Source organism: Pedobacter sp. Leaf250 (assembly GCF_920984735.1).
In the GTDB taxonomy this organism is placed as follows: domain Bacteria; phylum Bacteroidota; class Bacteroidia; order Sphingobacteriales; family Sphingobacteriaceae; genus Pedobacter.
Genome location: NZ_CAKLBU010000005.1, coordinates 115,344 through 230,686, shown reverse-complemented (window position 1 = coordinate 230,686; position 115,343 = coordinate 115,344). Strand labels below are relative to the sequence as shown.

Here is a 115,343-nt window from a genome sequence, read left to right as displayed (position 1 = left end):
CCGGTAGCCATCAATGTTTTTAAAACTGACGAGCTTATTATTGATAGTGCCAATAGAAAAATGCTGGAAATTTGGGGTAAAACAGAACCCGTTGATGGTAAAAAATTTATTGAGGTACTTCCGGAATTAGCCAACCAACCCTTTATTGATATTTTAAAGAATGTATTGGCAACAAACCAACCTTATTATGGAATAGAGAACAAAGTATACATTTTAAAAAATGGAATACCCGAAGAACGATATTTTAACTTCATTTATCAACCTGTAAAAGGAAACGCTGAAATCACTGATAGCATTTTACAGGTAGTTACAGAAGTTACAGAACAGGTAAATGCAAAAAAAGAAGTAATTGAAATTAATACCCGTTTAAACATTGCCATTGAGGCCGGTTCATTAGGTTCGACAGAAGTTGATATTTCTACAGGAAGCATGATTTGTAATGACCGTTTTAAAGCTTGTTTTGGATGGCCGCTTGACAAAAAGTTTACTTATAATGACCTTTTTGAAGTCATGCTTCCTCCACATAGGGAAAGTATAAAAACATTAATGGATGAAGCCATTAAAAACAATACGGTTTACCAGGCAGAATATGAAGTAAGCTGGCCAGATGGATCTATCCATTGGGTAAGCGCACACGGAAAAGCCCGATACAATAACGATGGCCAGGCCATTAAAATGGTGAGCATTGTTTCGGATATTACAGAGGTTAAAGCTGATGAGCAGCGTAAAAATGATTTTATTGGCATGGTGAGTCATGAGTTGAAAACACCGCTAACCTCTTTAACTGCATATATTCAACTTTTGCAAAGTAAAGCCAGTAAGAATGATGATGGATTTGCTTTAAGTGTTTTGGAAAAAGCCAATAATCAATCGAAAAAGATGGTTAACATGATCAATAGCTTTTTAAATGTTTCCCGATTAGAATCAGGAAAAATTCATATTGAAGCAGAAAATTTTGACCTATCTCTTTTATTAAATGAGATTGAAGAAGAGTTTAATGTGGTGGTTAACAGCCATCAATTTGTTTTTAAAACAGTACAAATTTATGTAAATGCCGATAGGGAAAAGATTGGACAAGTAATCAATAATTTTATATCCAATGCAGTTAAATATTCTCCAATTGGTAGCACCATAGAAATTTCCTGTCATATTGATAATCAATCGGCCATTGTATTGGTTCGTGATGAAGGCATTGGTATCATGCCTGAAGATCAGCATCAACTATTTGAACGTTATTACCGGGTATTGAACCAACCGCAAACAGTATCAGGTTTTGGAATTGGTTTATACCTTTGTGCTGAAATTATTGAAAGGCATCACGGTAAAATTTGGCTAGAAAGTGAAATTAATCAGGGATCAACTTTTTATTTTAGCTTACCCATTTAACACACCATTAATGATATAGAAGTTATAAGTTTTTTCTTTTCCAAAACATACTTTAACACTTAATAAATTACAATAGTGGATGTATTATGTAAGTTCAAGGTCTGGCAGTTATCAAAAGATTTGCAGATCCCTTAAAATAATTTATTTCCCTCCATAGATGGCGTGAAATCTATTAAAACATCTATCGCATTGATAGCGTTTTACATGAATAAAATTCAAAATATTTCTAAATAAATAAGTTCTCGGGATGCGGTAGGTTTCGTGGTTCCTGCATTTTGGGCATGGTGGGCATGTGCTCACTTTAAGCGCCTGTAATTCTTTAATCATAATAGGGATAGCCTCTCGGGATATAAGAGTACTAACAAATATCTACTATAATTTTGAAGATTTTATGAATTTTATCGACACATAATGACTAATGATCGATTATTTTTATAATTTCAGCTGATTTCGTCAAAAATATAGCATAGGGTTGTGTTGTAAAATCTATGAATACATCATTTTTTCTCAACCTCATTCTCCTATAAAATTTTTAAGTGATAACTCTGCATATTATCTTAATCCGAAGTGATCCTTTTGGAAAAAAAAATTATTGCTACAATGATTACCTAAGCAAATAATAAATACGAAAATCAGCAGAGAATATCTCTAAATAGGTGATTTCAGATAAATTAAGCTGCATAGCAAAATCACTGATGCTCAATAAGATTTTAGAAGATGCGGGAATGATTATTTAGTAAAGAGGGGTTCTTCAACAAAAAAAGTCCCACTTTTTTACAAGTAGGACTTTTAGTTTTTATAGATAGATATTATAGAAGACCGTATAGGCCGTGTGCATAAGATCTTAAAGATGCAGATACGGTGTTCATTTTTTCAGGAGAAGGTCCTTTTACTTTATACGCTTCAGGATGCATTTCTAGTGCCTGATCATTTTCTTGTTCTATTGTGTTTTTGTTGCTTAATGTAGCATTTTGTTCTTCGCTCAATTTTAAAGGTGCCATGTCATATCTTTTTATACTTGAAAAACATGCATTTTATCGTTTTGTTTTCTCAACTAAGCAAAAAATTAAAGTTTTACATTCGTTAATCCATGCAAGATCTATTCAATAGTTGAAATCCAATTTTCTGTAGTCGAAATTTTTACAGGAATTGATGAAGCAACGATTTTGAGGACGCCTCCAGCATTGATATCTTCTTGTGTGATATAATTTTTATTGAGCGATTTTCCGTTCAAGAATACCTGCTTGATATATTTGTTCCTTAAGTCGAAATTTTCTACCTCCACTTTAAAAGTTTTTCCCTTTGATAACTTGTAAGTTATAGATGAAAATAACGGTACATTTAAGAAGTAAACCGGCCAGCCCACGCAAGCAGGAGAAAAACCACTGGCAGTAAAAATGTACCAGGCACTCATGGCACCTGCATCATCATCCATGGTGCGCAAATAAGCATCTGGTTGATTGCGATAAATTTTACCGATGTAACTTCCAATGCCTCTGCTATTATCATTAAAATAATTTTGGATTACGGTATCAGCAGCCAATTGATGCATCCAGTATTGAGATTTATAACCTTGCTTGGTTACATTATACATTAACGGTACTTGTAAATCCGGTTCGTTTGCATGGTTATATAAATCACGGGAAAAAAATTCATCCAGCTTGGCCAGATAAGATTCTTCTCCCCCATCCAATTCCATTAAGCCTTTAAAATCATAAGGAACAAACCAGCGGTATTGCCAAATGGTACCCTGATATAAGCCACGGGCCTGCATTTGATCTACATCACGTTTGCTCAAATCTTTAAAGTCTTTGTTCCAGTATTTTTTGTACTCCAGCGCTTTGGCTTTATAAAACTCGGTTCTCTGTGGATTTTTCAAGATCTTGAAAATCTCGGCCATTGCCCAATTATCATAGCTTGATTCGAGTGCTTTATCTGGCGATTTGTAATCCAAGCCTTTGACTTCCTTTTCTAAAGAATCGGCAATTTTTGCAAAGTCGACAGGATAACCTTTGCGATAGGCATCGAGTAATACCACAATGGCATGCTCTGACCTGACAGTGTTTGAGGGCTCTTTTTGTCCTGCGTAATCTTTTTTACCCGAGTTGTATAAATCAGCAATAGATGTAACCATTCCAGCGTAACGATCAGGCATAATGATTGAAAGTAAAGGCAGTTGTGTGCGGTAATTATCCCAAATGGCCCAGCCGTTATAGCGGATTTGTTTGTCCTTTTGCAGTTCTCCCTTAGTGTTTCGGTATTGCCCATCCTGATCTGAAATGACATAAGGCGACTGCATGGTTCGGTATAGAAGCGAATAAAATAACTTAGCATCTTTCAAATCTCCCTTCAATTCAATTTTGGATAAATTAGCATTCCAATCGGCAATGCTTTGCGATTTTATTTCAGCAAATGTTTTATTATTTATTGCCAACTCAGCTGCTTGCATACTTACAGAAGACAATGCAACATTTATTTCAGCGAAGGTTGATTTCTCATTTAATTTAACAATCAGTTTATGATCTGAAATTTCCGTCCATTTTACATTGCCAGTTACAATCAAATGGTAGTAAATTCTATATTTACCTACGCCGCAAGTGGTTTTGGATTCAATCCATCCAGAAATTGAATTTTGATTGATCACATGCTCCTCTGCAACGAAAGCGCCATTGAAGGCATAACCCAAATCCAAATAAACACCTTTTTTCCCTTTTGGAAATTGATAAACATGTCTTCCGGCATTACCTAAAACCGAAAAGCTCACTTTAATTTTATTTTCAAAACCCACTTCATAATAACCAGGACCTGCCTTTTCAGAAGATTTGATCAATTCGGTTTGTTTAGGATCATCGCCTAAAAAAGGCTTTACAAAGATATTTCCTCCAGAACCCTGACAGCCCACACCTTCAAAACGGTTGTGTGTAAAACCTTCAAACTTCTTTGCTAAGTATTCATAACCAGTGTGTGTTTTTGGGTAAGTTTGCGGACCAATGCTCAACATACTGAAAGGATAAGAAGCAGCAGGCGACATTTGCCCATGATCTCCCGATGAACCTAAAAAAACATTCACTAAATCAACCGGCTTATTATTGCCTATTGTATTTAATCCTATTTTAGATTGTGCTAAAACGTTTAATTTAACAAAAAGTAGTAATGTTATTATTTTGAAACTTATTTTCATGTTGATGATAAAATTAGCCCAAAGTAACATTTTAACATGAAGTGATTGTTATGTTTTAGTTTCTTTACAAAGCAAATTACAAGCAACAAAAAAGCCATTCCGATGATTTCGAAATGGCTCTATTTCTTTTAAGGATCAGCTTATTTAATCATTACCGGAACAGAAACTTTATCCCAATCTAAAGAGAAACCAGTTTTAGTAATTTTGTAAACCAAACGTTCTTGAGTAGCTTTTAAAGCTTTAGTTTTTACATCAACGCGTAAAGCATCTTTAGCCTCTTCATATTTATATGCACCCCACTGTTTTGGCTCTTTGTTGAAAATAGCTGTCCAGGTACCACTTTCTTTAGGAATTAAAAAGAAACTATATTTGCCTGCAGGAAGTGATTTACCTTGTACCATAATATCTTTATCTGTTTCGAAAGTCGTTGCCTCATTTGCACCAGCACGCCATACTTTATCGTAAGCTTCTAAACCACCCCAAATTTTACGTCCTTTAACCGCAGGACTACTGTAATTAATGGTGATGTTTGCATTTTTAACCTTTCCTGTTACCGTAGCGGCAGGACTCGGTTTTGGTTGAGCATCTTGTGCAATTGCACCTGTTGAGATCGTTATTGCGGTAAAAAGCAAAGCGATTGATTTAATCATCGTTTTCATAGTAGTAATATTATTTATCTGTTTTTGTTGTTTTTGATTTTACGAATTTAAAGCTTTGGCACGATAAAATAATAATCCCAAAGTCGAAAAAATAATAACTGCTGCAGCGCCAATTACATTTAACCAAAGGAACGACACCACATCAAATTCATAAACGGCGATAACGGCTATTTCTGATAAAATTGCTGAAATAAAAACGATAGGCCCATTGATTTTTTTAAAGTAGAACGCCACCAGGAAGATCCCCAGAATAGGACCATAAAAAAGCGAGCCTAAAACATTTACAGCTTCAATAAGCGAACCCATTTGCGTGGCAAACATGGCTACAGCAATAGAGAAAATTCCCCAACCCAATGTATGAAGCCTGCTATATTTTAATTCTGTACTATCGTCTAATTCCTTTTTAGTGAAAATCAAATGAACATCCTTTAATGAACATGCAGCCAACGAGTTTAAAGCTGCTGAAATGGAACCCCAACTGGCTAAGAAAATCACAGCGAACAATAACCCGATCATCCCAACAGGCAGCGTATTTTTTACGAAGTACAAAAAAATGTAATTGGTATCAGTTTTTTCTGCATTAAAATTCGATTTATTGATGGCCTCTTCTACCCTTGCATGCAAATTTTTAACGTCTTTTTGAGTTTCTTTAAAATTTGTAATTGAAGTTTCCAAGCTTGCAGAATGACTTTCTTTTTGCTCAAGAATAGCTTTAGATTGAGCATTGAATTTTTCTTCCAAGAGTTTATGTTCTCCTTCAAAAACCGCAGCTTGTTGTGGTTGTGTTTCTTTTAAATATTGATAAGATCGTTCATTAAAATAGATTGGCGCAGGTTTCAACGAAAAAAATGCGAATAGTAATGCTCCGATTAAAAGAATAGCAAATTGCATTGGAATTTTAACCAAACCATTTAATAACAAACCCATTTTTGCGTTTGTATTATCTTTGGCGGTAATGTATCGCCCTACCTGACTTTGATCGGTTCCGAAGTAAGAGAGTGCCAGAAAAAATCCGCCAATTAACCCGCTCCATATATTGTATTTATCTTTCCAATCGAATTCTGTAGTAATTACATTTAATTTGCCTGATTTGCCTGCAAGATACAGTGCGTCGCTAAAGCCTACCCCATTAGGCATGTTTTGAACCAGTAAATATCCTGCAAACGCCATGGTTCCTAAAATGATCAAAAATTGTAATTTTTGCGTATGTGCTATCGCTTTTGCCCCGCCAACATACGTGTAAATCAATAGAATTCCGCCTGTTAAAACGTTGGTTAAATAGATGTTCCAGTTTAAAACACTTGATAGGATGATACTTGGCGCATAAATGCTGATTCCGGTTGATAATCCCCGGGAAAAGAGAAACAAAAGAGAAGTTAACACCCTGGTTTTCTTATCAAATCGCTGCTCTAAGTATTCGTAAGCAGTATAAACATTCAATCGTTGAAAGATAGGAATGAATGTAATGCAGATTACAATCATCGCCAATGGCAAACCAAAATAATATTGAACGAAGCGCATACCATCGGTATAGGCCTGACCAGGAGCTGATAGAAATGTAATTGCACTTGCCTGCGTGGCCATAATGCCTAAAAGCACAATGTACCAAGGCATTTGATTATCGGCCTTGAGGTAAGATTCATTGCTTTTCTGTCCGCGACCAATGAAAACGCCGTAAGCCACAACAGCCAATAAAGTAAAGATGAGTACTAACCAATCGATATTACTCATGCCCAAAATTTAGTAAAAAGGTAATAGAAAACAATTTGAAAAATTAGGGCAAGCGCAAGCAAAATGTACCAGGTATTCCAATTTTTGAGCTGATTTTTCATCTTATTTCCCTGCTGAAATAAAATTAAAAAACAACCTTGCAGCACCTATATTTCCAGCTGGCAATTGCCTGAAAAAAGCTAAAGGTGTATAAATAAAATTTCCCTTTCCGTATTTTGCATATAAGGTCGATCCCTTTAAAGGCTCCTCTCCTGCATCATTCATTTCAAAAAGCGGCTCGTATTTATCATCCCATTTATCTGGAAAATATGCACCACGTTCTTGAATCCATCCATTAAAATCTTCAGCAGTAATTTTATTAGGGTAGTTTAAAAGTTTATGATTTGGATTTAAAAATTTAACCGCGGCGTTTTCTTCAGTAACTCTTTTATTGCTAATATTCAATGGATAAACAGCAAAGTCTTGCAAAGCCATATCTTGAGTAGTATTGTACTGCATTACAATTGTTCCTCCATTTTCAACATATCCTTTTAAAGCATTCTGCCAATTTTTAATTCTCTTTTCTGTATTGATCACCCTTACACCAGTTATAATTGCATCGTAGGTGGCCAATTTAGCGGGGTTCAAAATATCGGCTTTGTTTAAAACATCAACCTGTAATCCGGCCTGGCGCAAAAATTCTGGAATTAAATCGCCAGCACCTTCAATATATCCAACCTTTTTTGCCAAAATTTTAACGTTTCCTTTTAATAGCCAGGTTGAGGCAGGCACAAAATATTGCAGCGATGGTAAATGCGGATATTGAATTAAAACCTGACCTTGAGTGAATTCACTATTTTCTGACGAAAAAACGGCTTCTAACTTATTTTGGTTTGTTTTTATTTTCGCCAACTCACTTGCTGGAATTACAAAATCTTTAATGGTGATGGTATTTTCCTGCAGGTTAATCCCCGTAAAATTTGCTATAACTAAATTACCAATTTTAAAACTGACCTTACCATAATTGATATATTTGTTTGCTTTTAATCGCAATGTGATTTTTAAATCTTCTTTATCTGATGCGAAATATACAGGTTCTACGAAACTTAAATCCATTGCAGGAACGATCCTCAATTGTTCTACCACGTCGCCTTTAACCGGATCTAATTTCTTATATGAAAGTGGTAATTTCACATTGAATTTTTCCGCTCCTATTTTAAGTAAAAGTGATACATTCAAGGCTGATTCAGTCTCTGCCAAACCAATAAGCGTATCATTGTTTACGCTAAAAGTAGCCGCATCTTTTGCGGGTTTCTCCAACCAATACGGCGCTGTTGATACAGTATTTATTGGGATTTGAATTTTGCGCTGTATTGTAATGAGCGAATCACCTGAAATCCTTCTGTTTAAAACATCGGTTTGATTAATCCAGTTGACTTGTTCGAGTATTACCGGAGATGATGACCGAGACACAACATTCAAACTAAAATTATAACTGTTCCCGGCAATGGCTTCAGCCTGATTAGTAACTACTTCGCCCATAAAACCCGAGCAGCTTAAAATAATATGATCAATTGCTGCAAGTTTATCACGTTTTAAATTAACATCCTGAATCTCTGCAATTCTCTTTCGCAACATTAATAAACCATGTAAACTTTTATCAGGATGATTGTAATCAAATGATAGAAGAATGATATCGATCAGTTCATCGATATTATCAATGCCTTTTTCAGACCAATTCAAAGGAACTTTATCGAATAATGATTCCTTTGCTGGAACGCCTAAAACATGACTAAAGTATTCTGTCCGCACACCCGCAACAGATTGAGTTCCCGCTCCTTGACTTTTGTGCAAACTTCTGCTTAAGCCAGCTAATTCTCCATAACCCATGCCCAATTGTGCATCATATTGGCCAACTGTAACTTTCAATTGATTTTCAGAAGTTGTGTTGGTTGAGCCAAAACGGAAAGTATTCCAAAGCAATCTTTTGGGTTGCCAAACATCTACATACTTTAATTGATTTGGGAACATATTTTTATCTGCAGCTGCTTTGAAAGCTTTTTCGGCAACTACCGCAGAAGCTGCATGTTGCCCGTGACCTGCCGCAGCCGTTGGGGGAAAACGACATATAATTACATCTGGGCGGAATTTTCTAATTACCCAAACCACATCGGCAGTAATGCTATCTGCATCCCATTGTTTAAAAGTGTCTTCCGTATTTTTTGAAAATCCGAAATCAATAGCTCTGGTAAAAAACTGCTGTGCTCCATCAAGTTTTCTAGCTTCTAAAAGTTCATGCGTACGAATTAAGCCCAATGCTGCGCCTTGTTCGGTTCCCAATAAATTCTGTCCTCCATCGCCCCTTGTTAATGATAAATAACCTGTTTCTACATTTTGATCATTAATTAACCATGATAACAAACCAGTATTTTCATCATCGGGATGTGCAGCCAAATAAAGTACTTTGGGAATATGTTTTAATGTTTTCAACTCCCTGTAAATTTCTGCTGATTTAGCTGGCCGAATTTGTTGAGCCCAACCAGAATACATGAAAAAAAACAGGATGATGATTAGGATTATTCTTTTAAACATAGATTTTGCTTTGTGCAACAAATATGCTTAAAATGGTTTTATTTAAAGCAGAGGAAATAAAAAAGGTAGAAATTATTATCCGCCCAAATTCCTGTTTTATCTTTAATATTGCATCATAAATTCAACCTATGAATGGCATTGTCCTCATCATTGATGATGAAAAGAAAATCTGCAGTCTGCTTTCCAGAATTATTGAATTGGAGGGATTTAAAACCTTGCAGGCCAATACCGGCAAAGAAGGTTTGAAACTTCTAAAAAACAATGAAGTAAGCATCGTAATTAGTGATGTTAAATTGCCAGATGTGAATGGCGTAGCCATGGTAAAAGATATTAAAGCAATTAAGCCTTATGTTGAAATAATTAATTTAACGGCTTACGGCACCATTGCAGATGGTGTTTTGGCCATAAAAAATGGTGCCTTCGATTATCTGGTTAAGGGTGATGACAATGACAAAATTATTCCCTTGCTATACAAGGCAATGGATAAAGCAAATCTTCAATACAGAATTTTTGAGCATGAAGATAAGGCTAATAAAAAGCATCAATTTTCTACAATTATTGGTCAATCTAAAATTTTAAAAGAAGCAATTGATTTAGCAAAAAGAGTTAGCAAAACTGATACTACTGTTTTACTTTTAGGTGAAACCGGAACAGGTAAAGAGGTTTTTGCTCAATCCATTCATTCAGAAAGCCTTAGATCTGGCAAACCTTTTGTTGCCTTAAATTGCAGTGGTTTTAGTCCAGATTTACTGGAAAGTGAGCTTTTTGGTTATAAAGCAGGAGCCTTTACCGGCGCTAATAAAGATAAGAAAGGTTTGCTTGAGGAAGCAAATGGCGGCACACTTTTTCTTGATGAAATTGGTGAGATGAATCTTGATTTGCAGGCCAAATTATTAAGGGTTTTAGAAAATCAAAGTTTTATAAAAGTTGGCGATACCAATACCCAAAAAGTAAACGTTCGCATTTTGGCGGCAACCAATAAAGATTTAAAAGCAGATGCTGCATCAGGCAAATTTCGATCGGATTTATACTATCGTTTATCTGTGTTTACGATAATTCTTCCTCCACTAAGAGAGAGAAAACAGGATATTCCGGCTTTGGCGGCACATTACCTCAATGAATTTTCAATAAAAATAAATCATCCAGAACTTAAACTAGATGATCAAATTTTGAGTGTTTTTGAAAAATATAACTGGAAAGGAAATGTGAGAGAACTCAAAAATGTGATTGAGCGATTGGTTATTCTATCAGATGGAGATCAATTAAATATATCAGCCTTGCCTATGGAATTTTTCGAATTTGCGCCTATGGAAAACAACTTTAATCTTCAGCAAATAGAGAAACAACACATCCAAAAAGTGTTAATTCATACTAAAGGGAATAAAACTGAAACATCTAGGTTACTCGGCATAGGCTTAACAACGCTTTACCGGAAGATTGACGAATATGGGATTAATGAGGTGTAGAATTCATAGCTCGTTATACTAAAAATACAGTTCATCCTTTGATAATTCAAGTATTATTTTAACCAGGTTGAGCCGAATGGTCTTCATCCAAATTATAAAAAATAACTTTTACTATTTCTTCTTCCTTATCCAAAACGATAAAAACCTTTCCAAAATGGAAAGGTTTTTTTTTGCCTAAAGATATCAGAAAATAAGCAAGCAACTGAAAAACAACAACTTGAATCAATTTTATATTCAACGGCACAAGAGTTGGCAATAGGCATTTCATAAATCAATAAGTTATGACAATTATCCTGTTTCTAATTCTAATCCTGCTCTGTTGGGCAACTTACCTTTCTATCGATTGGTTTGAAAAAATCTAAAGAAAATGTTAGCACTATTTATCATCGCAATCGCCGTATTTATTTATATGATTTACGTGTTGATTAAACCAGAAAAATTTTAAAACAGAAAAAATGGAAAGTAGAAAAATGGGGAATGGAAAATTGAAAATAGGCAATATAGAATAGAACATTAATCTATTTCCGATTACCTATTTTAAAACATTTATTTCAAAATACCTATTTCCAATTCCCTACATCTCCCATTCTCCCAAAACAAAAAAAATGAACACTGAATTAACAGGCATTATTGCCACCTTCTTGCTAACGATAGTCATTGCTATCCCTTTGGGGAAATATTTGGCGAAGGTTTTTGCAGGAGAAAAAGTTTGGACAGACTTTTTAAAACCGCTCGAAAACGGAATTTATAAACTTTCAGGCATCAATATTAAAGAACAGATGAACTGGAAACAACAATTAAAAGCCTTATTAACCATTAATATTTTATGGTTGTTTTATGGTTTTTTTGTATTGATATTTCAAGATAAACTGCCTTTCAATCCTGATGGAAATCCAGGCATGACACCTGATTTAGCTTTCAATACCATCATCAGTTTTGTAGCCAATTGTAACCTGCAACATTATTCGGGCGAAAGCGGCGTAAGTTATTTAACACAGCAATTTGTGCTGATGTTTCTTCAATTTGTAAGTGCAGCCACTGGTATAGCCGCAGCCGTAGTTTTATTCAAAGCTTTTAGAGATAAAACCACCACACAGCTAGGCAACTTCTGGGAGTTTTTTGTGAAATCTATCACTCGTTTGCTATTGCCATTATCAATTTTTGTGGCCTTAGTTTTAACTTTTAACGGTACACCAGCTAGTTACGATGCGAAAGACCAGTTTATTTCTCTTCAAGGCGATACCGTAAATGTTTCTCGCGGTCCTGCAGCGCAGATGATTGCCATAAAACACTTGGGAACGAATGGTGGTGGGTATTTTGGTGCAAATTCTGCCCATCCATTCGAAAACCCGAGTTACTTAACCAATATGGTCGAAATCATTGCGCAAACCATTATTCCAATGGCCATGATTATCGCTTTTGGTTATTTCATCCGCAGGAGAAAGTTAGCATGGACCATTTTCGGCGTAATGACGATTGGTTTATTTATGCTGATGATTCCGACTTTAACTTCAGAGTTAGGCGGAAACCCTGCTTTAGCTAAAATGGGCATATCGCAAACTACTGGCGCAATGGAAGGTAAAGAAGTACGCCTCGGACCAGCTGCCACAGCCTATTGGAGTACGTTAACGACAGTTATTTCTACTGGTTCGGTGAATGGAATGCATGATAGCACGATGCCATTAACAGGCTTATGGCAATTATTAGCCATGATGATTAACGCCATTTATGGTGGTTGTGGCGTGGGTTTATTAAATTATTTCATTTATCTGATTATCGCTGTATTTATTTCGGGATTAATGGTGGGCAGAACGCCTGAGTTTTTAGGTCATAAGGTTGAAGCGAGAGAGATTAAAATCGCCGCCATCATTACGTTGTTAAGTCCGTTTTTAATTTTAGCGGGAACAGCCATTGCAAGTTTTGTATTTACCAATCATGGCGATGCCGCTTGGGCTACCCAACCTAAAAACTGGTTAAATAATCCTGGTTTCCACGGTTTCTCCGAAATGCTTTACGAAGTCACTTCATCAAATGCGAACAATGGTTCTGGCTTTGAAGGTTTAGGCGATAACAATGTATTCTGGAATGTGCTTACAGGCGTGATTATTTTCTTAGGTCGCTTCTTGCCGATTATTGGACCAGTTGCCATTGCAGGTTTATTAGGCGCTAAAAAATTTATACCAGAATCTGCAGGAACTTTAAAAACCGACACCAAAACCTTTGCCCTCATGACTTTCGCTGTGATTTTAGTGCTTAATGCCCTATCGTACTTTCCAGCGTTGGCTTTGGGGCCGTTGGCAGAATATTTTTCTCAATTGAGGTAAAACGTGAGATGGAAGATGGATAAGTGAATAGCTTAAACATCATTCAACTCCAAAGATTTATAAATGATGGAAAATGAATATTGGAACAGTCCAAAACACATCATCCATCTTACATCAAACATCTTACATATTTAAAAATGAAACCCAATAATAAATTATTCGAACCTGCTTTAGTGCAAACTGCATTGAAACAATCTTTCATCAAACTCGACCCACGGGTAATGGTTCGCAATCCGGTAATGTTTACCGTTGAAATTGGCACTTTGGTAATGGCTTACGTTACCGTGTACTCTTTCAGTAACAGCGGACAAGGCTCTCCGCTGTATAATTTCTTTATCTTTTTAGTGCTTTTGTTAACCATTTTGTTTGCCAATTTCGCTGAAGCAATTGCTGAAGCTAGAGGTAAAGCACAAGCAGATAGTTTACGTAAAACCCGTGAAGAAACGCCAGCAAAAGTGCTTTTAGCTAATGGAACAATTGAAATCCGTTCATCAAATCAATTAAAAAAAGGCGATGTTTTTGTTTGCGAAACTGGCGATACCATTCCCACCGATGGGGAAATTATCGAAGGTATCGCAACCATTGATGAATCAGCAATAACAGGCGAATCTGCACCAGTTATTCGTGAATCTGGTGGTGATAAATCGTCGGTAACTGGCGGAACAAAAGTTTTATCAGATGAGATAAAAGTACAAGTGAGTACCGCTCCTGGCGAAAGCTTTTTAGATAAAATGATTGCTTTGGTTGAAGGTGCTTCCCGTCAGAAAACACCGAATGAAATTGCCTTGACAATACTTTTAGCAAGTTTTACTTTGGTTTTCATTATCGTTTGTGTTACGTTGAAACCATTTGCAGACTACGCCAACACGCCGATTACCATTGCGGCATTAATTTCACTGTTCGTTTGTTTAATCCCAACGACTATTGGCGGTTTATTATCGGCCATCGGTATCGCCGGAATGGACCGAGCTTTAAGAGCAAATGTGATTACCAAATCGGGTAAAGCGGTAGAAACTGCGGGCGATATAGATGTTTTGCTTTTGGATAAAACTGGAACGATAACCATCGGTAACCGCAAAGCAACCAACTTCTACCCAACCGCAGGCGTAATTATTAAAGATTTTATCGATGCTTGCGTGTTAAGTTCTTTAGCGGATGAAACTCCTGAAGGAAAATCGATTATTGAATTAGCGGCTGAACAAGGTTTCAATAATTCAGGAACACCACAAGGTTCAACATTTATCAAATTTACAGCCGAAACCCGTTCGAGCGGATTGGATACTGCCGATGGAAGACGCATCAGAAAAGGTGCTTTTGATTCCATCAGGAATATCGTTGAAAAAGCTGGGAATATTTTTCCATCAGATATTGAAGACCATGTAAAATCCATCGCTACAAATGGAGGAACACCTTTAGTGGTTTCAGAAAACGAAAAGGCTTTAGGCGTAATTGAATTACAGGACATTATTAAACCAGGGATTAGCGAACGTTTCGAACGCTTAAGAAAAATGGGGGTAAAAACTGTAATGGTAACGGGCGATAATCCTTTAACGGCCAAATATATTGCCGAAAAAGCTGGTGTAGATGATTTTATCGCGGAAGCAAAACCTGAGGATAAAATGAATTACATTAAAGATGAACAGGCTTTAGGCAAACTGGTTGCCATGATGGGCGATGGTACAAATGATGCACCTGCGCTTGCACAGGCTGATGTTGGCGTGGCGATGAACAGCGGAACGCAAGCTGCAAAAGAAGCTGGAAACATGGTTGATTTGGATAACGACCCAACCAAATTAATCGAAATTGTAGAAATCGGGAAGCAGCTTTTAATTACCCGAGGAACACTGACTACTTTCTCCATCGCGAATGATGTGGCTAAGTATTTCGCAATCGTTCCGGCATTGTTTATTGCTTCCATCCCAGCTTTACAAAGTCTAAATATTATGGGTTTGCATACACCTGAAAGTGCGATTATGTCGGCCGTAATTTTCAACGCGATTATCATTCCGATTTTAATTCCGTTGGCGTTAAAAGGCGTGGCATATAAACCGATTGGCGCTACTGCTTTGCTTCGTAGAAACTTATTTATTTATGGCATCGGAGGTGTTGTTGCTCCGTTTATCGGCATCAAATTAATTGACTTGGTAATTGGGTTGCTTGTTTAAAAGAGAAATGGGGAATAGGGAATAGATAATTGAAATACCACTGGTCGCTAATAACCATTATCTAAAACTATTCCCTAATAGCCATTACCTAAAATTCAAATCTATTTGCCATTCCCTAATAATCATTTACTATATAAAATCACTGAAATGAAAAAATACATCATACAATCGCTACGCTTAACCTTAGTTTTAATCGTATTATTATGCATCATCTACCCAATTAGCATCGCGTTAGCAGGCAAACTTTCTAACGGAAAAGGTGGCGGAGAAAAAATCTCCAAAAATGGAAAAACTGTTGGCTACCAATTATTAGGTCAATCGTTTACCAAACCAGAATATTTCTGGGGTCGTCCATCAGCAGTTGCTTACAATGCAGCAGGCTCTGCAGGCTCGAACAAAGGTCCATCCAATCCAGATTATTTGAAAGAAGTTCAATCAAGAATTGATACACTTTTGAAATACAACCCAGGGTTGAAAAAATCAGAAATTCCTGCCGATATGGTTACTGCTTCAGGAAGTGGGTTAGACCCAAATATTTCTGAGCAAGGTGCAGCCATTCAAATTGCCAGAATTGCAAAAACCAGAAAAATAAGCGAGCAGAAGGTTAAGGATTTAGTGGCGATGAATACCTTAAAACCATTACTAGGCTTATTCGGGCCATCATCAGTAAATGTTTTAAAACTGAATTTGGCACTTGATAATTTGTAATCCGATAAGTCGTCATTGCGAGGCACGAAGCAATGACGACCGCTTTAAAAAATCAGAATCTTAAACGGCGTCCGTCCTTTCGACTGGAGCGCAGCGGAACGGAGAAATCTTTGAGCCTTTCAACACATTATTCAAAGATTTCTCCACTACGGTCGAAATGACGGCCGACTAAAAAAACCTTGAAATCCATACAATAACAATGAAAAAACTAATCACAATTATAACAACATTAACAGCAAGCTTAACAGCATTCGCTCAGGAAGAGCCAAAAGTAAAATTCTCTGGTTATTTAGAAACTTACTACGGCTACGATTTTAACAAACCCGCAGACCATAATCGCCCAGGTTTTATTTATTCTCACAACAGAATCAACGAGGTAAACTTAAATTTAGGTTTTATCAAAGCGGCTTATGATAGTGGTTCAATCCGTGCGAATTTGGCGGTAATGGCAGGAACTTATGCCAACGCTAACTTAGCCGCCGAACCTGGCGTTTTGAAGAATATTTTTGAGGCCAATGCAGGCATTAAATTATCCAAGTCAGAAAACCTTTGGATTGATGCCGGTATTTTTTCTTCGCACATTGGTTTCGAAGGAGCGGTTTCAAAAGATTGTTGGGTGCTAACCAGAAATATTTCTTCAGAAAATACACCATATTACGAATCAGGAGCAAAACTTACTTATGGCACTCAAGATGGAAAATTAACCGCGACCCTACTCTACCTAAATGGATGGCAAAGAATTACCCGTGTTGACGGCAATAATAAACCCGCTGGTGGTTTACAATTAACCTTGAAACCGACCGATAAAATCACGGTTAACTACAGCAATTATTTAGGAACCGAAGGTGCAGATTCTGTTCGCAGTAACCGTTTTTACCATAACATTTATGGAATCTTTCAGGTTACGGATAAATTTGGCTTAACACTTGGTTTAGATTATGGAACGCAGCAAAAAGTTAAAGGGAGCAGCGAGAAAAATGAAATCTTATCGCCTGTGGCAATTGCACAATATAAGTTCGCTCCAAAATGGGCCATTGCTGGTAGATTTGAATATTACGAAGACAAAAACGGTATTTTTATATCAACAGGAACACCTAATGGATTTAAAACCAAAGGCTATTCTTTAAACCTCGATTACTCGCCAATCTCAAACGCGGTGATCCGTTTAGAAGGAAAAACCTATGATAGCAAGGACAAAATTTTTAACAGAGAAAATAATTCTGTGAATGCGAATACAACTTTAACGGCGAGTATTGCAGTAGCATTTTAATTGATGGATAAGGTAAGATGTAAAATGGATGATGTGCAAAGTTCCATCATCAATTTTACATTATTACATTTTACATAGATGACAAAAGACGATTCAGTTAAAAACTTCCTAAATCTCATTAAAAAATCGAGGAGAGGAAAACTTAAAATCTACATTGGGATGAGCGCTGGCGTGGGCAAAACCTACCGAATGCTGCAAGAATCTCATGCGCTTTTGCGTAACGGAATCGATATTTGCATTGGCTATGTAGAAACCCACAAAAGAGCAGAAACAGAAGCTTTGGTTGCTGGTTTACCTTTAATCCCAAGAAAAAATATTTTTTATCGGGGTAAGGAAATTGATGAAATGGATTTGCAAGGAATTTTAAACCGTCACCCTGAAATTGTTGTGGTTGATGAATTGGCGCATACTAACGCAGAGGGCAGTAAAAATGCTAAACGCTGGCAAGATGTTTTCGATTTACTGGAGGCAGGAATTAGTGTAATATCAGCAGTAAATATTCAACATTTAGAAAGTATTAATGAGGAGATTGAACACATTACTGGCATTAATGTTACAGAACGTATTCCCGATAAAATTCTTGAAATTGCAGATGAAATCGTCAATATTGATTTAACGGCTGATGAATTGGTAACCCGATTAAAAGAGGGAAAAATTTACGATAAAAGCAAAATTGAAAGGGCTTTAGAAAACTTTTTCCAATCGGATAAGATTTTACAGCTTAGAGAACTGGCATTAAAAGAAGTGGTTCATCAAGTGGAGCGAAAAATCCAAGCTGAAATCCCTAAATCTATTAAACTTAGGCCTGAAAGATTTTTGGCTTGTATCTCGTCCAATGCCGAAACTGCAGGCGTAGTGATACGTAAAACGGCAAGGCTTGCCTCCTATTACCATTCGCCCTGGGTTGTTCTTTATGTTCAAAGCGATGCAGAAAGTTTAGATAAAATTAAGCTTGATAAACAGCGGCACTTAATTAACCATTTTAAGCTGGCAACAGAACTAGGCGCCGAAGTAATTAAAATTAAAAGTAATCAGGTTACGCAAAGTATTATCAATATGGCAACAGAAAAAGAAATCACCACCATTTGCATTGGCAAACCGCATTTAAATATTTTTCAGGTCATCCTGCGAACAGCAATTTTTAATCAACTGTTGCGTAATTTAGCCGCAAAAGAAATTGATCTGGTAATACTATCATAAATGGATTTAACCACAAAGAACACAAAGAAAAACGCAAAGAACGCAAAGTAAATGGCAACTATCTTGGTATTTCTCTGTGAAGAACTCGGTGCTCTCTGTGGTAAAAACCTTAATTTAATTAACCACAAATTAAACTGAGAAAAACTAAAGAGTACACGGAGTTTGAAGAACTAGCTTTGCGTTTCTTTGCGAAAAAACTCAGCGCTCTTTGCAGTTAACAAAAAAACAATATCAACATGAAAATAAAAACCAAGCTCCGCCTCGGATTCGGGTTTCTCTTTATAATCGTTTTATCCTTTGGCTTGATTGCTTTATTCTTTTTGAATGAGCTTTCTGATAAATCGAAAGTAATCCTGAAAGACAATTACAAATCGTTAAAATATGTTGCCGCAATGAGAAATATTGTCGACAATAATACATTTCCGCTATCAAACGAACTGGCTAAAAAATTCGATGAAAACTTAAAAAATGAAGGGCAGAACATTACTGAAAATGGTGAAAAAATCGCCTATCAAAAGTTAGCAGCAGCCTACGCATTTCTACAGCAGCCAACCGGGATTAAAAATCTAATCGCTCTACGAAATGCACTTCAAAAAATTGAAGAAGTAAATATGAAGGCCATATATGAGAAAAATGAGCAGGCAAATAAAACTTCATCAAATGCTAACCTGTATATTTCCATTGCCGCAATGTTGAGCTTTTTAATCCTCTTTACCTTCATTGTTAATTTTCCGGGTTTTGTAGCTAATCCACTTGCCGAATTTAGCGATGCGATTAAGCAAATTAGTAGAAAAAATTACAAGCAACGCTTACATTTTAACAATCACGACGAATTTACAGAACTGGCTGATGCTTTTAATGGAATGGTGGTAAAACTGAATGAATGGGAGAACAGCAATTTATCTAAAATAAAATCAGAAAAATCGAGAATAGAAGCCATTATTGCACAAATGCAAGATGCCATTATCGGCTTAAATGAAAAAGGAGAAGTGCTCTTTTTAAATCATCTTGCCGCAAAGCTGATGAGTTTGGATGAAGAAAAAATCATTGGTCAGAATGTTGCAGAACTGATTAAAAAAAATGAACTATTAAAGCGAATCATCAAACCTGAAACCGATGATAAAACGCTTAAAATTTATGCTGATGAAAAGGAATCATATTTCCAACTAGAAAACAGGGAAATCATCATTCCCAATTATGAAACACCTGAAGATAAAACCATATTTGAATCTTCAAAATCAGCTGGAAGTGTTTATGTTTTAAAGAACATTACGCAGTTTAAAGAACTAGACGAAGCCAAGACCAATTTCATTGCTACTGTTTCTCACGAACTTAAAACGCCGCTTTCTTCTATAAAAATGAGCTTAAAGCTCTTAAATGATCATCGCGTTGGCGCAATGAATGAAGAACAAAATCAGCTTTTAACCCACATCAAAGAAGATAGCGATAGACTTTTAAAAATCACAAGCGAACTTTTGGATTTATCTCAAGTGGAAACAGGGAATCTTAAACTTACTTTCGCAATCACAAAACCTGAAGATATTGTTCATTACGCCATCGATGCCGTTAAATTCCAGGCAGAACAAAAATCAATAAAACTGGAGTTGAACTGTAACCTGAACTTGCCGAAAGTAAATGCTGATATTCAGAAAACAGCTTGGGTTTTGGTTAATTTTTTATCCAATGCATTGCGTTACAGCGCTGAAAAATCGAAAGTTATTATTGATGTTTTCCAAAAGGATAAATCCATTCAGTTTTCGGTTCAGGATTTCGGCAAAGGCATTGATGAAAAATACCAGAAACGCTTATTCGACCGCTATTTTCAAGTTCCTACTGATGGACAAAACAAATCTGGATCGGGTTTGGGATTAGCAATTTCTAAAGATTTTATCGAAGCTGAGGAAGGTAAAATTTGGGTTGAAAGTGCTATTGGAGAAGGCAGCAGATTTAGTTTTACTTTACCAATCGCTTCAACTTAAACAATGTAAGGTTCCATTTCTTTATCGATGCTTTTCCGCAATTCCATTAACTTAATGGCATAACCATGCATGGCTATTTCTTTCTCCGTTTTAGGTTTAAATGATGGAATCGGTTTTGGTTGCCCATCCTCTCCAACTGCTACAAAAACAATAATACAGTGCGTATTTTTAATAAAATCGGATTTTCCAATGGGTTTGGAATATGCATCAACAGCAATGTGCATGCTTGTTTTTCCTGTGTAAATAATGCGAGCTTCCATTTTTACCAAATGGCCAATGTGTACTGGATGAAAAAATCTTATGCCACCCACATAAACCGTTACACAATAAGAATCGCTCCATTGTAAGGCGCAAGCAAATGCAGCTTGATCAATCCATTTCATCATCATTCCACCATGTACTTTTCCACCATAATTTACATCAGATGGTTCACTTAAAAATTGTAGTTCGATGTGATTATTTGTCCTGGCCATTGAGGTTGAGTTTGTTCTTGGTAACCGCAAAGTACACAAAGTGAAAACGCAAAGAAAGAGAAGTTGGATTTTTATTATAAAAAAAGTCGTTCCAAATGGAACGACTAATTAATGTTTTACCACAGAGAACACCGAGTTTTTCACAGAGAAACGCAGAGCTAATCTGACACAAACTTCGTGTACTCTGTGGCTTTTTCTTAGTGTACTTGTGGTTAAAAAATTTAAAGTTTACCACAAAGCACACAGAGTTTTTCACAGAGAAACGCAGAGCTAATTTTATATATACTTCGTGAACTCGGTGGTTTTTCTTTATGTACTCTGTGGTAAAATAATATACTAAACCATTCACAAGTTAATCTTATTTTGGCATGATGCTAATTGCATAACCGCCACCTGGCGCACAATTTAAAGTCAATTTTGTTTTATTAGTTACTTCCATTTTACGAATGGTATAAGCTTTAGGATTCGTTTCGTAATGCGCATCCTTTGCATCAGCATAAATGGTTGCGGTATATTTTTTTCCCGCATCTAAAAAGCTGAAATCAATTTTCGAAGTACGTGCTATCTCATCATTGGTTCTGCCAACAAACCAGTTGTTTTTTCCTTTTGCTTTTCGGGCAAATGTAATGTAATCTCCAGGTTCCGCCTCTAAGACTTTGGTATCGTCCCAATCAACAGCTACATCTTTAATAAACTGGAAAGCATCTAAGTATTTATTATAAGTTTCTGGTAAATCAGCAGCCATTTGCAAAGGGCTGTACATGGTTACATAAAGTGCCAATTGGCGAGCAAGTGTTGTATGAACAAATGAATTGTTTTCAGGATTATAAGCACTTACCTTAGTTTCGAAGATTCCTGGCGTGTAATCCATCGGACCGCCAATTAACCGTGTAAAAGGTAGAATGGTAGTATGGTCGGCATTATTGCCGCCAAAAGCTTCATATTCAGTTCCACGGGCAGATTCGTTTCCAATTAAATTCGGATAAGTACGAGCTAAACCTGTAGGGCGAACTGCTTCGTGTGCATTAACCATAATTTTATAGTCTGCAGCTTTTTCAATTGCATACAAATAATGGTTATTTAACCACTGTCCGTAGTGGTGTTCTCCACGAGGAATCATATTGCCTACGTAACCACTTTTCACTGCATCGTAACCATTGGCTTTCATAAATTTGTAAGCGGTATCTAAATGTCTTTCATAATTACGAACCGAGGATGAAGTTTCGTGGTGCATAATCATTTTAACATTTTTACTTGCCGCATAGCGATGCAATTCCTGCACGTCAAAATCAGGATAAGGCGTTACGAAATCAAAAACATAATCTTTTGTTTTACCGAACCAATCTTCCCAACCTTCATTCCATCCTTCAACCAAAACACCATCAAAACCATGTTTCGCCGCAAAATCGATGTATTCTTTTACGTGAGCCGTATTCGCCGCATGTTTCCCATTTGGTTTAGTTTTTGAATAATCGGTTACACCCAATTGAACGCTTGTTAAATCATTATAAGCCCAGGTGCTTTTTCCCGTTATCATTTCCCACCAAACACCAACATATTTTGTTGGTTTAATCCACGATACATCTTTGAATTTTGTAGGTTCATTAAGGTTATACGTTAATTTTGAAGTTAGAATGTCAGCAGCTTTGTCGCTCAAAATAATCGTTCTCCAAGGTGTAACGCAAGGTGCTTGCAGATAACCCTTATCTCCTACTGCGTCTGGCGTTAACCACGATTCTAAAACCATGTTTTTATCATCCAGATTTAACGACATTAACGAATAGTTTATTAAAGCCGCCTCGTGAATGTTGATATACAAACCATCCTTACTTTTCATCATTAAAGGAGTTTGTAAACCTGTTGGCGAAAAAGTAGTTTGCGATGCATTTGGTGTAACCGCATCCTTCATTTTACCACGAACTTCTGAAAGGTTTGAAGTAACAATACTGTATTCCTGTGTATCATAATCGCCAGGTAACCAAAAAGCTTTATGGTCGCCTGCTAAAGCAAATTGTGTTTTTTCTTCTTTAATGATGAAATAATCAAGATTTTTTTGTTCAGGAAATTCATATCTGAATCCCAAACCATCATTAAATAAACGCAAACGCACAATAATAAAACGATTGGTTTCCTTTTGCGTTAAGGTAACTGCCAATTCATTATAATGATTCACGATTTCCTTTACCTCGCCCCAAACTGGTTTCCAGGTTTCATTGAAAGTGCTCGTTTTACTATCCGTAATGGTAAATCCGTTCATTAAAGATTTACCATCCTTTAATTCTAAACCGAGTTTACTGGTTTTGATAACCTGCTTGCCTTTATATTTTAAACTATAAGTAGGTACGCCGCCATCAGCCAATGAAAAGCTTGCCACTAAATTAGCATCTGGCGATTTAAGTTCCTGTCCGGAAACGTTCCCGAAGAATAGCAAAAGGCAAATTAATGCCATAAATTTTGAGCAATTAAGGGATTTGTAGTTTAGGTTTTTATTCACTTTATATAATTTATTTTTTAATTCTTTTATACTCCACGTCATTGCGAGGCACGAAGCAATCTCAATTCAATATTTGTTAAAAAGATTGCTTCGCACCACGCAATGACGAGTTCTTTTATCTGTGTCGTTCGTACTTAATCCAACAATAAAGTTTCATCGTCATCATCTGTTAAACTTAACTGAATGCTATCACTGCCTGCAATACCTTCAATTGAGCCACGGATGTGCGTAGCGTTCAACAATACTTTTTCCAATTGTTTTTCACGGGCTTTCCATAAACGTTCCATCGCATCGCGTTCGCGTTGAATGGACAATTTCATGCTCATAAAACCCTCACGAATGGCTTTCCATTGCTCAGAAAATTCAGCTCCGGTCAAATAATCGTAAAGCATGTGCATTTTATCTCCACGATTTTCCTGCGATTTCACTGCGCTTGATAATCGTAAAATCCCATCTCTTAAAACGTAAGCTACTGCATTTACCTCTTCAAAAGAGCAAATCCACACACCATCCTTTTGCCCGAAACAATCCATACCTTTTGGATAACATTGACTAACGATAACCGCAACATCAACGCCCATGCTCCGCATATCTTTTTTTAGCTTTTCAATCCAGTCGCCACCAAAATCTTTGGTGCGTTTACTTTCATAAATAATTTTACCACATTCTTGCCCAAAGTTGTTGCGAACCACTTGAACACAATCTGCCCCACGTACACCTTTACCAACCTCTTCAATTAAATCGAAAGGGAAATTACTTCGCAACAGTTCTTCTAAAATAAGTTCTTGCACCTCACCCTGCAATTGCATACTGCCTTGTTCGGCTTTGCGCTTCATCTCTTCAGCCAGTTTTTTCTGGTCATCGAGTTGCTTTTCCAATTCTTTTAAGCGCAGCTGATGCTCGGTATCTTTAATGCTGTTTTTTTCAGCTTCCTGCTTCCGAATCTGCTCTACCAACTCGTTACGCTGCTCCTGCATTTTACGCTGCATGGAGAGCTCCATTTCCTGCTCCTTTAAAAGCAAACCTTCTTCGCGTTTTAAAAACTGTAATTCTTTTTCGCGGGCCAACCTTAATTTTTCAGCATTGTCTTTAGCAGAACCTTCCAGCATTTGTAGCTTGGTTTCATAATCAGAAGCGATACTTTTACGTAAATTTTCTTCTAAATCGCCCTTCAGCTTATTTTTTTCTTCTATTAATTTAGCCTCAAAAGCTTTCTGTTGTTGCTTTTTATCTGATTCAAAAACCAATACCTTTCGTTGATATTCTTCATCTTTTTGTCTGGCATAAGCGGCCGCCTTCTCACGTAACTCTTTCTTATAATCTTCGGCCATGGCCTCCTCCATCGGAAAAACATGAGCACAGTTTGGGCATTTAATTTCGGTAGCCATAAATAATTTTTAATCCAGAAAAAACTGAAGCAATACAAAGATATTAAAGCTTTGTAGGAATAAGTAAACGAGTTTTGCACCATCTGTGCTATAATACTGTCGATCGGACTTCGTTACCAGCTGTAAGGATTTTACTTACAGGACATTTTGCCGCAATATCTTCAAGCCTTTGTTTCTGTTCATCGGTTAAATTGCCCGTACAAGTGATTTCTTCAAGAAATATATTTTGCGCATTTTCAATACCCATATTCACTACTACTTCAATTTTTTGAACCTCCCAACCTTTTCTGTCTACATACATTCTTAAAGTTATGGCCACGCATGATGCCAAAGATGCCATCAACAAACCTTTTGGTGCAAACCCTTTGTGCGTTCCACCTAATTCTATCGGCTCATCTATCACAATATCGTGTGAGCCATTTGTTACTGAACATGCGTAATGCTCCTTATTTATTGTCGCTTTTACCATAAAAAATTTTGAGGTATAAATATTGGGGTTAATTTACAATATAAAAAATAATTAGAAAATTGAGGGTTCTGTTCACTTGGCGGTTTGCAGCCCTGCCATTTGCTCTAGCCCTCGCAAAAAAACTCGGGGCTGCCGCGTCTGTCAGGTTTAAACACAAAGTTTCTTTGTAAGGCATTAATAAAGGCAAAGAGCGGGAGCGATTTTTATTTCTGAGGAAAGCCAAAGCTTCAAAAAAACACGTTACACTCAAGATTTCAAAATTTTACTGATTTAAAAAATTATGAAACATTATAACTTAGCGTTTGTTGGAATAAAAAATACATCATTATGAACCCCAGATAATTAAAATTAAATTTTTATTATTTAAGGCTACATCTTACAATTAAACAAAATATTAAAAGAGATGAAATACAGAAAGTTAATCGGGAAATATTTTGCCCACAAATCGAACAGCAATGCTCAAATTGCTTTAGCGCTAGTTGCGGGGTTGGCTGCAGGTGCAGTAATAAGTGTTTTATTCGCTCCAGATAGTGGAGAAGGGACGCGTGGAAAAATTGCCAGTGGTGCTAAAAATTTACGCTATGGTTTTCAAGACAAATACAACCTGTTAAAAGAGAAGGTTTTTGGCGTAGAAGCTATTGAAGAAGATATTGTGGAACACGAGGTGCCTCATTTTAAGCACAAAGTAACTAAGAAGGCAAAATCTGACATTAAAGATATTTTAGAGCATGCACATGAAAATGGGCAAGTGCAAGAAGGACAAGGATAATTTGATTGTTGAGAGTCACTCATGGCTCTCAACAATTTCATTTTAATAAGCAGTTCATTTTCTTAGTTTTGCGGTATAAACTGCGAAAATGATATTCATTCTTTCTAAAATTCTTATCTATTTTCTTAAACCGATCACCTGGATTTTTTTAGCATTAGTTATTGCAGTTTTTTTTCCGAAAAAAAGACGCCTGTTTCTAATACTAGCATTTGTCTTTCTTCTCTTTTTTTCCAACGGCTTTATTGTTGGTAAATTTTTCAATTTTTATGAGTCTGGTTATCCAACTAAACAAAAATATGATGTTGGAATAGTATTGGGTGGATATTCTGGCTATAATGAACGAAACCAGAAAATCGAATTTGGATCGGCTTCCGATCGATTATTTCAAGCGATTGATTTATACAAATCGGGCAGAATCAATAAAATTTTAATCAGCAGCGGAAGTGCAAATTTATTTGACACAAGTAAAAAAGAAGCTGATCTAACTATAATCTATTTGCATCAAATAGGAATTCCAGATTCATCGATTGTTGTAGAAAACTTAAGTCGCAACACAATAGAAAATGCTAAAAATAGCTTGGCAATTGTAGAGAAGATTAATCCTAATGCCAAAGTTTTAGTAATTACCAGTGCCTGGCATATCCCGAGATCGAGATTGATTTTTAATCGCTTTGCCAAACATAAAATTGATTACTACCCGACGGATTATTTTGGTAAAACGGAATATGATTTCGCAGATTATTTTATTCCAAGCGCATCAGCATTACAAGCCTGGGAAATGCTTTTGAAAGAATGGGTAGGTTATATAGTGGATGGTTTGAGGTGGTAAATGGTTAATTGTTTGAATTTTCTAAATTGTTTAACTGCTTAAACTGCAGTGAAAATTTAGAAAAAAAATTGTTAACTTGTTTATCCAAATTCCTTCAACCTTCAACCTTCAACCTTCAACCTTCAACCTTCAACCTTCAACCTTCAACCTTCAACCTTCAACCTTCAACCTTAACTCTCAATAGCTTTAAACAGCAAATCCTTAAGTTCTAATAAGTTTTTTTGTGCTACAGATGATATAAAAATAGATGGGATATTTGGCAGGTCCTGCTTCATTTCATCCATTAATTCTTCATCCAACATATCAGACTTGGTAATGGCTAAAACATGGGGTTTTTGCATTAATTCAGGGTTGTAAGATAACAACTCACTCTTTAAAATCTCATATTCTTCTCTGATGGTTCTACTGGTATCGGCAGGAACCATAAATAATAAAACAGAGTTACGTTCGATATGACGCAGGAAGCGGTAACCTAAACCTTTTCCTTTTGATGCACCTTCGATAATACCAGGAATATCGGCCATTACGAAAGACTTTCCTCCTCTGTAACTCACGATTCCTAGATTGGGTACAATGGTTGTGAATGGATAATCTGCAATTTCTGGCTTTGCAGCCGATACAACAGATAGCAAAGTAGATTTACCCGCATTCGGGAAACCAACCAAACCTACATCGGCCAAAACTTTTAATTCGAGAATATTCCAAACTTCCTGCCCTGACTCTCCTGGTTGAGCAAAGCGTGGAGTTTGCTGCACTGAATTTTTAAAGTGAGCATTTCCTAAACCTCCACGACCACCAGCGGTTAGAATTTTGGTTTCGCCATCTTTTGTAATTTCAAAAAGCACCTCCCCTGTCTCCGCATCTTTGGCAATAGTTCCTAGCGGAACTTCCAAAATTTCATCCTGACCTTGTTTACCGAATTTATGAGAGCTTCCGCCGGCACCACCATCTTGAGCAATAATATGCTTGCGGTATTTAAGGTGTAATAATGTCCAAATGTGTATGCTTCCTTTAACGATGATATGACCACCACGGCCGCCATCGCCACCATCAGGACCACCCATTGAGGTTAAAATATCACGATGCAAATGTGCTGAACCTGCTCCGCCTTTACCAGAACGGCAACAAATTTTAACATAATCTACGAAATTAGAACCCTGCGACATAGTATTTACGATTTTAGATTGACGATTTTAGATTAAAAAACCGACAAATGTTTTTTGTATTTTTTTGTTCTCTGATTTTTGATTTGCAAAAATCGCTAAAAAACAAACATCCGCAAAAAACAACTAATGCTATTTTTGCGGATGTTATTATTTTTAAATTATATAATTTAAAACTGATCGATTACAGCGCAAAGATCAGTATAAACATTTTCTATTTCACCTATTCCATTTACCTTTTTCAACTTACCCTGCTCCTCATAATAAGGCAATACATGGATTGTTTTTTCAAAGTATTCTGAAATGCGTTTCTTTAATTTTTCCGCATCATCATCCGGACGGCCACTAACTTTATGACGTTCGGCAATGCGTTTTGTCAATTCTTCCTGATCAACATCTAAAGCAATTACACCAGCAATTTTGCTGCCTTTACGCTCTAAAAACAAATCAAGTTCTATAGCCTGAGGAACCGTACGTGGAAAACCATCAAACACAAAACCTTTTGCATCAGGATTTTTATCCACCTCTTCTTCAAGCATGGCAATTGTAATCGCATCTGGAACCAATTCTCCATCTGCCAATAATTGACTTACTTTTTTTCCTAATTCTGTTTCGCCTTTTACGTGTGCTCTAAAAAGATCGCCTGTTGAAACATGTACCAACTGATATTTTGAAATCAGCTTTTCAGATTGGGTGCCTTTACCCGCCCCTGGAGGGCCAAAGAGAACTAAATTAAGCATTAACGTGGTTTAGGTTGTCTTTAAAATAAAAAAGTCTTGTTATAACGACTTAAACTAATCATGAAAACCACACAAAGTGTTGCCTTTCAAGGCTGCAAATATATAATTATTAATTTAGATGAGTTTTATAATCGGCAATTTATTTGAAAAACCAACCAGTTTAAAAACTATCTAAATTATTTTAAGAAGAATGTTAGGTTTTATTTACTGTTTACCTAATTTTCTAATTAGTCAATACATTTTATCAAAATAAATGATTAAAATTTTCACAATGCCAATGAGATTATTAAACAAAAAGAATACTCTGAAATAAATTACACCTCAATGCATTACATTCAATTGCAACAGATAGACATTAAAATATTATTTAGATCTGATTCTCTTTTTATAATCTCACTATGGTATTAAATTGGCCTTACGGAGGGAATCAAACAAATCATAAAATGCATCCTCGGTATTTTGAAATATTAAAAACCCCATCTTTCTACTTTTCGACATATCAGTCATTACTTCTATTGGTCTGCCAAGATCAAGATCTGTATGCCATGCAGATGCCAAACGACTCAAATCTGTTTCATTCAATTTATATTTTTCAGCAATATTTGCCCAAATCTCTACATCATTAGCCATCTCTTTCTCCAGAGGCTGGATAGTACCTTCAAAACCTACCGATTCGATTTCAAAATAATCAGCCAAACGATTCCATAATCTACTCCAACGAAAAACATCGCCATTTACAACATTAAAAGCTTCATTCTTTGCTTCTTCTGTGGTTGATGCCCAAATTAAATGGGCGGCCAAAACTTTCGCATCAGTTACATCTGATAATCCATTCCACTGTGCTGCCGAACCTGGCCATCTAAACTTACGCCCTGTTTCCTTACAAATGGTGGCATAAACTGCTAATGTTGTGCCTAAATTCATAGCGTTACCCACTGCCTGGCCGATAACGGTGTGCGGTCTGTGGATGCTCCAGGTAAAACCATCACGATGCGCAGCTTCATAAACTTCATCTTCTTGAGCATAATAGAAATTTTCTATATTTAAGCGGGGGTGTTCCTCTCTCAAAGGTGTTTCAGGTAGAAATCCATCTTGAGCATAGGCTTCAAACGGACCTAAATAATGTTTTAAACCTGTAACCAAAGCTACATGTTCAACCGATTTATGTATAGATAAAACATCAAGAAGGTTACGAACCATCAAACTATTAACCCTTATATTTTCTGCCTCGGTATCATTTCTCATCCAGGTTGTAATGTATACATGTGTTGGTTTTATTTCTGCTAAACCCACCTTTAGGCTATCAATATCTAAAAGATCAGCTATCACTGGTTTAAGGCCTTTAATCCCGAGGTTAGGGTTTCGGGCTAAACCATAAGTATTCCATCCCTCATTAATTAGACTTATTGCTAAATTACTTCCGGTGATACCACTTGCTCCTACTACTAATGCAATTTTACTCATCCTTATATTTCCTTATTTGAAATTCAAAATTACCTTGACAGAAATTTACAGCACTTGATATGCATCAAGAAATACGATTGATCTAAATCAATATGCAGTCGGCACAACCAAAATTTTATATTTGTTCTTTAAATAACAATTAAATGATCAATGTTCTTTTCAATCATATAGAAGAAAAAGTTTCACTTAGCAGTGATGATAAGTTATTGATAGAAAAATTCTTTTACCCTAAAAAGTTGAGGAAAAAACAATATTTACTTCAAGAAGGAGATGTTTGCAGGGATATAGTTTTTGTTGCAAAGGGTTTGTTAAGAACTTACAATATTGATGAAAAAGGCAATGAACACATGAGTTTGTTCGGCTGGGAAGGTTGGTGGCTATCAGATTTTAACAGTTTCCTTTCTGGCGAACCTGCGATTTTTAATATAGATGCAATTGAAAATTCGGAATTGCTAACGCTGTCGAGAAACCATTATGAAGAATTAACATTGGCTGTTCCAATTATGGACCGTTATTTTCGGATACTTTATCAAAATAGTTTGGTAACCAAAGAACGGAGACTAATGAGCACGATTACACATAGTGCTGAAGAACGTTACCTTCAATTAACAGCATCAAACCAGCAAATTATTGAGCGGATTCCTCAAAACTTAATTGCTTCTTATTTGGGAATCGCTCCCGAAACATTGAGCAGAATTAAGAAAAACCTGTTATCGAAAAAATAAGCAGGATTGAATTAATCATCCAGCATTTGAAAATTATTAAATAAAAAAAATGGAGTTAAATCAAAATGATTTAACTCCATTTAGTGCACTAGAAGGGACTACAATTGAACAATTAATACCTTTGCTTATGTTGTTTAATTCTGTAGACAAAAAATAAAAAAGCTATTAATGACCCTGTTAAGCACATTTATATAACTTCATAGCTTTTACTGCTGGTTGTAAGCGAATCATTTTTTTTAATTTTAAGACGACTATCAAATCATGGATTTCAGTCGAATATATTTCTGTAGAAGTAAAAGTGAGCTTAATTGAACAATCACTAAAGCCACTATTTCATCTTGTAATATTTAGATTAAGCAAATTAGCTAGAATTAATTTAGTTGCCGCCCTGCCTGGACACACCAAATTATTTGACCCCATCTCACCAATCTTTAATTCTTGTAGACTTATTGATAAACATGTTGTTACCAGAAAAATATTTTTGGTGAGAAGGGGTTATTGGCTTCGGTTTATCCACTCCAGCACCAAAAAACATTTTGTTATCCAACGAGCAAATTGCCCACCATTTTCCAGTTCTGGCCGTCTCAAGATTTTCAAAAAACAGCATTTGTTCCTTAGCTGACTCTAATGTCTGATAGCTTATCCCATAGTATTTTATTAAGTCGGGATCTGAAAGTCCTTTGAAAATATTCTCAAGGTCATTTACATTAAAAGACCGTAACAAAAGTCTTTCGTCTTAACCCCTGAATATTCTGATTTTACCATCTCCATTAACAATGAACCTTAAAGATATTAATTATTACTAATCTGTTGTTGGAACTCCCAAAAGGTCACCCATATCAAGAAAAGGTGGATTTTTGATAGGATTAAATCTAAAATACAAAGTTCTTTTCAAAAAACGAACTTTTAATTTGCCATTTCAGTTTATCATTTACTCATTATCAAAAACTAAAAATTGAATTCGATTAATGAAATGAGTTTATGATGATATTGGGAAAAAGCAGAGTACAGTAGGACAATAGTAGGCGACTCTGCGAACTATAAAATTCTCAAGTCCTACCTCGTGAAACTTATTAAATAATCAGGGAATAATTATAAGCCTGCCAGTTCTATTTATACCGATACTTCGGTAGGTGGATACCCAAAATGCTTTTTAAAAGCGAATGAAAAGTGAGAAAGATTTTCAAACCCTGTTTCCATGTAGATCTCAGCAACTTTTTTATCTTTTTTGGCCAAATGGAAATGGGCTAATTCCAGACGCTTTCTTGTGAGCCAGCGCTGTGGAGTTGTCTTAAAGGCTTTTTTAAAATCTCGGATAAAAGTCGAAAGGCTTCGACCACTCAGATAAGCAAATTTCTCAAGTGGCATATTAAATTTAAAATGTTTTTCCATGAAATCGACCAGGTTAATCTTGCCAGGTTCGGAGAAATCACTTAAAATATTATCTATGTTAGGCTCAATAAATCTTAGGATAGCTATCGCCTCCTCCAGCTTAAGTTTCGCTATATTTTCAGGAAGTTTATTTTTAAGATCAAAGTATGGTCTCACTGACGAAAAGAGACTTTCCAGAAGCGGATGTTTAGCGAGGATTCTCACAGATGTATCAGGATAGGCTAAAAAATTGGGCATTTCATTGGCATAGAATGGTTTTAAATGGGCAACAGTTAAGCGGAAAACTACTGATTCATAGGGTTGGTCGTTTTTCGGATATTTGATAACGGTTGAAATTTGATTTCTTGGGAAAACCAACATGCTTCCTTCCTCAAAGATATAGGTGCGATCCGCCTGTACTACCTTCATTTCACCAGAAACCATGTACACCAAAGAATGAAATTCAAAACTAAGATCGTCTTTAAACATTTCTTCTTCCTTAACCGTCCAAACTAAGTCTGTGAATTTGCTGAAGTTTTGATTTGCCATCTCAATAAATTAAGTAATTGCCTTTTGATCCTGAATTGCTTCAAAGATCAAAAGATTTTTAAGATTTCTAACTTAAGAAAGTACAACAACTACCTTCCCTTTAGTAGCATGGGTTTCTACCTGTAGGTGTGCCGTTATAAGTTTCTTCGAGTGAAAAGGTTTGGGAAATGTGCGATTTGATCGCTCCTGACTCCAATAATGACCTGATCGCTTCTACATCTCCCTGGTGATCGGTAGTATCTGTCACATTCATTCTTCTAACTATGACATTCTTCTTCTTTTTTGCTTGCTCTATAAATTCTTCAGTTGGATGGACCATTAGACTTAAAAGTGTCCCACCAGATTTCAATGCTTGAATGCCACGGCCAATATGTGATTCATCCTGCCTCCAGACTGCATCATGTACTAAATCTGCATCTGTAACCAAATCCTCAAAATTAGTGGTTTTGTAATCAATAAACTCGTCAGCACCTAAACCGAGCACAAATTCTCTGTTTTCTTCAGAAGCTATTCCAATTACATAAGCGCCAAGGTGTTTTGCAATCTGCACTGCATAATGGCCGACACCACCTGATGCACCAGTGATTACTACCTTGTCTCCTTTTTTAATCTCGCCATATCTAACCAGCGAAACATATGCAGTTTGTGCTGCCATAGTTGCTGCAGCAGCTTCCTGGAAACTTATGTTGGAAGGCTTTTTTGCAAGATCAGATTCCGGTGCGCTGACGTACTCGGCATAGCCTGCACCTGCTCCAAGGAACTTAACCATCCCAAATACTTCGTCTCCCTCTTTGAATCTGGTAACATCCTTTCCTGTTTTAATTATTATACCTGCAATATCCCAACCTAATATAACGTAAGGTTCGGTTGGCTCACCAAGACTGATAAATGTCCAAAGTTAATTGCTCTTTTTTTTTGAGCTTACCTATTAAAAATTTTTTCAAACGATTGAAAAAGTATTCAATCTCTCCGATAGCACTATTGATACATAACCAACAGGATAGAACAGGATGGATCAGCAGTTAAAAAAACGTAAAATCGTATAAGCATTTAACCAAATATACTTCAATTTTAAGACCTGTTTTTGTTTCATTCTGAGGGAACAATGCAACTTAATCTTCCAAAAAAAAGCTTTTAATGAAAAGAATTGTTCTAGCATGTTTACTCCTAGCCTCTTTATTTGGTTTTGCCCAACAGAAAAACAAGCAGCTTATCGAAAAACCCTTATATAGAGATCCAATCTACGATGGCGCTGCTGATCCTGTAGTCATTTGGAATAAAAATGAAAAGAAATGGTTTATGTTTTACACGAACAGAAGGGCAAATGAAAAAAATCTGGATGGAATTAGCTGGGTTCATGGAACTAGGATTGGCATTGCCGAATCTAAAGATGGTGTAAAATGGAATTATCGCGACACTTGCGACATTCAGTACCGCCTTACCGATTATACGCATTGGGCACCTGAAGTAATTGAAAATAAAGGAACTTATCACATGTACCTTACCTATGTACCCGGTGTTTTCAAAGATTGGCGTCATCCAAGATACATCGTACACCTAACCAGTAAAAATCTCATCAACTGGAAATTCGAATCTAAATTACCACTTGCTTCTGATCGATGTATTGATGCCTGCGTTTTCAAACTTCCTGGCAACCAAGGCTGGAGAATGTATTACAACAATGAAATGGCTGGAAAATCCATTTTTTATGCTGATAGTAAAGATTTGTATCACTGGGAAGATAGCAGCAAGCGAATTGTTGGTGACAAAGGCTGCGAGGGCCCAAAGGTTTTCTATTGGAAAAACACCTATTGGATGATTGTGGATAACTGGAAGGGGCTTGGCGTTTATTCTTCTACTGATTTATTAAACTGGAAACGTCAGGAGAAAAACATTCTGCAAGAACCTGGAAAAGGTAAAGATGATGGCGTAATGGGCGGACATTGCGATGTGTTGGTAAACAACGGAAGAGCTTACGTTTACTATTTTACCCATCCAGGCAAAACACCCGAAAACAAAGGAATTGATAATTATACCACAAGAAGAAGTTCTATTCAAATGGCTGAACTGAAATATAATAATGGCGAAATTTCTTGCGACAGGGATGAACCACTTAATCTGAAACTCAAACACTAACCAAATATAAATGAAGCACCTATACCTTATTGTTTTTTGTAGCCTGTTAACTCTAAATCTTCATGCTCAAAACGCTCGTAAAACTTACAATTTTAATCCCAGTTGGAAACTTTTTGTTGGGGATAATGATAATGCAGCGGCTATTGATTTCGATGATAAAGAATGGAAATCCATTACCTTACCACATGCATGGAATGAGGATGAGGCATTTAAGAAATCAATTGAACAATTATCTACAGGAATTGCCTGGTATCGCAAGCATTTTAAGGTTGCTAATGCTAAAGATCGAAAGGTATTTCTAGAATTTGAAGGTATCAGACAGGCTGGAGAATTTTATTTAAATGGAAAATTTATTGGTCGCCATGAAAATGGTGTTACTGCTTTTGGTTTCGACATCAGCGACCTAATTGATCCAGAAAAAGACAATGTGCTGGCCGTGAGAATTGATAACGCCTGGAATTATAAAGAAAAAGCCACTAACTCCGGTTACCAATGGAGCGATAAAAATTTCAATGCCAACTATGGTGGCATTTCAAAGAATGTTCGTTTACATGTAACTGGTAAAATTTATCAAACCCTACCCCTTAACGCATTGTTAAAAACAACTGGAAATTACATCTACGCTAAGGATTTTAACATTGCGGGTAAAAGTGCTGTAGTGGTTTCTGAATCAGAAATTAAAAACGAGACGAGTGAAACTAAGAAAGTTCAATATGAAGTAGAGATCATTGATGCTGAAGGCAAAAGCATTAAAACATACAGTTCATCCATTCAGGATATTGCACCGGGTAATACCGCAACCTTAAATGCAGAATCATTGGTGAATGGTCTGAATTTTTGGAGCTGGGGTTATGGTTATCTCTACACCGTGATTTCACGTTTGAAAGTAGATGGCACTACAGTTGACGAGTTAAAAACCAAAACAGGTTTTAGAAAAGGAGAATTTAAAAACGGGATGGTTTATTTGAATGATCGTGTTTTGATGATGAAAGGTTATGCCCAGCGCACCAGCAATGAATGGCCTGCAATTGGCCTATCTGTACCAGCGTGGTTAAGCGATTACAGCAACGGCCTGATGGTGGAAAGCAATGCAAATCTGGTGCGTTGGATGCATATTTCTCCATGGAAACAAGATGTTGAATCATGCGATCGTATGGGTCTAATTCAAGCAATGCCAGCAGGCGACGCGGAGAAAGATGTTACCGGAACCCGATGGGATCAGCGTAAATCTGTAATGACCGATGCCATTATTTATAACAGAAATAATCCAAGTATTTTATTTTATGAATGTGGAAACGAATCCATCAGTGCAGCCCACATGGCTGAAATGAAAGCCATTCGTGATTTGTATGATCCAAACGGAGGAAGAGCAATCGGATCAAGAGAAATGTTGGATATTCCTGCTGCCGAATATGGTGGAGAAATGCTCTACATCAACAAAAGTGCAACAAAACCTTTATGGTCTATGGAATATTCCAGAGATGAAGGGTTGCGTAAATATTGGGATGAATTCTCTCCTCCTTTTCATAAAGACGGTGCCGGACCATTATACAAAGGCGCTGATGCAAGCACTTACAATAGAAACCAAGATACGCATGCGATAGAAAATGTGGTAAGGTGGAATGAATATTACAAAGAACGACCAGGAACGGGTACCAGAGTAAGTTCTGGAGGTGTAAACATCATTTTCTCTGATTCTAATACGCATTACCGTGGCGAAGAAAACTATCGCCGTAGCGGAGAAGTTGATCCAATGAGAATTCCAAAGGATGGATTTTTTGCCCATAAAGTAATGTGGGATGGTTGGGTTGATGCAAAAAAAACAGGCATTCATATTATCGGTCACTGGAATTACAAAGCCGGAACAAAGAAAAATGTTTATGTGATTGCTTCTGGAGAAAAAGTTCAACTTTTTCTTAATGGAAAATCATTGGGTTTTGGAACTAAGCGAGATGGCTTTTTGTTTACCTTCAAAGATGTCGCTTATCAGGCTGGTGTTTTAACGGCAGTTTCTTACGATAACAAAGGTCTTAAATCAGCTGAAAAACAATTAAAAACCGCTGGAGAACCGGCAGCTATAAAATTAACCAAAATGCAACATCCAACAGGATTTAAAGCTGATGGTGCTGATTTGGTTTTGGTGCAGATTGAAGTTGTGGACGCCGCTGGAAATCGTAGTCCTATTGCTTTAAACATGATCAACTTTGAGGTTTCCGGCCCTGCTGAATGGCGTGGTGGTTTGGCGCAAGGTCCTGACAACTATATTTTGTCAAAACAATTACCTGTAGAAGGTGGTGTCAATCGGATATTGATCAGATCAACTACAACGCCGGGTAAAATCAACATTACGGCAAAATCAACTGGTTTAAAATCAGCAACAATTGAATTGACAACACTTCCCGTTAGCATTCAAAACGGCTTATCTTCTCAATTTCCTGCTGATGGTTTAAAACCTAGTTTAAAGCGAGGTGCAACGCCTGCAGCACAGACTTATCAGATCAGCAGAAAAGCAATAAAAATTGTGGCTGCTACAGCTGGTGCCAATTCGGATAAAGCCAGTTTAAGTTTTGATGATAATGAACTAAGCGATTGGGTTAACGATGGAGATTTGAATACTGCATGGATCAAATATAATTTGGAAAAAGAAACCACAGTAACAGAGGTAGAACTCAAAGTAAATGGATTCAGAACAAAGGCTTATCCAATCAGAATTTTGGTTGATGACAAAGAAGTTTTCAAAGGAAATACTATTCCTAGTCTGGGTTATTTCACAGCCATTTGCAAGCCAACTAAAGGTAAAACGGTAACCATCCAATTACTGGGTTCGGGTAAAGAAACCGCCGAAAGTGGTAAAATTGGGGTTGAGGTAAATGGAAAAAAATTAGATGACGGCATTGAAAGAGCAGAAATCAAGTCAAAGGGTGGTTTGAGCATTATCGAAACTGAAATTTACGAGGCTAAATAACAATCACTATAAATTAAAGCTTGCCTACTATGAATGTTAGAATAAAATTAAGTTTCATTTTCATACTTTGTTGCGTTTTCCATTCACTTGGCAAAGCACAAGATAAGGCAGATATTACCGTAAATTTTGATAATAAAGTTTCGGAAATGAAACCTATTTGGGCATGGTTTGGCTACGACGTGCCCAATTATACTTACATGAAAGATGGGCAGAAACTGCTCACAGACATTTCCAAATTAAGTCCTGTTCCTGTTTATGTGAGGGCACACAACCTCCTCACTTCGGGCGATGGAACACCAGCATTGAAATGGGGTTCAACCACTGTTTATACAGAAGACGAACAAGGAAATCCTGTTTACAATTGGACTATTGTTGATCGTATATTCGACACCTACATCAAACGAGGGATGAAACCTTTAGCACAAATTGGTTTTATGCCAGAAGCATTATCTACAAAACCCCAACCCTACCAACACAAATGGAAACCCGGAACCCGATATGAAGAGATTTTAACTGGATGGGCTTATCCACCGAAAGATTATAAAAAATGGGGCAACCTGGCGTATGAGTGGGTAAAACATTGCGTGGAACGATATGGAAAGAAAGAAGTGGAAAGCTGGTATTGGGAGGTTTGGAACGAGGCTGATGGTGCCTATTGGAAAGGTACTCAAGCAGAATTTTTCAAGCTGTATGACTATGCAGCAGATGGCGTGAAACGGGCATTGCCTACGGCCAAAATTGGTGGTGCAAATGTAACCGGTGGTGGAAGCAGATACCTTGATGCTTTTATCAAACACTGTTTAACTGATACAAATTATGTAACAGGCAAAATAGGGTCTCCGCTAGATGCCGTTTTATTTCATGCCAAAGGCTCGCCAAAAGTGGTTAATGGAGCAGTAGTTATGAATTTACGCACCGAGCTACGTAATGTAGAAGCTAACTACAAAGTGATTAATAGGTATCCTCAAATAAAAAACATCCCTGTTATTATTGGAGAGTTCGATCCGGAAGGTTGTGCAGATTGCGGAATGGCAACCAATCCGGAAAATGCTTACCGAAATGGCACCATGTATTCAAGCTACACCGCAGCTTCGTTTGCAAGACTTTATGAATTAACAGATAAATACAATATCAATTTACTTGGAGCAGTGAGCTGGTCGTTTGAGTTTGAAAATCAACCTTGGTTTGCAGGATTTAGAGATTTGGCGACAAATGGAGTGAACAAACCTGTTTTAAACGTATTTAAAATGTTTGGCATGATGATTGGAAATCGCGTTGAGGCGACCAGCAACAAAATGTATCCTTTACAAACGGTATTGGATTCTAGCATTCGAAAACAAACTGCTGACATTGGTGTGTTGGCAGCAAAATCTCAAAACACCTCCACAGTGATGATATGGAATTATCACGATGAAGATAAAAAAGGAAATATCGACACGGTAAGCCTCTCATTAAAAGGTTTAAACAAAAGCTCAGTAACCATCACCCGATATTTAATAGATGATGAAAACAGCAATTCTTATGAAGTCTGGAAAAAAATGGGCTCACCGCAATCGCCATCATCTGCACAAATCCGTGAATTAGAGAAATCCAGCCAGCTAAAATCAATTGGTAAATCCATAAAATTCAATCCAAATCAAGGCTCGTTTCAGTTTGAATTAAGCAGACAAGGCGTAACATTATTGAGCATAAAATGATGAAGAGAAATAAAAAATTTAGTTTGATGATCTTGTTTTTATTAGTTATTGCATTTTGCCAAAACATTAATCAGGCAGAAGCGCAAACCAATAACATCAAAAATGACTCATTTTGGAAAACAAAAGATGGAGCGCCAATTTATAGTCAGGGCGGCGGTATTTTCCAGTTTATCGATTCCCAATCTGGCATAAAGAAATATTTTTGGTACGGCGTAAAATATGCTGAAGCAGAACTTTATCGCAATGATCCTTCTGTCACTTATCCAAATGCGACCTTTGAATCGGTAACGTGCTACAGTTCTACAGACTTAACAAATTGGACCAGCGAAGGTGATGTTTTGACTAAAAGTGAAATTAGCAGAGTACCGAAAACCTGGTTAGGTCGTTTGGGTGTTGCTTATATTAAAGAGCTTAAAAAGTACGCCATGTTTGTTCAGCATGGCAACCAAGTATTAATTACTACTGCCGATACTCCAAATGGACCTTTTACTTGGCACCAAAGAATTGACATGGAACCCATGATTGGAACTCCCAATACAGGCGACCAAACGGTTTTTACGGATGATGATACCGGGAAATCTTATCTGGTTTATTCCTACGGTAGAGGTCGTAATAAAATTTACATATCTGAAATCGGTGTTAAAGATGGAAAAATAAACCTTCTTGATTGTACCGAGATTTTTAAAGGCGAAAGTAGAGAAGGTAATTGCATGTTCAAATACAAAGGCAAATATTACATGTACGCCTCCAATATATATGGCTGGGATGGCTCATTGGCTTATTACCTAGTAGCAGATGATATTAGAGGCCCGTATTTACCCACAAATAAAATGCTTGTAACGGCTGGAAGTGAGGATGATTATGCACATATTTCACAAACAGGTTTCTTTGTAAATGTTAAAGGAACAAAGAGGGAAACTGTTATTTTTTGTGGCGATCGCTGGTCGGACTTTGCCGGAAATGGGTTAGGATACAATCAGTGGTGCCCAATGTCATTTAATGGAAGTACTCCCCATTTCAATTCACTTCATTCGTGGAATTTAGATGCAAAAACGGGTTATTGGACTATCGCTTCAGACAATGATTATGTTAAAAACGGAAGTTTTGAAGCTGATAGAAGACGTATTCCAAGTGAGGTAAAACCACTACAATTGGTACTTACAGGCTGGAATACGCAAATTATAACGGGTAATAAAGTAAGTTTAGACAGTTTAACTTCTCCAAACCTAAATCATTTTAACACAACCGCTGAACGGAAAATCGTGGTCGGCGAAAAGAGTTTAAACATTAGCGATAAAATAAATTTCAAACGAAAAGTTTCACAATTGATTTCTTCATCAAATCAGGTAAAACTAACGGATGGGCTTTACAACTTAACTGCAAAAGTGAAAAACAGTACCGGTTTCAATAACCTGGAGCTTTATGCTTTTAGCAATAATAAAAAATTCAGCATGCATTTTGAAACCGAGAATAAGAATTGGAAAAACATTATGCTAAAGAATATTAAAATATTAAATGGTAAAGTAGAAATTGGATTTAGTGCCGACGGAAAAGCAAATGCATTTTGTTTGGCTGATGATGTTACACTGGTAAAGGTAAAATAATGGCTAACTATAAATTAATCATTTTCATCTCAGCAATCTTAATTGCACAATGGGCAAACATTTTTGCGCAACAAGCTGGAAACACTAATGCGATATATTCCGGACTGGCTTGGTATGACCAGAACGGAAAAGTGGTAAGCGCCCATGGAGCGAATATTGTTATGAAAAATGGTAAATTTTATTTATTTGGAGAGGTACATAGCGATACCAGCAATGCATTTGCGGGCTTCAATTGTTATTCATCGAAAGATCTATACAACTGGAAATTTGAAAGCATGGCGCTTCCTGTTCAAAAGAATGGAAAGCTAGGACCAAATCGTGTTGGGGAAAGGGTAAAAGTAATGAAAAACCCTTCTTCTGGCGATTTTGTGATGTTTATGCATGTAGACACATTGGGTTATAAAGATCAATTTGTGGGTTATGCTACCGCTAAAAAAATTACTGGACCATATCAATTTAAAGGACCGTTACTTTTTAATGGTAAGCCAATAAAAAAATGGGATATGGGTACTTTTCAAGATCATGATGGAACGGGATATTTATTGACTCACGGTGGTATGATTCATCAGTTGAGTACGGATTACAAATCTATTATCGCAGAAACCAATCCAACCATTGCTACAGGCTTTGAATCTCCTACCCTTTTCCGGAAAAATGACACTTATTATTTTATTGGTTCGCATCTTACTTCATGGGAGAAAAATGACAATTATTATTTTACCGCAAAGTCGCTTTCTGGCCCGTGGACTGCCCGTGGATTACTGGCACCTAAAGACAAATTAACCTGGAATTCACAATCCACATTTGTATTAAAAATCGAAGGAACTAAAGACACCACTTTCATGTTTATGGGCGATAGATGGTCTTTTCCGAAGCAACATTCTGCTGCCACTTATGTGTGGCAACCCATCACGTTTACAGGCGATTCCATTTCCATTCCTCAATATTTGAATGCCTGGACTGTAAACTTAAATACAGGCGCAGCCAATACAATACGCTTAAATCACAAAATCTTATTACCAAACAATAAGCAAATCAGTTATTCGGGTAACTGGAAAAGTTCCACAATCGATTCAATTCCAATAATCAGGTCTAATGATCCAAAAGCATTTTTATCATTTAAATTCAATGGAAAACAGATTGGGTTATATGCGTATCTTCTACCAGATAATGGTTACGCTAAAGTTGAAATACTCAATAATAAGGGCGAGGTCGTGGTCAAAAACATTATAGATCTCTATTCAAAATCTCCTATGTCTCAATTGGCTTTCCTGAGTCCAATATTGAATAAATCGGAGTATCAGTTGATCGTAACAGTTACTGGTGAAAGGCCAAATTGGTCTGATAAGCGAAAAACTTTATATGGAAGTACAGGTAATAACATTACAATCGCTAAACTAATTATTCTATAGTAGTCAAATGGATTTAAAGAAAATCATACCCACAATCATTTTTGCTTTCATCATTCATTATCAAGTGTTTGCCGATTTCATTTTTCGCAAAGGAGAAAATATAAGTGTCACAATCTCCAAAAATGAAGCAGAGGTTGTACATACCGCTCTTGATATTTTTGGTCGGGATTACCATACTGTATTCGGTGGCAATTTATCTAAAGGAACTAACTCCAGTATTTTTATAGGAACCCTTGGGAATGGAAATGTTGCAGAAAAAGAGATTGATCAAAAATCCCTTGATGAATTAAAATCACATTCTGAGGGCTACTTATTGTTCGTTAAAAACAATAAGATTTATGTTATTGGTAGCGACAAAAGAGGTACGGCTTATGGCATTCTTGAATTATCACGTCGCATAGGCGTTTCTCCATGGGAATGGTGGGCAGATTCATCAATTGCAAAACAAAATTCAGTATTACTCAAAAACGGTCTTCGATTAATCGAATACCCTTCGGTTGCACATAGAGGAATTTTTATAAATGATGAAGATTGGGGACTTACACCTTGGAGTTATCAAACCCATGAACCTTCAAAAATTAAAGGACAAATCGGCCCAAAAACACATGCCCGTATTTTCGAATTGCTACTACGTTTGAGAGCGAATGCTTTCTGGCCAGCCATGCATGATGTTTCAGTTGCTTTCTTTCAAACCCCAGGAAATAAAGAAATAGCGGATAAATACGGGATTATTGTGGGTGCATCGCATTGCGAACCCATGATGCGTAGTGCCAACACCGAATGGAAAATTGACGGCAAAGGCAACTATGATTATGTTAATAATAAAGAAAATGTATTGAGTTTTTGGGAAAGCCGTGTTAAGGAACTTAAAAATTCGGATAACATTTATACGCTTGGAATTCGTGGTGTGCATGACGGTAAAATGCAAGGTGCAAATACACTTCAGGAACAATTTGATGCCATTACTTCGATTTTTAAAGATCAGCGGGAGTTGATTGGAAAAAACCTAAACGCGGATGTGACTAAAGTTCCACAGGTTTTTATTCCATATAAGGAAGTGCTCGAAGTATATGACATGGGGCTAAAAGTTCCGGAGGACGTGACGTTGATGTGGACTGATGATAACTATGGCTATATCCGCCACTTCCCTACCGAAGCGGAGCGAAATCGCAAAGGGGGAAATGGCGTTTATTATCATATTTCATATTGGGGTCGGCCGCATGACTATCTTTGGCTGGCTACCAATCATCCTGCTCAAATTTACACTCAAATGAAGCTGGCTTACGATAAAGGTGCTAAAGACATGTGGATTTTAAATGTGGGCGATATTAAGCCTGGGGAATATTTAACTGAGCTTTTTTTGGATATGGCCTGGAATATCAACTCCATAGAAGACAATAAGGCAGGTCTGGATCAGCATTTGCAAAAATGGCTGGCCAGGGAATTTGGAAAACAAAATTCAACAGCATTGTTGGCAATAATGAATGAGTATTATCGCCTTGCTTACATTCGCAAACCCGAATTTATGGGTAACAGCCGCACAGAAGAAAAGGATCCAAAGTTCAAAGAAATATCGGACTTGCCGTGGAGTGAACAGGAAATCAGAAACCGCATAGCTGCGTACGGTAAAATTGCAGAAAAAGTTATTCAGTTGTCTAAAGTTATTTCTCCTGCAAAGCAAGATGCATGGTTTGAATTAGTTGAATATCCGATACGTGGTGCCGCAGAAATGAATAAGAAGATTTTGTATGGGCAATTGGCCAGACATGGCTTAGCGAAATGGTCTGACAGCGATGCCGCCTTTGACTCCATTGAAAAACTGACTGCAAAATATAATTCTCTAGCTAACGGAAAATGGAAAAACATGATGAATGCAAAGCCAAGAGATCTTGCCGTTTTTCAGAAATTAACTCAGATAAAATCGTTAGATCCGCTAAAAACATTCAATGTTCCATTTGCAACAATCAATGGAAATCAGTTTACAAAATTTGAGGGCAACAAACCGCTAGCACATGGCTTAGGATATGAAAGTGCAGCTGTAACCATCAAAAAAGGAGATCATGCGGTTTATGAATTTAAGAACCCTCAGGCAGATTCAGTAAGCATTGAAGTTTCGCTTGCGCCCAATCATCCTGTTGAAGGAAAATTGATTCGTTACGAAATTACAGTCGATGGACAAACTCCGCAGCAAGTGGATTATCATACTTATGATCGAAGTGAAGAATGGAAAAATAATGTACTCACTAATCAGGCAAAGCGAACGATCAAGCTGAAATTAGATGTTAACCGCCAATCTCATCTGGTAGCCATAAAAGCTTTAGATGAAGGTGTTATTGTTGATCAGATAAAAGTTTTCAAATAATTGGCCTACTTCTTAGATAAATATTTACTTAAAAAACCAATCATTACACTATCCATCTTGGCTGTTTCCATTTCTCCAAAATTGCCATGCTTTCCTCCTTTCACAATATACAATTGCGTGGGCGAACGCTGGCTTTTCAGCATTTGGTAAAGCGTTTCTGATTGCTGAATCGGTACTGTTTGATCCTGATCGCCGTGGATAAATAATGTCGGGATCTTATTTTTGGCAACATAATTTACTGGCGACAATGATTTGATAAAAGTTGTATCGTTCTTTTTATCAGCTAGCCATGCTGACGATGCACTTCTCGCATCGGTTGCCGGTTTCCAGGTCAACAAATCTGTTGGTCCGTATTTACTGATAATGGCAGCCACTTTAAATTTTCGTTTATTGTAAACTTTGCGCTGAGATTGTAAACCCGCAAGCAAAGCCAAGTGTGCACCAGCAGAGCCACCCATTAGCACCATTTTATTAACATCATAATTTAAAACTGTTGTATTTTTAATGAGATAATTGATGGCTTCATTTACATCTTCAATCGCTGCCGGTGCGGGATCCTGTTTGGCTAACCGATATTCAATATTTGCCACCGAATAGCCATGTTGAATAAAAACTTTAATCTTCTCGTATTCTGCCTCTTTATTCCCATGAACCCAGCCACCACCATGAATGTAAACAACCAGTGCTGCTTTCTTATTGATATTTTGCTGGTAAAAATCGAGTTTTCCCTCCCATCCGTTTTTTATCGTATAAACGATGTTCAGCTTTTGCAAAACATTTGTTGGCACCTGAGCCAAAACAGTATTAATCAATAAAATCAAGGCAACCATCACAACATTTTTTTTCATGGTAAAATTTATTTTTTTACCGCTATCGGTTCTCCATTTACCAAAACATTATCAAATTTCACATCATCATATTTATTTTTTAGCACTGGATTTTTGGTAGTAATATGAAGGTTTTTGAAAGCGAAATCAGAAAGTTTATCCAAAGGATTACCATTCATTTCGCCAAATTTATTGGCCTCAACTTTAATATTAGTCATTTTGATATTCCTGATCGTCCCAAATGGTTTCTCAGTACTTCCTGCTAAATCAAAAAATTGCTTCCAAGGATTTAAACTAATTACCGATCCACATTTACCAGTAATGTTATCAATAGTAATGTTTTCGTAAAGCTGAAAAGTATCTCCTCTCATTTTAAGGTTCAAAATAGGGCAATTGTTATCTACCACACAGTTGCGCAACGTAATATTCTTGGCATGTATGCATTCGCTTCCCAATGTTAAAACCGCATGGGCAATACCGAAAGTACAATTTTCAATTAAAACGTCTTCAACAATGCCGTTTTCAGGTAATTGGTAAGCGGTTGGTCCTTTGCCACCTTTAATGGCAATTGCATCATCGTTTACAGATATATAACAATTCCTGATTACTACATTTTTGCAAACATCCAGGTCGATTCCATCTGTACTTGGTGCAGGAATTGGCAAGTATGGAGAGCGTATGTAGGTGTTCTCCACCAGAATGTTGTTGCACTGGTAAAAATGTGTAGTCCAGAAACCTGCATTGCGCAATTTCACATTTTGAATTTTTACGTTATCGCTGCCCCAGATAAAAATTAATCTTGGTCTGCTCACTTCGAGATTGGTACTTTCTTTCCCAATTTTTCTTAGCGAATCACGATGGGTCCAAAATGTTCTCCAGAATTTTGATCCATTGCCGTTAATGGTGCCAGGTCCGGTTATATTGAAATCGTTTACCTGATAAGCATTAATGAGTGCCGCAAAATATTTCAAACTTCTGCCTTCCATCCTCGATGCAATAAAAGGATAGTTTTTGATGTCATCAGATCCCTTTAACACCGCTCCTTCTTGCAAAACGAGTTTTGTTTTTTTCTTAAAAAATAAAGCGCCGCTTAAAAAAGTACCTTTCGGGATAATAATTTCTCCACCACCTTTGGCAGCCGCACGGTCAATTACTTTTTGAATGACTTTGGTTTGAATGATATTGCTATCCGCTTTTGCACCAAATTTGGTAATGTCGTATTGTTGGGCATTCAGCTTGAAAACGCTGATCAATAATATTAAAACTAAAATATATTTCATACTTGGTTAGGAGCCTAATCATTAAGCCTTTCCCTCAAATATCCTTAAAGCAAGTATGAAATGCGTCCTGTAGTATCCTGCAACGAATAATTGTAAAAACTGACTTTGAGAACGGGCAACTTGCTACAGTACTTTACTGAGATAAATAGTTTTTAAACCTTTCGCTGCCACTTGATTTTGTCCATAGGTCAATTGTGTTTTATCTTTAATGATAGCTGATATAATCATGTAATTACTGGTCTGTTCTGCAATTGTCCAATTTTGAAATGAAGTAATGTCCTTATTCTCGATGAAAAGGGTTTTAGCCCCAAGCATATTCATTACTTTATAATCTGAAGTTTGCACATCTGCGTTAATATCATTGGAGAATTTAATCTGAAGATTATCAAATGCCCAGTAACTTTTAATCGCATCAGCAACAGTGTGACGCACAACAGCGCCAGAAGCATCATATAATATAATATCATAACCTCCTGTAGACCATTTTCCATTAATTATTTCATTGCCCTCGGAATCTTCGCCTTTCCTACAAGCCATTAAAGAGGAGATGAATACTAAAAATAAGATTGTGTATTTCATAATCATTAGTTAGATCATAAAATTAACTAATACGATGTAAATTAGCAAGTTAATAGACATTGTAATTTGAAATTCAGCAATAATTTTGAAACGAATGACGTATAGCTTGTGCTAAAATAAGAAAGGACAACCCATCCGGAATTGTCCTTTTTTCTAACCAAATATATACCTGTTATGAGTCAGATAATTTTTTAATGTTCAGCCTTTGCTGAACTTGAATTCCGTTTTTAAATTTTATAGTCTCTTTAATAATTTAAAGCTTGAAATGTTTTTATCCTTAACCTAATCGATTAATATTATTCACTCCATTTAGAATGTTTGGGTAATAATATACATCGATAACTAAGTAACTCGATATTTGTTATTGTTTCTTGAATATCTGGTTAAAAAGCCTTTGATTAGTGAGGATAACTTTAAATCATCAGCAGTTTTTAATGTTTAGACAAATTTAAATTATAGGCGTTGGTATAGCGTCCTGCACTGTTATTTATTTACTAATAAAAATAACATTTATATAGAAAAAATTTTACTATTTAATGCTCGTGATTTCTGAAAATTAAATAGGCTTTTACCTTTTATTGGTAAAAGCCTATTTAAGTTAATTTTATTTCCATTCAAACGGCAAATACCAATTGGCAGGATTTAAAAGTTTTGCTCTTGCTGCACTTGCAGAGGGGTCGCCATCTTTTAAAAGTTTCTGATAAACCCGGTCAGCTAAGAAGGCAGGGTTGTTTTGTCGGCGGGCAATGCGAACCAAATCCGGCCAACGATTTCCTTCAAACGCCAATTCCAAAGCAGCCTCATCAATTAGTTTACCCTCTAAGCCAATCATATCATTTTGTAGACTAATATCTAATGCTGTCACACCCGCTCGATTTCGAACACCGGTGTTCCGATACCACGGACTTTTATAGTCATTATTGTTTCTTGCGTCCAAATAGTATGGTGCGGGATATGGGGTTTGCATCGTGTTAATTTCTTCAAATGATATTGGAGTTGGTGATCCAGTTGCCGATCGCGTACCAGTATAAAACGTATTGGCAATGCCAATGTTTAGTAAAGCCCAACCCAACTTCGTTTTGCCATCTCGGTTTGCCGCTTCCGAAAAACGCAAGTGCAATAATGCAGCTCTGTAAATGCCCCATTTTCCACCTTTGTTCAGGTTTGTTACCGGAGTAACATTATCTATTAATTTTGTGATTGCCGGGCCGGAGGCTGTTGTTTCATAAGATAATTTTCCTCTGGCGTCATAAGGGATTCCACTATACTGTCTTTGTGCATTCCAATTCTCAATAGCTGCTTGTGATGGCTTGATCAAGTATTTACCGTATAAGGGAGAACAAAATTCAATCATTGGATTACCTGGCTTGAAACTTGAACTATAAGGGATCCCCCAGAAAAATTCAGAATTCCATACGATGTTGGTATTTTGAGCACTGAACATGGTCTTCCAACCTTGGTCATACAACAAAGAACTCTCATCCTGATATCTGGCATAACGTACCGCCTGATCGTTATAAGCTGATCCTCCTGAATATACCACCTTATAAGCATCAAAAGCAATATTGATATTGGTATTATTATTTTCTATGTTTAAGATTTTGCTGTAATTTTCTGCTGCTTTCAGATAATTATTGTTCCATAGATATAAATCGCCCAATACGAATGGTTTACAAATGAATATCTTTTGTGTATTGTTTCCATCAATAGTGATAACCAATGGATTGCCAGTTGGATAAGCGTATACTTCTTTGTAAGGCAATTTTTCCGTAAAATCAATCAGTTTAGTTAAAAGATCTTCAAACGAAATGCGTGGATGAGCCGCTAAATTCTTAATATCTTCCACATTTTCTATCGGATCAGTAATGTAAGGAACGCTGCCATATTGGATACCCAACTGTAAATAAATCCAGCTTCTTAATGCTCCAATATCAGAGAAGTGTTTATTGTATTCATCAACGCTCATCCGAAAATCCTCCCGCATCAACTGGAAGTTTTTCAACGCATCGTTACAATTCAAAATCACTTTGTAATAAGGCCTTGGATCTACATAAGGATTGTCTTTTGTGGCACTATGATTCGACAATTGTTTCAAATCAGGATCGGCATTCGCGGTTACGCTTACTAAATCAGCCCTTAACTCATTTTGGAGAATATATGTTTTTTGCAAACTTAAAAACTGACCATAAATGCCAATTACTGCCGCATCAGCATCTGTTGAGTTGCGATAAGCGTTTGATTTATCAAGTGTAGACTCTGGAGCCTCATCAATTATTTTTTTGCAAGACCATGAACCTGTTGCAAGCAGGGCTACTGCTAAAAGGGCAATAACTTTTTTATTAAAATCCATCTTCATCTTTTTATCAATTATCAATTATAAACCAATTCTAACACCCAACTGAACCGATCTGAATTGCGGTTCCAAAGTAGTATCAACCCCTTGTGTAAAAATACTGCTGGTAGCACTAAACTCAGGGTCGTAACCCAAATATTTGGTTAGTGTAAGTAAGTTATTTCCGGTCGCGTAAATTCTTGCATACTTGATGGCTTTGGTTTTCAAAGGCACATTATAAGTTAAGTTTACAGAACGTAAGCGTAAGTATGACCCATCTTCAATCCAACGATCAGAAAACTGAGCATTGCCCATCGGATCGCCAAAGCTTGCTTTTGGAACATTGGTAACCTGCCCCTCGCCTCTCCAACGGTTCCGCATGATTTCCGATTGATTGTAATATGAATTTCCGGATTCCAATACAGAACGTGTATAGTTATAAACATCGTTTCCTAATACAAAAGAAACCAATAGATCCAGTGTCCAGTTTTTGTAACCAAAAGTATTATTAATACTTCCAAAAAGATCTGGATTTGGGTTACCAATCACCACACGATCTGAAGCATTAATAATCTTATCGCCATTCGTATCAATGAACCTCATATCGCCACCTTTAAATGGTACCGAAACGCCAGCACTATTCACAATGGCTAAACCGGAAGCTGCAGCCTCTGAATCGGTAGCGTAAACGCCATTGGTACGTTGACCATAGAATAAATTGGCCGCCTGACCAACTCTGGTCAAATATGTACCGTTGGCATAGGTGGTTAGGATATCATTTCCACCAGCCAAACTTTGGATTTTATTTCTGTATAAACCGAGATTCACACCTAAATCCCATTTAATTTTTTTGTTGATTACCCGAGCATTTAAACCAAAATCAAAGCCGTTGGTTTGCATACCACCTTGGTTATCGATGTAAGAATCGATACCGCCGATTGAAGTAACCGGCATATAGGCAAGCATTTTAGTTGTGGTGTGTACAAAGTAGTCAAAACTCATGCTCAAACGTTCGTTAAAAAACGAGGCATCTACACCTGCATTAAACTTTGCAACACGTTCCCACTGGATATTTGGATTGGCTATGTTACCACGAACCAAGCCCTGAAGACCTAATAAATTCTGTGAAACGTAATATTGTCTATTATTGTAGTTACCGATATCATCATTGCCAACGATGCCATAACTCATGCGTAATTTTAAAAGATCAACACCTTTGTAAGTTTGCATAAAATCTTCAGAAGAAACAATCCATGCACCACTTAAAGCAGGTAATAGGGCCGTTTTTCCACCGAAAAGATTTAATCCGTATCCTGAAGTACTTGCTGATAGAGTTCCATCGTTTCTACCAAAGCGTGAGGAAGCATCAGCTGCAAGTGCAAGACTTAAAAAATATTTGTCTTTAAAGCTGTAATCGGTAGTAAAATAGGTATTCAATGAACTCCATTTGCCAATATCGCCACCAAAAAATCTTAATGCAGCATTACTATTTCCAATACTGATCAATACATCTGTAGCCGAGTTATAACCAATTGCAAAATCCTGCTCGCTTGAGTTTTGTGAGTAGCGTGTTCCCAAGCTCATATTTAAGCTGTGATCTTTAGCGAATGTTTTATTGAAAGCGAAACGTAAATCGTTAAAAACATTGGAATAACGAATTACCTGAGAACCCAATTTACTATCGCCAATGGTGTTATCCAAAACTTCATCAGTTACACCTTTACGAGGGATAAATAAAGTTTCCTGAGTTTTATCATATGTTAATCCCGTTAGGTTAGAAAGTTTAAAATTTTTATTGAATTCGTAATTAAAAACAATATTTCCGAAGAAACGATAAGCTTTTTTCTGATTTAAACCTTTTTCAATCAATGCTCTTGGGTTACTTACTCCCAAAGTATCAGCATCTGCCAAATTCGGCGATACCGCCCCGCTAGCACTAATTTCATTTTTAGCTAAAAAAGGCGCTTTGACTAACGATAAAAATATAGGATTGGTACGAGGCGCAATTCCCTGATCTTTCAAACTTTGTTCTGTATAGCTGAATGATAAATTCGTATTGGCCTGAAGTTTTTTCGTCAGATTCAAATCACTGTTAAAACGCATGTGATAATTGGTATTGTTGGTTGAATCAATTACACTTTTATTTTTTGAATATCCGGCCGAAAGGGCATACTTCGCTATGTTATCTCCACCACTTACTTTTAAGAAATAGTTTTGATTAAAGCTGCGCTTGAAAACTTCTTTTTGCCAATCAGTATTCTGATGATACATGGCGTAAGTTGGATTCGTCGCTTGATTTTGATCATCATTCATGTAAGGCAATGCAGCGATGGCACTACTAGTCAACCCGCGGCTTTGCAAAACATCAGAAAGGTAAGTTCTAAAGTCGCCAGCATTCATTACCGAAAGTTGACGTGGTACAAGATTCATGCTGCTGTAGGCAGCAAAATCTATTTGAGTGGCTAAGTCCTTCGCGTGATTGGTTGTTATAATCATTACGCCATTGGCTGCCTTGGTTCCGTAAACTGTTGAAGCTGCGGCATCCTTAATTAAACTAACGCTCTCAATATCATGTACATCAATAAATTGTAAAGGGTTATTTCGGTGACCAGCAGTTAAAGACGAACCGTAGGAGTTGGCATCGAAAATCATTCCATCTACAACATAAAGTGGTTGGTTGGTGGCATAAAGTGATGTAAAACCTCTTACAAATAAATCTGCACCAACTCCTGGCGTTCCCGATCTTCTGATCGCATTCAACCCAGCCATTCTACCTTGCAAATAGCTATCGGGCGTTTCTGCACTAGTTGTCCATCCACCTTGTGGATTAGAAAAATTTATGGCTGATGAAGTTCTGGCCAAGTTTTTTGTACCTGATGGCAAAACCACTTCAGTAAACAATGAGGCATAACTGCTTGGATAAATTTTAATGGTTGCTAACTTACCCTTGTGTACAGCTAACAATTTAGTGTGGTAGCCAATATTGCTTATAATAATGGTTGCGTTGAAATCGGGAACAATGATAGAGAAACGGCCTTTATCATCGGTTAGTGCACCAGAAAAATCTGTAACGGTTAATTTAACGCCGATAACAGGTTTGTTGGAAACACCATCTACCACTATTCCAGTTATTTTTTGGCCAACAAGTTTTTTAACTTTTACCTTAACGGTTGTGGTATCTGTACTGTATTTACTGGTATCTGTTGTTGTAGTGTCTGTTTGTTGGGCAAAAGCCGCAGTTGCAAACACCAGTGCAAAAAACACAAGTGAAATTCTTTTTTTTATGATGGTAAAATTATACATAGTCAATTTTTAATTCAGATTATGGAAGAATAGGTTCGAATCTCAAATAATCCAATATGAGCGTGTTAACGTTTACCGCAGCGCTTGCTGCAGCAGTAAGCCTTAAATCTAACAGACCGTATTGTTTGGGGGTATATTCTCCGAGTAGAACTTCATTGTAATTTAACGGTGTTACTGTTTGCGTTGCGAATAAATCGTACACAGGTACAGTTGGCGTTGATGTTAGGGGATTATATATAAAGTAGCGTTGTGTAAAATTTGCTACTTGAGCATCACCAGCTGCTCCAGAAATTGCCCTTGCATAAACTTTATATTTAACTACCGGAATTCCTCCGCGTAAATACCGAATAAAGTATTCGGAAACACCATGGCTGTAAACTTCAATATCTTTATATTGAACACCTAAATTGTCAAGTTTTGTACGGTAATAGGTATTTCCGGTACGATCAGAACGAAAACCTGATGGGTTTTCTCCTTCGATTTTGAAAACAGGGATTTTATCTTTAAGCCTGAAAGGTAGAGCACTCATGACGTGAACAATACCATTGCTTGCCCGGTAAGATTTTACTACTGCGGCCTTACTAACAGGGATTTTAACACCACGGGTTGATGTTAAGGTATCGGGCAACTTATCTGCACTATAGATTCCCTTTACTGTAAAATCAGCAACAAGCCCCAATTTATCGTTAACAGAAAAGTATGGTGTTAGCTTAGCTGTTTCACTGTTAAAAGCTGCGTCCTGCAGCATAAAAAACGTGTACTGCTGGTTTTCTGCTCTAAGATCGGCTACCAATGACCAATAAAGGTTTCTGGAAACCATTGGTGGATTGGGTGCAAAAATCGGCGCACCTAAGCTGGTATATCCTATTATAACTGCATTTGCAGTATCAACAACCATTGTTGTGATATTACTGATATAATTTGTTTGAACAGGCGCATCATTACTCGAAAGCATATATTCCCAAATATTTTGCTTTGTTGGTATTGCTTTGTTAATGGTGTAAACCGCACCATTTTTTACAAATGAACCATTGCCAATCACACCTGCATCTTCAAAGCTACTGCCAATCAGGCTCGCAAATTTCTTATTGATCAGTTGAACCCGTAATGTATCAGAAATGCTTTTTGGTTTAGCAATAGTGGTTAAGGCAATGTGGTTCGCTACAAAATCTTTCAGCTTAGCTGGGTCAGATGAAATGGCTACGTCTAATGTCGCTAAAGCATCATTTGTGGGCGCCCAAACGGTATAGTTTTGTGATGAAGCCAACAATTTATCGTAGCCAGTGCTTCTTAAAAAATCACTGAATTTACTTAAGTTGGGCTCAGCAGCTACCTTTTGAAAAACGTCGATTGTGTTATCAACATTCACAATTTCCGTATGCTCTTCCATTACGTTTTTGCAAGCATTGAGCCAAATTAAAGCACTGAGCAGCAATAGGGTATTGAATATATTTAGTTTCATTGAGAATATTCTTTTGGTTAGAATTTTAATGTGCCGGGGGAAAATTCTCCGGCTATTATTTATGGTCTTTTAAAAAGTGTACCTGATGTAGAAAAACGTGGATAATTCTGATCATCATCAATTGGGATAAAGTGAATCATATCTAAATAAGTATTCCCACTTCCTTCTCTACCACCTGGAAGCATCGTAATTCTTACCCAATGCCTATCGGTTGTTTGAATATCAGCGGTTCCTACTAATCTGCCCGTCATGGTATCCCAACCTGTACCGGTAACGGGTTGCTCTCCCCTAACTGTACCAGCATATTCTGCTGTAGTAGCAATGTATCTTTTAAATCCATTGGTCAGCATCAATGGATCGGCTGAGGCCAGACTTGAGGTAGCCGAAGTAACGCCAGATGTAGAAAGACTCTGTCTGAAATCAAGTAAAGTAGGCATTACCTGTTCGCCAGTTCGGCCAACATCTACGCCAACCTGGCTAAGCACTCCGTTTCCATTCTGACCATAACATATCCATATTTTATATCTGCCTTTCACTAACATTGGTGTTCTAAATTCTACCCATTGTGCTCTGGCGGTGTTTGGACCCATAGATAAGGTTAGTAAATCGCCACCATTGTATCTTCTAGGTGCAGGTGCTATAGCATAATAATCATATTGTGTTGTGGTAGTAAGTTTTGTTGGGTTATTAAAATTAATGCCCGAAGCAATACTGCCACCATTAGCGATCAGAAAAATATTTGCGGAAGCTGCTCCTCTCCATTTCGGATTTGATTTTAGCTCCGCCTGATCTGCCAGATCAAAATAGACTGCTGTTTGAACCCTTACTTTGATGGCAAAAGGTTTCTTCACTTCATGAGATACACCGTTGGAAGCGGTTACATCGCTAAAAGTTCGGTTAATTTCTACACCCGGCTCTACTATACCATTAAATTCATCCTCGTTAAGCAATACTGATTGTCCTGAGAATTTTGTGGTAATGATTTCTTTAGGCGCCAAAGTGTATATAGCTGGAGAAGTAATAATGTCTGGTATGTAAGATGGTCCGGCTGAAATATGATAAGCCATGTACAACCACAAACTATCAGCATGATTTTTTGGATTACCTGTTTTAGAGTAGCGATTTTTGAAACTTGTATAACTTGCGTAACCTGCTGCCCTGAGGGCCGAGTCTGATTCCAATATCAGTGTTTGAAACCTTCGGGTGGTATCTTTTGCCGCAGCACCGTCAATATTTAAGGAATCGTAAAATCCGGTTTCTTTAAGTGCCTGTGTAAAATAAGTATAGCGTGAATTGGCTTCAATGCTTTTTGCCAATGTTAACACAGCTGGGTTAAGTACATGATCCAATACGTGGATAATGCCATTTCCAACCCTGATATTTGATTTTGTAACCTTGGCTAATTTGTTTACCACATAACTGCTTACCCCACCTTGATTTACTGCACCTGTTTGCAGATATTGACCGTACAAAGTTATTTGTGGTAATTTGCCATCAGTAAATTTATTGGTTGCAACTGTGTCAGGAAGCAAATGAAAAGTAACTACTTTTTTCAACTCATCTGGCGAAAGATCGTTTACACTGCCTTTGTTATTTGCTTTTAACCAGGCAGTAACCGCAATGTTATCCGGAGCAAACAAAGTATATTTTCCATATGCACCCAAAAAACCTGTTGTTCCTGATCGATCAATGATTTGCTTGAAGAGTGAAAACTGTTCAGGATAGCGGCTAAGGTAGCCGGTAATATTTACATCATCTGTTGTGGTTAAAGTAAGTGATTCTCTTTTACAAGCATTTATAAAGACTAATGTAAAAGCGAAAGCAACGATCGCTATGAAGGTGTTGCGGACATTTAAATTATTTTTCATCATGCTATTATTTAGTGTAAAATGGATTTTGAACTAATTGAGGATCAGCGAAAATTTCAGCTTCGTGGATCGGAAAATAATGACTGTTTATATCTTTAAATTTCGTAATCGCCGATTGTTGAAGTGCAGGAGAAACAGTTTGAGAAACGATAGTTGTCAGTAAATCAAGTCTTCTGTAGTTGTCTCTCTTGGCTACACGCAATAGGTCAAACCAACGTTTCCCTTCAAAGGCAAACTCTCTTCCACGTTCAGCAAGGATATAATCAACAATTCCATCGGCATCAGCCGGATCCACAGTTTGTTCAGTAGCTGTAATTGCGTTTCTACGTAATCTGATATCTGCTATAGTTTGTAAAGCTTCAGCTCCACCTCCGGTCATTGCAAGTGCTTCAGCTTTAAATAAAAGAACATCAGTGATGCGGTAAACTTGCCAGTTTAAAAAAGATGGATTCTCTGTTCCCCATTTACTGATGGTAAAATCAGAATTCCGATAGAAGTTATCAGCACGAATATCGAAAATTCGATCTGGATCAACGTCATCCGGCGGAAATACATCACTTGCTACATACGCCGAGGCGATAAATCTTTTTCTGGCAGGCAATACCAGTAAATTATAAAATGGGTTATTAACAGTAGCATTATTAAATTCAAAAATGGTCTCAGCCGAGCTTCCTGTAAAAAACACATTAAAATACCAAGCAGAGGTAGCCGATTGCATTGCATACCTTTGAGAACTGATGATTTTATTACATTCTTCAATACAACCCTGGTAATTGTCCATCCATAAATAAACATCGGCTAAGAGTGCATTAACAGTAAATTTGGTTACACGGCCTTTATCTAGTCTATTATTTCCAAAAGTAACCACTGCAGTTGCTTCTGCTCTCTTCAAATCTGCTACAATTTGTGCTAAGATCTGGCTTGCAGGTGTAACCGTTAAATTTTCCAAATCGGTATCTTTCGTTGTTGCCTTTAGTTTTAAGGGCACATCTCTAAAGCTCTTAACCAAATAAAAATACATCATACTACGTAAGGCAAGCACCTCACTTAAATAGGCATTTAATTGTTCATTGGTTAATGTTGGGTCAATATCACGTACGCCTGGCGCATTATCTAAAACCGTATTGCAAAAATTAATAGTACGGTAAAAAGCAGACCATCTTGCCAAAGAATTGCTTTGCGTGATATTGACATCGAAAATATCCTTTTCTTCATTTAACGATCCTGGTCCCGGATCAATCATGTCTGCCCGTATTTCACCAAAAGTGAATAAATTTTCAGTTAACGATCTGTCACCTACTCCAGGAGGAGGCGCCAATAAAGACGCATAACAACCCGAAACTGCAGCTTGAATATCTTCTTTCGTCTTCCAGAAACCCTGTCTTGTGATACCGTCACGAGGCTGTGTATCTAACCATTTTTTACATGAGCTCGACATGATCAGCACCATGACTACAGCTGCACTATATATAATTTTTTTCATATTGTTGCTGATTAAAAGTTTGCTGTTAAACCTAAAGTGATCGTTTTTATAGGAGGTGTTGTTGAGTTATCGACAACAGTTGAAAATGTCGACAATCTTACAGGAACCTCCGGATCCTGTCCGGTATATTTGGTAAAGGTTAAGATGTTTTCCATCATAATGTTTGCACTTAAACCTTTCATACCAATGCGCTTTAACAGGTTTTTATTAAAATCATATTTTAAAGTGATACTTCTTAAACGCAGATACGAACCATCTTCCACATATCGGTCAGACCCTAAAAAGTTATAACCTGTAGCGAAAGCTGCACGCGGCATATCAGTGATATCGCCTTCGGCTCTCCATCTACGCAATACAGCAGTACTCTGATTATTAAAACCATTCATACTGGTGGTGTTTATTTTCGTTCCATTGATGATTTGATATCCAGTTCTATAAGTAAAATTGGCACCAAAACGAAGGTTTCCATTGAAAGTAATTGCTGTTCCAAAACCACCAGTTAGATTCGGATTGCCATTACCTAAGTAAACAATATCCTTATAATCGATATTACCATCATGATTGATATCCTCATATATGGCATCTCCTGGTTGAAAAACATAATCAATAGATGGGTAAGCGAAACGCATGAAGATCTGCTGACCATTTGGACCTATGATCTGGTTACCATTTTCATCCAGCGCAATGGTTGAATTTTTATCGGGATAAACCCCTTTAAATTTAAATCCGTAGAACGATCCAAATGGATTATTCTCTTGCAAATAAACCTTAAAAGTATTATTAGTGGTAATTCTTGCATTATTTTCTCTAGGTACCAAAGGAGATATCTCGCGAATCATATTTACATTGTGTGAAATGTTAAAATTGAAATCAACACGTAATTTTTTCGATTTAACCGGCGTGTAGAACAAACTGAATTCCCAACCCTGGTTATCCATTGTACCTACGTTCATGTCTACTCCAGAATAACCATTGTAAGTTGGTATAGCCAAGCCATTATAGAATAAATCAGTTGTACGTTTGCGGTAAACATCAATATCCATGTTTAGTGAATTTTTCAATAAAACCACTGTTAAGCCTACGTTTGATTGTGTAACCTTCTCCCATCGCAAATCTGAAAGCTCAATATTTGATGGATATACGCCTGATGATCCCAAATAACTGAAACCATAATTTTGGTAAGTATTAAAATACGAATAATCGTTACGAGGTGCATTACCCACCACACCATAACTTGCTCTTAAAGCTAAATTATCGATATATTTTGTGGTGTTTTTCATGAATGGTTCTCCAGAGATCCTCCAAAGAACAGATGCTGATGGAAATAAACCATAACGATTATTTGGTCCGAACTTAGAGTTTCCATCTCCCCTAACGCCACCATTAACAATGTAACGATCCAAGAATTTATATTGAGCACTCATTAATAAACCAACTGAACGGCTTTGCGAAAATGATGAATATGCTGAACCATTTTGATTTGTTCTACCATCAATAGAAGGATCTGCTAAATATGATGAAGCCGTATTGGTGGCAAACATTCCTTGCCCGGTTCGTCTACTGTCATTGCTATCAAACCTAGCAAAAGCAATCAAATCATGGTTTTTACCTAATTCTGGTGTGTATGATAAAGTCATGTTGGTAGCGATGGTAAATGAATCTCCGTCAGAATCACCAGCATAATTTACAACAGGCTCAGAAAACGGGCGACCGGTAGCAACTTGAGGTAAGAAAGTTTTTACCTTCGTATTGTTTATATCTGCTTGAAAATTTGCGTTGAACCTTAAGCGCTCAGGAATAATTTGGTATTGTAAACTAAATTTTGGTATAACCCTTTCGCCCAACTGCCGATTGCTCGCCGCCATCGCCATTGCCAATGGATTGTAAGTTCCAGATATTCTCGCCCTGGTAAAATCATAAAGAAAACTACCTTGAGCTGTATTCGCCGGACTGAAATAGTTTGCCGTTAAATTACCATATTCATCATACTCATAAACCGCTTGATTTGGCATTTTGGTATAAGCCACATCTCTCAAACCGTTTGTATATAAATTTTGATTATCTATGTGGGTATAAGCAATATCCGCACTGAAACGAATTTTTGTCGATACTGTATAATCCAAATTTACCCGGGCACTTAAACGCCCTAAACTGGTTCCAACGGTAGTACCATTTTGGTTGAAATAATTTACAGATGCACGATATTTAGCTTTTTCACCACCACCAGATATTGATAAGTTGTGATCTTGCAAATAACCTATTCTTGTTACGCTTTCTAACCAATTGGTATTGTTGCTGTAATTATAATAGTTATAAGGGTCATTACGGTCATATTGAAATTGCTTGGCAAAATCTGATGTAGAGAATTGTCTGCCAGCATTGTAAAATTCTTCCAAAATCAGTGACGAGTACTGATTACCCGTTAACATTGGAATAGCGCTTGGTTGTTTTGAGTATGATCCTTTAAAATTATAGGAGATGCTTGGTGGACCCATTACCCCTCTTTTTGTATTGATAACCAATACACCATTTGCTGCTCTTGATCCCCAGATCGCCGTTGCTGCAGCATCTTTTAATACGCTAATATCTTTGATATCTGAAGGTGCAATATTTAAAAGCTGGCCATAGTTATTCTCATCAGAGGTTGCAAAGTTAAAATCAGATGGAATAGTAATATCATATGGCATACCGTCTACCACGATTAACGGATCTACAGCACCATTGATGGAAGATGTACCACGAATACGGATTTGCATAGGTGCGCCCGGATCGCCACTGCTTGCGGCAATATCCAAACCCGCCAATCTACCTTGTAAAGCCTGATCGATTGATGCAGCTTGCATGTCTTCTAATTCCTTTGCATTGATGGTACCTACAGCCGAAGTCTGATCGCGTTTATCAATGCTCATTCCACTACCATTGTCAGATTTTGCTTTTGATACAATCTGCACTTCATCCATTTGATTATCTGCAGACTCTATCTGAAAATTGATTACTGCCTTATCTATAGCCAATGGTGCGGTTGATTTATAGCCAATATAAGAGACCATAATACGGTAAGTTTTATCATTAACTGGAAGCGAATAATTTCCATCAATATCGGTAGAAACACCTTTTATTACCCTACGGTCTTTATCAACAATAGTTACAGATGCACCAATAATTGGCTGTCTGTCTTTCTTGTCGATAACCTTACCTTTCACATAATTGATTTGCTGTGCCGATGTTACAGAAGACAATAGCAAACAGCATAATAATATAAAAATACTATATGTATATTTCTTAGTCATGTTGGTTAGAATTGATATTTTAGATAAGAGTTGATCTGATGGATAACTGTTCTGTTTGATAGCACATTGCTTCTATCATTAGCACCCAATAATACATTCACTGTAGCATTTGTTACATCGCGTAGCTGAAGTGTTGTAGTGGTATTCATTACCACATTTATTTTAGCGGCATCACCAGAAGAACCTTTGAGAAGCGTTTCGAATTCACCCATTTTTTGTCCATCGCTTACCACAGTTGTTTTATTTAAAATGTGATATTGTATGAAATTGCTGACTTTACTAACATCCAATCCATCAGTTGGAATAAAATTTGGAACACCAGTAGTTACGTTTCCAGGTAAAAGACCGGCCCTTACTGCACTAACAATTGCGGCATTTGTAGGGATAAAAATGGTATAGTTAATTCCATCTGTTGTTCCGGTAATGGCACCTGTTGTTTTATTATAAAGAACATTGTTGGATAAAAACTGGAAGAAATTGTAGTAAGGATCTGATGCTACTGTTCCATATTTTTCAATATGTTTGCCAATGTTCAGCGCTGTAAAAGTTAATGCCTCTTTGCCATAAACTACAGCACCATTTGTTGGCGTGGTGCTGATTGAATCTACTGGGATTGTTTGTTTCGCTACCAGCGTGCTATCTTGTGTTCCTGCAGAAAGCAATCGCCCTCTATCATATTTGATGTATTCTCCATTGGAAGCTTCTAAAATCCCAGCACCACTGGTAATATTTGGTATTGCTCTATTGCCCAAAGGGATGATATGCGTTTGAAGAATCCGTCTTAAAGTCACTAAATCACCACGAATTGGTTGACTTACGAAAAAAGGCTCGTAAGTGAAACCCATTTTTCTCATCGTTGCATCAGGAATAGGTACAACGAGATAACGAAGCGAAGGCGTTTTTAATTGAATAGTCAGATTAAAATACAGAAGCGCTTGCTTCATGATACTATAATCAGGATCTAAATTTATATTTCCATAAACTGAAGAGAATACACTGGCGTCCTGACTTTTATTAGAGCCATACAGGAAGCCATTACTTAAAATCTGTTTATCTATCAGATCTGCTGTAGTAAGTTTAGTAACATCACCCAAAGCATTCTGTACAGTGGCTAACTTGGTTGGCCAAACGGTAACATTATACATGTGGGCATTTATGTAATCCCTTATAATATCAGGTGCTACCACATAAAGCTCATTTAGGTTTCTTACGCCTCTTTTTCTCCAATATTTTAAAAGAACATCTTTCGCATAAGTATCAATAGCTGAATTTGTTGGTGCAATAATACTATACGATCCAGACTGTGCGTCGTTCGCATCTGCTTTTAAATAATTTTCATTATTCGGAGAGAAACTTAGTAAAGTACTATAACTTTTAACGTAAACGTTGGCAGCCTTCCCTGTTAAAACCTCGTATCTATGAGATATATCAGCATTTAATCCAAAGGTTACAAATTTATCCAACAGCCCTTTGAAGGAACTGTATTCCGCTTTAGTATTAATGTGTTGATCGATGCTTAAAGGTGGAGTTAATACCCTATCGATTACATGAATAATCCCATTCTCAGCTATAATATTTTGCTGATTTGAAACAATATGTGCCGGACCAATATTGGCTCCATTATAAACGATATTTGGATAAAAGAAATTATAATCGGCAGCGGTTAAACCCGAAAAAGCCATAAATGGGGCTAAAAAATAGGTTACACTTTTGTTATTGAAATCTCCGGCAAAGTAAATACCGTTTCGGTTTGTTGCGATAGCTTTAATAGGATTTCCATTGTTATCCTTGTCATCATAAACAAAATCATAATAAACTGATCTTCTTCTAAAAGCTGTGTTTTTGATGAATCCCCTATTCGAGAAAAAATCACTTAATTTTTCTGTTTTCTCCCCGTCGTAAATCATCGAATACCGAACAATTTTTGAAGCCAGATCTGCAGTGATTTCTGTAAGCGAATTCTCTTGTAGGTAAGTTTTAAATGCATCATCAGTTGGCGCAAAAACAGTCCAAGATCCAGCTGTACTTAAGGTTTCCTTGTAACCAGCTTTATCAATACATTCTAAAAACCTGCTAAAGTTACCCTTGGCTTGTAGCTGTTGATAAATCGGATCTCCGAGATTTTCGGGGCGACCATAAAATTCATCAAATTCCTTCTTCCGGCAGCTGCTCAGAAAAACAATAAATGTCAAAGTGACGATTAAAAATTTTGGTAAAATTTTACTCATAATAATTTTATTGGATGCAAACGGCCATAAAACTAAAATGCAAAACGGTACTCTACGAAGGATCGGATAAGGTATTGAAAGCGACGGAAAAAGGCGTGTAGATTTCTATTGCATAGATTCGGTTAACGAACGTTATTTTAAAATATTTGGTTAAAGATTATTTGGTTAGTAAACTTTACTAAAGATATATAGCGTGGTTAATTTTTCCATCCTGTACCATCCTGTCATTATTATAAAATATTATCATAAAAATAAGCAACAGGCTTGGTTATCAAAATAAATCGATTTACCTATTTCCTTTAAATTAAAAACAGGTATAAATTCATTGAATTTTAAAAAAATAAAGTTGAATTCATTAAAAATAAGGAGTGATGGTAACGGGACCAATTAATCCAGAAGGCATAACTGACCACTTAGCGGCATCAAAATCTTTGTAATTTATGTTTACAAAATTTATTTCATGGTATTTCCTCCACTCAATTTTTTTAATATCCATATCACGAATGCGGTTGGCCATCAAATTAACTACTTCAATTTTGATTGTATTATTGCCTTGCTTTAAGTATTTCCCGATTCGGGCTTCAAAAGGAATGCTCCATAAAATACCTACTTCCTGACCATTGATCCAAACCCGGGCGCTTTCATCAACCTGATGAAGATTTAAAACATATTCTTTAGCCGTTTTTGCCTTTAAATTGAATTGAGTAGTATAAACTCCGGTTCCTGAAAAAGCCGTCAGTTTTGGGTCTTTTAATTCCGTCCATGAAACCAATTGATTGATTTTTTGATCGGCAGGAAGCTCCGGTCCACCATCTGTAAAATGTAACAACCAGGGATTATTCAGAACGAAAGGCTGATCGGATTTGTTCAGATACTGCCAGGCAATATTCTGCGGCTTATCTATAGAAACATTTATAAATAGCGCTTCTCCCGATTTAATCTGAACACGAACGTTTTTCCCCTGCATTGCAGCTGAACCTATAATTCCACTCTGAGGATCAAGAATTGTGGCATTTCCCACTACACTTAAAGGAACTTGTGTATCAATATCTTTTGAGCTATGATTAACCAGGTAGTAAAAAGTATTATTATTCACTTTTCTTCTAATAAACTGTAAACCCGAATCGGTTAAGGTCTCTCTATTTATTGAATTTTTAACCAGTGCCTTTTGAATATCAACAGCTGTCACAATCTTTCCCTTACCGATTTTGTAAGTTATAAGTTCATCATCTTTTTGAGCTGAAGTAATTTTATTTAAGGTGTTTTTCAGCTTTGTCCTTCTGTTTTCAAGATCATTTAAACCGGGAACATCTTGAGGTAATTCTTGAAAAATAACCGTTGCACCATTGTTCGCCAATTGTACGATATTATCCAAAGTTTCTGGACTCATTAATTTACAGGATGGAACGACCAATATTTTGTAAGAACTGGCGTCTTTATTGGTACGAAGCAATCCATTTTCTGTCGTTGTTTTGGCTAATAACCTATCTGAGGCGAAGTCAAATGAATAACCAACTTTAGTTAAATCTTTAGCTAATTTATAAAAAGCGGAGGGATGCAACCATTCGTCAACATCATGAACCTTTAATGCCATATCCAATCCTTTTGCTTTGTTCCAAACATCATAAATTGGCCAATAAATTAGCAGTTCATTATCAGATTTACCCGATTGTAAAATGGATTGACAACGGGTAATGTAATTATTCAGTCCTTGCGCATGTGGCCATAAACTATTATTTGGATTCATTTCTACCGAAGCGTAAAATAACCAACCCGGCCAAGGCACATTTTCAGGAGAATTTGTTGTACCGTGATAAAAAATGTGGTTCACACCCGATAGAAACAATTGTTCTGCCTCAGGTTTGCACTGTGAATAGGAGGTTTTAAAATGTTCGGTAAGCCATGTAAAAGTTTCAGAAGAAACAAGTTTTTTTCCACCAGTATGCGCCGCTGAAGAAGCGAATTTGCTCATCATTGGATCTGGATCCACATTTCTGACATCTGCAGGATCTCTCCTGATACCCGGTATATCGAACGAACTCGAACCGAAGGTTTCAGTTTCCGGAATATCAACTGCGCCGTAAAGATCTAGCAAATTTCCTGGCGAACCATGTGATTGATTTTTGGTTAATGATTTCAATCCGTGTGCCCAGTTCGTCCAGTTTTTTGTAAAATTATCCAACAACAATTCATCCATGGTTTCACGATAATCAGATTTTAAGCGGGCAATATCCTCATTTGTTGAATCCTTGCTAACCAAATCTTTTAGATGTTTGGATAGATCATATCCCCTATTTTTTTTGAATTCAGCAAAAAAAGTTGGGGTCCAAGTTGCGCCATAAACTTCATAGCTATCATTGAAAAATGATCGAACGCCTTGTGGCTTATTTTTAAATGAATCTGTAAATCGTTTAAGGTAAATATCAACTGAAGGCTTATCCAGATGATCAAGCGTAAAGCCTTCTCCACCTGGAGCGGCACGTTTTACCATTTGACGGGTTTTACCAGCAAAAGCAGCATAAATATTCCAAATACCTGATTTTGGCGACCAGCTTAAAGTTCCATCCTGTTGAACTGAGGCAAATAAATCTTCCGTTTCGCCATTTGGACCATAAGCTGTAACTGCCTGTAATTTGGCAAAATCCTGCTTGGCTTCTTTAACTTTTAAAACTTCATTCAGGCTATCTCCACCATTTAATTTATAATCTTGGATAATTAACTTGGTTGCCGCATTTTCTGGTTTAACCTGTGGACCACCAAATGGCCAGCCCGTTCCGGTATTCATATCAACGCCCATGCCCAACGAATTCGCTTGTTTAACCGTAAAGTGTAATGCTTTAATCCACTGAGGCGAAAGAAATGAAAGGTATTGTTTTTCATAACCAACAGCACCATAAATAGGTGTAATCTCCACTCCGCCTAACCCCGACGAGGCATATTTTTGTAAAACGATATTCAGGTTTTTTTCATCAACCGCATTTCCCATCCACCACCATCTTGTCCAGGGCTTCATTTGGCTTTCCACTTTTGGCCATGTTACGGTCTCTGTAGCTTTCAGCTGAGCATTGGAAATGTTATAAAATGAAATACAAATAAAAAGCAGCGAGAAAAATCGTTTTGTTTGCATGTTTTTTAATCTAAATGAAATACCTGTTCTAAGGGAATTGAAATGGGAGATTGGTTGGGATTCGTTTCCATGATATCGGCCATATAAGCCCACCATTTCTGAACGATTTCTACACTGCCTAGATCTTGAGAAGAATTGCCATTTTGCTGTTGAACTGCAAATAAGGTATCGGTTTCTTCATCCAAAAAAATGGAATAATCACTAATGCCATTTTCCTTTAATAATGCTGCCAATTCTGGCCAAATTGCATCGTGACGAGCTTTATATTCGGCCTTAAATCCTGGCTTAAGTTTCATTTTAAATGCAATTTTCATTTTTTTATTTTTAGTTAGCTGACGTAAAATATTTCAATCTTTCAAAAAAGCATCCAGCCTTTCCTAATTTACACTCAAACTAATTTCACTAACATTATTACCAGCCGATTTTATCCAGATGACATTATTTTTCCCATCGTAGAACCAACCTGGTTTTTGATTTAACTGATTTTCATCATTCACTAAATCCATTTTTTTACCATTCTCAGAAACTGACTTTGGTGCAGTTTTACCATTCCAGTGAATCTTCGCTAAATAGCGATGATTGCTTGGCTTAAATGGCCCCACAGGCTTTGCAATGTTTAAAATCATATGATCATCCTTTAAGGAAGATGTAATTTTGGTAATCGAGAAATTTCCGGTTTTGTAATTTGAACTGAGGTTATCATCTTCGTAAAGATCATACTTGGAATCACCAAATGGGAATACATCTAAAGTAACTACATCAACAGGTTTTTCGCCAGCGTAAATCATCTCTGTTTGCATCGGGATAATACTTCCAGCTTTAACAAAAAGCGGAATGGTATCTAACGGAGCTACTACATGATGATAACTTTTTCCAGCAAGTTTTTCTCCGGTGTAATAGTTAAACCAACTTCCTTCAGGCAGATAAATGGAACGTGTAATTGCACCTTTTGTGGTTACCGGGGCAACCATAAAGTTGTCGCCAAACATGTATTGGTCTCCAATTTCATAAACATTTTCATCATCCTGATAATTTAAAACTAAAGCCCTCATCATTGGCACACCGGTTTCATGTTGCTGATGCATACTGCTATAGAGATAAGGAAATAAACGGTAACGAAGCAGGTCATATTTCTTGAAGTTTTGCAATGCTTGGTCGCCATAATTCCAGGGTTCTTTATAGCCTGGATGATCCATACCAAAAACAAGCGCAATCGGACTGAACATACCAAACTGCACCCAACGGATGTACAATTCCGGATCGGCCTGATGTTCAAAACCACCCATACAATGTGCCCATGAGCCCACACCTGATAGCCCAACATTTAAACCTGCTTTAATTACTGGCGCAAAATACTGCCATTCACTAGGCCAATCGCCAGCAAAAATATAGGGGTAACGTTGGATACCTGAATAACCTTCTCTGGTTTGGTTCAACCCACGAAAACCATTGAATTTTTCAAATTCTAAGAAAGGTGCTTTTGCATAAGCAATGGGAAACAAATTATGCAGTCGTTCTGCATCTTTTCCTGTCGGGCCAACCTTTTCACTTTCATTGGCTAAAGCACCAAAAGCGCTTCCTTCATCTGTTTTAAGAAATTTTGCGCCTAATTTAGCCACCCTCATCACACCATTATCCCACCACCACTGTGTTGCCTTTTCATCAAAAAAGTTAACAAATTCTCCGGGTTTACCGTTTTCAGGATAAGTGTAGCCTTTCTCCTGCGCCTGATCTAACAAATTTAATTTCTTTGCGTTATCAAACCTCGGACGAAGGTGCAAACCAACCATTTTATAATTCATGGCGTAAATGCTATCGAACATGCCTTTTGGATTTTTAAAGGTTTCCCGCCATTCGAAAGAAGTGGCACCCTTTCCTCCTTTTTCGCCGAACAATCTCCAGGTAGAATCGAGCCATAGTAAATCCACAGGAATACCAAGTGTTCTATATTTTCTGGCCAATTCAACCACATATTGATCTGAGGTTTTCTCTTCATGTCCCCAGGTTCCGCCGCTATAGGTACCTGCATGTAAACCTAGCGCAAACTGAGGCAACATAGGCGATTTGCCCGTAATTGAAGTGTATGAATTTAGGATTTCGGGGAATGTTGGACCGTAAATGAAATAGTAATCCAATTCGCCATCAGCCGCTTTAAAACTGTATTGTTCTTTGTTTGTTGAACCCATATCCCACTCCGTGGCAAAAGAATTATGTAAGAAAATGCCATAACCTTTTGTGCTCATAAAAAATGGAACTGGGCAGTAATTGGCTTCTAAAATATTGTAGGCGCCAATAGCATGTGGCAAGCCTTTTCCACGACCAACATTTAATGTCACTTTTTTAAACCGGCGATCCACAAAATCCATCCGCTCACCAAAACCGAAAAAATGTTCATCAGCCTGAAGCTTTTTAGTTACACCAACTTTGGCTTCCGACTTATTGATTGCACCATTATTTTCAGCACTTAAAAGTTTCCCTTTTAGATCATAAACATCAATTTTGAATGGTGTTTTAGTAATTCTGATCAAAATTTTTGCTGTGGTAATAATAAATTGATCTTTCTTCTCTTCAACCTTTGCGTTTACATTTGGCCAATTATAGCTGATTACCATCAGATTTTCGTTTGCTTCAAACTTACCATTCCAACTCGCTCTAATGCGAAACATTTCTGGCGTACAAAAATCGAGTTTTACTTGGCCTTTGGTTGTTGAAAATGACACTGCATTTCCATCCTGTTTGAAACCAGTTTTATAATCTCCAATGGTTTGTGAGGAAGCGGTAAACGATACCAGGAAAAAGGCCAAAGCCAGATAGTTTTTTAACATATTCTTTATGGTAAAATGCCGCTATTTCTTCAGTTTGTATACTTCAGCTCCGGCTAATAAAAAGCAACCCAAGCCATAATCTTCAAAATCTGGCTTACTGGTGTAAGTAACAGGCTGACCATCTTTTGGCTCTTTACCCGTTCCTTGTGTAAAACCTAAAAATCCATTTTTTTGTACTGCCTCTTTAGCCATTCCGTTCCATGCTTTAGTAATGATTGGCAAATAGGTTTTTTTATCTAAAATACCTTGATTTACGCCCCATGCCATTCCATAAACAAACAATGCAGTTCCCGATGTTTCTTTTCCACCAAAATGATTGGGATCATGTAAACTCACATTCCAAAAACCATCAGCACGTTGCAAAGGAACCAAAGCCTTAATCATTTCATGATAGGTTTTCATGTAGTCATCATAACCGGCAGCATCTTTTGGCATTGTTTCCAATACACGTACAAAAGCCGCTACTACCCATCCATTTCCTCTCGACCAATAACAATCTTCGCCATTTGGCTCTTTGTATGGCGGAACGAAATCCTTATCTCTCCACCAAAGTCCATCTTTTGCGTTGTACAAACCGCCACCTTGAACATTTTTGCTATGCAAATACATTTTGTACATGTAATCGTAGTAGCTATTATCGTTATAGAGTTTCCCTAATTTGGCGAAAACTGGCATAGCCATTTGCAAAGCATCAATCCATGTCCAATCATCTACCTTGCCTGATTTTATCATCAAATCCATCGAAGCCTTAATGTCTTTAATACGCTCCGGTTTTTTATCAATATTGTATAAATCAATATAGGTTTGTCCACATGCCTGATTATCCGCATCACGGGTTTTCACACCATCTCTTAAGCCCCATTTGTGCTTCTCTCCCCATTGAACGGCGTAATAGTAATATTCCTTTTTAGGATTAATTTGATGTAAAGCCATTAATCCTTCATAATATACTGCTCTTGTCCAAAGGTTACTCGGCCTTTCTTTATTGGTAATGATTGATTTTCCGGCATCAGGCCACTTATTCATAAAATAAGTATTGGTCAGCCTCATGGCTTTTAAAACATCTTTTTTGTTTGGAAATTTTTGAGCAAAAAGCAATTGGGCGGATAGCCCAATTAATAAGGCCGAACTGTATATAAATTTCTTCATTATAATCTTGTATTTGGTTATTTAATGACGCGTTCCTGATGATTAATTTGATTTCGGTTTAGGTTTTAATTCATCCGGACTGTCTTTTGTAAAGGTATCAAACTGAATTTTGGATGGACTTTCAAAAATATCTTTTACCGTATTAAATGTCACTTCGTATTTGGGATTGAATTGATCAGACATCATATAATTTTGCAAACTAAAGTAAAGTTGTTGCGCTGATGGTGTATCTTTCAAATCAGGACTTAAGTTAGCACTCGATACAATTAGTTTTCCTCTGCCCACTTTTGCCTCTAAAACCAAAGCCAGTTTACGATTCAAAAACCAGGTATCAATAGGCTGAATAATAGGTTTAAACCCTTTTGGAAAATCCTCGAGATTCATTACCTGAGCTTTATTTACAATTTCCCACCATTGCATATCGCTGTGATTTTCAGTTGGAAAATGAGCAAAAGCAGGATTTTTTGAATCGCAAAGAATACCCAAGGTATGTGGCGGACGCATTTTGAACCATGAGGTATTCCAAAAAACTGGCAGAAACGTTTGTACCACTTCTTTTCCCTTGATCACTTTTCCTGCTGCGTTTAAAAATACATTTCCGCCTTCATCCAATACTTTTTTAGCTTGATCATCCAGTTTATCTGTATAATAGAAACTGCTTTTAACTTTCGGAAGTTCGGCAGGAAAAACCCAGAAATTCCAGTCGTTAGCAAAATCAGTACCCTCGATTGTTACTTCTATATTTAATTTGGTTGCTTTTTGAATGGTATTAAGATTGAAACTAATGTCGCCAACGTTAATACCATTTGCAACAGGTATATTTTTTTGAACAAAATTTCCATTTGTTAAAATCGCTCCGGATTCATCTGTTATTGTCCAGAGAAACTTAGCATTGGTTAAAGGCGCTTTACCAAAGTGAGCAACTTCGATATTCGCCGCTAGTATTTCATTATTGGTATAAACGAATTTTGGAACCTTCAGCAAAGGAACAGTACTGTTAGAAAATCGTCTGAATTCTTTTGCCGTGACATACCCTTTTTCATCCCAAAAAGCATCTAAAACACCAACAAGAGCGGTTCCTTGCCCTGGGTAATCATTTAAAGAAAGTAACTGATAGCCGTTGTAGTTTGGCGTTCTAAGTGCTTTTTCTATTTCATTTTTATAGCAAAGAGCCTGTAATTTTCCAGAGGCCATCAAAAAGTCTTTCGCCTGATCGGCCATGTCATGATCAGCCAGATCCTCCTGGAACATTTCAAAGTTTTTTGCTTTGTAAACGCCAGTGTATTTTTTCATTTCCTCGAAATTCGGAAACGCACAATATTGTCCCATTTCATGCGCTACGAAAGGAACGGTAAACTGCTCGATTTGCTTGGCGTAAGTTGAAATGCTTTCGGGCTTTTTTCCCCAATCCAAACCCCTTGCTCCGGCTCGCACCATAAATTCGTTATTTGGGATAACGGGCCAGCTTCCGCCAACGGATGCACCAGTGTACAATCTTCTTGAATCTTTCGCCTTCCAATAATTATTAAACTTGGTTAAATATTCCACTTGCCTGCCACGTGGTTCATTACCGTAAGCCATCATGCAAAACGATGCATAATTCCCGTAGTTTTTGGTCATGCGATTGGTTTCATCGTAAATAAACTGGTCGATGGGTTTACCTTCGCCAATGGATGAACCATGATTTGCCCAACTTGGTCCTTCGGGTTGCAAATAAAAACCGGTTAAATCTGCAGCAATAAATGCCGCTTCTGGTGGGCACCAAGAATGAAAACGCATGTGATTTAAACCGTGTGCTTTAGAGATTTTGAAAATTCGCTCCCATGCCGCTACATCCATTGATGGATAACCCGTTAAAGGAAACTCACAATTATTTACTGTCCCACGTAAAAATACCGGGCGACCGTTAATTTCAAAACTTCTGCCAACCGCTTTAAATTCTCTCATACCAAACTGAACTTGTTTGCTATCTTTTTTTCCATCGTTAGCAATTAAAGAGGTAGTCAAACGGTATAATGCTGGATCAAATTCATCCCATGTGGCAATTTTTTCGCCCATTGGTAAATTCACTTCCAATGTGCTTTTTCCATTTTTAATTTGATAAGGAACAGTTATCGGTTTAACACTCACAATATCTTTGGTATTAAAGCTTTTTGCTGATAAAGTGATTTTTCCGCTGGAAGAAATGTTGGAGCTTGCCTTAAGCTCAATTTTTACCATCGCTGATTTTTTCTTCAAATCAGGATAAATCTGAATATCTTCAAAATATATTGGAGAACCAGCTTGCAGAAGCATTTTGCCAACTACGCCATTCCAGTTTCCTTGCGTATGATCTGTTAAACTGTGCGAATCCTGACCTACATTAATGGCTTTAATTCTGTTATCAATTAACAAACTGATGGTATGTTTACCTGGTTTTAAATTTGCGGGTAGTTCAAAATTTTGCGCAACCACGAAAGTAAACTGCGTACCTACCTCAACATCATCAATCCATACGCGGGTTTCTGAATGCGGATATTCCAATAATAAAACCACTCTTTGGCCCTTCCAATTCGCTGGAACTTCTATATCTTTTTGATACCAGGCGGCACCAGTATAATGCTTAGCCGGTGTTAGCCAAAAAGGAATTTTTAGATTGCCGGGTTCACGGTATTTTTCTAAGCGGGGATGATAAAAATAGGAGCTGTCATAAATACTTCCTGTCCATTTTGTTTTAAGTGTAATATCGTTACCTTTTAAATTTTCGGCCATTGAACCTGGCAGATTGATGGTTTCAGGTAATTTATTGACATACCATTTGGCCTTAACCCCTTCATCCTGAGCATCAATTTTAAATCTCCATTTACCTTTTAATGAGATAGTTTGCCCTAAAGCACCTGTTGAAAATATGGCAATAAAACATATAGCTATAGCTATCCATTTGGTAAACGACAATACCTTTATCTGCATAATTTTTTCGAAATGAATGCCAAAGCATTCTGTATATCTGGTTAAAGCCACTATTATAGGGTTAAAAATAGTTTTGGGCAACCTGTAGTGTCCTGCTAAACCAGTATTTATTCATAATGATCTCGAATAATTTCCAATGTAAAATTGGCATTGCTCGAGATCTTATTAATTACCTCTATTTCAAGTAAGCTTTCAGCTTGTTTTTTTTCAATGCTTTCAAGCCCTCAACCACCAAAGCGGCGTTTACTTTTGCACCTTCTTCATTGGTGTGCGTATGATCCTTTTCAGTAAAATAACTTTTTATCTGATCAGCTGTTGAAGCGGCGTACTTAGCTTTAATGAATTGATTTAATGGAATAAAATCCACGTTTTCTGCTTTCGCAAGTTCTTGTGCCCATCCAGCGTAACTGTCGTTAACCAAAACTACTTTGCCATCTTTAACAGGGTTTCTTGGGATGGAAGAACAAATAATTGCTGTTGCACCTTTTGCTTTAATATCGTTGATGAACTTGCGCATATACCAACCATAAGTGTAAACTACTTCCTGTTTCTTTTTTATGGGATTGTAAGTGTCCTTGCTTTCCATTCCAATGCCTTTTATAGTACCACGGGCACGGGCTGTATCGTCGAGTGGGCTACTATCATTATGTCCAAACTGCATCATTACGAAATCTCCTTTTTTAACTTTTGTTAAAACCGCATCCCACAAACCATTTGTTTGAAATGTTCTGCTACTTGTTCCGCCCAATGCATCATTCTCAACGTTAATTTTATCGGTATTGAAGAAGTTTTCGATAAAGCTTCCCCATCCCCATAATGAACCATCTCCTTTGCCTTTGCCGTTTTTTACCGTAGAATCTCCTATTAAAAATAAAGTAGGTTTCTGCTTTTGTTTCAAAATGATAAAAGAAGAAAAGATGATGAATGCACCCAATAAGATCAGGTTTAAATATTTTGTATTTGATTTCATGAGTTTTTTATTTTCTGGGTTAAGATGATAATATAGATTTCTAATTAGCGTGTCGAATCAATAAGTTTCTTTAAGGCTGTCATGTTGAGCCTGTCGAAACACATCAAATATGTCCTTTAAAGTCCTTTGATAAGCTCAGGATGACAACTTTTTATAACGCGACAATTAAACTTTACAACAAATATTTTTTCAGCTTACAATTTTTCAATTTTTTAATGCCATCCACTACAGATTGGGCATTTAATTTTGCGCCTTCTAAATTGGTGTGTGTATGGTCGCCGGGGAAAAAGGCTTTTACTTTTTCAGGTCCCATTGCATCATATTTATCTCCGGTAATTTTATTCAGATCGACAAAAAAAGCCTGCTCTTGTTGTGCCACTTCTGCTGCCCACTTTCCAAAACTTTGATCGGCACGAAGCACTTTACCATCCTTAAACTGATTTCTTGGAATCATAGAAACTACAATTGGTGTTGCCCCTTTAGCCTTTGTATCGCGAACAAACTTGCGAATATACCAGCCATAAGTATGTACGGTTTCCACTTTTCCATCAGGCCAGGTCAATACTTTTGTTTCTTCTCCGATTCCCTTCAAAACGCCACGTCGCCCTGCTTTTGTGGTGTCGGGTTCACTCCCATCATTATGTCCGAATTGCATGGTTACAAAATCGCCTGGTTTTAATGTTTCCAAAACCTTATCCCATCTACCTTCTGAAAGAAATGTTCTGGTACTTCTTCCAGCCATCGCATTATTTTCCACATGAATTTTGGTGGTATCAAAAAGTGCGGCAATCGGCGTGCCCCAACCCCAGGTTTCTTTATTTGAATTCCTAACCGTTGAATCGCCAATAGTATGAAGTGCTGGTTTTTCTGGTTTAACAAATGCTGAAGCGACGATCAGTATTCCTGCAGCAGCCCATAGTTTTATTGATATTGATTTCATTTTAATATTTAATTCAGATTCTATTTATTGACCACTTCTAATCTTATCGATCCGCTTTCCAGTCCATCCGCTGTTGCTTTTACTTCAATATTTCCAATTGCATTTGCTTTAATGTTTGCCATTACCAGGCCATGATAAGCATGCCTTTGTTGCGCCATATACATTTCGTGGCTTGCAATGTTACCGTTATCAATTGCATAAATCATACCAGCTCCTGAAATTGTAAACTTAATGAGGTTATCGGCATTTGGACAGAGATTTCCTTTTTCATCATACACTTTCGCCGTTACAAAGGCCACATCATCCCAGATATTTTTGATTTTAGTTTTATCAACTGAGAGCAAGATTTTTGAAGGTGGGCCAGCGGTTTTCAATTCTTCTGAAGCCACTTCTTTACCTTTATTTCTACCTACAACTTTTATCGTTCCCTTTTCAAAAGTAACATCAAATAAACGCGGAGAATCATCAGCAGGTTTGGGTTTGCTCCCAAGTGATTTGCCGTTCAAAAACAACTCAACCTCATCGCAATTACTGTAAATTGCAACTTTTGCATCATCATAAGTATCAAAATCTGTTGGTGTCCAGTTGCCGATCCAATCGCCGGCGCCGGCATTTTCCTCTTTTCTTACCATGTGAACAATTGGTTTGTCCGACCACCAGCTTTGGCGTTGCAAACTTTGTTGTTTCCAGCTTCCTATGCGGTCAAATAATCCCTGACCGTTAGTTATTTGTGGCCAATCAGCCTCTCCCAAATAATCGAAACCTGTCCATAAAAACTGTCCTGCCATAAAAGGGTTATCCCGAAGGGCTAAATATTGTTGAATAACATGTGTGTTTTCTGTTCCGATTACTTTTAAATTGGGTTTCTGATTGTGCAGGGCCACCAACTCATTTTCACGGTAATTTTGTCCAACAACATCCATCGTTTCAGCAAAACCATTGGTATATACTTTTGAATTTGCAGGTCGGAAAAGCGCCATGGTAACTGGCCGACTTGGATCTAATTGATGAACCAAATCCTGTTGATCTTTATATTTTTGAAATCCTTCTGGATTATCTAAATTATCATGGATTTCATTGCCTACGCTGTATATCACGATGGAAGGATGATTGCGATCTCTCAACACCATATCTCTGGTATCTCGTTCCCACCATTCTTTCCAAAAGCGATTGTAACCTTTTTCGCCATTGTTTTTAGCTGATGTCCAGGTATCAAAAGTTTCATCCATTACCAAAAACCCCATTTGATCGCATAAATCTAAAAACTCGGGCGCAACCGGATTATGAGCTGTCCGAATGGCGTTTACTCCGGCTTCCTGTAGTTTTTTCAACCGAAATTCCCATACACTTAAAGGAACCGCAGCACCTACAGCGCCGCCATCGTGATGCAAACAAGCGCCTTTTAATTTGAAATTTTTACCGTTTAGCCAGAAACCAGTAGCGGCATCAAACTTAAAATTTCTGATACCGAATTGATTAATCTGATCATCGATAATTTTGCCACCAATACTCATTTTTGTAAGTATTTTATATAAGCTTGGCATTTCTACACTCCAAAGTTTTGGGTTGGCAACTTCTATAGAATGATCGAGCTTGATGGATGTATTGGCTGCGATGGCCTGCTTGGACTGAACTGTCTTAATTACTTTCCCGCTTCCATCCAAAACAGAAGTTTCTACCGTAATTTGGGCAGCTTTGGCAGATTCGTTAGAAACTACAGTTTGTACTTTTACAGTGGCCTTCTGAGTAGAAACGTCTGGAGTAGTAATGAAAACGCCCCAGTTATCAATATGGATAAGATCTGTAACTACCAAACGAGTATGCCTGTAAATGCCAGCACCAGTATAATAACGCGATGCAGGTTGAACCGTATTATCAGCCTTTACGGCAATTATGTTGGTTTTCCCTTTTCCAAAATTGAGGTGTTTGCTCAAATCGTAATTGAAGCTGATGTATCCGTAAGGACGTTTGCCCAAATGAACACCATTGATCCAAACATCACTGTTTGCCATTACCCCATCGAATTCAATACTGATTTTCTTACCCAATAGAGTTTCATCAAGATTAAAACTTTTACGATACCAACCTATGCCCGAAGGAAGATATCCACCGCCTCTGGCAGTCAGATTTGCTTTATCATACGCACCTTCTATGCTCCAATCATGAGGCACATTTAATTTCCGCCATTTTGAGCTGTCAAAATCAATTTTGTCAGCGCCATTCACATCTTCCTGCATGAAAGACCAATCGTTATCAAAATTATTAATCACTCTTACTGGCTTGGCCATTTGAGCAAGAACAGCATTTTGCAAGAAGCACAATGCAATAAACAATATTATTTTCAAGGATTTAATCATCTGAGCATACTATTTATGAGGTTCGACAAGTGTGATATTAGGTTTGGGTGCTTTTTTCATTCCATGGCCAAAATAAAAGCCGGTATGAGGTGGTTGGTTATAGCCAACATTCTGCCAGGCAATACTTAAACGATATTGCGGATCGTGCATCAGGGTGTAGTTACGATGAACTGAAGGAATCGTGGTGGTATAAATCCTTAAACTTTGATTGTCATAAGAACGAAGAATCAGTTCCTCACGCCAATCGCCAAAAAGATCGGCACTTAAAGTTGGGGTAGATTTTGTCCAATTGTTGGCAACAGCACCATTTGCTGTTAAAAGTCTTCCTCCATTGTATTTATCGATATGATTACCATCTAAAAGTTCGCGTGAGAGATCGCCATCCCAATAAATCAAAAAGTTGGTGGAACGGGGTTGCTCTCCAATTCTGTTGCCTTTTATATCAAACAGTCCATTCGAACCCGACCACCACATTTGTGCACCTACTCGAGTATTGTCGATGTTATCGGCAACGCCTCGGCCCACATCTTCATCCTCCGAGCCATGCCAAAGAATTTTACCTGTTTTGGCATCGTAAACTGCAGCACCTGGTCCTTTCGTTCCTTCCTCAATTTCATGAACGCCAAACACTTCCAATCCTGGCCTTTCCGGATCAAGATCTGAAACATGCAAAGCATCGCCATGCCTTAAACCCGTGGTGTATAAACCTTTGCCATTGTCATCCACACACATTGATCCAAATATAATTTCATCCTTTCCATCTCCATCTACATCAGCTACGCTTAAATTGTGGTTGCCCATACCTGAAAATGGATTTTTTCCATCTTTTGAATCGAAAACCCAACGCGAAGTAAGTTTTCCATTGCGCCAGTCCCATGCAGCTAAAACCGTTCTCCCATAATAGCCACGACCCATTACGACACTCGGATGAATCCCATCCAGATAAGCAATGCAAGCCGTAAAACGATCAACACGATTTCCAGAATTATCATTTTTACCATTACCACCTTTTCCGCCCCAAGCGCCAATATCTCCACGTTCAGGCAAGTAGGCTGTGGTGGCTAAAGCTTCTCCGGTTTTCCCACTAAAAATGGTAAAAAACTCAGGGCCTTCTAATATTTTCCCATTTTTGTTACGGTAATCTTTTGTCGAATCGCCAATAACTTTTCCTATCCCATCAGTGGTTCCATCAGCCGTTTTACAGGCAAATTCTGCAATTCCATCCCCATCCAAATCATAAACCATAAATTGAGTATAATGCGCTCCTTCCCGAATATTTTTACCCAAATTAATTTCCCATAAAAAAGTTCCATCCATTTTATATGCCTGAAAAATGGGTGGATCGGTAATCCCATTTGAAGAGTTATCCCGGCTTTTCCCTGTTTGATGTAGTACAATATCATATTCTCCATCACCATCTAAGTCACCTACAGAAGCATCATTCGGCGTATAGCCAACTGGGGTTTTCAATGGAATATTGAGGTATTGCTGAACGGGAGTTTTGGCCTCAAGGATAAACGGTTTGCTCGCTTCTTCTTCTTGATTGTGATTTACAGCTTTCACAAAATAACTGTTTTCTACATCCGGATTTATACCCACATCCTGAAAGTTGGTTCCTTTGGTTAGCGGAATTTTGTTGAGTTTAAGAGGCGACAAGTTCCCAGTTTTACGATAAAGATTAAAGGCAATATCATCCGGTTCTGTTCCTAAAATCCTCCAGCTAACAAAAACTGAATCGGCACCCTGGCGAATGGCAACCACCCCTCTTCCCAATTTTTCCATTTGGCGTTGGGCAAAAACAGGTAATGATGAAATCATCACTAAAAACAGGAAGCAGAATTTCAAATCAGCTGGTTTAAAGTTCATTAATTGTGTTATTATTTGCTGTTTAATTTTATTGAATGACATAAGTACTTTTAGCTGCAACCGCTGATCCTTTTTCGGTAATACCATCGGCTTTTATGATAATCATTCCTTTATTATCACCATTGTAAAACACAACATTTGCTTCTCCTTTTGTATCTGTTTCCAATTTTGGCGCCCAAAAAATAGTGGTGCGTAAATCTTTATTCTTACTTGCAGGATTGCTGTAATTTGGAGAATAAAAATCTCTGGCAGTATAATAACCTGTCAAGTTCAAGTTTAGAAGATGAAGATTTGTCTCACCAAGTGCATCATCTTTTATTGTTAAAGTTAACAGATAAACATCTTCACCATCGTTATTAATAAGATGCTGAACCTTTACCTGGTTGATTTTATCCATGGTCAAACTATAATAATCTAATCTTTCACCAACTAATTCTTCTTTGTTATTTATTTTAATTCTTGGTCGTATTTTTTTTCCATTAGAAAGGAATGAAATGCCTTCAGAAGTACCAGAATCTGCATCATCTAAAGGGTATGCACCATTTACTTTGGTAAGTAAAAAATGCTCCAAACCGTTAAAAGAATAATCTGCTGAGGTAATGTTAAAAACCTGTTCAGGATAACCAAATGTTAACATGGTTTGATCAAAAAGCACTACTTTTTTATTTTGATCTGCTTTAATATCCACACTATTAAGCGTAATAGAATCGCCAAATTTATAGCTTCGATTGTAATCCATCCGCTTACTGATTTCGCCATCAATATTTTTAGCAAAATCCGCTAATCCGTTTTTAAACGTGATTTGCAATGGTTTTTCAACTGAATCAATTTGAAGCCAGCCGCCTTTTTTCCCCTTAATATCTTGAGAAGATATTTTTATTGGCTGGTTACCGTACCATTTTAATCCATCAATAAAATAGTGACCATTTTGGTCTGTTTTGGCCGTAAATAATTTATCGCCGCTAAATCCAGAACCAAATAGGGTAATATTCATATTTTGAAGTGGCTTGTTGCCAACTTTTTCCTTTACCAAACCTTTTATGGTAAGGCCAGGCTCTGGTAAATAACTTACATTAATGGTAGCATCGGCTAATTTTCTCCATAAATAATTTCTCCAACCTTGCGTTAATAAAAGTAAATCCAGTTGTTTTGAGCGAGAAGGATTTTTAACATCGAAATATTGATCTGGATTTTTAATCTCGCCCTTAATTTCTGATTGCAACAGCAGATAAGATGTGATATTACCTCCATCATCCGGGATCAATCCATCAACGGCAGCCAGCGAAAAATTTGTTTTTACAGGTAAACCAAAAATATCAGTTGCCTTCACATTTAGTATCACTTTCTCACGAGACTTGTATACCGTTTTATTAGGAACTACAGTATAGTTAACCTTTTTTCCACCTTCAATAAAAATTAATCTTTCACAATGCGGTTTACCCAAATCATCAACCAAAGTGATTACTGCTATACCTGCGGGAAAATTTTTAGTTGGGATAGAAATAGAAATACTTGGTTTGACCATTTTTACAGTTCCGGTGTAAATATTTTCTCCTGCATGTTTGATTAGTACTGATAAGGTTTTGCCATTGATTTCCTGAAACATCGGCTCGTTGGCATTGATTAATGCCTTGATATTTAGTGAATCGTTGGTAACATGTAAAGCCAAACCTTTTTTAAGAATTTGCGGTAACGCAGCTGAAAATTTCTCTTTGCCGAAAAAACCCATAACTAGATAAGTTTCGTTTACCTTAGGCGTAAAAGTTAAAAGTCCCATTCCGGCCTCGGTACTCTGAAAACTGGTTACAGTATCGCCTTTGCTAGAAATAATGCTACCAGATGCCTTTAATCCATTTCCCAAATTATCATTTGTTTTAAAAGCTACCAAACTATTTACACCTTCAACGAGCGATCCTCCCTCCGGAAAAAAATTAATTGTTTTTTTATTACTGGTTTCGGCGAGGCCTACAGGTTTTTTATTCGCATTACGCGTGGCGTAAGTAGCATTTTCTTTGAGATTATTGGTAATATAGATGCTTTTTTGGAACACAAAATCATTACCGAAATTCCGCATCCAATTGGTGTAAGCACGAATATTGTACCAACCTGTTGGGATATAATCTAATAATTTAAAATCGCCTTTACCCAAGCCTTTGTTTAACAAAATTGTTTTCTTATCCAGTATCTGTGAATCTGGCGAAATCAATTCCACATACAAATTTGCGCTACTTGAACTTAAGCTAAAACTTCTTCCATTTACCAAATACGCACTAAACCAAACATCTTCCCCGGCGCTGTAATAACTTCTGTCAGTTTGGAGATAGGTTTTTTCAAAGAACAGCTTCATTGTTTTTGGGTCTGGCGCCTGACTTACCGATTTTTGCTGAGCAAAACTTAAATGCGACCAAATGCTTATAGCGATTAGAAAAATTGTTCTTTTGATATTCATATAAGCTTAATTAGATGCAACAACAACTTCATATACTTTTCCGGCCACTGTTTCAATCGTATTCTTATAGTCTTTGCCAAGTTTAATTTCCTTCGCGTTTTTAGCTTTGAGGGCAACGGGCGTTAAAAGGTTTAATTGGCCGCCGTTTCTAGATAAAATCGAAGCCTTCGTTAATTTACCATCATTCCAATATAAATCGACCACAAAACCACCCCGGGCGACCAATCCTTTAACATAACCTTGTTTCCATGATACTGGCAGGGCAGGTAATAGTTGTACATGATCTAAATGACTTTGCAAAAGCATTTCGGCAATACCAGCTGTTGCACCAAAATTGCCATCAATTTGAAAAGGTGGGTGTGTATCGAAGAGATTGTTTAGTGTAGAATTTTTAAGCAGTTCCTGATACATTTTATAGGCATGATTTCCATCAAGCAACCTTGCCCAAAAATTAATTTTCCAGGCCTTGCTCCAACCTGTTCCTTCGTCGCCCCTAACTGTTAGTGTTTTGATTGCAGCATTGGAATATACGGTATCAATCAATGGAGAAATTTCTCGTCCGGGATGCAGGCCAAAGAGATGAGAAACATGGCGGTGCTGTGGCTCAACATCTTCAAAATCGCCGTACCATTCTTGCAAATTTCCCTTTTTCCCGATTTGAAGTGGACGAAGCTGATCGCGTTTGGCTTTCAGAAGATTAGCAAAATCCTGATCGATGCCTAAAAATTTTGAGGCGTCGATTACATTATTAAACAAATCCCTAATAATCGATAAATCCATTGTCGAACCAATAGTTACAACTTCCTTGCTCCCATCGGGCAACAAATAGCTGTTCTCTGGAGAGGTTGAAGGTGCTGTAACCAAATAGCCATCTTTTTCAACCAGCCAATCCAAACTAAAAAGTGCGGCACCTTTCATTAACGGATATGCAGTTTCTTTTAAATATTTTTTATCTCCAGAAAAAAGATAATGTTCATATAAATGCTGCGAAAGCCACGGACTGCCCATTGACCAATTTGCCCATTTAGGATCGCCAGTACCCTCTCCTACAGGATTCGTTTGCGCCCAAATATCAGAGTTATGAAGCAATGCCCAGCCTTTAGCACCGTAATAATTTTTAGCCGTTTTTTCTCCGTTAATCGCCATGTGCTTAATCTGCGTGATCAACGGCTCAGTTAATTCCGATAAATTAGTCATTTCGGCTGGCCAGTAATTCATCTGTAAATTAATATTGGTGGTATAATTACTTCTCCATGATGGCCTGATTGATGCATTCCAAATGCCTTGCAAATTGGCAGCAATACCACCCGGACGAGAGCAGGAAATCAACAGGTATCTTCCAAACTGAAAGTACAATTCTTCTAAACCAAAATCGGGATTACCTTTCTTGTAATTGCTCAAACGCTCATCGGTGGGTATGTTTGCTAATAATTCCCTGGCATTATTAATCGAAATTTCCAAACGATTGAAATATTTTTGATAATCGCCAACGTGAGATTTTTGAAGTGCATCAAAGGTCTTTTTTTCCGCACTTTTTAGATAATTTATTGCTTTTAAATTTTCATCAACCCCATCTTTATCAGGATATTGATTAAAACCGTTAAAGCTTGTAGCGCCTGAAACCATCAATACTATTTCTGATGCACCAGAAACATTCAACAGACTGTCGGTACTTAATTTACCATCTGTTTTGATAATTTTTACTCTGGCTTGATAGCGCATTCCATTGTGACGAAGGCTATCTGAATAAATTAAAGGCTTTTGATTTCTGCGTTCATCTGATGTAATACGAGCTTTACCCTCTAATAAAATCTGATTATTTCCTTCTGTTTTAACCAAATGCTTCAATTCAGCATTTAAACCAAAGCTTACATTTAAAGCCGACTTTTTACTGGATGTTAATCGAATAACGATTACCTGATCAGGAAATGAGGAAAAAATCTCTCTTTTAAAATGAATTCCGTTCGCATCAAATGATGTTGTAGCAATGGCTGTCGATATATCTAAAGTTCTACTATAATTGCTGGCTATTCCAACAAGTTTTTGTTTAAGAACAAGATTTGCCAGTGGCTGATACATATTGGTATTTGGCCCCTGCATTTTTTTCATCAGTTTTACAGCCTCGCCATTCTGCCCTGCAAAAAGTAACTTCCTTACTTGTGGTAAATATTGAATTGCTCCGGGGTTTGGGTTGAGATCGGCTGGTCCGCCAGTCCAGAGTGTTTCTTCATTAAGCTGAATGAGTTCCGACTCAACTCTTCCAAATATCATGGCGCCCAATCTTCCGTTCCCGATAGGTAAAGCTTCATCCCAGTTTTTAGCTGGATTTTTGTACCATAGCGTTTTACTTAATGTTGGCTTTTGCGCATGGGCATTCGCAAAAAAACAAAATACCATTACAAAAATATTGAAATAACGGAGCCTCATAAAAATGATATTGGTTAGTAATTGATGCTTACCTGACAAAGAATTTAAGCAGTCATCAAGTCGACAATTTAAAGACTAAATCATGAACAGGCATCCTGTGGTATCCTGTAATTTGATGTTAACATGCTACAGCAACGATTTGAGCGCATTCAAGTTAACCTCAATAACATCTTCTACATAAATGTTACCTACCGTGAATAATTTAAAAGCATGATCAACTAATTACGATTGATTCTACAAAAATAGGCATGATAACTTTGTAGAGTGAACTTGCTAAAAAAAATAATCGTACAAATAACGTTTATTATCTTAAAAATTTTACTTTTACAAATAGTACCGACCAAATATTATAACAATGAGATTCCATTCCCCTATAAAAAGTGTGTTATTCACATGTTTTACTTTATTGTTTGCCATTACTTCTAATGCACAAACTCCAAAAGTTATTAAAGTTAACGTTGATCAATCTATTGCAAAAGTACAACCCAACATGTGGGGTGTGTTTTTCGAGGATATTAATTTTGGTGCGGATGGCGGTATTTATGCTGAGCTCATTAAAAACAGATCATTTGAATTTGCAAAACCCTTAATGGGCTGGTCGATTTCTAGAAACAGGTCACAGGAAGGAGAGATATTGGTAGTGAATCGCAAAGAAGAAAATGCAGCAAATCCACGTTACCTTCAGGTTAAAAAAGCTACGGATAATTTTTTCGAACTGGTTAATGAAGGATTCAAAGGCATCGGCGTAAAAAAAGGCATGCGTTATGATTTTTCAGTAATGTATCGCCAGTTGCAACCTGGCATAAAGATGGTTTTGCTTTTAAAAGATCCTGATAAAAAAGTAATCGGTCAGGGTTCTTTTACCCCAGAAGGCAGCGGCAGCGAATGGAAAAAACAATCGGCAAGTTTTGTGGCAACAGAAACCAATGCTAAAGCAAAATTTTCTATTTTATTTCAAGGCAAGGGAAATATTGATTTAGATATGATTTCATTATTTCCTGGCGATACCTGGAAAAACCGAAAACAAGGATTAAGAGCAGATATGGTTCAGCTTTTAGCTGATATGAAACCTGGATTTATTCGTTTTCCTGGTGGATGTATTGTGGAAGGAACAGATTTAGCCAATCGTTATCAATGGAAAAATACCATTGGCCCTATTGAAGAGCGAAAATTGCTCATCAACCGATGGAATACAGAATTTGCCCACCGTCCTGCGCCTGATTATTACCAAACTTTCGGACTTGGATTTTTTGAGTATTTCCAGTTAGCTGAAGATATTGGATCGGATGCTTTACCGATTTTAAACTGTGGAATGGCCTGCCAATTTAATACTGGCGAAGTGGCGGCATTGGATGAACTTGATCCTTATGTGCAGGATGCACTAGATTTAATTGAATTTGCCAATGGCGATATCAACACCAAATGGGGCAAAAAAAGAGCTGAGCTTGGCCACCCAAAGCCATTTAATTTGAAGATGATGGGTGTTGGAAATGAAAACTGGGGACCACAATACCTGGAACGTTTAGCCATTTTTACCAAAGTAATTAAGGCAAAATATCCTGATTTTAAATTAATCAATAGTTCTGGGACTGACCCTGAAGGCGATCGTTTTAATTTATTGAACACTTCACTACGTGAAAATAAAGCCGATTTTATAGATGAACATTATTACCGCCCGGCAGATTGGTTTTTGAAAAATGCTGGTAGATATGACAACTACCCAAGAAATGAAACCAAAGTTTTTGTTGGCGAATACGCTGTACATGCCGATAAAAAAGTAATTGGTAGCGACCGCAACAACTGGCAAAGCGCTCTGGCTTCTGCATCTTTAATGACGGGTTTAGAGCGCAATGCTGATGTAGTTCAAATGGCATCTTATGCACCACTTTTTGCACATATTGATGGCTGGCAATGGGCGCCTGATATGATATGGGTAGACAATCTTCAATCATACGGAACGCCTGATTATTATGTACAGAAATTATTTTCTACCAATAAAGGAACCGATGTGGTTTCCATCACACTTGATGAAAAAAATATTATTGGCCAGGATGGGCTTTTTGCATCATCCGTACTGGATAAGGGAAAGAAAGAGTTGATTATCAAAATAGCCAACAACTCCGATCAAAACCAAAATATAGATTTCGATCTTAATGGAAAAACAAAATTGAAAAGCAAAGGAACGATTGATGAATTGGCAAGTATAAACCTCAACCAATTAAATTCTTTCGAAAACCCTGGTGCTGTTAGTCCAAAAACATCAGCGATTAACTTAAAAGGCAAAAAATTAAATGCCACATTAAAACCTTTTTCTTTTAACGTCATCAAAATCCCATTCAATTAAAAATGAAGAAACTAATCCTATCTGCAGCAATACTTTGCAATGCCATTTTTGCCAATGCGCAAAGTGAAACTTTGTTAACCATCAAACCTACCAGCGATCAGGTGGTAAGCAAACACATTTACGGGCATTTTTCGGAACATTTGGGCCGCTGTATTTATGATGGTTTTTGGGTTGATGAAAATTCCACCATCCCGAATAAAGGCAGAATACGCTTGGATCTTGTAAATGCTTTAAAGAAAATTAATGTGCCCAATTTGCGCTGGCCAGGTGGTTGCTTTGCTGATGAATATCATTGGAGAGATGGAATCGGTCCAAGAAATGAACGTCCGAAAATGGTAAACACCAATTGGGGCGGCGTAACGGAAGACAATAGTTTCGGTACACACGAATTTTTAGAGCTTTGCAAAATGCTCAACTGTGAACCTTACATAGCAGGTAATGTAGGTAGCGGAACGGTAGAAGAAATGGCAAAATGGGTAGAGTATTTAAATTTTGATGGGGTAAGTCCAATGACTGCTATACGCAAGCAAAACGGAATGGACAAGCCGTGGAAGGTTTCATTCTGGGGTGTAGGGAACGAAAGTTGGGGCTGTGGCGGCAACATGACGGCTGCTTATTACAGCGATTTGTACAGAAGATACGCAACTTATGCCCGTGATTATCCTGGCGCACCTTTAAAAAGAATTGCCAGTGGCGCTAACGCTGAAGATTATAATTGGACAGAAACCTGCATGAAGAATATTGGCGCAGGCAGAATGTGGGGCTTAACCTTGCATTATTACACTATTCCAACCGGCAAATGGACCGTAAAAGGATCAGCAACCAAATTTGATGAAGAACAATATTTCAATACGATGAAAAATTGTATTCGAATGGAAGAAATTGTGACTAAACATTCGGCGATTATGGATAAATACGATCCAAAAAAGAAAGTAGCACTAATTGTAGACGAATGGGGAATCTGGACAGATGTTGAACCGGGCACAAACCCTGGCTTTCTTTATCAGCAAAACAGTTTGCGTGATGCGCTAATTGCAGGCACCACATTGAACATCTTCAACAATCACTCTGATCGGGTAAGGATGGCAAACTTAGCACAAACGGTAAATGTGCTACAAGCCTTGATTTTAACGGAGAAAGATAAAATGATCCTTACTCCTACTTATCACGTTTTCGATTTATTCAAAGTGCACATGGACGCCAAATATTTACCTATCAATTTTACAAGCCCTGATTACGTTTTTGGAGATAAAAAAATTGCAGCATTAAATGTATCTGCTTCGCAGGATTCAACAGGTGCAGTTCACATTTCTTTGGTTAACCTTGATCCAAAAAAGAAAATTTCTGTTAATACAGATTTAGGTCAATTGGAATGGAAAAGCGTAACCGGCCAAATTCTTACCTCTGGAAAATTAACTGATGTAAACACTTTTGCAGATGTTAATAAAATACACAATGCTAAATTTACTGGCGCAAAAAAATCTGGCAACTCCTTACAAGTTGATATTCCAGCACAATCTGTTGTGGTGCTGGAATTAAAATGATAAATCATATGAAAAAGATATACATTCTTTTAGCAACACTGATTTGTTGCACTTCTAACTTGTTGGCTCAATCCAAAAACGAAGTTTATCTGTTTGCTTACTTTAAAAACAATGGGCAAGATGGTTTGCATTTAGCTTACAGTAAAAATGCCTTCCAGTGGAACGCCCTTAAAAATGATTCGTCGTTTTTAAAACCGACCGTGAGCAAAGATAAACTTATGAGAGATCCATGTATTATTCGTGGCGCTGATGGCTTATTTCACATGGTTTGGACAGTTAGTTGGAAAGATAAAGGAATTGGTTATGCAAGTTCGAAAGATTTAATTCATTGGAGTAAGCAAGAATTTTTGCCAGTTATGGCCAAAGCGGAAGGTGCAAGAAATACTTGGGCACCCGAAATCACGTACGATAATAACACCAAAATGTATATGATTTATTGGGCGAGTACCATTACAGGAAAATTTCCAGAAACAGCCTCGACCATGGAGGATGGCTACAACCACAGAATTTACTATACTACCACAAAGGATTTCAAAATCTATTCGGACACAAAACTACTTTACGAACCTGGGTTTAATGTAATTGATGCTTCAATTGTAAAAGATAAAGACAAGTTCATTATGTTTTTGAAGGATGAGACCCGAGAACCCGCTCAAAAAAATATTAAAATTGCATACGCCGATCAGTTGCTTGGACCTTATACCAAAGCTAGCGAATCCATTACTGGAAATTATTGGGCAGAAGGACCAACTGCTCTGAAATTAAACAATAACTGGCTTGTTTATTTCGATAAATATCGCGAACATAAATATGGTGCTATTCAATCATCCGATTTGAAAAACTGGACTGATGTTTCCGATAAAATCTCTCTTCCAAAAGGATTAAGACATGGAACCATCCTAACCATTAAACCCAAAGAATTCAAAAAATTATTAGCACAATAAATGATGTTGAAAAAAATCAGTATATCCATCCTCATGCTTTCGGCTATGAAATTGTCGAGTATTGCTCAGGAGAAAATCATTGCATCAAAAGGCAATCCTATTATCACTGATAAATATACTGCCGACCCTGCAGCTTATGTTTATGGCGATTCTGTTTATTTATATACCGGCCATGATGTGGCCCCAAAGGGGAAAGAACGGTATGAGATGCATGATTGGTTGCTCTATTCTTCAGCTGATATGGTAAACTGGAAAGAGCATCAATCGCCGTTGAATGTGAAAGATTTTGCCTGGGCAAAAGATGATGCCTGGGCTTCGCAAGTGATTGAACGTGATGGAAAATTTTATTGGTTCGTAGCTATTTCTCACGGAACCATTCATGGCAAATCAATTGGTGTGGCCGTAGCCGATAATCCTCGTGGCCCATTTAAAGACGCAATAGGCAGAGCACTGATTACAAACGACATGACGACCGATGTAAAAATTAGTTGGGATGATATTGATCCCTCGGTTATTATCGATGATGATGGGCAGGCTTATTTATTTTGGGGAAATCAAAAATGTTATTACGCTAAACTGAAAAAGAATATGATCGAATTGGATGGTCCTATTCAGCGTATTGATATTCCTGAATTTACAGAAGCGCCGTGGATTCATAAGCGTAAAAACTGGTATTATCTATCTTATGCATCAGGTTTTCCGGAAAAAATTGTTTATGCCATGAGTAAAAAAGTTACTGGTCCGTGGGAATACAAAGGTATTTTAAACGAAGTGGCAGGAAACTCCAATACGAATCACCAGGCGATTATTGATTTTAAAGGAAAATCATATTTTATTTACCACAACGGCGCCATAAATAACGATGGAGGAAGTTTCCGCAGATCGGTTTGTATTGATTACATAAATTATAATAGCGATGGAACAATGAAAAGAGTTGTTATGACCAGTGAAGGTGTTAAAAAGGTAAAATAAACTAACAATAGTTTATTATTTCTCAGGCTTCCATTGCAATACGTTAACTGCGGTAGGCTCGGATTTCGACCTACCTTCACCATCTACCTGAACAACTTTTTGCAGAAAGAGATTCAGAATTCCTTTATTTTTCCAAAGTTCTGTATCATAACTTGGTTCCCAATCGCCTACAAAATCATTGGTTAAATCTTTTATAGCCCATTTCTGGCTGTAAATATTTTCGTTTATAGCTATTGAAACTTTATTCCCTCTTTCCTCATCTCTAAAGATAATACCAACAGCCTGAAACTTAGCTTTTTTCCATGTAATAATTTGAGGCCTTGATATAGGGATTTTCTTTGTTCCGCTACCACTTAAACTAAATACCGTTTTTCTGAAACTCAGGTCATTTATGGCCCAGCCACTTCCATCATTAAAAACGATATGATATTGAGGTACCGATTCGTCTGTCTCACGCCAATAACTAGTGATAAAAACACTTCCAGTTTTGTCGGCAAACATTGATGTTTGATTAATCAGTTCACTTTTTTCAGGAATTTTAAGTGCATATTCGGCATTAGTTGCTGTTATTGGCAGTGTATATTTGTTACCTGTCGATTTCTCCCAATGCATTCCTCCATCTTTCGATCTTGCATAGCAAACATCGTGATTACTTGCCACGTCTGGACTTTCACGCCATACCCAAGATAAATGTAATGTCCCTATCTTATCAATTGCTACCTGCCAATAAGCATTTCGCTTTCCTTCACCATCTATCAAACCATCTTGAATGCAGTTCCAGGTTTTATTTTTAACACTATAACGGTTAATCATCAAATTTCCATTTCCTGACCCTCCATCTCTGTAAAAAAACAGTAAATCACCATTTCGCAATTTGTAAAATTCCGGATAACTAACTTTGTTTTCATTTTTAGAGGTCATGCTTTGCTTTTCGCCAAGCCTTAAAGCGCCTGGAGAAAGTCCTTTTGCATAATTTAGTGCATTATTGTGTTGCCCCCATGCCACATGTAAAAAACCTGCTCCATCAATCATAATGCTAATTGATTTATGAGCATCGGTGGCATCTCCTTTATATTGCGTTTTTTCTATAATCCATTTTTGGCTTCCAGATTTTCTTTTCGCTAATACCAAAAATTGCGCTTTATCATAATATGCAGAATATTGGTTTCCTTTAAAGGTTACCAAAGAGTTTTTCCTGAAAATAACAGTATTTACCGAATTATTAGCCCAACCATCTAAAGCTATTGTGCTGATATTATTTTCTTGAGCCCTTGAACTAGCAGCATGAATTACAATGCAAAAAGAAAAGGTGATGATATATAGTAGACCCTTTTTAACATTAATTTTATTCAAAATGATATATAATTTAAGTTGAATTTCAGTTTGTTTCGTTTATAATTAATCATATATGTATCCTAACAATAAGACTTTCAGTGAGATTCTATTTTTCAGCAATAATAAAACGGTAATATTCACATCCAGCCAGTAGAAATGCGCCTACACCAAAGTTAGCAGTCGAGCTTGCATCAACAATCTGTCCGGGGATAGCTTTTTCTCCAATTGGTTGAACAAAGCCAACTCTTCCATCGTTTTGCAAAGCCGTTTGAGATAAATAATTCCAACCCGATTTAGCCGCTGGAAAAAACTCCTTTTCTTTCAAAATACCATTGTTAATACCCCAAAATAAACCATAGGTAAAAAAAGCAGTACCACTTGTTTCTGGTCCGGGAGCATGTTGAGAATCGAGCATACTTCTGGTCCAATAACCATCTTTTTGCTGAGAATTTAAAATGGCAAAAGCCATGCTCTTGAAAATTTTAATATATTCCTTGCGATGTGGATCATTTTTGGGCAGATCTGCCAGCACCTTGGCCAGGCCAGCGAAAACCCAGCCGTTACCCCTTGCCCAAAAGTCTTTACCACCATTGCTCGATTTATGATTTGGATATACATATTTAGCATCGCGAAAATAAAGCTTTGCTTTCTCATCATACATAATACTATTAGAAAACGAAAGGTACTCATACAATTTTTCCAGGTATTTTTTGTCTCCTGTTAAGTTGTAAAGTTTGGTCATCACGGGCATTACCATGTATAATCCATCGGCCCACCACCAATAATCACTTTTATTGGTGCTCATTTGGTAATTCATTACTGCTTTCGCACGAGCAATTTTATATTCTTCTGGCTTAATATTGTATAAATCAATGTAGGTTTGGAAACAAATCTGCCAATCGCCAAAGAGTACATAATCATCCTTTTCGCCATATTTATACTTCCACTCGGTTGTATCAGTTGATTTAGCGCCCATCCATTGGTTATGATTAGCCCAATCTTCAGAATATCTCCTATAAGTTTCATTCTTGGTGAGTTTATAGATTTCCATGTTGCCCGTGTGATAAGCTGCATGATCCCAAAAAGCCCTCACTTGAGGTTTATTATTGGTTTGCCAATAGGAATTTGCCAAATTTATTTTTGCTAAAACTGTTTCCTTCTCTTGTGCATAACAAAAAAAAGACGTCAGAAACATCAATGGTATTATTATTTTAATTGCCTTAATTTTTTTCATTGTTAATAGGTTCGATTTGTTTTAATGTTGCAAATATTTTAATCTTACCAGATTATAAAACATCGATTAATTCAATATACATCTTTTGCAACGTGTTATACTAGCAAACAATTAAAGTGTTAGTTATAGAGCAATTAGAATATTCAATAATCTCATTTCATAAGTCTCAGCTCATAAATATTGGCGATCATAGTTCCATTGCTCGCCTCAAATTTGATCGTCATTTCTTTCGCTAACAATGCCTTCGGAATCGTAAATTCACGATTAAAAAACTCATTTCCTTTGCTCCCATCAAGTGTTATTTTTTCGATTATCGTATTGTTGATAAGGATATTAAAATTTTTGTTCTTTTCTGCACCGTAAAAGCGTAAACTAACTTTATGTGCTTTTAGTCCCTCATTTTTCAGCTTATAACTGAACCAGCCTTTCCCATTTCTAAAATGCTGATCTTTAAAAATTCCATTTTCTGTATTCTCTCCTTGAAAATCATGATCATTTTCAGGTTGTTGCTCTCCGGTACTAACAAAATCAACAGTTGCCAATTCAAGCTTTTGCTTTTCAATTTCAGCAGTTTCTATTGCTTTTGCCCTTTCAGGAAGCTTTTCTATTGAGGAATATGGAAAGTAAATCATATATCTTTTCTCGCTGAGGTTGTAAAATGGAACCAGAGTCAAATCTTTATATTTCTGTTGATAAATGATATCTGCTGCGCTAAAAGTTGAGAAACTATTCTGCAAACTAAGTAACTGGCTTGCAAGTGATGTTTTATTTCCAGCTATTAAAGGAACTTCGTTCAAAGGGAGAAGTGCCCCTGAAGCAATGTGCCCCATTCTGCTTCCATCTGCAATTAAATTTTGCTGATTAAGGCTGTCTATTTCTGCAGCCAAGACAATCGGTCCATATAAAAAAGCCACCCAGTCCGATCCATCTGGTAAAAATTCAGCGGTTGTGTGCATCGGTAATAACAGTTTTACAACATCGCCTGTTGACCATAACCGATTAATGCTGATGTATCCATTTCCCAAATCTTTTCCCTCAACTTTTTCTCCATTAATGTAAATTATCATTTTACCAGCTTCTACCCATGATGGATTTCTAAAGCTCAAAGCGAATTGCGTTTTACGCTTGAGTTTTAACTTAAAAGTTGTGTAATCTTTGGCAGGAAATGTTGTTTCCTGAATTAGGTTGAGACCTTTTTCTTTCCAATTAAGTGTTGATGGAATGAACAGGTTGACAAATAAATTACGTTCATCATGTGCGTAAATCAGTTCGCCATATTTTCCGTGATTTTCAAGTCCGGAGCCTACACAGCACCAAAAACTTTCTTGTGGATTAGAATAAGTTCGATAATGCACCGGACGCATGGGCGTGAAATAAACGAATCCGCCTTTGCTACGTTGTGAAGTCAGAATATGATTGTAAAGGGTACGCTCGTAATAATCTAAATATTTACTTGATGGATTAGAGAGAAAAAGTTGCTTCGTTAACTTCAACATGTTATATGAGTTACATGTTTCTGGCCCTTCCCGTGATTCAATCATTGAAGAGAAATCATTAGAGGGATGAAAATGCTCTCGCACACTGTTTCCACCAATGGCCACGGTACGATGTTTCACAACTGTTTTCCAGAAAAAATCAACAGCATTTGCCATTGAAGAATCGCCACTAACCAATGCAATTTGCTCATAACCAATAACCTTTGGTATTTGCGTATTGGCATGCAAACCATTCAAAGCGTCCTTTTTATTTTCGAGTGGTTTAAGTAGGGACAGATCAGAAAATTGATAGGCTAATTTTAGGTATTTCTTATTTTTTGTAATCGAATAAACATTTGCAAAAACCTCGTTTAAACCGCCATGCTCACTTTTCAATAAGGTTTGAATTTGTTGATCTGACAAATCCGAAACCAAATCAAGGCACCAATCAGTAAGGTTAATGAGCATTTTTTTTGCTTTGCTATTTCCGGCAACAGCATAGGCATCATAAAGGCCTGCGTATATTTTATGGATATTGTATAATGGTACCCATCTATCATTCAAAGAAAAAGTGGATGATTTGATATTTCCAGCTTTTATCTGCTGCCAGATCTTTTTTCCGCCGGGAATACCAGATAGATAACCATTACCATTTTTTACCTGACATTTCTCCAACTCGTCAACCATGTAATTAAGCCTTTGTTTGACTTTTAAATCGCCTGTTGAGGCATACATCAATGAAAGTGCTGAAACATAATGCCCTGCAATATGACCATCTAAACCTGTATTTTCCCAGTTACCATACGAACTTGCTTTTGGGGTCAACCCAGCCTCGAGTAAGTACGGAGATAAAAGTTTATCTGCATCAAGAGCAAGCATATAATTTTTATCAGTTTCTTGCGCTGCCAAAAACGGACTTTCCAATAAGTGAACATCAGATAAACTAAATGCGCTAATTTTACTTTGCGCAAAAGAACTTAGTGCTAAACCAGAAATACAAATAATTAAAGGGAGGAATCTCATGCTCGTAAATTAGTTACCATCAGGCTTTAGCAAACTACTTTTAGGGCTATCTGGCCATTTCCAAACCATCGGATCATCGGGTTTAGAAGGATCAAAATCAGGATAATCATCTGTGATGTATTTTGCCAGGTTTAACTTTTTTGTTTTGATACCCAGAACCACGCATTTTGCAATTTCATAAGCACCATATGGGTTGAAGTGTGTATTATCTGCAAGTGGTTTATCTTGCCCAGGATAACTGTTGGCAGGATAATGAACCAAAGCTTTTTTTGATTGTTCCTCACCCAAAGCATCATACAATTTGGCTGTCATAACATTCAGATCAATTAAAGCTACATCTTCAGCTGCAGCAACCTTTCTTGCGGCATCTGGGAAATCGCCCAAGGTATTTTGTGTTTTACCATCTGCTCCAAAAGATCTTCTACTAGTAGAAGTAACAATGACAGGGATTCCACCTTTTTTCTTAAACGCCGATACAAACATTTTCAAACGCTCGGTATATGACTTGTATGCACCATCATTTGCTCCTTTTTCCTTTTGATCGTTGTGCCCGAATTCGATAAAAAGATAATCACCCGGTTTGGCCACGCTTAGAATTTTATCCAATCTTCTACTTCCGGAAAATGAGCCAAGTGTTAAGCCTGATTCTGCATGATTGGCGATAGCAACCCCTGACTTAAAAAACCGAGTAATCATTTGCCCCCAAGATGCCCAAGGCTCATCTTCTTGATTAACCACCGTAGAATTTCCAGCCAAAAACACCGTAATCTGATCATCAACCTTTGTAATTTCCAGAGCCACCAAGGCTGTTTGATGATCAAATTCAAGGGTTAGTTTATCGTCCCAATCCAGTTTTGTTAATTCACGTGGTTTCAACCCAACAACCCTTCCATCATTAATATTTCTATTTTTAATATTTACGATAAAAGTTTTGGTTACTAATTCACCTGCTTTGGTTTTTACATCTTCCAGCATTAAACGGCGAGATTCTGCTTTTACAGTTGTTAGCGCAGCAGCTTTTTTGTCGCCAAGAGTGACTGTAATTTTATAATTCCCTTCAGGTACCGCCACCGAAAAATAAAAGGGTTGATTGCTTCTTACCAAATCAGCGGTTAGCAAGTTTTTATCGCCATGATTAATACCTTCCACTTTGGTATCGAAATCGAAACCATACTTCATATTCTTTGAAAAAGTGGTTTCAGGTAAAATCTGGATATAATTCCTTGCTACTTTTCCTGGTCCGAAGTCGAACTTGTAATCGACTTTTTGCTGGGCATCTACGCTGATATTAAAGCTTAAAATTGCTGTGATTAGAAGTATGGCTTTAAAATTCATTTGGTTAGTGTGTTTTTTGATATTAAGTGTGTTTAAAGATTGGACAAGGCTACACGAGAACACTATAATTGATTGGAAAATCCTGTTACGTTTTCGTGAATACTTTCAGAATCAGTGATATTGGTTGCGGTAACGCTTTTTAACGAAATGTTTTTAACAGGTAGTTTCTTCTCTCCCAAAATCCTGGAAATAAATTTCACTTCCTTTGCAGTTACCTGATCTAAGAATACGTTTTCGATTGGCGTAAGTCTTACCTCAACGGTTGGCACCAAGTTTTTCCACTGATATAATACATTTGTTTCTATTCCGAGAATGCCAAGGTCAATTTTTCCTGCCTGAATATTTTTGGCGTAGATATTTTTAACGAAGCCGCCCATTCGTTCATTGGTTTTGATAAAAATTAAATGGTTAAGCTTTGCGCCCTCTTTTACTTCACAATTTTCTATCAAAACATTTTCGATACCGCCAGATAGCTCGCTACCAAGGGCTAAAAGCTGATGCCCGTTTTTAACTAAACAATTTCTAATCACAATATTTTTAGATGGTGTTTTGAGTCTCCATCCTTCAGGATTTCGCCCTGATTTAATTGCGATGGCGTCATCCCCCTGATCGAAAATACAATCTTCTATTAAGACATTTTGACTCATTTCCGGATCTACGCCATCATTATTATGGCCGTGAGCATAAACCTTCAATTTTCTAATGACGACATTTTTTGATAAATAAGGATGGATGGTCCAAAATGGACTATTGGTAATGGTTAATCCTTCTAACAACACATTTTCGCATCGGTTAAACTGAATAAATTGTGGACGCAAATGTGCCGTATCGTTTACCATTTGCCTGTCTTTTACAGGACTGTAAGCTGATGCTAGATTATATAATCTTTTTATACTTTCCATGTGAGCCTTTGGTCTGGAGAACCAGGTTTTCCAAACATCCATTTTGGCTTTTATTTCGCCATCGCCAGTAATGGCAATATTTTTACATTCAAAAGCATATATGAGGGGCGAGTAATTGTAACATTCCATCCCTTCCCAGCTACTCTGAACTGCTGGCAGATAATCATTGGGATCATCAGAAAATAAAAGTACTGCACCTTTATTTAAGTGAAGGTTTACATTACTCTTTAAATGTATTTTCCCCGTTAACCATTCGCCTTCAGGTACTATAACAATTCCACCATTTATTTTACTGGCTTGATTTATTGCTGCTGCTATTGCATTTGAATTTTTAATTTTATCACCTTGAACGGCACCAAAACCAACTATTGAAAACTTTTTATTTCCAGAAAAATCAGGAAATTTAATTGCAGGCATTGCGAACGGTGCTGTGACCTTAATTTCGTTAATTTTTACGCTATCTATTTTATTACTAAAGGAAAGTGTAACTGTAGAAATCAGAATCAAAAAGAGAATTTGTCTATTCATAACAACGAATCATTTAAACACCAGAAGTGTAAAAGGATGATAATAATATTTGGTTAAACTGCTAAAATGGATCAGCAGCAACCAAATATGCATAAACAATTTCTTTTCCCCATCCTGTAGCCACCCGTTCCAGATGAGATTTAAATCAACAACAAGTAGAGTAATTATTAATGTACGGTGTTAATCTCAATTTGGCTACTTTTTAAGCCTTTACCATATACATTCAATTGCATTTTACCTGCCTTTTTGTTTGATTCAACAAGCACAACAAGCTTTCCGCTAAATAGCTTCATGGTTGGCTTTTCAAATGATTCTAATGAAGTGGCATCGCCATTACAAACAGCTTTAAATTTACCAGCCCCTTTTACTTCAAATTTTAAGGATTGATTTTCAGTAGGGCAAGGATTACCGTCTTTATCTACCACAAATACCGTTACAAAAGATAGATCTCTGCCATCGGCTTTGATCTTATTTCTATCTGCGGCTAGAATAATACGATCTGGCTTACCTGCTGTTACTATTTTTTCTTCTGCAACTGGTTTTCCTTGTGCATCTAAAGCTACCACTTTAAGTATGCCTGGTTGGTATTTTACATCCATCCACATTAATCTGTAGCGATTTTGAGGCGATGTTTTATCCTTTTTTCTAACACCTAAACTTTTTCCATTTAAGAAAAGTTCAGCACTGTCATAACTCGTGTACACAAATACAGGCGTAATTTCTCCTTCTCTACCCGCCCAATTCCAGTGCGGCAATAAGTGCAGTGTGGGTTCACTTTTATTCCATCTGCTCCGATACAAATAATATCGATCTTTTGGTAAACCTGCTAAATCAGAAATGCCAAAATAGGAGCTTCTGGAAGGCCAGCTATTATCATATGGTGTTGGCTCGCCCAAGTAATCGAAGCCTGTCCACACAAACTCTCCAATAACCCACGGTTTATCATCTTGCATCACAAAATCATCATCAGGAAGATTAGACCAGCTGCAATATTCCATATCATAAGATGATGACTGAAAATCATCATATTGCTTATCTTTTGCCTTTATTACAGGAAATTTGTAAACGCCTCGCGAGCTTAGCGTTGAAGCCGTTTCAGAACCTAAGATAAATCCTTGCGGAAAGGCCTTATTGGCATCCTCATAGAGATGTACTCTATAGTTTAATCCCGGAATATCTAACAAAGCACCAAAACCAGACTGCATAGTAGCCTTTACCTGATCCATACCCACCGTAACAGGACGAGTAGGATCTTCACGGTGAAAGATCTCTTGAAGCCATTTTGCCCGTTTTACACCTTCAGCCCCAAACTGATCCGGAACTTCGTTCCCTGAACTCCACATTACAATACTGGGGTGGTTCTTATTGGCTTTTACCAAATTCACAATATCCTTTTCAGCATCAGTATTGAAATACAAATGATAACCATTTTCTACTTTAGCCTTTGCCCATTCATCAAAACTTTCGGCCAGAAACATAAATCCCATTTCATCGCAAAGCTCCAATTGTTCTGGCGATGGCATATTATGTGAACTTCTGATGGCATCGCAACCCATGTCTTTTAAGATGGTCAACTGCCTGCGTAACGCAGCAACATTAATTGCAGCACCAAGCGGACCCAAATCATGGTGTAAACAAACACCTTTAAACTTCCTTACATTTCCATTTAAGCTGAAGCCTTTTCCTGCCTGGAAATTAATGGTTCTGATACCAAAACGTGTTCTAACTTCATCTTTAAGTGCATTACCATCATACACTTTAGATACCAAAGTGTATAAATATGGGCTTTCAGGGCTCCATAATTTCGGCTCACGAATCTGAATATTTTGATCACCTTCATTACCAAAAAATGATTTCACAGTATCAATTGCAACCTGTTTACCCTGATGATCTAAAACCTGGTTTACAAGGTGTAAATTAGAACCATTGAGTTTTGTTTTAACATTAACCTTTGCAAATTCAGTTTGAACAACTGGTGTGGTTACCGTAATCCCCCACTGCTCGATACTTTTTTCTTCTTTGATGATAAGATGAACATTGCGGTATAAACCAGCACCAGGATACCAACGCGAAGATTTAGCCCTATTATTAAGGTGTATGGCCAGAACATTTTCGTTAGATTGGAGATCCTTTGTAATGTCTATATAGAAATAGTTGTAACCATAATTCCACTCGCCAATCAGTTTTCCGTTGAGGTAAACACGTGGTTCACTCATGGCGCCATCTATTTGAACCAATACTTTTTGAGTAGGTTTAATTATTGGTAAAGCAAGTTTTTTTCGATACCAACCTTCTCCAATGTAAGGCAATGCCCCTGTTCTACCTGTTTTCTCAGTTGGTTTAGTTTCACCGTTTTGAGTAATAGCAGTAACCTGTTTGTCTATTTCTTTATCAAAAGGACCTGAAATAGCCCAATCGTGTGGAATTCGAACCGTTTGCCATTTGGTATCATCAAACTTTTGCAATGCTGCATCGGTAAAATTTCCTTTTGAAAACTTCCATCCTTCATCAAGAATAATTTCAGTTCTCTGGGCCATTCCTTGAAAATAAAAAGAAATGAGAAGTGATGCAATTAGAAGTACTTTATGTTTAAACATTAGCCGATGATGATTAGTTGATTTAGCTTCGATTAGAATTGCAAGAGTTTACAGTTCGCCAAGAAACGAAACATTTCACAGAAAATCAATAGAATGAATGATTAAATAGTTCACTCTTATCATATGTTAAAGATTAACTTAGCAAAACAAAATCTCCTTGTGAAAGAACAAAACAGGCAATATTTACAATTCAGTAAACTCATCATAGCCTCAACATTACAACTCTTTGATCTACCTATTTCTCAAGTTTAGTTCGACCTACGTTATTAATAGTTGCTTTGGAATAAAAAGATATTTCATTTAGTTTTCTATTATATTTGATTGACGGGATTCTATTTCCGGCACAACCTGGGGATTATTCCAAAAGTGGCCACTTGTTTTTCTGCAAAGTGGTCACTTTTTTCGGTTTAAAATGGCCACTGTTTTCGCTTCAAAGTGGTCACTCGGCTCATTTTAAGCGGTTTTAAGGCTTATTTAAAGCCAACTTGATTCAATGGTTGTTTTTGTGCTCAAGGCAGCTTCAGCGGAGCGCTAAAGCGCTTAAAAATGGTTTTTTTAGAAAGGGTGTTGCTGGAGTTTTTTGTCTGTCGGTTCTTGGATGTAATCTTGCCCTATAACAGCTTTATTGGCTGGATAATCATATCCGGGATGCCGTGGAGTGAAGTTTTGTGCGGATGAGGGGCAGAGCATTGACAAAATTTCTTTTGCGGTGGTTCTGATAGGAATGGATATATTTGGGACTCTTCTCAAGATGTCCTGCTCAAAGTCGGACTAATCTACGGGTGTACAGTTTGGAACGGAATCCGCTGTCTACTATTACCGAAATCCCCAGCTTAATACTAATCACAGTGAAGCATACGAAATACTCAATAAAGAGCTAGAATTATTGACGGACTTAAAATCAACTTATCACAAGTTTGATACGTTAGAAAAACGGGAGTTTATAGATCTGGTGTTCGACTCGAATCTCTATTACGAAAACGGCATGTATCGAACACCCACGATGAAGAATATCTTATCATCTAAACGCCTTAAGATGAGGGAATTAGAAGTCTTGATTGTGAATAAAAAAAGGAAAGATTTTTCAATCCTCCCTTCAAGTGCACTTGTAGGGATTCGAACCCCAAACCTTCTCATCCGTAGTGAGATGCTCTATCCAATTGAGCTACAAATGCAATTCCGTTTGTTAACGGACTGCAAAAGTAAGATTTGAGATTTAAATTCGCAATTATATTTGAAAAAAAATCGATCTTACTTTTGCAAAAAATTTGATTATGCTTTTAACGAATCGTTAATCGCTTTAAAATCAGGCAAGTCCTTTGCTTCTTCCAACACTTCGGAATAGATAATTTTTCCTTCTTCGTCGATAACAAAGGCTGCTCTTTTAGAAACACCTTTCAATCCGAACACAAATTCAGGATAAAAAGCACTATAAGCTTCTGAAACTTCTTTATTAAAATCAGACAATAAGGGAAATTGATAATTTTGAACTTCTTTAAACTTGGCTAATGAAAATGGAGAATCAACTGAAATTCCTAAAACCTGTGCATCAATTCCTTCATAAAAACTGAAATTATCTCTTATTGCACATAATTGCTCGGTACACGTTCCGGTAAAAGCCATTGGAAAGAAATGAATAATTACTTTTTTTCCTTTAAAAGCTGATAATGAAACTTCAGTTAAATCTGAACTGTATAATTTAAAATCAGGGGCGTGATCGCCAATTTGTAGTGACATATATTATATTGTTAAATTGTTGTAATTGATAAATTGTTTAACTGGTTAATTGTTTAAGCGTAACGCAAAGTCTCAAAAAAAAAAGCTCACTAATTTGTCTATTTCCTCATTTCCATTTCCCATTTTCACTTTCTACTTTCTACTTTCTACTTTCTACTTTTCATCTGCTCATCCACAATCTTCAACCCCTCTTCAAAGCTATGCGGTTTATAATCCAAATCTTTTATCGTTTTATCTAATACAAAACCAGTTTTAATTGGCCGTTTTGCAGATTGATTTAAACTCTGAGAACTTATTTCAGAAATTATCGATTTATCGAGCGACCAATAATCGGCAACTTTTCTCACTAAATCTGCAATGCTCATGTAATCTTTCCCCGAAACGTGATAAACACCCTGCGAATTTTTTTCTACCGCTAATAAACAGGCTTCGGCTAAATCCTCTGCCAAAGTTGGCATTCGCCATTGATCGTTTACGACATTAATAGGTAAACCTTTTTCCAACGCACCTTTAGCCCAAAGCACAATATTGCTCCGGCTCATATCATTTGTAATACCATACACTAAAATGGTACGTAAAATTGCCCAGTTTGCTCTCGATTCTTTAACCGTCAATTCTGCAAGAAGTTTAGTTTCGCCATAATAGCTTAATGGATTTGTCGCATCTTCTTCTTTGTAAGGCCCATTGGCACCATCAAAAATAAAATCAGTGCTTAAATGTATCAATTGAATATTAAATTCTTCGCAAAGCGATACTAAGTTTTGAGTAGCCTCTACATTTAGCTGACGGCAAAGTTCCTTATTCGCTTCAGCGGTATCAACATTGGTCATGGCTGCTGTATGAACAATGGCATCGGGTTTAAATTTTTCAATTATTGTTCTTACCTGCACGGGATCAAGGATATCCATTTCAGCATACTGATAACCATTTGTAATCGGATATCTGTTGGCACCTTTTGAAGTTGCGATCAGCTTCACCCGCCCCTCGGTTAATACTTTTTCTGTTATTTTTTGACCTAAAAGGCCATTGCTACCTGTTGTTAAAATGGTTTTCATTAATTGATTTTATGCCTCTAAATTACCCATTAAAATGACCTAAGAAAAATTTGCAATATATATTTAAAATTTACTAATAATAACTTAACTTTGCCAACCGAATTGGAGCCCCTACAAACAGCTTTAATTCATTGACTATAATAAATATACTCACAACAGATATGCCTAACTTAGGAAAAATAGCACAAATTATCGGCCCAGTGGTTGACGTTAGCTTTGCTGATGATGCCCATCTACCTAAAATTTTCGATGCGTTAGAGATAACAAAAGAAAATGGACAAAAAATTGTTTTAGAAGTTCAACAGCATTTAGGCGAAGATCGCGTACGTGCAATCTCTATGGACTCTACTGATGGTTTAGTTCGTGGAATGAAGGTACTTGATACTGGTTCAGCGATTAAAATGCCAGTTGGCGATCAAATTAAAGGTCGTTTATTTAATGTAGTTGGTGACGCAATTGACGGAATCACTGCAGTGGATAAAGCTGATGGTCGTCCGATTCACGCCACTCCTCCTAAGTTCGAAGATTTATCAACAGAAACTGAAGTACTTTTTACCGGTATTAAAGTAATCGATTTATTAGAGCCTTACGCAAAAGGTGGTAAAATTGGTTTATTCGGTGGTGCTGGTGTAGGTAAAACAGTATTAATCATGGAGTTGGTAAACAACATCGCTAAAGCTTATGCTGGTTTATCAGTATTCGCAGGTGTTGGTGAACGTACTCGTGAGGGTAACGATTTACTTCGTGAGTTTATCGAATCAGGTGTAATTAACTATGGCGATGAATTCTTACACTCGATGGAAAAAGGTGGATGGGATTTGAAAGCTGTTGATACTGAAAAATTAAAAGAATCAAAAGCAACATTGGTATTCGGTCAAATGAACGAGCCTCCTGGTGCACGTGCTCGTGTAGCATTATCAGGATTAACAGTTGCAGAATATTTCCGTGATGGTGATGGCGAAGGCGCTGGAAAAGATATCCTTTTCTTCGTTGATAACATCTTCCGTTTCACTCAGGCAGGTTCTGAGGTATCGGCTTTATTAGGTCGTATGCCATCTGCGGTAGGTTACCAACCAACATTGGCAACTGAGATGGGTTTAATGCAAGAGCGTATTACTTCAACAAAACGCGGTTCAATTACATCTGTACAAGCGGTTTACGTACCTGCGGATGATTTAACTGACCCAGCTCCGGCTACAACTTTCGCCCACTTAGACGCAACTACAGTACTTTCCCGTAAAATTGCTGAGTTAGGTATTTACCCAGCGGTAGATCCATTGGATTCTACTTCACGTATCCTTTCTCCTGCTGTTTTAGGTGATGAGCACTATAATACCGCACAACGTGTTAAAGAAACTTTACAACGCTATAAAGAATTACAAGATATCATCGCGATTTTAGGTATGGACGAATTATCTGAAGAAGATAAATTAGTCGTATCAAGAGCTCGTCGTGTTCAACGTTTCTTATCTCAACCTTTCCACGTAGCTGAGCAATTTACAGGCTTAAAAGGTGTATTGGTTGACATTAAAGATACCATCAAAGGTTTCAACATGATTATGGATGGTGAAGTTGATGAATATCCTGAAGCTGCATTTAACTTAGTTGGTAGCATTGAAGATGCTATTGAAAAAGGTAAAAAATTATTGGCAGAAGCGAACTAGTACGTTGTACGTAATAAGTTATACGTTTTAAGTGCAAGTCGGTCGACTCAAAACTTAAAACGTAAAACGTAAAACTTTAAAAATGAATTTAGAAATCTTAACTCCAGATAAAAAAGTTTTCGAAGGTGAAGTAACAGCAGTTACGGTTCCTGGCACTTTAGGTTCTTTTCAGATTTTAAAAGACCATGCAGCCATTATCTCAACTTTAGAAGATGGAGAAGTTATTATAAAAGCAGGCAAAGCTGATGAACAACGTTTTTTCATTAAAGGCGGAGTAGTTGAAGCCATCCACAACAAAATTGTTGTGTTGGCAGAAGGTATTGCTTAAAATAATTAAACAATAAAAGAAAGCCTTTTCGACTAATTTGAAGGCACTGAAAAAGTCCCTTAATTGAAAAGGATAAAAAGGAGTAGAAAACTAGTTTTTCTGCTCCTTTTTTTGTATTTTAAAGGTGTATTATTACTGCTTTTAAGATGCTTCTTCAACAGCAAATCCAGTTTAGCGAGTTTTCCAGGCTTTATGATCTGATTGTTCCCAAAGAGAACCTCCTGCGCAAGATCAACGAGCTTATAGATTTTGGTTTTATATATGATGAGCTCCTAAATAAATACTGCCCGGACAACGGGCGTAATGCTGAGAGTCCGGTACGCATGTTTAAATATCTGCTTTTGAAAACCATATTCACCGTTTCAGATGTCGATGTGGTAGAGCGTTCCCACTATGATATGTCCTTCAAATATTTTCTGGAGATGTCCCCGGAGGAAGACGTGATCAATTCAAGCTCATTGACCAAGTTCCGAAAGCTCCGCCTCAAGGATATGGATCTTTTAAACCTTCTGATCGGTAAAACCGTTTCCCTGGCCCTTGAAAAAGGCATTATTAAATCCAGGTCCATCATTGTCGATGCGACGCATTCACTTTCCAGATCCAATCCATATTCCCCTATTGAAGTACTCAGGCAACGCTCGAAAATGCTTCGAAAGGCAGTGTATCTAATGGATGATGATCTCAAGGGTCAGATGCCTGAGAAGAATGATTCAAATGATATCCTTAAAGAAATAGCATACTGCAAGAAGTTACAAAAACTTATCGAGTCTGATGAAGCATTAAGTGAGATTCCTGCTGTGAAAGAGAAGCTAAACCTCCTAAAGGAAACAGTGGAAGATACCCGGGAGAACTATGCAATATCCAAAGATATGGATGCCAGGGTTGGCCACAAAACAGCTGACAGCAGTTTTTTTGGTTACAAAACTCATTTGGCAATGACAGAGGAACGTATTATAACGGCCGCTGTTGTCACCTCAGCTGAGAAGGGCGATGGTCCTGAACTTCCAAAATTATTGGACCGGACACAGTCATACGGAATGGAGGTGGATACCATCATAGGTGATGCAGCTTATGCCGGCAAGAACAACCTCAGGCTTAAGGATTTGAACGGAAATAAGATTAAGATCGTTGCCAGGATGAACCCTGCTATTACCCATGGTACCAGAAAAGAGGAAGAAAAGTTTGATTACAACAAAGACGCTGATATGTTCGTATGCCCTGCAGGGCATCTGGCCATGTACAAACGGGTGCAGGGCAAAAAGGTAGATAAGAGCAATCAGTCAATGACCTATCATTTCGATATTGAAAAATGCAAAGTATGCCCGCTAAGAGATGGCTGCTATAAACCGGAAGCCAAAAGCAGGACATACTCAGTTACAATAAAACCAGACGAGCACAAAGAGCAGGAAATATTCCAACAGAGCGAGTACTTCAGGGAGAAATCAAAACACAGATATAAAATTGAGGCGAAAAATAGTGAATTAAAAAATGTTCATGGATATGACAGAGCAAATTCCTATGGCCTTGAAAGCATGAAAATGCAAGGTGCAATCGCGATTTTCGTGGTAAATCTAAAAAGAATACTGAAATTCTAAAGCGGGATCATTATTACCAAAAAAACATGCCAAAAAGGGTCATAAAACGCTGAAATCCGTCGAGAGAACTTGATGAACTGGAATCAGTAAAAAAGATAAAAACACTCAAAAAACAAAAAGCGGATGGAGATCTTATGACCTACTCATCCGCTAATTTCTTTATAGACCATTTTAAGTCTACTTTTTCAGTGCCCTCACTAATTTCGAAGAGGCTTTTATATGTACTTTAAAGTAGGCATAACTAGGAGTGATTTTGTAAATTGATCAATGATTAAATTTGTTAAGAATAATCAATTTTGTTCGGCAAAAATTCATTTTAAGAAGAAAAATTGAAAATTTATAATGCTAGCATAATAAACATACCGTATACCGTTTTGATATTCGGTCTATCTCCAACGGCATTAAATCACTAATTCCATTACCACAGCGAATAACATTCTGTTTTCTTAGTTAAGTATAGAATTATATTCTTATTTCACTTTTTTCTGATTTCTCTTGCATATTAATGAACCAAAAACTAAATTGGTATTTATAAAGCATTGCGAAATAATGATTACACGAAACAACATTTTTTTAAACACCACCACTGCAAATGCAGCTGGAAATGTTGTGTTGTTACCTGTCATTATTCTGAATCTACTACTCCTAAATATTTTATGGGGCAATAAGCGGACGCAGATTAAATAGATTTTAAAAAAACTAAATATACCTAAAGCGTCCTGATACAAACAGGACGCTTTTTTTAAATAACAAAACGCAGTATTATGAAGTACTATAATTCTAATACGATTATTTACCTTGATGGAAAGTTTGAAAAGGCTGTAGATAGCAACACTGACCTTTATGGCCAGTCGCTGCATTATGGTTATGCAGCTTTCGAGGGAATAAGGGCATACAAAACGCACAATGGTAATCGCATTTTTAAAGCTGCTGCCCATTTCGACCGTCTAGAACGTTCTTGTCAACTGGCCAATATTCCTTTTCCATGGAATAAACAAGAATTAATCAAAGAAACCTATAAACTTCTAACATTAAATAAACTGAAAGATGCTTACATCCGCCCGTTAGTTTTTTGCCACCCAAATATGAAATTGAATGAGCCTAGCGGTGTATCAATTTTGATTTGTGCCTGGGATTGGGATGCTTATTCAGGTAATAAATTATTGAAATTAACCATTTCAGATTACGAAAGGCCGAATCCAAAATCGACTCCGATGGAAGCAAAACTTAGTGGAAACTATGTAAACTCAATTTTAGCAACCACCGCAGCCAACATTAAAGGATACGATGAAGCGCTACTTTTGGATATGCATGGTTTCGTAGCTGAAGCATCTGGCGCAAATATCTTTTTGGAGAAAGATGGCAAACTTTACACACCATCTTTAGGAAATATTTTACCTGGAATTACCCGGGCTACCGTTAAAGAGCTTTGTACAGTTTTAGATATTGAATGTATGGAGAAAAAACTAACCGTTGAAGATTTAAGACAAGCAGATAGCGCTTTCCTATGTGGCACAGCTACAGAAATTGCTGGAATTGCTTCAATTGATGATATCATTTTCCGCAACCTTTGGAGAGAATCTGTCGGTTACACCATACAACGTGCTTATAAAAACTTGGTGCTTGAGAAAGTGAACTACGAAGTGATTATATAGTTTCAAGTGGCGAGAGTTAAGTATCAAGACAGATTGCAAACATTACAACTTTAAAATAATACAACATTACAACCGACCAAAACAATGAGCGAATTAAATAAGTACAGTAAAACATTTACACAAGACCCAACACAACCTGCGGCGCAAGCTATGCTTTATGGAATCGGATTAACCGATGCAGATATGGCAAAAGCACAAGTCGGTATTGCTAGCATGGGTTACGATGGTAACATTTGCAATATGCACCTTAACGACCTTGCAAAAGATGTTAAAACTGGTGTCTGGAAAAATGATTTAGTTGGCTTAGTTTTTAATACGATTGGCGTGAGCGATGGAATGAGTAATGGTACGGATGGTATGCGTTACTCATTGGTAAGTCGCGATGTAATTGCAGATAGTATCGAAACCATTTGTGGTGGGCAATATTATGATGGAATTATTTCTATTCCGGGTTGTGATAAAAATATGCCAGGGGCGATAATGGCTATGGCTCGTTTAGACCGCCCGTCGATTATGGTTTACGGTGGTACAATTGCTCCTGGTCATTACAAAGGCGAAGAATTGAATATTGTTTCGGCTTTTGAGGCTTTAGGACAAAAAATCTGCGGTAATTTATCTGAAGAGGATTATCAGGGAATCATCAAACATACTTGTCCAGGTGCGGGCGCTTGTGGCGGCATGTACACCGCAAACACAATGGCATCTGCTATTGAAGCATTAGGTATGAGTTTGCCTTATTCTTCGTCAAATCCAGCGGTAAGTCCTGAGAAAAAACAAGAATGTTTAGATGCTGGAAAATATATCAAAGTTTTATTAGAAAAAGATATTAAACCATCTGATATCATGACGAGAAAAGCATTTGAGAATGCAATTCGCTCGATCATTATATTAGGTGGAAGTACAAATGCGGTATTGCATTTTATCGCAATGGGAAAAGCCATCGGTGTAGAAATTACGCAAGATGATTTCCAAAGAATGAGTGATGTTACACCTGTTTTAGCCGATTTTAAGCCAAGTGGAAAATACCTGATGCAAGATTTGCATCAATATGGCGGTATCCCTGCTGTGTTGAAATTTTTATTAAACGAGGGCTTATTGCATGGCGATTGCTTAACTGTAACTGGTAAAACAATGGCCGAAAATTTAGCTGATGTGAAATCGATTATGGATTACGACCAGAAAATCATTCAAAAACTGAGTGAGCCAATTAAAGCAACTGGTCACTTACAAATTCTTTACGGAAATTTAGCAGAAAAAGGTTCAGTTGCAAAAATATCTGGTAAAGAAGGCGAAAAATTTGAAGGTCCTGCACGTGTATTTGATGGCGAGCATGATTTAATTGCTGGTATTTCAAGCGGTCGTGTTCAACCTGGTGATGTAATTGTGATTAAAAACTCTGGCCCTGTTGGTGCTCCAGGCATGCCTGAAATGTTAAAACCAACTTCGGCAATTATTGGTGCAGGTTTGGGTAAATCGGTTGCTTTAATTACTGATGGACGTTTCTCTGGTGGTACTCACGGTTTCGTGGTTGGTCACATCACGCCAGAATCGTATAAGGGCGGTTTAATTGGTTTGGTTGAAGATAATGACCCAATTTTAATCGACGCCGTTAATAACATCATCAGTTTACAAGTAAGCGAAGAGGTTATCGCAGAGCGAAGAAAAAAATATGTACAGCCTGCATTGAAAGTAACCAAAGGTGTTTTATATAAATATGCTAAAACTGTATCAGATGCAGCAAGTGGATGCGTAACTGACGAGTATTAACCTCCTGAAGGGGAAAGAAACTTAACAAGTAAATAAACTTGAACTGGTCACAATTTGTGACCGCTTACTAAGAAAAGCACTAATATCATCACAAACCGTGATGAACTTGATGTCAGAAATTGTGACATCAAGTTTAAAAATAATAGAACCGCAAAAACATAATTATGGAAACTGCACAAGATACAATACAACAAACCGAGGCGAAGGCAGAAACCTCAAAAACTTTTAAGGGAACTGGCTCGCAGGTTTTGTTAAATGGATTAATTGAAGAAGGTGTTACCACCATTTTTGGTTATCCTGGAGGAGCAATTATGCCGATTTACGATGCGTTGTACGATTATACAGATAAATTGCAGCACATCTTGGTCCGTCATGAGCAAGGTGGCATCCATGCTGCTCAGGGTTTTGCTAGAGCAAGCGGTAAAGTTGGTGTATGTTTTGCAACCAGCGGACCAGGTGCAACCAACTTAGTTACGGGTTTAGCTGATGCACAAATCGACAGTACACCTTTGGTTTGTATCACTGGACAAGTTTTCGCTCATTTATTAGGAACTGATGCTTTTCAAGAAACTGATGTAATTAACATTACTACCCCAGTTACCAAATGGAATTATCAGGTTACTGACGCCAAGGAAATCCCAGAGGTTTTAGCGAAAGCATTTTACATTGCTAAAAGTGGCCGACCGGGTCCTGTTTTAATTGATATTACTAAAAATGCGCAAATACAGATTGAGGAATTTCCTGAATATGTAAAGTGTAATCATATCCGCTCCTACCGCCCGAAACCAAAAGTTAGGGTTGAGTATATTGAGCAAGCTGCAGCTTTAATCAACGCGGCAAAAAAACCATTTGTATTATTCGGACAAGGCGTTGTTTTGGGCAAAGCTGAAGAAGAGTTTAAAGCTTTTATCGAGAAAAGTGGTATTCCTGCCGCATGGACAATTATGGGAGAAGGTGCTATTCCAACTTCCCACCCTTTAAATGTCGGTATGTTGGGCATGCACGGCAATTATGGTCCTAATGTTTTAACCAACGAATGCGATATTTTAATTGCTATTGGGATGCGTTTCGATGACCGTGTTACTGGCCGTTTAGATAAATATGCAAAACAGGCTAAAGTAATACACTTCGATATCGACCCAGCTGAAATTGATAAAAATGTTAAAGCAGAAGTTGGGGTTTGGGGCGATTGTAAAGAAACACTACCATTATTAACCAACTTGGTTGAACCTAAAAAACACGAAGAATGGGTTACTAAATTCAGAGATTATAACCAACAAGAAATAGACCAGGTGATCACTCCCGAACTTTTCCCTGCGGGAGATGAAATTACCATGGGCGAAGTTTTACGCAACATTAACGAAATTTGTGGTGGTGATGCAGTGATTGTAACAGATGTTGGTCAACACCAAATGGTTGCTTGCCGTTATGCTAAATTTAACAATACGCGAAGCAATATTACCTCAGGTGGTTTAGGCACGATGGGTTTTGGTTTACCAGCAGCAATTGGTGCTAAATATGGTGCGCCAAACAAAACTGTAATTGCAATTATTGGCGATGGTGGTTTCCAAATGACGCCACAAGAACTGGGTACTATCATGCAATTTGGTGCAGCAGTTAAAATCCTGATTTTGAACAACCGTTTCCTAGGAATGGTTCGCCAGTGGCAAGAGCTATTTAACGATAAACGTTATTCATCGGTAAACATTACCAGTCCTGATTTTGTGGCACTTGCTAAAGCTTACTACATTGAAGCTGATAAAGTTGATGAACGTGACAACCTGAGAACAGCACTGGAAACTATGATTAATCACGAAGGCTCTTACTTATTAGAAGTAATGGTTGGACGAGAAAATAACGTTTTCCCGATGGTTCCACAAGGAATGAGTGTAAGCGAGATTAGGTTGAAATAATTAAGATAAAAGAACAAAGAGCAAGGAATAAAGATTAAAAGTACAGGCGTTTTGTCTTTTATCCTTGTTCCTTTATCCTTAATCCAAGAAACATGAGTACTGAAAACACAATAGAACATAAAATAGATAAAGCTGATTTAGAGGGAAAGCAGGAATATACCATTACGGTTTATGCTGAAAATCGTATCGGTTTATTAAACAGGATTGCGATTATCTTCTCCAAAAGGAAAATCAATATCGAAAGCTTAAACACTTCTCCATCTGAAATTGATGGCATCCACCGTTTCAACATTGTAATTACGGAAAGTTATGAAGTGGTAAGAAAACTGGCTCGTCAGATTGAAAAGCAAATCGAAGTTTTGAAAGTTTATTTCAATACCAACAAGGAAATTATCTGGCAGGAACTGGCTTTATACAAAGTTTCTACTGATGAAATTGCAGAAAAAGTAACTGTAGAAAGACTGCTTAGACAATACGGTGCAAGTGCAGTTGTAATCCGTAAAGATTATACTGTTTTTGCTGTGACTGGTCATAGAGAAGAGACCGATGCTTTAGTGAAAGCTTTGGAGCCTTATGAATTAATTGAATTTGTGCGCTCGGCCAGGGTGGCGATTATTAAAGACAGTGCTGGTTTCCATGAAAAATTAAAAGAATTTGAAGCTTTCGAACCTGGAGAAGAACTGGTTGAGAATGAGTTTTTAGATAAAGGCGAGAAGATTTTTACCATGTAGATAAAATAATCCGTCATTGCGAGGAGGAACGACGAAGCAATCTATTTAGAAATCAGACAGATTGCTTCGGCTCGCACAAATCAAGCCTCGCAATGACGAAAATCAAAAAAATATGAAATGTAATGGCGTTAAGCCAATTTTAAGAATGTTCGATTATGAGAAAGCAGTCGAATTTTACGTGGATTGGTTAGGCTTTACCATAGATTGGGAGCATCGTTTTGAAGATAATACACCAACTTATATGCAAATTTCATTGGATGGAATTGAATTGCATTTAAGCGAGCATCATGGCGATTGTGCTCCGAGTGCTCATATTCATATCGATTGCACAGGCTTGAAAGAATTTCATAAGCAGATTATTGACAAGAAATATAAATATAACAGACCAGGTTTGGAAAGAACTTTTTACGGAAGTTGGGCAGTTACGGTAAACGACCCATTTTTTAATAAGATAAATTTTAATCAACCATTAGATGCGTCAGAGATTGAAGCATAAAAATATGATGAACGAAGTATTTGAATTTATAATTAACTCACGCAAGGCATTTATTCAGTTAGTTGATAGCTTAACTATTGAGCAGTTAAATAAAATCCCTGAAGGTTACAGCAATAATATCATCTGGAATTTCGGACATATTGTGGTGAGTACGCAAACGCTTTGTTATGTACGCACAGGAATTTTAGCCGATGCAAGTTCTGTTAAGTTTAATGAATTTTATAGAAAAGATACTCGCCCGACCTATACTGTAACAGCGGAGGAAGTTTTAGAATTAAAAACTTTGGCACTTGAAAGCATTGAAAAAATAAAAGAAGATTACGCTAATGGCATATTTTCAAACATCACTCCTTTTTCTACTTCGACTTATGGCGTGGAAATGAAAAGTGTTGAGGAGGTTTTGATTACAACCGTAGGCCATGATAATGTGCATTATGGATATGCATGGGCACTGAAAAAAGGTGTAGAAAGGTTTAGGGTTTAGGGTTTAGGGTTTAGGGTTTAGGGTGAAAACACGAACCTGGGTAAAATAAACCCGATTGAAGTGGAAATACTTTTTGAAGGTTTTACGAAAAAGATTGCCACGTCGTTCCTCCTCGCAATGACGGAAATGGAGCAAACTGACTGAATGCAAAAATATTGCAACGTAAAGCGGGACTAAAATAACCGAAGAGCACAGAAATCGCTTTTCAAAAAGAATAAAAAACAAGAAAATAGAACCATAAAATAAATAACAAAAACGATGTCAAATTATTTTAACACATTACCTCTTAGAGAAAAATTAAACCAATTGGGTGTTTGCGATTTCATGGAAAGCAACGAATTTTTAGATGGCGTTAGCGCTTTGAAAGGCAAAAAACTAGTAATTGTGGGTTGCGGCGCTCAAGGCTTAAACCAGGGTTTAAATTTAAGAGATAGTGGTTTAGATGTAAGCTACACGTTGCGCAAAGAGGCTATTGAGGGCAAAAGAGATTCGTGGAAAAATGCAACGGAAAACAATTTCAAGGTTGGTACTTACGAAGAATTAATTCCAACTGCTGATGTGGTAATTAACCTTACGCCTGATAAACAACACACTGCGGTTGTGAATGCGATTATGCCTTTAATGAAAGATGGCGCTACTTTATTGTATTCTCACGGTTTTAATATTGTGGAGGAAGGTATGCAAATCCGTAAAGATTTAACGGTAATTATGGTTGCGCCTAAAT

The 115,343-nt window shown here is 37.2% G+C and carries 76 protein-coding genes and 1 tRNA gene (2 of these 77 cut by a window edge); 32 read left to right on the top strand and 45 right to left on the bottom strand.

The genetic code is table 11. The annotated features are described in order from the left end of the window. Positions 1–1,386, top strand: the end of a protein-coding gene (locus LUA91_RS06455) for a PAS domain-containing protein (protein WP_231425207.1). It extends 1,743 nt beyond the left edge of the window; only the last 1,386 of its 3,129 coding nucleotides appear in the window; its start codon lies off the left edge, out of view; it ends in the stop codon at positions 1,384–1,386. A gap of 809 nt (positions 1,387–2,195) precedes the next feature. Here the strand turns inward: LUA91_RS06455 and LUA91_RS06450 are convergent. The 5 genes from LUA91_RS06450 to LUA91_RS06430 all read right to left on the bottom strand — a co-directional run bounded on the left by LUA91_RS06450 (position 2,196) and on the right by LUA91_RS06430 (position 9,528). After that, positions 2,196–2,387 (bottom strand): hypothetical protein, encoded by a 192-nt coding sequence (locus tag LUA91_RS06450; RefSeq protein WP_231425206.1) that lies wholly within the window; start codon positions 2,385–2,387, stop codon positions 2,196–2,198. 98 nt (positions 2,388–2,485) lie between these two features. Further along, entirely contained in the window at positions 2,486–4,567 is a 2,082-nt protein-coding gene (locus LUA91_RS06445; protein WP_231425205.1) for a glycoside hydrolase domain-containing protein, read from the bottom strand. Between the two features lie 140 nt (positions 4,568–4,707). Continuing rightward, the gene (locus LUA91_RS06440) at positions 4,708–5,217 is read right to left on the bottom strand and encodes a DUF2911 domain-containing protein (RefSeq protein WP_231425204.1); all 510 of its coding nucleotides are present in this window, start codon (positions 5,215–5,217) and stop codon (positions 4,708–4,710) included. A 48-nt stretch (positions 5,218–5,265) separates the two neighbouring features. Continuing rightward, positions 5,266–6,957 carry a sodium:solute symporter gene (locus tag LUA91_RS06435; RefSeq protein WP_231425203.1) on the bottom strand — a complete coding sequence of 564 codons (1,692 nt, stop codon included), beginning with the start codon at positions 6,955–6,957 and terminating at the stop codon, positions 5,266–5,268. 102 nt (positions 6,958–7,059) lie between these two features. Continuing rightward, complete coding sequence (locus tag LUA91_RS06430) at positions 7,060–9,528, bottom strand: PIG-L family deacetylase (protein WP_231425202.1); 2,469 nt, start codon at positions 9,526–9,528, stop codon at positions 7,060–7,062. A gap of 128 nt (positions 9,529–9,656) precedes the next feature. Here LUA91_RS06430 and LUA91_RS06425 point away from each other — a divergent pair, with 128 nt between their 5' ends. Next, positions 9,657–10,994 (top strand): sigma-54 dependent transcriptional regulator, encoded by a 1,338-nt coding sequence (locus tag LUA91_RS06425; RefSeq protein ID WP_231425201.1) that lies wholly within the window; start codon positions 9,657–9,659, stop codon positions 10,992–10,994. Between the two features lie 58 nt (positions 10,995–11,052). On the opposite strand, the gene LUA91_RS06420 is transcribed toward LUA91_RS06425, so the two are convergent. After that, positions 11,053–11,262, bottom strand: a complete 210-nt coding sequence (locus LUA91_RS06420; protein WP_231425200.1) for a hypothetical protein — start codon at positions 11,260–11,262, stop codon at positions 11,053–11,055. 99 nt (positions 11,263–11,361) lie between these two features. Here LUA91_RS06420 and LUA91_RS20720 point away from each other — a divergent pair, with 99 nt between their 5' ends. The 7 genes from LUA91_RS20720 (at position 11,362) to LUA91_RS06390 (ending at position 20,640) form a co-directional block, all read left to right on the top strand. After that, entirely contained in the window at positions 11,362–11,439 is a 78-nt protein-coding gene (locus LUA91_RS20720; RefSeq protein ID WP_082468366.1) for a potassium-transporting ATPase subunit F, read from the top strand. A 160-nt stretch (positions 11,440–11,599) separates the two neighbouring features. Continuing rightward, positions 11,600–13,318: a potassium-transporting ATPase subunit KdpA gene (gene kdpA, locus LUA91_RS06415; RefSeq protein ID WP_231425199.1), complete on the top strand. Its 1,719-nt coding sequence runs from the start codon at positions 11,600–11,602 to the stop codon at positions 13,316–13,318. Positions 13,319–13,455: 137 nt separating this feature from the next. Beyond that, positions 13,456–15,483 carry a potassium-transporting ATPase subunit KdpB gene (gene kdpB, locus LUA91_RS06410; protein WP_231425198.1) on the top strand — a complete coding sequence of 676 codons (2,028 nt, stop codon included), beginning with the start codon at positions 13,456–13,458 and terminating at the stop codon, positions 15,481–15,483. A gap of 147 nt (positions 15,484–15,630) precedes the next feature. Further along, complete coding sequence (locus tag LUA91_RS06405; protein WP_231425197.1) at positions 15,631–16,191, top strand: K(+)-transporting ATPase subunit C; 561 nt, start codon at positions 15,631–15,633, stop codon at positions 16,189–16,191. 199 nt (positions 16,192–16,390) lie between these two features. Then, complete coding sequence (locus LUA91_RS06400; protein WP_231425196.1) at positions 16,391–17,461, top strand: porin; 1,071 nt, start codon at positions 16,391–16,393, stop codon at positions 17,459–17,461. A 78-nt stretch (positions 17,462–17,539) separates the two neighbouring features. Further along, entirely contained in the window at positions 17,540–18,661 is a 1,122-nt protein-coding gene (locus tag LUA91_RS06395) for a sensor protein KdpD (protein WP_231425195.1), read from the top strand. A 236-nt stretch (positions 18,662–18,897) separates the two neighbouring features. Beyond that, positions 18,898–20,640, top strand: coding sequence for an ATP-binding protein (locus tag LUA91_RS06390; RefSeq protein WP_231425194.1), 1,743 nt, complete (start codon positions 18,898–18,900; stop codon positions 20,638–20,640). On the opposite strand, the gene LUA91_RS06385 is transcribed toward LUA91_RS06390, so the two are convergent. The 4 genes from LUA91_RS06385 to LUA91_RS06370 form a co-directional block, all read right to left on the bottom strand. Beyond that, the gene (locus tag LUA91_RS06385) at positions 20,637–21,113 is read right to left on the bottom strand and encodes an acyl-CoA thioesterase (RefSeq protein ID WP_231425193.1); all 477 of its coding nucleotides are present in this window, start codon (positions 21,111–21,113) and stop codon (positions 20,637–20,639) included. The two genes, LUA91_RS06390 and LUA91_RS06385, sit on opposite strands and share 4 nt — an antisense overlap. Before the next feature lie 358 nt (positions 21,114–21,471). Beyond that, positions 21,472–23,562: a glycoside hydrolase family 97 protein gene (locus LUA91_RS06380; RefSeq protein WP_231425192.1), complete on the bottom strand. Its 2,091-nt coding sequence runs from the start codon at positions 23,560–23,562 to the stop codon at positions 21,472–21,474. Positions 23,563–23,741: 179 nt separating this feature from the next. Continuing rightward, entirely contained in the window at positions 23,742–24,995 is a 1,254-nt protein-coding gene (locus LUA91_RS06375; protein ID WP_231425191.1) for a DUF2130 domain-containing protein, read from the bottom strand. Between the two features lie 88 nt (positions 24,996–25,083). Then, positions 25,084–25,464: an OsmC family protein gene (locus tag LUA91_RS06370; protein ID WP_231425190.1), complete on the bottom strand. Its 381-nt coding sequence runs from the start codon at positions 25,462–25,464 to the stop codon at positions 25,084–25,086. A 403-nt stretch (positions 25,465–25,867) separates the two neighbouring features. Here LUA91_RS06370 and LUA91_RS06365 point away from each other — a divergent pair, with 403 nt between their 5' ends. Both LUA91_RS06365 and LUA91_RS06360 read left to right on the top strand, forming a co-directional pair. Continuing rightward, positions 25,868–26,233 (top strand): YtxH domain-containing protein, encoded by a 366-nt coding sequence (locus LUA91_RS06365; RefSeq protein ID WP_231425189.1) that lies wholly within the window; start codon positions 25,868–25,870, stop codon positions 26,231–26,233. An 88-nt stretch (positions 26,234–26,321) separates the two neighbouring features. After that, positions 26,322–27,062, top strand: coding sequence for a YdcF family protein (locus tag LUA91_RS06360; RefSeq protein ID WP_231425188.1), 741 nt, complete (start codon positions 26,322–26,324; stop codon positions 27,060–27,062). Positions 27,063–27,232: 170 nt separating this feature from the next. Here LUA91_RS06360 and obgE read toward each other — a convergent pair whose 3' ends face one another. From obgE to LUA91_RS06345, 3 genes are all read right to left on the bottom strand, one after another. Continuing rightward, positions 27,233–28,228, bottom strand: a complete 996-nt coding sequence (gene obgE / locus LUA91_RS06355) for a GTPase ObgE (RefSeq protein ID WP_231425187.1) — start codon at positions 28,226–28,228, stop codon at positions 27,233–27,235. A gap of 167 nt (positions 28,229–28,395) precedes the next feature. After that, a complete protein-coding gene (locus LUA91_RS06350) occupies positions 28,396–28,965 on the bottom strand; it encodes an adenylate kinase (RefSeq protein ID WP_231425186.1) in 570 nt (189 codons plus the stop codon). 396 nt (positions 28,966–29,361) lie between these two features. Continuing rightward, entirely contained in the window at positions 29,362–30,429 is a 1,068-nt protein-coding gene (locus tag LUA91_RS06345; RefSeq protein ID WP_231425185.1) for an SDR family oxidoreductase, read from the bottom strand. A gap of 143 nt (positions 30,430–30,572) precedes the next feature. Between LUA91_RS06345 and LUA91_RS06340 the strand changes: the two genes are divergently transcribed. Next, positions 30,573–31,154, top strand: a complete 582-nt coding sequence (locus tag LUA91_RS06340; protein WP_231425184.1) for a Crp/Fnr family transcriptional regulator — start codon at positions 30,573–30,575, stop codon at positions 31,152–31,154. 1,113 nt (positions 31,155–32,267) lie between these two features. Here the strand turns inward: LUA91_RS06340 and LUA91_RS06335 are convergent. Continuing rightward, entirely contained in the window at positions 32,268–33,074 is an 807-nt protein-coding gene (locus LUA91_RS06335; protein ID WP_231425183.1) for an AraC family transcriptional regulator, read from the bottom strand. A 100-nt stretch (positions 33,075–33,174) separates the two neighbouring features. Then, positions 33,175–33,729, bottom strand: a complete 555-nt coding sequence (locus LUA91_RS06330; protein WP_231425182.1) for a zinc-binding dehydrogenase — start codon at positions 33,727–33,729, stop codon at positions 33,175–33,177. A 482-nt stretch (positions 33,730–34,211) separates the two neighbouring features. Here LUA91_RS06330 and LUA91_RS06325 point away from each other — a divergent pair, with 482 nt between their 5' ends. The 6 genes from LUA91_RS06325 to LUA91_RS06300 are packed head-to-tail and all read left to right on the top strand — an operon-like array spanning position 34,212 to position 45,250. After that, positions 34,212–35,210, top strand: coding sequence for a family 43 glycosylhydrolase (locus tag LUA91_RS06325; RefSeq protein ID WP_231425181.1), 999 nt, complete (start codon positions 34,212–34,214; stop codon positions 35,208–35,210). A gap of 10 nt (positions 35,211–35,220) precedes the next feature. Further along, complete coding sequence (locus tag LUA91_RS06320; protein ID WP_231425180.1) at positions 35,221–38,175, top strand: DUF4982 domain-containing protein; 2,955 nt, start codon at positions 35,221–35,223, stop codon at positions 38,173–38,175. A gap of 29 nt (positions 38,176–38,204) precedes the next feature. Continuing rightward, the gene (locus LUA91_RS06315; protein WP_231425179.1) at positions 38,205–39,872 is read left to right on the top strand and encodes a beta-xylosidase; all 1,668 of its coding nucleotides are present in this window, start codon (positions 38,205–38,207) and stop codon (positions 39,870–39,872) included. After that, entirely contained in the window at positions 39,869–41,476 is a 1,608-nt protein-coding gene (locus LUA91_RS06310) for a family 43 glycosylhydrolase (RefSeq protein WP_231425178.1), read from the top strand. Before LUA91_RS06315 ends, LUA91_RS06310 begins: the two co-directional genes overlap by 4 nt. Further along, complete coding sequence (locus tag LUA91_RS06305) at positions 41,476–42,888, top strand: family 43 glycosylhydrolase (RefSeq protein ID WP_231425177.1); 1,413 nt, start codon at positions 41,476–41,478, stop codon at positions 42,886–42,888. The genes LUA91_RS06310 and LUA91_RS06305 overlap by 1 nt, the downstream gene beginning before the upstream one ends. Before the next feature lie 7 nt (positions 42,889–42,895). Beyond that, positions 42,896–45,250: a glycosyl hydrolase 115 family protein gene (locus tag LUA91_RS06300; RefSeq protein WP_231425176.1), complete on the top strand. Its 2,355-nt coding sequence runs from the start codon at positions 42,896–42,898 to the stop codon at positions 45,248–45,250. Between the two features lie 5 nt (positions 45,251–45,255). Here the strand turns inward: LUA91_RS06300 and LUA91_RS06295 are convergent, their stop codons facing one another. The 21 genes from LUA91_RS06295 to LUA91_RS06195 form a co-directional block, all read right to left on the bottom strand. Then, entirely contained in the window at positions 45,256–46,098 is an 843-nt protein-coding gene (locus tag LUA91_RS06295) for an alpha/beta hydrolase (protein ID WP_231425175.1), read from the bottom strand. A gap of 8 nt (positions 46,099–46,106) precedes the next feature. Then, positions 46,107–47,357, bottom strand: a complete 1,251-nt coding sequence (locus LUA91_RS06290; protein WP_231425174.1) for a glycoside hydrolase family 28 protein — start codon at positions 47,355–47,357, stop codon at positions 46,107–46,109. A 123-nt stretch (positions 47,358–47,480) separates the two neighbouring features. Further along, entirely contained in the window at positions 47,481–47,936 is a 456-nt protein-coding gene (locus LUA91_RS06285; RefSeq protein WP_231425173.1) for a hypothetical protein, read from the bottom strand. 604 nt (positions 47,937–48,540) lie between these two features. Then, positions 48,541–50,286, bottom strand: a complete 1,746-nt coding sequence (locus LUA91_RS06280) for a RagB/SusD family nutrient uptake outer membrane protein (RefSeq protein WP_231425172.1) — start codon at positions 50,284–50,286, stop codon at positions 48,541–48,543. 24 nt (positions 50,287–50,310) lie between these two features. After that, positions 50,311–53,571 (bottom strand): SusC/RagA family TonB-linked outer membrane protein, encoded by a 3,261-nt coding sequence (locus LUA91_RS06275; RefSeq protein WP_231425171.1) that lies wholly within the window; start codon positions 53,569–53,571, stop codon positions 50,311–50,313. 19 nt (positions 53,572–53,590) lie between these two features. Then, a complete protein-coding gene (locus tag LUA91_RS06270; RefSeq protein ID WP_231425170.1) occupies positions 53,591–55,033 on the bottom strand; it encodes a fasciclin domain-containing protein in 1,443 nt (480 codons plus the stop codon). Between the two features lie 59 nt (positions 55,034–55,092). After that, a complete protein-coding gene (locus LUA91_RS06265; protein ID WP_231425169.1) occupies positions 55,093–56,904 on the bottom strand; it encodes a fasciclin domain-containing protein in 1,812 nt (603 codons plus the stop codon). Between the two features lie 4 nt (positions 56,905–56,908). Next, positions 56,909–58,384 (bottom strand): RagB/SusD family nutrient uptake outer membrane protein, encoded by a 1,476-nt coding sequence (locus tag LUA91_RS06260; RefSeq protein WP_231425168.1) that lies wholly within the window; start codon positions 58,382–58,384, stop codon positions 56,909–56,911. A gap of 11 nt (positions 58,385–58,395) precedes the next feature. Beyond that, positions 58,396–61,674, bottom strand: a complete 3,279-nt coding sequence (locus LUA91_RS06255) for a SusC/RagA family TonB-linked outer membrane protein (protein ID WP_231425167.1) — start codon at positions 61,672–61,674, stop codon at positions 58,396–58,398. Between the two features lie 5 nt (positions 61,675–61,679). Then, positions 61,680–63,902, bottom strand: a complete 2,223-nt coding sequence (locus LUA91_RS06250; protein WP_231425166.1) for a fasciclin domain-containing protein — start codon at positions 63,900–63,902, stop codon at positions 61,680–61,682. Positions 63,903–64,257: 355 nt separating this feature from the next. Then, the gene (locus LUA91_RS06245; protein WP_231425165.1) at positions 64,258–67,029 is read right to left on the bottom strand and encodes a glycosyl hydrolase; all 2,772 of its coding nucleotides are present in this window, start codon (positions 67,027–67,029) and stop codon (positions 64,258–64,260) included. Between the two features lie 5 nt (positions 67,030–67,034). Next, a complete protein-coding gene (rhaM, locus tag LUA91_RS06240) occupies positions 67,035–67,343 on the bottom strand; it encodes an L-rhamnose mutarotase (RefSeq protein WP_231425164.1) in 309 nt (102 codons plus the stop codon). A 63-nt stretch (positions 67,344–67,406) separates the two neighbouring features. After that, positions 67,407–69,854, bottom strand: a complete 2,448-nt coding sequence (locus LUA91_RS06235) for a glycoside hydrolase family 31 protein (protein WP_231425163.1) — start codon at positions 69,852–69,854, stop codon at positions 67,407–67,409. Between the two features lie 21 nt (positions 69,855–69,875). Continuing rightward, positions 69,876–71,003, bottom strand: a complete 1,128-nt coding sequence (locus LUA91_RS06230) for a glycoside hydrolase family 88 protein (protein ID WP_231425162.1) — start codon at positions 71,001–71,003, stop codon at positions 69,876–69,878. Positions 71,004–71,045: 42 nt separating this feature from the next. Continuing rightward, a complete protein-coding gene (locus LUA91_RS06225; RefSeq protein ID WP_231425161.1) occupies positions 71,046–73,952 on the bottom strand; it encodes a sugar-binding domain-containing protein in 2,907 nt (968 codons plus the stop codon). A 175-nt stretch (positions 73,953–74,127) separates the two neighbouring features. Next, positions 74,128–74,922, bottom strand: coding sequence for a rhamnogalacturonan acetylesterase (locus LUA91_RS06220; RefSeq protein ID WP_231425160.1), 795 nt, complete (start codon positions 74,920–74,922; stop codon positions 74,128–74,130). A gap of 172 nt (positions 74,923–75,094) precedes the next feature. Then, on the bottom strand, positions 75,095–75,862 hold the full coding sequence (locus LUA91_RS06215; RefSeq protein ID WP_231425159.1) for a rhamnogalacturonan acetylesterase: 768 nt from the start codon (positions 75,860–75,862) through the stop codon (positions 75,095–75,097). Positions 75,863–75,882: 20 nt separating this feature from the next. After that, a complete protein-coding gene (locus LUA91_RS06210; protein ID WP_231425157.1) occupies positions 75,883–78,207 on the bottom strand; it encodes a glycoside hydrolase family 2 TIM barrel-domain containing protein in 2,325 nt (774 codons plus the stop codon). Positions 78,208–78,228: 21 nt separating this feature from the next. Beyond that, a complete protein-coding gene (locus LUA91_RS06205; RefSeq protein WP_304622634.1) occupies positions 78,229–80,085 on the bottom strand; it encodes a rhamnogalacturonan lyase in 1,857 nt (618 codons plus the stop codon). Between the two features lie 28 nt (positions 80,086–80,113). Next, entirely contained in the window at positions 80,114–82,534 is a 2,421-nt protein-coding gene (locus tag LUA91_RS06200) for an MG2 domain-containing protein (protein ID WP_231425155.1), read from the bottom strand. A gap of 6 nt (positions 82,535–82,540) precedes the next feature. Beyond that, the gene (locus LUA91_RS06195) at positions 82,541–84,931 is read right to left on the bottom strand and encodes a glycoside hydrolase N-terminal domain-containing protein (protein WP_231425154.1); all 2,391 of its coding nucleotides are present in this window, start codon (positions 84,929–84,931) and stop codon (positions 82,541–82,543) included. A gap of 385 nt (positions 84,932–85,316) precedes the next feature. Between LUA91_RS06195 and LUA91_RS06190 the strand changes: the two genes are divergently transcribed. From LUA91_RS06190 to LUA91_RS06175, 4 genes are read left to right on the top strand one after another with little or no spacing between them, the layout of a single operon-like run. After that, positions 85,317–87,305 (top strand): alpha-L-arabinofuranosidase C-terminal domain-containing protein, encoded by a 1,989-nt coding sequence (locus LUA91_RS06190; protein WP_231425151.1) that lies wholly within the window; start codon positions 85,317–85,319, stop codon positions 87,303–87,305. Positions 87,306–87,307: 2 nt separating this feature from the next. Then, positions 87,308–88,849, top strand: coding sequence for an alpha-N-arabinofuranosidase (locus LUA91_RS06185; RefSeq protein WP_231425150.1), 1,542 nt, complete (start codon positions 87,308–87,310; stop codon positions 88,847–88,849). 8 nt (positions 88,850–88,857) lie between these two features. Next, positions 88,858–89,793 carry a glycoside hydrolase family 43 protein gene (locus LUA91_RS06180; RefSeq protein WP_231425149.1) on the top strand — a complete coding sequence of 312 codons (936 nt, stop codon included), beginning with the start codon at positions 88,858–88,860 and terminating at the stop codon, positions 89,791–89,793. After that, the gene (locus LUA91_RS06175) at positions 89,794–90,765 is read left to right on the top strand and encodes a glycoside hydrolase family 43 protein (protein ID WP_231425148.1); all 972 of its coding nucleotides are present in this window, start codon (positions 89,794–89,796) and stop codon (positions 90,763–90,765) included. Positions 90,766–90,780: 15 nt separating this feature from the next. Here LUA91_RS06175 and LUA91_RS06170 read toward each other — a convergent pair whose 3' ends face one another. The 9 genes from LUA91_RS06170 to LUA91_RS06130 form a co-directional block, all read right to left on the bottom strand. Continuing rightward, on the bottom strand, positions 90,781–92,118 hold the full coding sequence (locus LUA91_RS06170; protein ID WP_231425147.1) for a BNR repeat-containing protein: 1,338 nt from the start codon (positions 92,116–92,118) through the stop codon (positions 90,781–90,783). 88 nt (positions 92,119–92,206) lie between these two features. Then, positions 92,207–93,334 carry a glycoside hydrolase family 88 protein gene (locus tag LUA91_RS06165; RefSeq protein ID WP_231425146.1) on the bottom strand — a complete coding sequence of 376 codons (1,128 nt, stop codon included), beginning with the start codon at positions 93,332–93,334 and terminating at the stop codon, positions 92,207–92,209. Between the two features lie 152 nt (positions 93,335–93,486). Next, a complete protein-coding gene (locus LUA91_RS06160) occupies positions 93,487–95,832 on the bottom strand; it encodes a glycoside hydrolase family 127 protein (RefSeq protein WP_231425145.1) in 2,346 nt (781 codons plus the stop codon). Between the two features lie 9 nt (positions 95,833–95,841). Next, on the bottom strand, positions 95,842–97,167 hold the full coding sequence (locus LUA91_RS06155) for a rhamnogalacturonan acetylesterase (RefSeq protein ID WP_231425144.1): 1,326 nt from the start codon (positions 97,165–97,167) through the stop codon (positions 95,842–95,844). 62 nt (positions 97,168–97,229) lie between these two features. Further along, a complete protein-coding gene (locus LUA91_RS06150; RefSeq protein WP_231425143.1) occupies positions 97,230–98,597 on the bottom strand; it encodes a glycoside hydrolase family 28 protein in 1,368 nt (455 codons plus the stop codon). Between the two features lie 167 nt (positions 98,598–98,764). Next, positions 98,765–101,134: a DUF4982 domain-containing protein gene (locus tag LUA91_RS06145; protein ID WP_231425141.1), complete on the bottom strand. Its 2,370-nt coding sequence runs from the start codon at positions 101,132–101,134 to the stop codon at positions 98,765–98,767. A gap of 1,161 nt (positions 101,135–102,295) precedes the next feature. Continuing rightward, positions 102,296–102,369, bottom strand: a tRNA-Arg gene (locus LUA91_RS06140). Between the two features lie 97 nt (positions 102,370–102,466). Further along, positions 102,467–102,931, bottom strand: a complete 465-nt coding sequence (locus tag LUA91_RS06135; protein ID WP_231425140.1) for a redoxin domain-containing protein — start codon at positions 102,929–102,931, stop codon at positions 102,467–102,469. Between the two features lie 146 nt (positions 102,932–103,077). Next, complete coding sequence (locus LUA91_RS06130) at positions 103,078–103,986, bottom strand: NAD(P)-dependent oxidoreductase (protein WP_231425139.1); 909 nt, start codon at positions 103,984–103,986, stop codon at positions 103,078–103,080. A gap of 161 nt (positions 103,987–104,147) precedes the next feature. Between LUA91_RS06130 and atpD the strand changes: the two genes are divergently transcribed. From atpD to ilvC, 10 genes are all read left to right on the top strand, one after another. Continuing rightward, entirely contained in the window at positions 104,148–105,650 is a 1,503-nt protein-coding gene (gene atpD, locus LUA91_RS06125) for a F0F1 ATP synthase subunit beta (protein WP_231425224.1), read from the top strand. An 82-nt stretch (positions 105,651–105,732) separates the two neighbouring features. Then, on the top strand, positions 105,733–105,978 hold the full coding sequence (atpC, locus tag LUA91_RS06120; protein ID WP_231425138.1) for an ATP synthase F1 subunit epsilon: 246 nt from the start codon (positions 105,733–105,735) through the stop codon (positions 105,976–105,978). A 146-nt stretch (positions 105,979–106,124) separates the two neighbouring features. Beyond that, positions 106,125–107,573, top strand: coding sequence for an IS1182 family transposase (locus LUA91_RS06115; RefSeq protein ID WP_231425136.1), 1,449 nt, complete (start codon positions 106,125–106,127; stop codon positions 107,571–107,573). Positions 107,574–108,337: 764 nt separating this feature from the next. Further along, positions 108,338–109,228 carry a branched-chain-amino-acid transaminase gene (gene ilvE, locus LUA91_RS06110; RefSeq protein WP_231425135.1) on the top strand — a complete coding sequence of 297 codons (891 nt, stop codon included), beginning with the start codon at positions 108,338–108,340 and terminating at the stop codon, positions 109,226–109,228. A gap of 84 nt (positions 109,229–109,312) precedes the next feature. Then, positions 109,313–110,995: a dihydroxy-acid dehydratase gene (ilvD, locus tag LUA91_RS06105; protein ID WP_231425134.1), complete on the top strand. Its 1,683-nt coding sequence runs from the start codon at positions 109,313–109,315 to the stop codon at positions 110,993–110,995. A gap of 164 nt (positions 110,996–111,159) precedes the next feature. Then, positions 111,160–112,908, top strand: coding sequence for a biosynthetic-type acetolactate synthase large subunit (ilvB, locus tag LUA91_RS06100; protein WP_231425133.1), 1,749 nt, complete (start codon positions 111,160–111,162; stop codon positions 112,906–112,908). 92 nt (positions 112,909–113,000) lie between these two features. Further along, a complete protein-coding gene (gene ilvN / locus LUA91_RS06095) occupies positions 113,001–113,639 on the top strand; it encodes an acetolactate synthase small subunit (RefSeq protein ID WP_231425132.1) in 639 nt (212 codons plus the stop codon). A 112-nt stretch (positions 113,640–113,751) separates the two neighbouring features. Continuing rightward, entirely contained in the window at positions 113,752–114,135 is a 384-nt protein-coding gene (locus tag LUA91_RS06090; RefSeq protein ID WP_231425131.1) for a glyoxalase superfamily protein, read from the top strand. A gap of 4 nt (positions 114,136–114,139) precedes the next feature. After that, positions 114,140–114,619, top strand: a complete 480-nt coding sequence (locus LUA91_RS06085) for a DinB family protein (protein WP_231425130.1) — start codon at positions 114,140–114,142, stop codon at positions 114,617–114,619. 258 nt (positions 114,620–114,877) lie between these two features. Continuing rightward, positions 114,878–115,343, top strand: partial view of a ketol-acid reductoisomerase gene (ilvC, locus tag LUA91_RS06080; protein WP_231425128.1) — the start only. 1,016 nt of this gene lie beyond the right edge of the window; 466 of the gene's 1,482 nt are visible here — the first part of the coding sequence; the start codon lies at positions 114,878–114,880; its stop codon lies off the right edge, out of view.

Bases quoted from the DNA above. Each gene is read 5' to 3' on its own strand.
- LUA91_RS06450 (WP_231425206.1), bottom strand. From the start codon at position 2,387: ATGGCACCTTTAAAATTGAGCGAAGAACAAAATGCTACATTAAGCAAC.
- LUA91_RS06445 (WP_231425205.1), bottom strand. From the start codon at position 4,567: ATGAAAATAAGTTTCAAAATAATAACATTACTACTTTTTGTTAAATTA.
- LUA91_RS06440 (WP_231425204.1), bottom strand. From the start codon at position 5,217: ATGATTAAATCAATCGCTTTGCTTTTTACCGCAATAACGATCTCAACA.
- LUA91_RS06435 (WP_231425203.1), bottom strand. From the start codon at position 6,957: ATGAGTAATATCGATTGGTTAGTACTCATCTTTACTTTATTGGCTGTT.
- LUA91_RS06430 (WP_231425202.1), bottom strand. From the start codon at position 9,528: ATGTTTAAAAGAATAATCCTAATCATCATCCTGTTTTTTTTCATGTAT.
- LUA91_RS06425 (WP_231425201.1), top strand. From the start codon at position 9,657: ATGAATGGCATTGTCCTCATCATTGATGATGAAAAGAAAATCTGCAGT.
- LUA91_RS06420 (WP_231425200.1), bottom strand. From the start codon at position 11,262: ATGAAATGCCTATTGCCAACTCTTGTGCCGTTGAATATAAAATTGATT.
- LUA91_RS20720 (WP_082468366.1), top strand. From the start codon at position 11,362: ATGTTAGCACTATTTATCATCGCAATCGCCGTATTTATTTATATGATT.
- kdpA (WP_231425199.1), top strand. From the start codon at position 11,600: ATGAACACTGAATTAACAGGCATTATTGCCACCTTCTTGCTAACGATA.
- kdpB (WP_231425198.1), top strand. From the start codon at position 13,456: ATGAAACCCAATAATAAATTATTCGAACCTGCTTTAGTGCAAACTGCA.
- LUA91_RS06405 (WP_231425197.1), top strand. From the start codon at position 15,631: ATGAAAAAATACATCATACAATCGCTACGCTTAACCTTAGTTTTAATC.
- LUA91_RS06400 (WP_231425196.1), top strand. From the start codon at position 16,391: ATGAAAAAACTAATCACAATTATAACAACATTAACAGCAAGCTTAACA.
- LUA91_RS06395 (WP_231425195.1), top strand. From the start codon at position 17,540: ATGACAAAAGACGATTCAGTTAAAAACTTCCTAAATCTCATTAAAAAA.
- LUA91_RS06390 (WP_231425194.1), top strand. From the start codon at position 18,898: ATGAAAATAAAAACCAAGCTCCGCCTCGGATTCGGGTTTCTCTTTATA.
- LUA91_RS06385 (WP_231425193.1), bottom strand. From the start codon at position 21,113: ATGGCCAGGACAAATAATCACATCGAACTACAATTTTTAAGTGAACCA.
- LUA91_RS06380 (WP_231425192.1), bottom strand. From the start codon at position 23,562: ATGGCATTAATTTGCCTTTTGCTATTCTTCGGGAACGTTTCCGGACAG.
- LUA91_RS06375 (WP_231425191.1), bottom strand. From the start codon at position 24,995: ATGGCTACCGAAATTAAATGCCCAAACTGTGCTCATGTTTTTCCGATG.
- LUA91_RS06370 (WP_231425190.1), bottom strand. From the start codon at position 25,464: ATGGTAAAAGCGACAATAAATAAGGAGCATTACGCATGTTCAGTAACA.
- LUA91_RS06365 (WP_231425189.1), top strand. From the start codon at position 25,868: ATGAAATACAGAAAGTTAATCGGGAAATATTTTGCCCACAAATCGAAC.
- LUA91_RS06360 (WP_231425188.1), top strand. From the start codon at position 26,322: ATGATATTCATTCTTTCTAAAATTCTTATCTATTTTCTTAAACCGATC.
- obgE (WP_231425187.1), bottom strand. From the start codon at position 28,228: ATGTCGCAGGGTTCTAATTTCGTAGATTATGTTAAAATTTGTTGCCGT.
- LUA91_RS06350 (WP_231425186.1), bottom strand. From the start codon at position 28,965: ATGCTTAATTTAGTTCTCTTTGGCCCTCCAGGGGCGGGTAAAGGCACC.
- LUA91_RS06345 (WP_231425185.1), bottom strand. From the start codon at position 30,429: ATGAGTAAAATTGCATTAGTAGTAGGAGCAAGTGGTATCACCGGAAGT.
- LUA91_RS06340 (WP_231425184.1), top strand. From the start codon at position 30,573: ATGATCAATGTTCTTTTCAATCATATAGAAGAAAAAGTTTCACTTAGC.
- LUA91_RS06335 (WP_231425183.1), bottom strand. From the start codon at position 33,074: ATGGCAAATCAAAACTTCAGCAAATTCACAGACTTAGTTTGGACGGTT.
- LUA91_RS06330 (WP_231425182.1), bottom strand. From the start codon at position 33,729: ATGGCAGCACAAACTGCATATGTTTCGCTGGTTAGATATGGCGAGATT.
- LUA91_RS06325 (WP_231425181.1), top strand. From the start codon at position 34,212: ATGAAAAGAATTGTTCTAGCATGTTTACTCCTAGCCTCTTTATTTGGT.
- LUA91_RS06320 (WP_231425180.1), top strand. From the start codon at position 35,221: ATGAAGCACCTATACCTTATTGTTTTTTGTAGCCTGTTAACTCTAAAT.
- LUA91_RS06315 (WP_231425179.1), top strand. From the start codon at position 38,205: ATGAATGTTAGAATAAAATTAAGTTTCATTTTCATACTTTGTTGCGTT.
- LUA91_RS06310 (WP_231425178.1), top strand. From the start codon at position 39,869: ATGATGAAGAGAAATAAAAAATTTAGTTTGATGATCTTGTTTTTATTA.
- LUA91_RS06305 (WP_231425177.1), top strand. From the start codon at position 41,476: ATGGCTAACTATAAATTAATCATTTTCATCTCAGCAATCTTAATTGCA.
- LUA91_RS06300 (WP_231425176.1), top strand. From the start codon at position 42,896: ATGGATTTAAAGAAAATCATACCCACAATCATTTTTGCTTTCATCATT.
- LUA91_RS06295 (WP_231425175.1), bottom strand. From the start codon at position 46,098: ATGAAAAAAAATGTTGTGATGGTTGCCTTGATTTTATTGATTAATACT.
- LUA91_RS06290 (WP_231425174.1), bottom strand. From the start codon at position 47,357: ATGAAATATATTTTAGTTTTAATATTATTGATCAGCGTTTTCAAGCTG.
- LUA91_RS06285 (WP_231425173.1), bottom strand. From the start codon at position 47,936: ATGAAATACACAATCTTATTTTTAGTATTCATCTCCTCTTTAATGGCT.
- LUA91_RS06280 (WP_231425172.1), bottom strand. From the start codon at position 50,286: ATGGATTTTAATAAAAAAGTTATTGCCCTTTTAGCAGTAGCCCTGCTT.
- LUA91_RS06275 (WP_231425171.1), bottom strand. From the start codon at position 53,571: ATGTATAATTTTACCATCATAAAAAAAAGAATTTCACTTGTGTTTTTT.
- LUA91_RS06270 (WP_231425170.1), bottom strand. From the start codon at position 55,033: ATGAAACTAAATATATTCAATACCCTATTGCTGCTCAGTGCTTTAATT.
- LUA91_RS06265 (WP_231425169.1), bottom strand. From the start codon at position 56,904: ATGATGAAAAATAATTTAAATGTCCGCAACACCTTCATAGCGATCGTT.
- LUA91_RS06260 (WP_231425168.1), bottom strand. From the start codon at position 58,384: ATGAAAAAAATTATATATAGTGCAGCTGTAGTCATGGTGCTGATCATG.
- LUA91_RS06255 (WP_231425167.1), bottom strand. From the start codon at position 61,674: ATGACTAAGAAATATACATATAGTATTTTTATATTATTATGCTGTTTG.
- LUA91_RS06250 (WP_231425166.1), bottom strand. From the start codon at position 63,902: ATGAGTAAAATTTTACCAAAATTTTTAATCGTCACTTTGACATTTATT.
- LUA91_RS06245 (WP_231425165.1), bottom strand. From the start codon at position 67,029: ATGCAAACAAAACGATTTTTCTCGCTGCTTTTTATTTGTATTTCATTT.
- rhaM (WP_231425164.1), bottom strand. From the start codon at position 67,343: ATGAAAATTGCATTTAAAATGAAACTTAAGCCAGGATTTAAGGCCGAA.
- LUA91_RS06235 (WP_231425163.1), bottom strand. From the start codon at position 69,854: ATGTTAAAAAACTATCTGGCTTTGGCCTTTTTCCTGGTATCGTTTACC.
- LUA91_RS06230 (WP_231425162.1), bottom strand. From the start codon at position 71,003: ATGAAGAAATTTATATACAGTTCGGCCTTATTAATTGGGCTATCCGCC.
- LUA91_RS06225 (WP_231425161.1), bottom strand. From the start codon at position 73,952: ATGCAGATAAAGGTATTGTCGTTTACCAAATGGATAGCTATAGCTATA.
- LUA91_RS06220 (WP_231425160.1), bottom strand. From the start codon at position 74,922: ATGAAATCAAATACAAAATATTTAAACCTGATCTTATTGGGTGCATTC.
- LUA91_RS06215 (WP_231425159.1), bottom strand. From the start codon at position 75,862: ATGAAATCAATATCAATAAAACTATGGGCTGCTGCAGGAATACTGATC.
- LUA91_RS06205 (WP_304622634.1), bottom strand. From the start codon at position 80,085: ATGAACTTTAAACCAGCTGATTTGAAATTCTGCTTCCTGTTTTTAGTG.
- LUA91_RS06200 (WP_231425155.1), bottom strand. From the start codon at position 82,534: ATGAATATCAAAAGAACAATTTTTCTAATCGCTATAAGCATTTGGTCG.
- LUA91_RS06195 (WP_231425154.1), bottom strand. From the start codon at position 84,931: ATGGTATTTTGTTTTTTTGCGAATGCCCATGCGCAAAAGCCAACATTA.
- LUA91_RS06190 (WP_231425151.1), top strand. From the start codon at position 85,317: ATGAGATTCCATTCCCCTATAAAAAGTGTGTTATTCACATGTTTTACT.
- LUA91_RS06185 (WP_231425150.1), top strand. From the start codon at position 87,308: ATGAAGAAACTAATCCTATCTGCAGCAATACTTTGCAATGCCATTTTT.
- LUA91_RS06180 (WP_231425149.1), top strand. From the start codon at position 88,858: ATGAAAAAGATATACATTCTTTTAGCAACACTGATTTGTTGCACTTCT.
- LUA91_RS06175 (WP_231425148.1), top strand. From the start codon at position 89,794: ATGATGTTGAAAAAAATCAGTATATCCATCCTCATGCTTTCGGCTATG.
- LUA91_RS06165 (WP_231425146.1), bottom strand. From the start codon at position 93,334: ATGAAAAAAATTAAGGCAATTAAAATAATAATACCATTGATGTTTCTG.
- LUA91_RS06160 (WP_231425145.1), bottom strand. From the start codon at position 95,832: ATGAGATTCCTCCCTTTAATTATTTGTATTTCTGGTTTAGCACTAAGT.
- LUA91_RS06155 (WP_231425144.1), bottom strand. From the start codon at position 97,167: ATGAATTTTAAAGCCATACTTCTAATCACAGCAATTTTAAGCTTTAAT.
- LUA91_RS06150 (WP_231425143.1), bottom strand. From the start codon at position 98,597: ATGAATAGACAAATTCTCTTTTTGATTCTGATTTCTACAGTTACACTT.
- LUA91_RS06145 (WP_231425141.1), bottom strand. From the start codon at position 101,134: ATGGCCCAGAGAACTGAAATTATTCTTGATGAAGGATGGAAGTTTTCA.
- LUA91_RS06135 (WP_231425140.1), bottom strand. From the start codon at position 102,931: ATGTCACTACAAATTGGCGATCACGCCCCTGATTTTAAATTATACAGT.
- LUA91_RS06130 (WP_231425139.1), bottom strand. From the start codon at position 103,986: ATGAAAACCATTTTAACAACAGGTAGCAATGGCCTTTTAGGTCAAAAA.
- atpD (WP_231425224.1), top strand. From the start codon at position 104,148: ATGCCTAACTTAGGAAAAATAGCACAAATTATCGGCCCAGTGGTTGAC.
- atpC (WP_231425138.1), top strand. From the start codon at position 105,733: ATGAATTTAGAAATCTTAACTCCAGATAAAAAAGTTTTCGAAGGTGAA.
- LUA91_RS06115 (WP_231425136.1), top strand. From the start codon at position 106,125: ATGCTTCTTCAACAGCAAATCCAGTTTAGCGAGTTTTCCAGGCTTTAT.
- ilvE (WP_231425135.1), top strand. From the start codon at position 108,338: ATGAAGTACTATAATTCTAATACGATTATTTACCTTGATGGAAAGTTT.
- ilvD (WP_231425134.1), top strand. From the start codon at position 109,313: ATGAGCGAATTAAATAAGTACAGTAAAACATTTACACAAGACCCAACA.
- ilvB (WP_231425133.1), top strand. From the start codon at position 111,160: ATGGAAACTGCACAAGATACAATACAACAAACCGAGGCGAAGGCAGAA.
- ilvN (WP_231425132.1), top strand. From the start codon at position 113,001: ATGAGTACTGAAAACACAATAGAACATAAAATAGATAAAGCTGATTTA.
- LUA91_RS06090 (WP_231425131.1), top strand. From the start codon at position 113,752: ATGAAATGTAATGGCGTTAAGCCAATTTTAAGAATGTTCGATTATGAG.
- LUA91_RS06085 (WP_231425130.1), top strand. From the start codon at position 114,140: ATGATGAACGAAGTATTTGAATTTATAATTAACTCACGCAAGGCATTT.